Consider the following 115,343-nt stretch of genomic DNA (forward strand, 5'->3'; position numbering starts at 1 on the left):
GCTTGAGGGCGGGGCCGCGGATGGCGAGATCGATCCTGGCCTCCGCGTAGCGGCTGCCCGCATCGACCGCGACCTCGACGGCGCTCTGGCCCGCGCCGATCACCAGGATGCGCGGCGGCGCCGTCCGCGCCCGCGGGTCGCCCAGGGCCGCGGCGATGCCCGGCAGGTAGCCCGAGGAATGGATCACCCGGGGATCGGACAGGCCGGCGAAGGGCGCCGGGACCACCGGCTCGCCGCCGGCCGCCAGGACGAGGTGGCGGCAGCGGCGCTGGCGCAGTTCGCCCGCGGAATCGCGGGCCAGGACGCCGATCGCCACGAGGCGCCCGTCCCGGGTCTCGGGCTCCACCGCCTCGACCCGCTCGCCATAGGCGGCGTGCTCGGCGAAGTGGGCGGCGGCCCAGGCGAGGTAGTCGTTGTACTCGACCCGGGAGGGGTTGAAGGTCTTCAGGTTGAGGAAGGCATTCAGGCGGCCCTTCTCGTGCAGGTAGTTGATGAAGCTGAACGGGCTCGTCGGGTCGCGCAGGGTCACGAGGTCCTTGACGAAGCTGATCTGCATGTCGGCCCCGGGCAGCATCATGCCCCGGTGCCAGCCGAATGCGGCCTGGCGCTCCAGGAACAGCATGGAGGGGCGCTCGCCCCGGGCGCGGGCCGCGTCCGCGAGCGCGATCGCCAGGGAGAGATTGGCCGGGCCGAAGCCGATCCCGAGGATGTCGGTGGTCGAGGGAGGCGTCATGGGGGGGCTCTCTGAAGGCGTGAGGTCAGACGGCGGCGGGGCGCGGGGTCGCGTCGGCCGCGGCGGCGCCCGGCACCCAGAGCCGGTCGCGGAAGAAGTGGTCGCGGGTCAGCATCACCAGGGCGGCCCGCTTGTGCGGGAAGTCGACCGTGGCGACGGTGGAGAAGCCGGAGCCGTGCAGGTTGCGGATCTGCTGGGCGTGGTCGGCCCGGGGCTCGCCGACGATCCGCCGGGTGCGGGGATCGTCGAGGAAGAGGAAATGCATCAGCGAGGGCAGCCAGGCGGAGACGTAGCGCCGGCCGCGCACGCCCTCCTCCCCCACCGCGACATGCCAGCCGCGGTCGTAATCCTCCGCCGCGTAGAGCGGGCCGAGGCGGTTCTCCTTGGCCCAGTACAGCTCGAAATAGGCGAAGGGCTTGTCGTCGAGGCAGCCGAACAGGGGCAGCATGTGCGGATCAGCCTGCAGGCCCTTGAGATAGGCGCGGTGCCGGTCGAGATCGCCGCGCTCGTCCCAGATCGCGGCCACGCGGTCGTCGTTCATCCAGCGGGAGAACAGGGCGACGTCGCCGGGCTCGGTCAGGGTGCGGAAGCTGAGCGACTGCCCGAGCCAGGGGATCTCCCGGCGGTAGAGGAGGCCCTCCGGCGCCTCGGGCCGCAGGGGATGGCGCCGGCCGTGGCTGATCGTGGGAAGCTCGGGGAAGGGCGGGCGCGCCTGCGGCAGCCAGCCCTGCGCCACCTGCCAGAGCAGGCCCGGCAGGATCTCGACGCGCCCGCCCGCCCGCCGGGCGGCGCCCTCGGCGACGAGCCGCGCCGCCGCCTCCGGGCAAGGGCCGGGCTCGACCAGGATGCGCGTGACCCCCGCATCCTCCGCCGTCAGCGCCTCCGCCCTGCGCAGCAGCGCCTCGGCCGCCGCGCCCGCATGCGAGGCGGCCTCGAGGCGCAGGACGGGCTCCTTCGCCTCGCCCGTCACGCTCAGGCGCACCGTGTTCTCCTCCCGCACGTCGAACGCTCCCGTCTCATCCCGTGAAGTCCCGGGCTTTCCGCGCCCCGGTCCTTCCATGACGGATGAGCCGCGGGCCGGTTCACGGGCCGCGGCGAAATCGAGCGGAGGCGTTGGGCGGGCGCGGATCGTGAACCGGCCCCGCCCTCATCCGTCTTGTCAGGGATGACCCAGCCCGCGATCCCCGACCCCGTTTCCGAATCCGCCGACTGGAGCGCCGGCCCGCTGATCGTGGCGCAGGACGCACGGGGCCACCGGGCGCTGTGGCCGGCGGAGCGGGCCCTGCCGAAGGGCTGGGACTTCCTGCACGGCCCCCTCCCCCTGGCCGAGGCCAGGGCCTGGCTCGACGCCCCGGAGAAGGCCGGCCCGGCCCCCTCCCCGCCCCGTCCCGCGGCCTGGCCCGCGGGCGTGGACGAGAGCATCCCCGCCAGGCTGGCCCGCCTCGCCCGCGCGGCGCCGGAGCATCCGGCGATCCTGTTCGGCGGGGAGACCCTCACCCGCGGCGGCCTCGACGCACGGGCCGGCCGCCTCGCCGCCGGTCTCATGGCCCGCGGCATCGGCCGCGGCCACATCGTCGCCGTCGCCCTGGAGCGGGGGCCGGAGGCGGTCGCCGCCTTCCTCGGGGTGCTGCGCGCGGGCGCCGCCTTCCTGCCCCTCGACCCGGCCGCGCCCCCGGAGCGGATCCGGCTGATGCTGGAGGATGCGGGCGTGCGCCACGTCCTCGCCCCGGCCGCGCTCGCCGCGCGTCTGGACCTGCCGGCAGGCGCCGCGACGCTCGACCCGGCCGCCTGCGACGCGCCGCCGGGCCCCGAGCCGGCCATCGGTCCGGAGGACCCGGCCTATGTCATCTTCACCTCGGGCTCGACCGGGCGGCCCAAGGGCGTGCTCGTCGAGCACGGGCCGCTCGCCATGCACTGCTTCACCACCGGCGCGGCCTACGAGATGGGCGAGGCCTCGCGGGAACTGCACTTCCTCTCCTTCGCCTTCGACGGGGCGCATGAGCGCTGGATGACGCCCCTGGCCCTGGGCGGGGCGATCGTCCTGCGCGGTCCCGAGCTCTGGACGGCGGCCGAGACGCTCGCCGTGATCCGCCGCCACCGGGTCACCCATGCGGGCTTCCCGACGAGCTATGTCGGCCAGCTCGCCGAATGGGCCGACACCCTCGGCGAGGCGCCCCCGGTCGAGGTCTATTCCTTCGGCGGCGAGGCGATGTCCCAGGCGGTCTTCGCCAAGGTCGGCCGCGCCCTGAAGCCGCGCCTGCTGATCAACGGCTACGGGCCGACCGAATGCGTGATCTCGCCCCTGATCTGGAAGGTGGCGCCGGGCACCGCCTTCCCCGAGCCCTACGCCCCGATCGGCTCCGCGGTCGGCGCGCGGCGGACCTACGTGCTCGGGCCGGACCTAGCGCCGGTGCCCGCGGGCGAGACCGGCGAGCTCTACATCGCCGGCGGCCTGGCGCGGGGCTATCTCGGCCGGCCGGGCCAGACCGCCGAGCGCTTCCTGCCCGATCCCTTCGACCCGGCGGGGGGCCGCATGTACCGCACCGGCGACCGGGTGCGGCTGCGCCCGGACGGGGCGCTCGCCTATGCCGGTCGGGCCGACGACCAGGTGAAGATCCGCGGCCACCGGATCGAGCTCGGCGAGGTCGAGGCGGCCCTGCGCGCCCTCGACACCGTGGCCGAGGCGGTGGTGGTGAAGCGGGAGGGGCCGGCGGGCCCCTATCTCGCGGGCTACGTCACCCCCGCCCGGGGCCGGCGGCCGGAGGCGGGCCGGCTGCGGGCGGCCCTCGGCCGGGCGCTGCCGGATGTCATGGTGCCGGCGCGGCTCGTGGTGCTCGACCGCCTGCCCGTGACCACCAACGGCAAGGTCGACCGCCGGGCCCTGCCCGATCCGGCCGCGGACGAGGCCCCGGCCCGGGCGCCGGAGGGTCCGACCGAGACCCGGCTCGCCCGGATCTGGTCGGAGATCCTCGGCTATCCGGTGAAGGCGGCCGACCGGCCCTTCTTCGAATGCGGCGGCGATTCCCTCTCCGCCCTGCGGCTGGTGGCACGGCTGCGCCTGATCGCGCCCCAGGGCGGCATCGGCGTCGCCGACCTCCTGCGCAACCCGACCATCGCCGCGCTCGCCGAACGGATCGAGGCGGGACGCGGCGAGACCGGGGGCGATGCCCTCGCGCCGGTGGTGGAGCTGAGCCGCGGCGGCGACGGCGCGGCGCCGCTCCTCGTCCTGTTCCCGGGCCTGCTGGTGAGCACCCGGGAATACGAGCCGCTGGTGGCCCATCTCGGCGCCGAGCAGCCGGCCCTCGGCTTCCTCTGCGCCTCGCTGACGGAGGCGGTGCGCCCCCTGCCGGCGGTGGCCGATCTCGCCCGCGCCTATGCGGCGGCGGTGCGCCGGCGGGCCGAGGGGCGGCCTTGCATCTTCCTCGGCTGGTCCTGGGGTGGGGTGCTCGCCTACGAGACCGCCCGGGCGCTCGGCGAGGGCTTCCCCCTCCCCTTCGTCGGCATGCTCGATGCCTGCGGGCTGGAGGCGAATTTCGCGGTTGGCGCCGGCCGGCCCCTCGGGGAGGAGGAGCGGGCGGCGCACGAGGCGATGCTGGCGGAATGGCTGTCCCGCTCCGCGATGCGGGCCGACTGGGAGGCCCTGTTCCCGCGCATGGATGCGGAGGCACGGGGGCAGTTCCTGCGCTTCCTGGCGGCCGAGCCGCAGCCCCTGGCCGCGGACGGCCCGGAGGTCGGCAGCCGCGAGCGCATCCTCTGGACGCTCGTCGACCACGCCCTGCAGTTCCGGGCCCTGCGGCTCGGCCCGAGCCGGGTGCCGGTGCGGGTGTTCCGGGCGAGCCGCTCGGTGGCGGAGGGCCTGCCGATCCTCGACTGGTCGTGCCTCACCCCGAACCTGCTCTCCGACGAGACCATCCCCGAGACCGACCATCTCGACATCGTCCTGTCGCCGGCCTTCCATGCCCGCTTCGGGCATTGGCTGGCGGCGGCGCGGGAGACCCGGCGGCCGGCGGCCTGAGCGCCCGGCCGTCCCGAACCTGGATCGAAAGGAGCCCGATGACCGCCTTCGAGACCCTGCGCGACGCGCATGTCGCGATGCTCACCGGCACCTATCTCGACGGCTGCGCGGAGGGGCCGGACGGGGCGGGCTACGTCTTCTCCCGGGCGATCCCCGACCCGACCCTGAACTTCGCCTACGGCATTCGCAGCCCCGCCCAGCTCGACTGGGCGCGGGCCCAGGCCCAGGCTCTGGGCCGCGCCCCGGCGGTGCTGGCGCGGGAGGAGGAGCAGGCGAGGCTGCTCGCTCTGTGCAGGCCGGAGGCGACCTATCCCGCCCGCTGGATGCTGCGCCCGGCCGCCGAGCCGCCCGCCTGCGCGACCCTGGAGGCGGTGGTCGTGGAGCCGCATGCCGATCCGGTGCCGCCGGAGGATTTCGTCGCGGTGTTCGGCGCCCTCTCGGACGAGCCCTTCGTGCGCGAGCACCTCGCCCGCTACTACCTCCCCTCCCTCGCCGAGGCCGCTTCACCCGAGGCCATCGCCGCCCACCACATCGTGGTGCATCACGAGGGGGCGCCCGCGGCCTGCGCCAGCCTCTACCTGCAGGAGGATCTCGCCGGCCTCTACAACGTCTCCTGCCGGGCCGATCTCCAGGGCCGGGGCCTCGGCAGCGCGGTCACCGCCGCCGCGATCGGCCATGCCGCGGCGGAGGGCGCCCGCGCGGTCTTCCTGCAATGCCCGGCCGACGGCCCGGTCGAGCGCCTCTATGCCAGGGCCGGGTTCGAACCCGCCTACGCGCCGGTGCTGGTCTGCCTGCCGGAGGAATGAACGGTCCCGGCGGGCGCGGCCGGAGGCGCCTGCGGGCAGCTCCCTCCCCCGCGGAGCGTGAAGAACAGATGTCGCGGAGCCCGCAGCGACGCGGTGGCGCCGCGTCGTTCCACGCAGGCGCGCAGCCTTGAAGAATCTGCTACCGCGTTGCGTCACGGCAGCGCGGCGGCCCCGGGACTGTTTCCGGACACAGGGCAGAAACATGGGCCGCCTTTTGTTGCCGGATCGTCACCGGTGAGGGATCGGCGCCGTCGCGCCCGGGTCCCCTCCCCCGGCACAGTCAATCCCGTCGCGCGCTGGACCGGCCCCGCAGGGCAGCGCCTCGGATCGGAGACGGCAACGGGAAGGGCATGGGCCTCGTCCAGTACGCGCTGAAGTTCCGCATCACGACCTACGTCCTCGCCGTGCTGATGATGCTCGGCGGCCTGGGCGCCATCGTCGTCACGCCCAAGGACGTGCTGCCCACCGTCGACATCCCGGTCGTCGTGGTGGTCTGGACCTATACGGGCCTGTCCGCGCCGGAGGTCGAGAAACGGATCACGACCTATTCGGAATTCGGAATCTCCAACAACGTCAACAACATCGCTCGGATGGAATCGACCACCCTCCAGGGCACGGCGGTGATGAAGATCTATTTCGACCCGAGCGTCAGCATCGATCTCGCCATCGCCCAGATCGTCTCCTCCACCAACTCGATCCGCGCCCTGATGCCCCCCGGCGTGCAGCCGCCGGTGATCGTGCGCTTCTCGGCCTCCTCGGTGCCGGTGATCCAGCTGGCGCTGACCTCGGCCAAGGACAGCCTCAACAAGGTCTACGACTACGCCCAGTACCGGATCCGCCAGCGCCTCACCCAGGTGCCGGGCTCGACCCTGCCCTCCCCCTTCGGGGGCGCCCCGCGGCAGGTGATGGTCGATCTCGACCTGCAGGCCCTGCAGGCGCTGGGGCTGACCCCGCTCGAGGTTACCAACGCGATGACCTCGCAGAACCTGACGATCCCCTCGGGGCTCGCCAAGATCGGCGAGCAGCAATACCCGGTGCAGCTCAACGCCACCCCGGACGCCATCGCCCAGCTCAACGAGATCCCGATCAAGGTGGTGGCCGGCCAGCCGGTGCTGGTGCGCGACGTGGCCCATGTCCGCGACGGCGGGCCGCCCCAGGTCAACATCGTGCGCGCCGACGGCCAGGCCTCGGTGCTGATGCGGGTGCTCAAGAACGGCAACGCCTCGACGCTCGACGTGGTCAACAACGTCAAGAAGGCCCTGCCCGACATCCGCGCCGCTGCCCCCGAGGGCATGGAGATCAAGCCCCTCTTCGACCAGTCGGTCTTCGTCTCGGCGGCGATCGAGGGGGTGCTGCACGAGGCGGCCATCGCCGCCGGCCTCACCGGCCTGACCATCCTGCTCTTCCTGGGCTCCTGGCGCTCGACGCTGATCGTGCTGGTCTCGATCCCCCTCTGCATCATGACCTCGCTGGCGATCCTCGCCGCCCTCGGCCAGACCATCAACGTGATGACGCTCGGCGGCCTGGCGCTCGCCGTCGGCATCCTCGTCGACGACGCGACGGTGGCCATCGAGAACACCTACCGCCTGTTCGAGGAGGGCCGGCCCTTCCGCAACGCGGTGGTCGAGGGCGCGGCGGGCATCGCCAAGCCGGCCCTGATCTCGACGCTCTCGATCTGCGCCGCCTTCGTCTCGGTCTTCGCGCTCACCGACACCCCGAAATACCTGTTCACCCCACAGGCGCTCGCGGTGGTGTTCGCGATGCTGACCTCCTACCTGCTCTCGCGCACCCTGGTGCCGGTGCTGATCGACGTGCTGGTCGCCCGGGAATACGCGCAGCATCATGGGCAGGACGAGGGGCTGCACCGGGGCCGGATCGAGCGGGCGCTCGGCGTCCTGCTGCGACCCCTGTTCCGCCTGGCCGGCGCCTTCCGGCACGGCTTCGAGGCGCGCTTCGCCCGCTTCCACCGCCGCTATCTCGGCCTGCTCCACGCGGTGCTGACCCACTGGCTCGCCACGCTGGCCACCGTCATCGCGATCCTCGGCGGCAGCGGCGTCCTGCTCGGTTTCACCGGGCAGGACTACTTCCCGCAGGTCGAATCGAGCCAGATGACCCTGCACCTGCGCACCCGGCCGGGCATGCGCATCGAGACCGCCGAGCAGGTCTTCGCCGGCGTCGAGGGCGTGGTGCGCGAGGTGATCCCCGAAGGCGAGATCGCGCAGATCCTCGACAACATCGGCATTCCGTCCAACAACTACAACTTCGCCTTCTCGGACGGCTCCTTCGTGTCCTACAACGACGGGCAGATGCTGATCGACCTGAAGGAGGGCCACGGCTCGGTGGCGCTCTACCAGAAGCGCCTGCGCCGGGTGCTGCGCGAGCGCTTCCCCGACCTGACGGTCTATTTCCAGCCCTCCGACATCATCACCCAGATCCTGAATTTCGGCGTGATCGCACAGATCGACGTGCAGGTCTCCGGGCGCAACACCGACCAGGATCTCGAGGTCGCCCGGCGCATCGAGGCGCGGCTGAAGCGGACCAAGGGCCTCGTCGACGTGCATCTCCACCAGATCGTCGACGTGCCGCAATTCTTCGTGGACGTGGACCGGCGCCTCGCCTCCGAGCTCGGCCTGACCCAGCAGCAGATCGCCCAGAGCCTCAACGTCTCGCTCTCGGGCTCCTTCCAGGTCACCCCGAACTTCTGGACCGACCCGAAGACCGGCATCCCCTACCAGCTCTGGGTGCAGACGCCGGAATACCGCAACGACTCGCTGACCGCCCTGCAGAACACGCCGCTGCTGGCCCGGGCGGATGCGGCGGCGGCGACCTCGGGCAATGGCGGCCCCGGCGTGCTGACGCTGCTCTCGAGCGTGAGCCGCTTCACCCGGCAGCCGACCCAGACGGTGATCAACCACGTCAACACGCAGCCGACCTTCAACGTCTACGCCGCGGTGCAGGACCGCGACCTCGGCGCGGTGGCCCGCGACATCGACCGCATCGTCGAGGAGGAGCAGACGGCCCTGCCCGCCCCCGACAAGATCGCCGTGCGCGGCCAGATCGAGAACATGCGCGCCGCCTTCTTCCGGCTGGAGGTGGGCCTCGGCATCGCGCTGATCGCGGTCTACCTGCTCATGGCGGTGAACTACCAGAGCTGGGGCGACCCCTTCGTGGTGCTCGCCGCCCTGCCGCTGGCCTTCTGCGGCATCGTCGCCAGCCTGTTCGTGACCGGCACGACCTTCTCGATCCCCTCCTTGTTCGGGGCGATCATGTCGGTGGGCATCGCGAGCGCGAACTCGATCCTGCTCGTCACCTTCGCCAAGGAGCACCGGGAGGCGACCGGCTGTTCGGCCTACGAGGCGGCGATCGCGGCCGGCGAGACCCGGCTGCGGCCGGTGCTGATGACTGCGGGCGCCATGTTCCTCGGCCTGATCCCGATGGCGCTCGGCACCGGCGAGGGCGGCGAGCAGAACGCGGCGCTCGCCCGGGCCGTGATGGGCGGCATCGCGCTCGGCACGCCGTCGACCCTGCTGTTCGTGCCCTTCCTCTACACCCTGCTGCGCCGCGGCCCGGTGAGGCCCATCGAGGATTACGTATGAGTGCGCGCGTCGCGACCGGGACGGAGGACGGGGAGCGGCCGCGCCCGCCGGGCAAGGGCCTGTTCTTCCTCGTGGTGCTCGTGGCCGGCAGCCTGATCGGCTACGGCGCCTACGGGCATTGGCAGCGCAGCGCCGAGGCCGACGCGACCCGGCGCCGGCAGATCGAGTTCGTGCCCAAGCTGCGCACGGCCGAGGTGCAGCGCCTCGACGCGCCGATCGCCCTCACTCTGCCCGGCCAGACCGAGCCCTTCGCCACGGCCCGCATCTTCGCCCGCGCCACCGGCTACGTCGCCGAGCGCCGGGTCGATATCGGCTCCCGGGTGAAGAAGGGCGACACGCTCCTGCGCATCGCCGCCCCCGACCTCGACCAGCAGCTCGCCCAGGCCCAGGCCCAGCTCGGGCAGCTCGAGGCGCAGCGCCTGAAGGCCAAGGCCCTGGTCGACCAGGCCAAGGCCAACCTGACGCTCGCCGAGGTCACCAACAGCCGCACCGCGACCCTGGCCGGCCAGGGCTGGGCCTCGAAGCAGAACGCCGACAATTCCCAGGCGAGCCTGCTCAGCCAGAACGCCAACCTCGCTTCGGCGGAGGCCGACGTGAAGGTGGCCGAGGCCAACATCAAGGCGCAGCAGGCCACCGTCGACCGGCTGAAGGCGCTGACCGGCTTCGAGACCGTCACCGCCCCCTTCGACGGGGTGGTGACCACCCGCACTGTCGATGTCGGCGACCTCGTCCAGGCCGATGCCGGCGGGGGCACGGCGCTCCTCGCCATGGACCGGGACGACGTGCTGCGCATCTCGGTGAACGTGCCCCAGAACGCCGCGGTGGGGGTGGAGCCCGGCATCGCCGCCGAGATCAAAGTGCCGCAGATCCCCGGCCGCAGCTTCAAGGGCGAGGTCGAGCGCAGTTCGGTGGCGCTGCTCTCCGCCTCGCGCACCCTCACCACCCAGGTCGACGTGCCCAATCCCGACCGCGCGTTGCGCGCTGGGCTCTACGTGTACGTGACCCTGCAGATCCCCCGCACGCGCCCGAGCGTGGCGATCCCCGCCGAGGCCCTGGTGTTCAACCAGAAGGGCACGCGGGTGGCGGTGGCCCGCGACGACGGCACCGTCGCCTGGACGCCCGTGCGGATCGAGCGCGACCGGGGCGCCACCATCGAGATCGACCAGGGACTCTCGGGCCAGGAGCGCATCGTGCTGAGCCCCCCCGCCGACCTCTCCGACGGCGCCCGCATCACCCCCCAGGCCCCCGCGGGCAAGCCGATGCAGGCGGCCGAACGCTGACGGGCCGTGGCCCCGGAAGGCCCTGCCCCGCCGTGGCAAGGCAGACACGGCGCGCCGGTCGCAGACAGGCCGTCGCGGCGACGCCGCCGGCCAACCCGGCCCGAAGGGGCGGCCGAACCCGCTTGTGAGCGTGAAACGCGCGTGCTAGTCACCCGCCACCGCTGACGGATCCACGGAGAGGTGGCAGAGCGGTTGAATGCACCGCACTCGAAATGCGGCATGCCTGCAAGGGCATCGGGGGTTCGAATCCCCCCCTCTCCGCCAATCGACCTGAAAAGCCTGATTTTTCAGAGAGAACCAAGGGAAACAGCGACTTCGCGGCCGCCCGGTGGTACACACGGGTGGTACACACGTGGTTCTGGCGATGTCGCGTCCCTGGCCCCATCCGAAGACCGGCGTCTTCTGGTTCCGCAGGCGGGTCCCGAAGGACCTCCTGGCCCTCGTCGGCCGGCGCGAGGAGAAGGCCAGCCTCGGGACGAAGGACGTCGGCGAGGCCAAGCGCCGCTTCGCGGTCCACGCCGCGAAGGTCGAGGCCCGCTGGGCCAACCTGCGGGCCGGCGTGCGGCGGCTCAACCTGCTTGAGGTCAACGCCATCGCGGGCGAGGTCTACGACGACCTGATCGCCCGGTACCAGGCGGGCGGGTTCTCGCCGTTCCAAAGCCTCACGACGGCCGGCATCATCGAGCGGTTCATCGCGGATCGCACCCCGGAGAGCCGCGACGCGTTCCTGCGCTTCTACGGTCCGGAAATCGACGCCCACCTTGCGCACCGCGGCTTGCGCGTCGATCCGGACACGCGGGGCGCGCTCGATTACGCGATCGCCAAGGCGATCCTCCAAGCCGTCGAGCAGAGCCTGAAGTATCTCGACGGCGATTTCAGCCCCGACCCGATGGCCGGGCGCTTCCCCAAGGCGCCCGCCGAGAAGCCGGCGGCGGTCGTCCTGCCCCTGGACGAGTGGTTCGCGAAGTACGCCGACGAGTCGAAGCTCGCCGCCTCCACGCGGAAGCGATGGCGTCCGGCCCTGGAGACGCTGGCGGCGTCCGTCGGCCATGACGACCTCGCGCGCGTCACGCCGGACGACATCTCGGATTGGGTCGACGCGCTGAGGTCGGAGGGGCGCGGCAACAAGACCATCCGCGACGTCTACGTGGCCTCGGCGAAGGCACTGTTCGGCTGGCTCAAGGGCAAGCGCAAGGTCGCGAGCAATCCCTGCGCGGACGTCCGGGTGAAGGTGGTGGAGGGGGCCGTCTTACGGGACCGCGACTTCACCGAGGCCGAGGCCACCACGATCCTCGCGGCGGCACTCGGTCCGCACGGTGGGCGTCTCAGCCGGGAGCACGCGGCGGCGCGGCGCTGGGTCCCCTGGCTGTGCGCCTATTCCGGGGCGCGGGTCGGCGAGATCACCCAGCTGCGTCGCGAGGACATCCGCCACGAGAAAGGCGTCCTCGTCTTCCGCATCACCCCCGAGGCGGGGACGGTCAAGACGAAGCGATTTCGCAACGTGCCGATCCACCCGCACCTCGTCGAGATGGGTTTCCTCGACTACGTCGGCACGCGGACGGGCGCCCTGTTCTACGACCCCGCGCGCGGCCGCGGCGGCTCGGTCGCCAACCCGCCGTCGAAGAAGGTCGGGGAACGGCTGGCGGCATGGGTCCGCAAGCTCGGCATCGACGACGTTGGTGTCGACCCGAACCATGGCTGGCGCCACAGCTTCAAGACGCGCGGCCGTACGGGCGGGATGCGGGATTCGGTCCTCGACGCCATCCAGGGGCATGCGCCGCAGACCGAGGGCCGCAAGTATGGTGGCTTCACGGTCGAGGCGATGGCGCGCGAGATGGAGCTATTCCCTCGCTATGATCTTCGTCCGCTCGCCTACGAGGCCGCCGCCTAGGGTCAAAACCCAATCAGCTTGACCATGTGAGGGGCTGCTTCCGACCCGTTGCGGACCCTGGAAAGGTCCGCTTCGAGGCTGTTGATGAGATAGGGTCTTACGTCTGGGTGGGGTGGATTGCCGCCCGTCCGGTTTCGGACGGCAGAGCATGGAAGCGGACATCGTCCGGCCGACGCTGCTACAATGCCGGGATGCCCTGTCCTGTCAGGCCCCAGGGAACGAGACATTCGGCGATGGTGGTCGCGAGCACCGAGTAGGTCTCGTGTTTGGGAGAGGTGCTGCGCCAGGACATCGTCAGGTTCCTGACCGGTGCCCCGGACGACAGCGGCCGGGCGACGATCAGTGTCTCCCGCAATACGTCCGAGCGGACGTAGAGCGCCGGCAACAGGGTAAGGCCCTGGCCGGTCGTCACCATCAGACGCAGCGTGTCCAGGGTCGTGCCCGCATAATCGCGGGCGTGGATCGCCCCGACCTGCTCGCAGAACGCGGCGATGGGGTCGTGGATGCGATGGCCTCGCTCCATCGTCAGGATGGTTTCCCCGGCGAGATCTTCGGGGTCGATGCGTTCACGCGCTGCGAGGCGGTGGTCGGACGGCAGCACGACGTGCAGCGGCTCCTGGAGGAGCGTGACCGACGTGAAGTCGTGATGACGGGGCCGATCCGGCAGAAGCAGGACCTCGTAGGTGCCGTCAGCGAGCTTGGCGGGAAGGTTCTCCGCCCTGTCCTCGCGGATGACGACACGGAGGTGCGGGAAGGCCGTCTTGAGGGTGGGCATCGCGACCGACAGGACGTAGGCGCCGACCGTCTGGACCACCCCGAACAGGAGCTTGCCCTGAAGCGCCTTGGGGTCGTCCTGCCGTGCGATCGTCCGGATGTCCTCGACCTCCGCGAGCACCGTTCTGGCTCGGCGGACGATCTCGGTGCCGACCGGCGTGAGGATGACGCGCGCCCGTGTCCGTTCGATCAGCCGGATGCCCAGCCGATCCTCCATTTCCTTGATCTGCATGCTCAGCGTCGGCTGCGTGACGTGGCAGGCCTCGGCCGCCCGGCTGAAGTTCAGGGTGTCTGCGACGGCGATGAGGTACCGAAGTTGCTGGATGCTGGGCATCAGCCGCTTATAGATGTTGTCTATAAGGAAGGGCAGAATTTTCGATTTCCCCTTGGTGCAAAGGGCATCTAGGGGAGCCTCATGTCAGACGTCGGAGCCATCTTAACGGCCGCGCGCAGGCCCTCGCTGCTCCGCTCCATCCTCGATCACAGCGCGTCGGGTGGTGTCGTGCTGATGCTCAGCGCCGCGCTGGCGCTGACCGTGGCCAACTCGCCGGCCGCCCCCACCTACTTTGCGGCCTTGCAGGCTGACATCGGCCCGTTGAGCGTCCTCCACTGGATCAACGACGCCCTCATGGCGCTGTTCTTCCTGCTGGTCGGCTTGGACATCAAACGGGAAGTCCTGGACGGTCGCCTGCGCACGTGGCCGGACCGCATTTTGCCGGGCCTCGCCGCCCTCGGTGGCATGGCCGCTCCGGCCCTGGTTTATCTCGCGGTCAATCGGCATTCGCCGGACACCCTGCGCGGCTGGGCGATCCCGGCCGCCACCGACATCGCCTTCGCCCTCGGTGTGCTGGCACTGCTCGGCTCCCGCGTACCGGTGGCGCTCAAGGTGTTCCTGACCGCCCTGGCGATCATCGACGACCTGGGCGCGGTGCTGATCATCGCCCTGTTCTACACGGCCGACCTGTCGCTCGCGGCACTGGGCGGGGCAGCCGTCGTGCTAGGGGCGTTGGTCGGACTCAACCGGTTCGGCATAACCCGGCTGTTGCCGTACCTGCTACTGGGCGGAGTGCTTTGGGTGCTCGTGCTGAACTCGGGCATCCACGCCACGCTGGCGGGGGTGTTGCTCGCGATGACGATCCCTCTCAAGGCAAGCCCCGGCCGCCCGGAGGACGTGACCTCGCCGCTGCACCGGCTGGAACACGGCCTTGCCCCGTGGTCGTCGTTCGTCGTGCTGCCGCTGTTCGGGTTCGCCAACGCTGGCGTATCGTTGTCTGGGTTCAAGGCGGAGATGCTGTTCGCGCCGGTCACGCTCAGCGTGGCACTCGGCCTGTTCGTCGGCAAGCAGGTCGGGGTGTTCGGGCTCACCTCTGCGGCAATCAAGCTCGGTCTGGCCCAGCGCCCTGCCCATACGAGTTGGTGGCAGCTCTACGGGCTGTCGCTGCTCTGCGGCGTGGGGTTCACCATGAGCCTGTTCATCGGCCTACTGGCGTTTGCCGAGCGCCCGGAGCTGGAGGCTGAGACCAAGATCGGGGTGCTGGTGGGGTCGCTGACCTGCATGGCACTCGGGGCGCTGGTGCTCTGGTTCAGCGGCGCACCGCGGAAGGCTTCGACGGGCCGGTCGGTGGCTCGGTAAGCTTCCGCCCGTGGGATGGGAGTGGAGCTTCCCGACAACCGCCCGTGAGGGCTGACAGCTCCCGCTGTGAGGGCCCACGGCGTCCGCTCGCGACAGGAGGCTACCCAGTGCGAGCCCGCCGCCCGGCGGGCTTTTTGCTGCCCTGACGTAGGATAGAGGAAAGGGCAGGCCGTGGGCTTCGTGATCGTATTTCTAGGGGGCGGGCTGGGATCGGCTGCCCGCTACGGGGTTGGGGTGCTGGCGTTACGGTTGGTCGGCAGCGAGTACCCATGGGGGACGTTGACCATCAACGTCGTCGGTTCCTTCGCGATGGGCGTCGTCGCGGAATACTTCGCCCTGAGGAGTGGCCTTTCGCAGCCGATGCGGCTGTTCCTGACCACCGGCATCATCGGGGGCTTCACCACCTTTTCGACCTACGCGCTGGAAACCGCCCTATTGCAGGAACGCGGCGAGATGGGTGCAGCACTGACCTACGCGCTCGGCTCCGTCGTGGTCGGCGTCGCGGCCCTGTTCGCCGGACTTGCTCTGGTTCGCGTCCTCGTCGTTGGAGGCGCTCCATGAGCATCCGCTTCCGAGCTGGGCCTCAATACATGGCGGCCCTGGCGCCCGATGCGTAGGACCCGGCGCAGCATGGTCCGCGATGCGCCGGGGGCGACTTGGATTGCGCGAGGCGCGCTTTGTTGAGGTCAGGACGGCCTACCGCTCCACGTGACGCACCTGGATCTTCCGCCCGTCCGCGGTGCGCGCCGACACCACGACCTTGTCGCCCGAGGCGAGCGGCTTCATCAGCGCGCCGGCGAGCTTGGCCCCGCCGGCCGGGGCGAGGTCGACCGTCTCGGTCTTGCCGCCGGACAGGATGGTGGCCTTGCCGGTCGCGCCCTTCGCTGGGACCGGCTTGCCGTCCTCGTCGCTGAGGTGGAGCGCGATCTCGGTCGGGGTGTCGACGAACTCGGCGTGGCCGCCCGCGACGTCGATGAGTTCGCCGCCGTTCGGGCCCTTGTGCGAGTGCCCCTGGGCATGGCCGGCGGCCGGTAGCGCCAGGACGAGGGCGAGGGCGATGATGCTAGGCTTCATGGTGTCTCCTTCGAGGGTCAGTAGAGCTCGGCGGGCTTGAGCCCGCCCACCTGTCCCGCCCGGAGCCGCTCAAGCGCGCGCCGACCGAAGGCGAGGAACAGGATCGGGGTCAGGACGGCGTCGAGCAGCGTGGCGCTGACGAGGCCGCCCAGGATGGTCACCGCGACGGGGTGCAGGATCTCGCGGCCCGGTTCGCCGGCGCCGAGCACCAGCGGCAGCAGGGCGAGCCCGGCCGAGAGCGCGGTCATCAGCACCGGCGTCAGCCGTTCCAGCGACCCGCGCACGACGAGCGCCGGCCCGAACGCCCCGCCCTCGTGGATGGCGAGGTTGAGGTAGTGGCTGATCTTGAGGATGCCGTTGCGGGCGGTGATGCCTGCGAGGGTCACGAAGCCGACCATCGAGGCGACCGAGAGCGGCTGCCCAGCGAGCCACAGGGCGGCGACCGAACCGACCAGCGCCAGCGGGATGCTGGCCATGATGATGCCGGCGAGCGCGAGCGAGCGGTAGCGCCCGTAGAGGACGGTGAGGATCAACGCGAGCGCCACCAGCGAGAGCAGGCCGATGCGGGTCGAGGCCTCCTCCTGGGCCTGGAATGAGCCCTCCAGCCCGGCCCGGTAGCCCGGCGGCCAGCGGGTCTCGTCGATGGCTCGCCGCACGTCGGCGACCACGGCGGCGAGGTCGCGCCGCTTGTCCGTGTTGCCGAATACCGCGATCCGCCGCTGGGCGTTCTCGCGCATGACTTGGTTCGGGCCGTCGGTCTCGGTCACTTCGGCGACCCGGCGTAGCGGGATGCGCCCGGCCGGCGAGGCGATGAGCAGGTCGCCCAGCCCCGTGGTCGAGCGGTCCTCGTCCCCGAGGCGGATGACCACGTCGAAGCGGCGGTTGCCCTCGACGATCTGCGAGACCGTGCGCCCGTTGCTCAGCGTCGCCAGCGCGTCCGTCACCGCCGCCGGCGTCAGGCCGTACAGGGCGGCCCGCTCGTGGTCGACGTCCACCCGGAGCTGCGGGATGCGTACCTGCTTCTCGACCTGGAGGTCGGCCATGCCCGGGATCTTCGCCAGCCGGTCGCGCAGGCCCTCGGCGAGGCTTCGCAGGGTATCGAGGTCGTCGCCGTAGATCTTCACCGCGACCTCGGCCCGGATGCCCGAGAGCATGTGGTCTAGCCGGTGCGAGATCGGCTGCCCGACGTTGAGCACCGCTGGCAACACGCCGAGCCGCTCACGGAGGTCGGCGAGGATGGCCTCCTTCGGCCGGCCGGGCTTCAGGTCGACGTCGATCTCGGAGGAGTGGACACCCTCGGCGTGCTCGTCCATCTCGGCACGGCCGGTGCGGCGCCCAACCGAGGTCACCTCGGGCACCTCGCGGATGAGGCGCTCGGCCACCAGCCCAAGGCGGTGGCTCTCGGCGAGCGAGATGCCGGGGTTGTAGGCCAGACCAAGGGCGAGGCTGCCCTCGTTGAAGGGCGGCAGGAACGCCCGCGGCAGGTTCGCCGCGGCGAAGCCGGCCACGACCACGGCGGCGCCGGCCGAGCCCACGACGAGCCAGCGGTGCCCGAAGGCCCATTTCAGGAGGGCGGCGTTCCCGCGCTTCAGGAAGCGGACGAGCCGGGTGTCGCCGCGGTGCTGGTTTCCGTCGCGGGCGAGCAGGTAGGAGGCCAGGACCGGCGTCAGGGTGACCGACACCACGAGGCTCGCCAGGATGGAAACGATGTAGGCGACGCCCAGCGGGGCGAAGAGGCGGCCCTCGATGCCCGACAGCGCGAACAGCGGCACGAAGACGAGGCAGACGATCAGGGTCGCGTAGACGATGCCCGAGCGCACCTCCTGGCTCGCCGCCGCGACCACCTCCAGCACCGGTCGCGGCTCGGGCCTCTCCCGGTTCTCATGCAGGCGCCGGATAATGTTCTCGACGTCCACCACAGCGTCGTCGACGAGCTCGCCGATAGCGATGGCGAGCCCGCCGAGCGTCATGGTGTTCACGGTCAGGCCGAGGGCCTGGAAGACCACGACGGTTACGAGCACCGAGACCGGAATCGCGGTGAGCGAGATCAGGGTCGCCCGGACGTTCACTAGGAATAGGACCAGCACCACCGCGACGACGGCGGCGGCCTCTAGGAGCACCCGCTTCACGTTGCCGATGGAGGTCTCGATGAAAGTCGCCTGACGGAACTGGATGTTGTCGGCCCTCACGCCGGCCGGCAGCGTCCTCTGGATGGAGGCGAGCGTCGCCTCGATGCGCCGCGTCAACTGGACCGTGTCGGCGCCGGGTTGCTTCTGGATCGAGACGATGACGGCCGAGCGCCCGTTGTAGCCTGCGTCGCCTCGCTTGTGCGCCGGGGCGAAGGCGACGTCGGCGACCTGCCGCAGCAGGACAGGCTGCCCCTGCCGGTAGGTCACGACCGTGCCGCGCAGGTCGTCGAGGCGCTTGGTCAGGCCGACGTTGCGGATGAGGTACTCGCGCCCGTGCTGGTCGACGAAGCCGCCGCCGGTGTTGGTGCCGAAGCGCGAGACGGCGGCCTCGACCTGCTCGGGGGTGACGTCGAGGGCCTGCATCGCGGCCGGGTTCGGGCTGACCCGGTACTGCCGGACCTCGCCGCCGATGGGGATGACCTGGGCGACGCCGGATAGGCTGAGGAGCTGCGGCCGGATGACGAAGTCGGCGAGCTCGCGCACCTCCATGGGCGGCAGCGCTTCCGAGGTGACGGCGACCAGCAGGATCTCGCCCATGATCGAGGTGACCGGCCCCATGTGCGGGACCACACCGCGTGGCAGGGTCTCGCGCACGATGGCGAGCTTCTCCGCCACCAACTGGCGGCTGCGGTAGACGTCGGTCGACCAGTCGAACTCGACGTAGACGATTGACAGGCCGACGCCGGAGACGGAGCGGACGCGGGTCACCCCCGGCATGCCGTTCATCGCGGCCTCGATGGGATAGGTGACGGTCTGCTCGACCTCCTGGGGCGCGAGCCCCTCGGCCTCGGTCATCAGCGTGACCATGGGCCGATTGAGGTCGGGCAGCACGTCGACCGGCAGCCGCGGCAGCACGAAGCTGCCGTAGGCGACGAGGAGCACGGCCGCGGCGAGGACGAAGAGCCGGTTGCGCAGGCTGGCGCGGACGAGGGTGCCGAACATGGTTGCCCTCACCGGATCTGGTTGATGAGGTCGGCGCCGCGTACGACGACGCGCTCGCCCTCCTTCACGCCGGCGCGAACCACCACCCGCGTGGCATCGACGGGCTCGACCCGGACCTGGCGCGGCTCGAACCGCTCGGGCGCGGCGTGGCGCCAGACCATGGCCTCCCCGCCGGTCCCGCGCACGACGGCGTTCCGGGGGAGCACGATGCCGGTCGCGCTGATCCCGGTCGCGGCGAGCACCGTTACCGGCTGTCCCACCCGGAGGTTGTGCGGCGGGTCGACGACCGCGAACTGGAGGACGGTCGCCTGCTGCTGCAGGGCACGGCTGACGCCCTTGGGCTCCAGCTTCAGGGTCGCGCCGTCGACGGTTAGCGCCGTCGTCCCCGTGCCGGTCGGTGCGTCCTCGAAGGAGAGAGCCTCGACCCAAAGGCTGCCTGGATGGACGACCTGGAACAACACGTCCTGCGGCTGCACGACCTGGCCGGCGACGACGCGGGTCGAGGCGATGACGCCGTCGGCCGGAGCCGTCAGGGTCTCAGGCGTGGTCCGGATGTCGCTCACGGCGGCCCGGCGCCGGCGCATGCCCTCTAGTTCGATCTCCAGGTCAGAGACGGAGATCGCGGTGCCGGCGCCGGAGGCGACGAGCTTCCGGGCGCGGGCGAGCTTCGCCTCGGCGAGGCCGATCTGCTGCTCGATCTCGCCGACCTTCTCGACCACGATGGCTTGGTCGGCCTGGATGATGGGCCGCTCGACCCGGGCGAGAACCTCTCCCTTGCGTACGGCCTGCCCGAGGCGGGGCATGCCGGCCTCGGGCGCGATGACGCGGCCACCGCCGATGCTCTGCACCAGACCGCCACGGTTCGGGTCCGGGATGACCTTGCCGATGAGGCGGGTCGCGCCTTCGACCTCGGTCGGCGTGGCGGTCGTGGTGCGCACCTCCAGGATGCGTTGCGAGGGTTTGGGGACGAAGACCGAGCCGTCGGGCAGGCGCTGCGGCGTGTTCGAGCCGGGCACCACGGTGGGCGCGTCGTGGTCGTGGTCCTCGCCGCCGTGGGCGAAGGCCGTGCCCGTCAGGGCAACGACGAGGACCGCGCCGGCCACGAAGGCGGCCGGCCGCATGCGGCGGCTGCGCAGTGCGAGCCCGAGGGCTAGCCCGACCGCGAAGACGGCGAGCGCCCAGGCCCGACCCGGCTCGGGCTGGCCAAGCCGTTCCTTCAGATGGGCGAGGAACGGAATGTCGGTGTGCGCATGGGCTCCGCCGGGACGGGCGGCCGCGCTGACCGCCTCGGCCACCACCAGGGCCCCGATCAGCAGGTCCTCGCCGTCGGGGCCGGCGACCTGGATGACGAGGTCGTTCGAGCCGAGATCCGCCAGGTGCGGCGAGGAGACGGCGTAGGTCCCGTCGGCGTTCGCCGTGGCCGGCACGGCCTCGCCCTCGACGGTCACGGACACGGTCGCGCCGGTCACCGGCTCGTTGTCCTCGGACCGGTCGACGTAGAGCGTCAGGCGGTCGCCCTTGAGTGTGGCGACCACTTGGTAGAGGTCGGACTGCATGGCGACGCGGGGCGTGCCTTGCGCCGCCACGGCGGCCGGTGCCGGCCCGTGGCTGTGGTCGTCGCCCCCGCCGGCGATTGCGGGCGTGGCGAGGCAGATGGCCAGGATCATCATGGCCAGGCCGGCGGCACGGCCTCGCGGCCGCCCGGGGGCGTCGGTCTTGGGAAGGGTCACGGTTCGGGGTCCTGTCGAACGGGCACGGCCTTGCGGCGCCCGTCAGGACGCCGCGCTCACGCGTTCGGAAGGGACCTTGGAGGTCGTCTCGGGCCGTTAGGGTCGACCCCGTGCGGATGCGTCGATTCCCGAGTGACGAGGATCGCGCCCGGCGACCCGTGCACGGGCGCCGTGGCATCGGCGGAGAGAAGCGCGACCGGATGGGCCAGGCCGCAGCAATCCGCCTTCTCGTGCTCGTGGTCCTGCGGGTCGTCGAGCGGCGGGAAATCCGGCCAGCCGCCGGCCTCGTCCGGGGTGACCTTGGAGACGGCATGCGAGTGCACGGTGCCGTCGCCGTGCACGTGGCTGTGCTCGGGCCCGGCGTATTCCAGTTGCTCGACGGGAGCGAAGGCGCTCGCCGGCACCGCCGCGACGTTGACCGCGAGCGCCGCCATCGCCAGCAGCATCAGGCTGGTCGCGATCCGGCGCAAGATGGTCAGCGGCAGTCTCAAAAACGGGTCTCCCTGAGCGACACCTAGCATCGATGCGTCGCCACGACCAAGGTCCGACGTTTGGCATCGTCCGCATGACCGGCCGATGAACCTATCGCACCACCATCGGGAATCGTTGCTGGATCAGGTTGCAGGTGGTGTCTTCTCCGCGAAGCGAAGCCATCCGGTCGAACTCGGCTGCGCCGGTGTGCATCGCAGGCGCCCCGGCTTGCGCGCCCAGGCGGTCGTAGCACTGCCGCGCCATGTCCACGATCTCGGGATTGAACCGCTCGAACGCGCACCGTGCCTGCGCGCGCCGAAGCATGCCATGCATCCTCAGGAAGTCGGGGCACTCGAACGCCGGGGCCGGGCCGCAGGCGAAGGTCAGCGCGATCACGAACAGGCGTCGCGCCGGCTTCATCCGGGCCAGGCCGCAGGCCAGCGGTGGTGCAGGTCGTCGATGACGAAGGCATGCGCATGTCGGCGCGAACCGGTGCCTTCGAGATGGGGATGGTCCGCTCCCAGGTCGGGGTGCAGGTGCTCGACGACGTCCGGGTCCGAGGCCGGCCAGAGTATCGCCGCGGCGGCGATGGCAAACAGGTTGATCGCCCCCAGCACCGTCAGGGTGACCGGCATGCCCGCCTTGGCTCCGAGCCAGCCGGCCAGCGGGTAGGTCAGGAGCCAGGCCACGTGCGAGAGCGCGAACTGGGCGGCGAAGACGGCCGGGCGGTCCCCGGGCGTCGCCGAGCGCCGGAGCAGCCGCCCGGTGGGGGTCTGCGCGGCGGAGTAGCCGATCCCGAGCGCCAGCCAGGCGGCCAGCAGCATCGGCCAACCGATGACGCCGCCCCAGGTCGTGGCGGCGAAGCCGAGCAGCACGACGCCGAGGAAGGCCGCGGCGGGGAGCATGACCGTGCGGTCGGGCAGCCGGTCGAGCACGCGCGGCAACAGAAGCGCCGCCAGCATCGAGCCGCCGCCGAACAGCCCGAGGGCCACCGCGACGTCGTTCTGGGGCCGCTGCAGGATGGCCTGCACGATCACCACCGTGTTGACGATGACCATCGAGCCGGCCGCCGACACCGCGAGGTTCAGAGCGAGGAGCCCGCGCAGCCTCGGCGTGGCAAGGTAGATGCGCAAGCCCCGCGTCGTGCGCTCGTAGATCCCGGCGCGGCGCTCGGGCGGCGTCGGGGACGGCAGCACCACCGAGACGACCAGGGCGGCCGAGCACAGGAACCCGACGACCGTGCCCCCGAACAGCCAGTGGAAGTCGATGGCCGTCAGCAGGAGCGCCGCCAGCGTCGGGCTGAGCAGGTTCTCCAGGTCGTAGGCGAGGCGGGAGAGCGACAGGGCGCGGGTGTAGTCCTGTTCCTTCGGCAGGATGTCGGGGATGGTCGCCTGGAAGGTCGGGGTGAACGCCGCCGAGCAGGACTGGAGCACGAAGACCAGCAGGTAGATCTGCCAGACCTGATCGACGAAGGGCAGGACCAGCGCGATGCCGGCCCTGACGAGGTCGGTGGCCACGAGGAAGGCTCGGCGCGGCAACTGCCCCGTGAAGGCATTCGCGACCGGCGCAACCAGCACGTAGGCGACCATTTTGATCGCGAGTGCCGTGCCCAGCACCGCCCCCGCCGCGTCCCCGGCCAGCCGGTAGGCGAGCAGGCCGAGGGCCACGGTGAGCAGACCGGTGCCGATGAGCGCGATGACCTGCGCGGCGAACAGGTGCCGGTAGGTCCGGTTCGCGAGAACGCTCAGCATCGTGACCTCACAGGTACTTCGCGAGCGCCTTGAATTCGGCCAGCGCCGCCTTGGCGGACTTGCCGCCTTCCCCGACCCCGTCGCCGATGCAGTGCTCCATGTGGTCCTCGATAAGGACCCGCTTGGCGTTGGCGATGGCGCTTTCCACGGCGTGGAGCTGCTGGGCGAGGTCCACGCAGGCGCGGCCCTCCTCGATCATTGCGATGACGCCGGCGAGATGGCCGTGGGCGCGCTTGAGCCGCTTGACGATGTCGGGGTGGGAGGCGTGCGTGTGTTCCATGTTGACATGCTATCCCCCAGGAGGGGATAAGGGAAGGGTGTTCGACGCGCCGAAGTGGCGGGCGCATATCGGGGGTGGGTGTCGGGTGTCGTTCGGGCGGCGTCTCATGACGGTGGCTATCGCGCTGCTACTGGCGGCGGTCACCGTGCTGCCGTTGCTCGCCGAAGTCCGGCACGAGGCGTCCGGTCCCGTCGCGAACGCCGTGTTGTCGGTGGCGGAACCGGGTCAGGGTGCAACCCATCAAGATGCCGACGACCTGATCCACCACGCGCAATCGCATGCGCAGGGCGTAATGCCAGTCGCCGCCAAGGCCCCCGCGACCGTGGCTCCGTCCGCGGGGCAGTCGTTCGCTCGTGCGGACGAGGCCTTCCGGGCCGGCGGTGGGCTGCAAGGACCGTTCGAGCCTCCAAGGGCCTGAGGCTTTCCGCCTCGTCCCTTCCTCGAACGACGGCACCCGCGCAGGCGCGCGGCCGGCCGTCCATGGCACCGACATGTTCAGACGCCTCGTTCCCGTGCTGCTGGCCGTCGCCGGCGGCTTCCTGATTGCGACCTGGTGGCCCGGCGCGCCCGATACGGTCCGCACCCTTCTGGCGGGCGCCAGGGGTGGCGCCGCGCCCGCCAAGACCGAACCGCAGCCGGCGGCAGGTCCGGAGCCGGAGAAACCCAGCCTCGTCAGGCTGACGGACGACCAGGTCGCCAAGGCCGGCATCCGCACGGACAAGGTCGGTGGCGGGAGCCTCTCGCGCCACCTGCACGTGCCGGGCACCGTCGTCCCGAGCGCCAACCTGACCGCGCGGATCGCGGTGAAGACCACCGGCACCGTCGTCGAGCTGCGCAAGGGGCTCGGCGACGCGGTCGCCAAGGGCGAGGTCGTGGCGCTCCTCGACAGCCGCGAGATCGCCGAGACCAAGGGCGAGTACCTGGCAGCGCGGGTCTCGGCCGCCCTGCAGAAGACGCTCTACGAGCGCGACAAAGAGCTCTGGGACAAGCGCATCTCGTCGGAGCAGCAGTACCTGCGCTCGCAGGCGAGCTACCAGGACCTCAAGGTCAAGGAAGATGCGGCCCGACGCAAACTGACGTTCCTCGGCCTGAGCCAGGCCGAGATCGAGGCCCTTCCGAAGCAGCCTGAGGCGCAGTTCGAGCGCCAGGAGATCCGCTCCCCGATTGCGGGCAAGGTCGTGGAGCGGCGCGTCGACCAGGGAGCCGCGGTCGGCCGGGACAACCTGGAGACCGAACTCTACAGCGTCGTCGACCTGTCGAAGGTGTGGGTCGACCTCGCGGTCAGCCCCGGCGACATGCCGCTGGTCCGCGAGGGCCAGGCCGTGACCGTTCGGGCCGAGGCGACCGGTGAGGCCGCGCGCGGCCGCATCGTCTTCATCGTGCCCGTTCTCGACCAGACCACCCGCGCGGCCCGCGTCGTCGCCGAACTCGCCAACCCGGACGAGGCTTGGCGGCCCGGGTCGTTCGTGACCGCCGAGATCGTGATTTCCGACAAGCCGGTGCGGGTCCTTGTCCCGGCCTCGGCCATCCAGACCCTGGAGGGTCAGCCGAACGCCTTCGTGCGGGTCGCGGAGGGATTCGAGGCGCGGCCGGTCAAGCTCGGACGGTCGGACGACGACGACGTGGAGGTCACGGAGGGGCTGGAGCCCGGGGAGGTCGTGGTGACGACCAATTCCTTCACGCTCAAGTCCGAGCTCGGCAAGGCCGCGGCGGAGGACTGAGCCATGATCCGCCCGATCCTCGCCTTCTCCGTCGCCAACCGCTACGCGGTCATCCTGGCGACCCTGATCGCCGCCGCCTTCGGGGCTTGGTCGCTCGCGCGGCTGCCCATCGACGCGGTGCCCGACGTCACCAACAACCAGGTCCAGGTCAACGCCGTCGCCCCGGCGCTGACGCCGGTCGAGATCGAGAAGCAGGTCACGGTGCTGGTCGAGCGGGCGCTCGCCGGCACGCCGGGCCTTGAGAGCCTGCGCTCCTTCTCGCGCAACGGCTTCGCCCAGCTCACCGCCGTGTTCAGCGACAAGGTCGACGTCTACTTCGCCAGGCAACAGGTGAACGAACGCCTGACCGAGGTGCGCAGCACCCTGCCGCCCGGGGTCGAGGTCAAGCTCGGGCCGATCTCGACTGGGCTCGGTGAGATCTACTGGTGGGCGGTCGAGTACCGGGCCCCCGGCGAGGGTGCGCCCGTCCGGGATGGCTTGCCGGGCTGGCAGACCGACGGCAGCTACCTGACACCCGAGGGCGAGCGGCTGAAGTCCGACTTCGAGCGCACGGTCTACCTGCGGACCGTACAGGACTGGATCATCCGGCCGCAGATGAAGAGCGTGCCGGGGGTGGCCGGGGCCGACGCCATCGGCGGCTTCGTCAAGGAGTACCAGGTCAAGCCCGACCCGATGAAGCTGGTCGGCTACGGCCTGGGCTTCGCCGACCTGACGCGGGCCATCGAGGCCAACAACGTGACCCGGGGCGCCAACTACGTCGAGCGCAACGGCGAGGGCTACGTCGTCCGAGCGGGCGGCCTCATCGAGAACGTGGACCAGATCCGCGACATCGTCGTGGCGACCCGGGCCGGGGTTCCGATCTTGGTGAGGGACGTCGCCGAGGTCGGCGTCGGCCGCGAGCTCCGGACCGGCTCGGCCAGCGAGAACGGGCACGAGGTCGTGCTAGGCACCGCCCTCATGCTCATCGGCGAGAACAGCCGGACCGTCTCGGCGGCCGCGGACGCCAAGATCAAGGAGATCAACAAGCTCCTCCCGCCGGGCATCCAGGCCCGAACGCTGCTCAGCCGGACCGACCTCGTCGACGCCACCGTCAAGACGGTCTCCAAGAACCTCGCCGAGGGCGCGCTCCTGGTCATCGCGGTCCTGTTCCTGGCGCTCGGCAACATCCGGGCGGCCATCATCACGGCGCTGGTCATCCCGGTCGCCATGATGATGACCGCCACCGGAATGCTGGCCGGCCGCATCAGCGCGAACCTGATGAGCCTCGGCGCCCTCGACTTCGGGCTCATCGTCGACGGCGCGGTCATCATCGCCGAGAACAGCCTGCGGCACCTGGCCGAGCGGCAGCACGCGCTCGGGCGAAAGCTTGGTTTAGACGAGCGCCTGGAAACCGTGCGCGTCTCGGCCGAGGAGATGATCAAGCCCAGCGTCTACGGGCAGGCCATCATCATTCTGGTCTACGTGCCGCTGCTCACCTTCACGGGCGTCGAGGGTAAGACCTTCGCACCGATGGCCCTGACGGTGCTGATCGCGCTGGTGGCAGCCTTCGTGCTGTCGCTGACCTTCGTGCCGGCGATGGTCGCGACCTTCATCACCGGGCGGGTCAGCGAGGGCGACAACCTGCTGCTCCGGGCGCTCAAGGGAGCCTATCGACCGGTGCTGGGCGGGGCGGTCCGGACGCCGCTGGCCTTCATCGCCGGAGCGGTTGTCGTCCTCGGGCTTGCCGGGGCTTTGGCAACGCGGCTCGGCCAGGAGTTCACGCCGACGCTCGACGAGAAGAACATCGTGATGGAGGCCCGGCGCATCCCGTCGACCTCGATCACGCAGTCGCAGGCGATGCAGCTCGGCGTCGAGGACGCCATGAGCAAGTTCCCGGAGGTGGCGTTCGTCTACTCGCGCTGCGGCACCCCCGACATCGCTGCTGACCCGATGCCGCCGAACGCCTGCGACGCCTATCTCATCCTGAAGCCGCAGGACGCCTGGCCGGACCCGTCGGAAACGAAGGAATCTTTGATCGGGCGCATGGAGGCCGAGGCGAAGCTGATCCCCGGCACGCTGCTCGGGTTCTCCCAGCCGATCCAAATGCGCTTCAACGAGCTCATCGCGGGCGTGCGCGACGACTTGGCGGTGAAGGTGTTCGGCGAGGAGTTCGGGCCGATGGTCGAGGGTGCCCGCAAGATCGCGGGCATCCTGCGCGGCCTGGAGGGAGCTGCCGATGTGAAGGTCGAGGAGGCAGTCGGGCTGCCGTTCCTAGAGATCAAGGTCGACCGGCGCGAGATCGCCCGGCGCGGCCTGAGCATGGCGGAGGTGCAGGACGTCATCGGCACGGCGGTCGGCGGCAAGGACGCCGGCCTCGTCTTCGAGGGTGACCGACGCTTCGCCATCGTCGTCAGGTTGGCCGACAACATCCGTGGCGACGTCGAAGCACTGAAGAACCTCCCCGTCCCGCTGCCGCCCGTGCAGGCGGCTCCGGCCCGGACGAGCACCGGCGTGCCGGCCGCGCCGGGAGCGACGGGCATGAGCGTGCCGCTCCGCCAACTGGCGAGTTTCACTTTCACGGAGGGACCGAACCAGGTCAGCCGTGAGAATGGTCGCCGCCGCGTGGTGGTGACGGCGAACGTGCGTGGCCGGGACATCGGCTCGTTGGTGACCGAGGCGCAGGCACGCATCGCCGCCGAGATCCGGCTGCCGCCCGGCTACGAGGTGCGCTGGGGCGGCCAGTTCGAGAACCTGACGGCGGCCCGCCAGCGCCTGATGGTGGTAGTGCCGGCCTGCTTCGTGCTGATCTTCATCCTGTTGCTCGGGGCGCTCGGCTCACCGCGGGACACGCTCATCGTGTTCAGTGCGGTGCCGATGGCACTGACCGGGGGCGTGGCGGCGCTGTGGCTGCGGGACATGCCGTTCTCGGTCTCGGCGGCGGTTGGGTTCATTGCGCTGTCGGGCGTAGCGGTTCTGAACGGACTGGTCCTGCTCAACCACATCCGGACGTTGGTGGCGGAGGGGATGTCAGTCCCCCAGGCGGTGCGGGAGGGGGCCGTCACGCGCCTGCGGCCGGTCGTGATGACGGCGCTTGTGGCGGCCCTTGGCTTCGTGCCGATGGCGTTGGCGACCGGAACGGGTGCAGAGGTGCAGCGGCCGTTGGCGACGGTGGTCATCGGCGGCTTGGTGAGCGCGACGCTGCTCACCCTGCTCGTGTTACCTGCGCTCTACGCGCAATTCGGGAGGGCGAAGGTGTCGGCGCGGCAGGCGTCGGGTGAGGAGCGTACACGGTTGCAACCAGCGGAGTAGCTGGCGCCGCCTTTTGGTGGCTTATTGCTCACATCCGCTTTCGGGTGTTCGTCCGGTCCTCGTGAACGACTGGGTTGGGTCGGAGTCGGAACGTCCGCTTCAGGGTGACGGGCGAGGGTCGGCTCCCCACCCTCAGCAGCCCTTCATGCGGTCAAGCTGATTGGGTTTTGACCCTAGCCTGGACGATCCTCCATCGAACGACCGGCGCCTCCGGAGCGTCGCAGGAGGCGCAGGCATCAGCTGCGATCGGCGAGACTCAAGCTTGGACACCGCCTCTGGTGGCCGTACCCGGCGGCGGGCCGGACGGCGCGTGGGGCGGGGGCGATGCCGAAGCCTGATCGGCCAGGACTCCGCTGTCGCGAGGACCGCCCTCCTTGCCTTCCGCGGATGCTTCCACAAGCCTCCAGTCCCACTTCCACCGCCTCAGGATCCCCTGCTTGTGGAGGTTGGAGAGTGCCGCTCGACGGGGCCCATACGCGATGCCCTTCGCATCCAGACGACGTTTGATGTCGGCGGCGGACGCTCCTTTGAGCCCACCCGCGCAAATCATGTCGAGAATGATACTCTCGACCTTGGTGAACTCGCCTTCCGGCATTGCGAGGGGTGCCGGTGCTCGGGCCGCCTTGAGCGAGGCCAGTTGTTCCTGGATTGCTTGAAGGGCAGCCGCGTGATCGGCCAAGGTCTTCTCGATCGTGGCCAGCGCGGGCGGTGCGACGGTGTCTTCCGCGGCTGTCGCATCGGCCGTCGGCCCTCGCGACGTGATCTGGAACCCCAGCTTCCGAAGGTACGCCCGCAAGGCGGCCTCGACCAGGCTGCTCGCTGACGAGCCCTTCTCGGCGGCCGCAACCTTCAGGACGGCCCGCAACCCCGGTTCGAGGTAGACGGTGACTTGCTCGCCCTTCGGGCTCTTCTCTTTCTTCATACGCGGGTTGCCCACGACGTCCCGCCTGCAGTCATGACGTCATGACGTTAACAAACCAACGCGGTTCCGGATGAGGTTTTGACGTCATGACGTCTCGGAAGCCATCAGCCGACGGTGCAGTCTTGACTGCTTGACGTCAGAGGGCGGGGATTGGCAGGAGCAGTGGTCCGTGACTGCAAGACGTCATGACTGCCTGTTTACAGGCACAGAACACGTGCTCACCTCGTCCCGAATGAGATCGAGCGTGGCTTGGGGCCGTCCCGGCGCGGCCTTGCGAGAATTTTGAGATTTTGGGTTCCGAAACCCGCATTTCGGCGCTGTTTCAGCGCCGGTGGAGATTCGGCGGCAGACCAACGATCAGCGATCGGACATCCGATTTAAGCGAAGCAGATCAGTAACTTATCTGCCATCCGAAACTGCCTTCCGTGGGCATCGAAATAGTGCCCAGATGGCAATCAATGTTCCATCCCTAAACAATGGGCTCTAATGGCTTCAGTGCCTTAGCCGGATTTTTGAGGGAAACCTTGCGAGACGGTCCCTCGCATGCCTGGCCCTCGGGCCGGCGAACGGGAAACGACTACCGTCAACGTCCTTTATAGGCGATCCGAAGCCTGTTGTCATTCTTGCCGGAGGCAATCGGTTCGAGCAACGACCCAACCGCCGGGAGATCGCGGCCGGCATTCCCACCCGGCGTGTTGCCGGCCGGGTACGCGGCCACGCCGACCGCGGTGATACCCCTTCGCCAAGTCGAGCAGCCCGCGACGGTTCAAACACGTCCCACGCCTTGCCGAGGGCATGGCGGGGCTCGGGCGCCAGGGTCGGGAAGGGTTCTCAGGTGCTAATCTCGAAAATCAGAATCCGGAATTTCGCGAACTTCGCCGACTTCGAGATCGAGACCGGCCAGAACGTCGTGGTGGTCGGGGAGAACAAGGTCGGGAAGAGCAACCTGCTCTTCGCGCTGCAGCTGATCCTGGATCCGGGCCTGTCAGAGCGCGACCGCCGGCTCGGCCTAGAGCACTTCTGGGACGGGCTCGGGGACCACAAACTCGGCGCGACCATCGAGATCTCCGTCGAGTTCACCGACTTCGATGCCGACACGCGCCTCATGGCGCACCTCGCCGATTGCCTGGTCGATCCCGGGCCGCCCATGGTCGCGCGTCTCACCTACCTCTTCCAGCCGAAGGCCTCGGTGGGAGGAACGCCGGCGAGCCTCGCCGACTACGAGTACGTCGTGTTCGGGGGAGACGATCCGGATAACGCCGTCGGACCCGGCCTGCGCCGCATGTTGCCGCTGGACCTACTTCCGGCCTTGCGGGATGCCGAGAAGGATCTCGCCAACTGGCGCAGGTCGCCGTTGAGACCCCTAATCGAGAACCTCGCCGGCACGCTGGCCGAGGCCGACCGCGAGGCGATCCAGGCCGCGGTCGACGATGCCCAGCGGGCGCTGTCGGGACGTCCTGAGGTCGGCGGCGTGGCCCAAACCATCAGCGACCGCCTGGCAGGCATGGTGGGGCCCGCGCACGCCACGTCGGTCGCCCTTGGGCTGGCGCCGACGCGACTGGACGCGCTGCTGCGCGCCCTGCGCCTGCTCATCGACCAGGGCGCGCGCGGCGTCGCGGACGCGAGCCTGGGAACCGCCAACCTCGTCTTCCTCGCCCTCAAGAGCCTGGAGCTCGACCGGCTGATCGAGGAGGACGAGCGCGACTTCACCTTCCTGGCGGTCGAGGAGCCCGAGGCGCACCTGCACCCGCATGTGCAGCGGCTGGTCTACCGGCACTTCCTCGATGCCGCCGAGACCGCCGCCAAGGCCGGTGGCGGCGAGCCGGGCCCCAAGGATGTCCCTTCGACCGGTCGTCTTGTCACGATCCTGACGACCCACTCACCGCATATCGCGAGCATCGCCCCCCTGAGGTCGATCGTGCTGCTGCGCCGGCAGGCGGACGGCGGGACGCGCGGCGTGTCGACGGCCAAGATCGCGCTGGCCCCCGAGGAGGTGGACGATCTCCAGCGCTACATCGACGTCACGCGCGGCGAGCTGTTCTTTGCCCGCGGCGTGATCCTCGTCGAGGGCGACGCCGAACGGTTCCTGATCCCGGCCTTCGCCGAGGCGCTCGGCATCCGTCTCGACGAACTCGGGATCTCGGTCTGCTCGGTCAGCGGCACCAACTTCGCACCATACGTGAAGCTGCTGGGACAGGCCGGATTGAAGATCCCGTACGTCGTGCTGACCGACCGCGACGTGCTCAGCGACGGACGGGTGCTGGGGCAGGGTCGCGTGATCAGGCTTCTCAAGATCCTGCGACCGGGCTTCGATCCCGCCGGCATGGGCGACGCCGACCTGTTCCTGGAGGGGGAGCGGGAAGGCATCTACGTCAACGCCAACACCCTGGAACCAGAGCTGTTCGCAACGCCGATGCGCCACGAGATGGTCAGCGTGATCAAGGCGGAGCTGCCCGTCATCCCGGCCACGCTGGCGAAGCTCGACGCCTGGGAGGCCGATCCGTCAAAGCTGGAGGTCGGACCGCTCATCGCGTTAATCGAGCGCGTCGGCAAAGGACGCTTCGCGCAGCGGATCGCCCCCGCCGTCGACGCCGACCGGTGCCCCGCCTACATTCGCGCCGCCCTGGAGCGTATCCGCGATGCGATCGCGTAGCACGAGCGCGGCCTACCTCCGGCACGTGGGGGACCTCGCCGGAAACCCGGGACAGCAGGCGGCCTACGATTCCGAAGGCCACTGCGTGGTCCTCGCCGGACCGGGCTCCGGCAAGACGAAGACGCTCGTCCTGAAGCTGGCGCGCATGCTCGCCGAGGACGTGCGCGCGCCGCAGGGCGTCGCCTGCATCACCTACAGCACGGAATGCGCCCGCGAGCTCAAGCGCCGCCTTGAGCGGCTCGGTCTCAGGGAAGCGCCGAACCTCTTTGTCGGGACGGTGCACGGGTTCTGCCTGCGCCACGTCCTGATGCCCTACGGCCGCCTCGCCGGCCTCGACCTTCCGCATCCCCTGGTCCTCGCCACGACGGGTCAGGTCAAGGACACCTTCAGGCGCGTGGCCGAGGCGCTCTTCGGCATCGGCCAGCCCTACAAGCTGGATGAGATGGGCAAGTACCGTCGTGTTCACCTTGACCGGGACGCCCCGGGGTGGAGCGCCGATCCCGACCTCGCCCGTCTATGCGAAGGGTACGAGGCCGCGCTGCGCCGGCAGGGCCTGATCGACTACGACGACATGGTCGTTTGCGCTAACCGCCTGATCGGCGCGCATGATTGGGTCCTGCCGGCGATCGCCGCCCGATGGCCGATCCTCGCCGTCGACGAGTACCAGGATCTCGGACTAGCCTTGCATCGCATCGTGATGCGGCTCGCCTTCGAGGGAGGGGTCCGGCTGTTCGCCGTGGGCGACGCGGACCAGGCGGTCTACGGCTTCACCGGGACGGACGGCGGCCTGTTCCATCACTTGGCGGAGCGCCACGATGTCGAGACGGTTCGCCTGGAACTCAACTACCGGTCCGGCGGCCGCATCATCGAGGCCTCGGAATATGCGCTCGGCGAGGTGCGTGGCTACCGACCGCATGACACGGAGCGGCTCGCGACGGTGCGGTTCGTCGAGCGCCCTGGCGGCCTTGAGGATCAGGCCGCCCACATCGTCGAGACGCTGATCCCGGAGGCGCTGGCGGCGAAGCCGGGCCGCGTTCCCGGCGACATCGCGATCCTGTATCGCGCGGCCACGGTCGGAGACGTGTTCGCGGACGCGCTCGCGGCGGCCGGCATGGACTTCGTCCGGATCGACACCGCGGCTCCCTACAAGAAGGTCGAGCTGACGAGCTGGGTCGAGGATTGCGCGGCCTGGTGCTCGGGCGGTTGGCGGAAAGCCCGGCCTCAACTGGGCGGCCTGCTGTCCCGCTGGATCGGCTTTCGCGCCGGACGCGCGAGCGAGCAGGAAGCGAACCGGACCAGGCGCGCGGTCACGGCCTTCCTGATGGCGCATCGCCGGGATGACGGTCCCGCCGCCCCGTTCATCGCGGCGATCCGTCAATCCCTGCTGGACCCGCTGGGACTGGCGGAGCCGAGCCTGGCGGACCAGATCGAGCAGGTCCAGCGGATGAGCGTGGCCGTCGCGCCCGGCGGCAAGCTCGAAGGACTGGATCTCGTCAGCCTCGGCGGACGGGACGGTTCGCCCTCGCACGTGAACTTGCTGACGCTGCACTCCTCGAAAGGCTGCGAGTACGACGTGGTCATCATGGTCGGGATGGATCAGGGCATGATGCCCTGGGCGAAGGAGAAGGAGGCCGAACTCAAGGAAAGCCGCCGTCTCTTCTACGTCGGGCTCACGAGGGCTCGCGATGCCGTCCATCTCCTTTATTCCGGATGGTTTCGAGACCGTTATGGTCCGAGGTCGCTCGGCCGATCCACTTTCGTCAAGGAGTTGGAGGACCGTCTCGTGGCAGCCGAACAGGCTCGATAGAGGCAGGCCTACGGGCCTGGCGGCAAAAGGGCCGCCCCATAGGACGGCCCTTCTCGCAGGCATCAGAAGCAAGCCCTAGGCGGCCAGCTTTTCATCGACCTCCTCGACCCCCGGGGCCATGCTGGCCTGGGCCTTGGCGACCAGGTCCCCGTGTGCCGCCTCCGCCGCCTTCATGGCGATCGAGACGTCATCGGGCAGGATGTGGACGTAGTGCTTCATGGTGATCACCACGGTGGCGTGGCCGAGGAACTTGGACACGGCCGCGATATTCCCGGTGGCCCGGTACATCCGCGCCCCGGCCGACCGCCGCAGATCGTGGATCACGAGGTCCGCGATCCCGGCCCGCTCGGCCGCCGTCTTGAACGCCCCGTAGAAGCCGCTCGACGTGATCGGCTTCACCACGACCCCCTTCTTCGTCCTCTGCCGATAGGTGAAGACGAAGTCGGTCGGATTGTCGATGTTGGCCCGGATGATCCTGTCGATCGCCGGGGTGATCGGGAGCTCCAGAAGCTTCTTTTCCCCCTTGGCCTTCACCCACACCCTGATGCGTCCCTCCTCCAGAAACACCTCGCTCTTCCTGAGCAGCGCGCTCTCGCGCCGGAGGCCGGACCGGAGGATGAACTCCACCAGGCCCCGGTAGTCCCCGCACTCCGGCAGGAGCATGAGTTCCTCCCGGATCGACAGCTCCCGGGTCCGGGCGTAGGGCTCCCCAAAATACATCGAGATCTTCGGCATGTCCGGAAGCGGGATCTTCCAGACGTCGATGGCCCAGTTCCGGAGCGCGGAGAGGGGGCGGAGCACGCTCTGGGTAATCGTGCCCGCCCTGACCGGCCCGTACTTGGGATCGTCCCACCGGCACATCCGCCTCCGCTTCTCGACGACGGCGGCGATGGTGCCGGCATTGATCTCGCTCAGCTTGGTGTCGGGCCCGATCTGCTCGACGAGCCAGTCCAGGTCCCGGTCGCGATACGGGACGCGACCGTTCTGCTGGGCCTTCTCCTTCGTGAGGCGGTCGACCGCATCCAGCATGGTCATGTCGCGACCGCGCAGGGCGCCGTGCATGTCGACCTTTCTCTTCTCGGCGGCCTTCCAGCGCCTCTCGAAGGCGAGCGCGTCCCGCTCGTTCGTCAGCTTGGTCGGCCCGCTGAACCGCTGCCCCTTCACCACGAAGGAGCAGTAGTAGAAGGAGGAGTCCTTCGGCTTCCAGACGGTCATGTCAGCAGCCCCCCTTGCGCGCGAGGCGGGCGGCGCGGCGCTCCGCGTAGCCCGGGTTCGGCCCCGTGGTCGGCACCGCCCGCGTGACCGTCTTCAGCCGGGCGAACGCCGCGGCCGTGACCGCCGCCGTCTTCCGGCGGCGCACGAACCCTTCGAGGTCCCCCTCCAGGACGCGGAGGTCCCGGCGCTCGTCGCCCCGGCCGACGTTGACGGCCACGAGGCTGCCGTCGTCGACATGGGCCTGCACCTGGCGCAGGGAGATGCCGAACATCTCGGCGACCTCCTTCAGGTCGTAGACCTTGCCGAACCTCAGCTCGATCTCGGCCTCGTAGCCCAGGGCCTTCCGGCCGCCTTCGGCCATGACGTCTTGCTCGCGCGCCGTCTCCGGCGCGTCGTCCATGATTTCGTACATCGTGATGTCCTTGCCTGAACCCCGTCACGGGGCTTGTTTCGCCTCGGCCTCGGACGGGATGCCCGATCGCCGCTTGGCCGCCCCGCACGCGTCGCTTCGCCGTGGCGCGCGGGGTGGCCTTGTCGTAGGGGTTGTCCCCAGGGCGACGGCCGTCACGTGGAAACCCGGATTGACCCGGATTCCGCGTTGGCCTAGCCTGTGCACGTCCTTCGATTGTTTCGCTGGATCATCCGGGTCGGCGGTCGCTTCGCAACCGTGCGCCTGCCCGTCAGCCGCTCGCGGCCGAAAGACCCTGTCGGGTGATGACCGACGGGGTTTTTTCTTGCGCGCCTGCCGGCCGCGTCCTGGTTCGATCACTTCCTCATCGCGCCTCCTTTTGACCTGGCCGCGTCCCCGATGTCTCGGTGCGGCCCACCCTTGCTAGCTGACACGGCTTGCCACGTGGAGTTATTTTCATCCCCGAGGTCTCGGGTTCTATTTGAGTAGATTCAGATTTTAGTTCAGCGTGTTGGGTAATAGGGGTTCTTCCTGGGGCGATCCATGCCCTGCTGTTCTCGAAAATATCCACATCTTCGAACCCTCGTGATCGCCAGGATCGCTCAGGCATCGCGGTCCTCCGGCCAGGGTTCGGGATCCCGTCGATCCGCGTAGGACGTGACGCGAATGGACGACCGAGGCAGCGCCTGCCGATCCGCGAGGATCCGGGCCCGGTGCTCGGCCTCGCGGTGGGCCGCGACGCCGAGCGTCTGGAGGACGTCGCGCAGCGTCCGGTCGAGCGCCGTCTCGCCCAGCTCCAGCCGCATGATCGACAGACGGCGAAAGACCTCGCCGACGCGGGCATCGGTGTCATCGCGCATCATGGCCTCCCCGGATGGCGGGCAGGCCCCGCCGCTGATGGATCTGGATGAGCCGGGAGACCTCCTCCCCCGACAGGACACGCTGCTCCACGAGCCGGTCGGCGACGGCCTCGATGAGGGTCCGGTGTTCCCGCACGAAGGCCTGCGCCTTCGCGTAGAGCCGCTGCAGGTCCTGCTCCACGGTGCGGCGGAATGCCGCATCTTCCCGCAGGGCGCGGGCGATCTCCTCGGTGCTGCCGCCGCGATGGATCAGGGTTTCGCCCAGTCCTTGGGCGCCGTGCAGCACCGCCACCTGCGCGGTTGCGCGTGAGAGGTCGGACCCGTGCGGGCCGCCCGCCCCCGAGTTCGGTACGCCGCCGAGGGCATCCATCGCCCGGCCCGCGAGCGCCACGATCGTGAGCGCCTCCGATTGCGCCCGCGTCAGGATCGTCCGAGGGTGGAGGGCCGCCCGGGTCCTGCCGGCGCTGTCCCGCCCCATGGCGATCGTCACCGAGCGGACCTCACCGGCACCGAGGACCTGAACGGCGACCGCGTGCGCCGCCTCATGGCATGCGCAGACGCGGACCTCCTCCGGCGTTCGGTCGTCCGGCGGAGCGATCTCAAGGACGAGGTCCGGCAGGATCATCCGCCGCCCCTCCGCCCTGGCCCGGGAGCGCGCTCCCTTCACCCAGGCCGCCACGTCCGCGCCGGTCGCACCGGCCGCGAGATGCGCGACCCCGGTGAGGTCATGCTCCGCGAGGTCCGGCCCGAGCTTCTCGCGGAAGATGCCGACGAGCTCCGCGGCGGTGGGCCGCTCGATCCGGACGACGGGATGCAGTCGGCCTGGCCGGATCAGGGCCGGGTCGAGGGCACCGAGGTGGTTCGTCGCGCCGATGACGATGAGCTTGGACGCGTACGGAGAGGAATTCGTCTCAAGTGCGGTTAGCATATATTCGATGATGGGGGGCCAAAAATCTCTAGCTCTATTGTCCAGAGTGACTCTACTTGGGATGGACTCGGTCTCGTCGATGAACAGGATGGCCGGTCCCTTCGCGAATGCGCGCTGGAAACTTTGCTCGGCTGCGCGAAGGGCCCCGCCGAGATACCCGTCGCTGCCCTGGAACCAGCCGGCGACAGAGGTCGTGACCAGGGGCAGGCGCGCCGCCTTGGCGATCGCCCGCACGAGCGTGGTCTTGCCCAGGCCGGGTTCCGAATGGAGCATCAGCGCCCTGGGCACGTCCTCCCACTTGAGGGTATTCTGCCTCCATGCGTCGACGGCCCGGACGAGGGCCTGGGCGTGGGCCATCGCCTCTCCGAAGCCGTGAAGCTGCTCCAGGGCCGGGACGTCGGTGCCGAGCGCGTCCGTGCGGTCGAGCGCCGCTTCGGCGGCCCGGATTCGGGCGACGACGGCGCGCGGGGTGCTGCCGACCCTGATGCAGCTCGCCAGCGTGTCGAAATCGAGCGCGCCGGCGAGGCCCGGAGGCAGGCGCCGGGGCCGCTTGCCCGTGGCCTCCCGGATGGCTGCGGCCAGGACCCGGTTCGAGGGCGGTCCCAGCCTCACGTAGAGATCGGCCGCGGCGACGAGCGTCGCCGGAAGGTAACGCGTCGGCGCCTGGCTTACCCCTGCGACGCGCGCGCCCTCGCTCAGGAGCCTTCCGACCCGGTCGTTACCCTCTGTCGTCTTGTCTTGGCTCTTCGAAGCGCCGGTTCTGGTCCAGATAAAGGCCCATTCGGATAGCTCGCGAAGTGCCGCCTCAATGTGCGTAGCCCAATCTGGGCTGGGCACCTCGACGACGAGCGCGAAGCCGCCGCCCTCGCGCAGGCGGCGGAGGCCGGCCGCGCCGAGCGCCTCGGCGAGCGCCGCCCGCGGGAGCGTATGGCGGGCGGGGCGCAGGCCGCCGATGCATGCCGCCAGGAGGCTGTCGTCCGTCGCGGCGTAGGTCTGCCCGTCGAGGGGATCCAGGGGATCGAGGGGATCGATGTCGGGTGGCGGCCGGCGTCGGCCGACGAGGCGCTGCTTGGGGGTGTCCGTGGTCATGGCTGCCTCCATGCGCGAGGCAGCCGGCCGCAAGCGCGGGCGGTCAGGCCTCGGAGGGGATCGGGTCGATGCGATGAGAGCGGCGCCGGACGGCTATGCCGACGGGGGCCGGGGGCGGGCAGGAACGCCGGCGTATCGCCCGTTTAGGGGTGCGCTGGTGCATCGGGAGGCCTCTGGGGCTGGGGACCGCCCGAGCGTCAGCTACGAGGGCGGTGTAGGAACTCCGGCAGGTGGCGGGAGCGCTGAGAGCGCCGTCGAGGCGCAGGGAAACGGATACAGAACCCGTGGAATTCCCGTCAACCGCCGCGCAACACCGGGCCGCGGAAATTTCCCTGGGCGGTGGAAAGCGGGGACCACGGCGATACGGTTAATCGGGAGGTAACCATTGGCGTGGCGCGCCCTCCGGCTTTCCGGAAAGCACGTATCGCCGCCCGTCACCCGCCCCCGCCTCCTGTCCGGAACCTGCGCCGAATTCGCATACGACCGATTCGGCGCCAGCCTGCCCCGCGACCTGCATCCTCGCCTTCCTGAGGCTGCCTCGCTCGGTGCCTGGCTTGGCCGATGGAGGAAGCCGCCACATTTCGCGGCAAACGCGGACTGCGTCCGGTCGCCCCGGTGGCGCGTACTGCAGGCGCAATCTAAGCTTTAGAAAAGGCGAAGGGCGGGCCAGCAGCGGATCCATGGCGAAGGCGGATTACCATCGGAACGCGCTGCGCATCCTGTTCATCCTGACACGAGGCAGCCGGCCGGTCCCCGATGCCGGGGTGGAGGGGTTCGACCGCGTGTTCACCGGCGAGAGCCGGGTCCATGCCCTCGACTTCTGGATGCGCTACCCGGACTACCTCGCCGACGAGCTCCTGACCCTGTTCGAGGCGACGGGCGATCCGTCCTACCTCGACGAGGCACGTCGGATCTTCGACCAGGAAGAGCCGGACCTGCGCCGGGTGCCGATGCTGCGGTTCTACTTCGGCGCCTACGAGCCCCTGGACACGGTGCTGGGTATCCTCAAGTCGCGGGGTCTGGTCCTGCCGCGCTCGCGCGTCACCGCCATGGGCCGCAAGGGCCACGAGTTTCTCGTCTCGCCGAGAGCGGTGGAGTTGCTGGACCGCATGGTTGCCGAGTTGCCTCCTCTCGGCTGGTACGAGGACCGCGTCGCGCTGGTCCTGAAGGTCGCGGGAAGCCGGGGCGGCTTCACGCTCAAGACCCGCCAGCATGAGCGGCGGGAGTACCATGACACGAAGGTCGACGATCTCATCCCGACCACCGCCGGACGGGTCCGCCGTCGTCTCGAAACGATCCTGGAGAAGGCATGATGTCGGGTGACGGCGCGCAGGACGGCCCGGACGCCTTGCTGGCCGCCATCGCGGGGAAATGCGGCCGCTCCGTCGAGGACACGCGCTCGGTGCTGACGCGCCACGGGGTGGGCATCACGCGAAGCCTCGCCGTTCCCAAGCGTCTTTGCCTGCGCTCGCTTCGGTTCTCCGGGGAGAAGAAGGGAGGGAAGGCCGCGGGCACGATCGCGTTCAACTGGCCCGAGATCGGCCCCGGGATCTGGGGCATCACCAGCGGACGCAACCTTCGCGGCAAGTCCACGGTGCTCGGGATCATCCGCTGGTGCCTGACCGGCAAGCGGAGCGGGATCCCGGCCGAGATGGCCGAGTGGTTCGCGGCGGTGCGCCTGACCTTCACGCTCGACAACGAACTGTACGAGGTCGAGATCGCGGACGCCGTCGCGGTGAGGGGCACCCTGTGGCGAGGCGTCGACGATGCCCGCCGGGCCCAGGCGACCTTCGGTTCCGAGGACGGCTTCAAGGCCGCGATGTCGGACCTGTTCATGATGCAGCTGGGGCTCTCGCCGCTCGTCACGCACACGGTCCGGCCGACCGGCGAGAGCCTGGACCAGCCCCACGACTGGGCGTTCTTCGCCGGGGCGATGTCGATCGATCCCAATCCGGAATATCTCTTCGGCACCGTCGCGATGTCGGCCCTGCCGACGCGGATGATGCAGATGTTCCTGGGTATCCCCTGGACGAGCACGAATGCCGACCTCGTCGCCGCCAAGGGGCGGCTCCGGAACCAGGCGACGCAGAACCGCGCCTTCGCCAAGGGCGTCGCGGAGCGACGCAAGGACCGGATCGAGGCCTTGGGGAAAGCCGTTGCGGCTGCCGAGGCGGAGCTTCGTACGCTTCACACGCCGGCCGCGGACAGGGCGGCGCTTGCCGTCGCCAACCAGGCGTATGCCGAGCTTGAGGCGCGCCGTCGGGCGGCGGAGGCGAAGCTCGCCGCGGTTGAGGCCGATGTCGCAGCGGCCTCCGAGGCGGCGGCGCACGCGGGGCGGCTCCTGCAAGACTTCACCGACGACCGCGCCGCCGGCATGGTGTTCCGTGCCCTCGAACCGGTGTGCTGCCCGCGCTGCGACGAGGTGTTCGCCGAGGATCGGCGCGCGGCCACGCGGGACGAGCAAACCTGCGTGGTGTGCCGCACCGTGGAGGCGCCGGAGCAGGATCCGTCCGAGGCCGAGGAGAGGTTGCGGGCCGCTGCCGATCTTGCCGCGGGCGAACTGTCCTACCAGCGTACGCTGCTGCGGTTGGCGAGGGAGGCGTTGGGGAGCGCCGAGACGGCGAGCAAGGACGCCGAGAAGGTTTGCGCCGGGATCGAGGCTCGGCTTGCCGCGCCCTCGCGGCGAACCGAGCTGGAAGCGGAGCTCATCGGGAACAAGGCGCGCTTGGAGGAGCTGGACGCGGAGGGCGAGGTCTCGTCCGGGCAGGACGACGACGGCTCGGTCATCGAGGCCGCGCTGGCCGTCGTCGAGGACGCCTTCAAGCCTCTTCAGGAGAGCGTGCTGAAGGAGGTCTCCGGCCTGATCCTCGAATACGCCGTGCTGTTCGGCGTCGAGAACCTGGAGGAGACGAAGCTGTCCGGGAACACCACCCTTCGGCTCGTCAAGGCCGGGGTGCGTACGTCCTTCGGGAGCCAGACGGCCGGCGAGAGGGCGCGATTGAAGATTGCGGCCACGCTTGCGATCATCACCGTGGCGGAGCGTCGTGGGGTCGGGCGCCATCCCGGCCTCCTGCTGATCGACTCCCCCGGGGCGAACGAGATGGTGGCTCAGGACTACGACAAGCTGGTCGCCGGCCTCGCTGGCCTCCCGGCGGAGTTCCGGCACCTCCAGGTGTTCGTCGCCGCGGTCGAGAGCCCGACCATCCGGGAGCACATCCCGGAGAGGCATCGGAAGCGCGCGGTCGGCGACGATTATCTCTGGTAGCGGCCATGCATGCCCTGGAACGAGGCATGGCCGACCTCCTCTCGGCCGGCCGTCGACCGCGGCTCGCCGATTTCGGGGGCCTGGACGGGGTCGTCGCCGAGGCCGCGACGCTGTCCGGGTCGCCCTTCGCTCCCGACTTCCTTGCCGTCGTGCTCGATGGCGCCGACCGCGAGGATGCCGCGGCCTGGACGTTCGTGTCCGCCCTGGCGGCCCGCCCGCGCGACGACCTGGCCCTGAACGGCATGGTCGACGCGATCGCGGAGCGTGCCCCGCTAGCGGACGACGCGGAGCGCACCTGCTTCGCGTCGTGGCTCGACATCGCCCGCGACCGCGAGCGCCCGGCGAGCCTTCGGACGGCCGCCCTGCGCGGCGCGCTCCTGATGAAGGGGACGGATCCCCGCAGGGGGGCGAGGCTGGCCGGCGAGATCGCGGCGATCGAGCCGGATGACGAGGCCTCGTACATCGCCCACGCGGCGCGGATCGGCGGCCTGTTGCATGCCGAGGCCCCCAGTCCCGGCGTGACCGCCTTCCTCGAAGACGCGGCGAGGGTGGACGGCGCCGCGGACGAGGCCTCGTTCGAGCTCGGCATGATCGAGGTGCGGGAGATCTTCGCGGCCGCCGACCCGGGATCGGCGAGGGAGCGGATCCGGGCCGCCCGCGTCCGGTTCGAGCGTGCGATCTCCGAGAGGGGAGCCCGATCCGACGCCCACGTGCTCTCGCTGTCGCTCGGCCTCCTCGCCGACTTCGAGGAAGGGCATCCCGCCGGCCTGAGGGAGCGCCTGCGCGAGGTCGAGCGGGAGGCGTTCGCCCATGCGGAGTACGCAGCCTACGAAGACGGCTTCCTGTCGGGAGCCCGGAAGACGGCGGTCGCAGCCTGGGCCTCCCTGGCGCTTCGTCTCGGGGCACTCACGGAGAGCCTGGAGGAGCCCTCCTGGAACGAGGCTCGTAGGGTCATCGAAGAGGAGCTTCTGGCGGTCTACTCGGCGAGCCGCTCCATCTTCAGGATGGGCGCGGACGGAGGCCTCGAATGGCTGGTCAGGCCCCGGATCGAACGCTTCGTCCGCACCACGGCAGGGCAACTCCACCATCTCCGGCGATGGCTTGCCGTTGCCGGCGAAGCCCGGCTCGGCGACGAGGCACGGAGGTTGATCGCACGGATCGACGAGGCCCTGACGGGGGTCCCGGCGCCGGACCCTCATGACGCGGCAGCCGCGAGCCCCTCGGTTGCCGCTTTCCTGGAGGGCGCGCGGATACCGCACGAGGTCAGCAGGCGCATCGCCGCGCAGTTCGTGAGCGACACGAACAGCGTCGAGCTGAACGAGATGTCCCCGAAGATCGAGGAGGCCCTCGCCCGGACGGAGTTCACCTTCGCGCAGATACCGGATTACGCGGAAGACCGACGGGTCCAGTGCATCCTGAGGGCAGTCATCTGGCAGACCTTCCTGTTCCTGGAGAGCCGGCTCGATGCCACCGTCGGGCAGGATCCGACGGTGGAGTACCTGTTCGCCATTCCGGGGCGGGACGATCCGGCCGAGAAGGACCTGCAACAGGATTACCTGCGACACCTGCAGACGAGGAAGCTGGGGTCGCTCGACGAGGTCAGGGGCGTGGGCGGCGGCCGATCCGACGTCTGGCACAGCCTGCAGGGCGTCCGCTTCATCACGGAGGTCAAGAAGGAGACCGAGGACGCGTCGTTCGAGGCCCTGCAAGCGGCTTACGGCGACCAGGCGAGCATGTACGGGACGACGAACGTTCCGATCGCCATCCTCCTGGTCCTGGACCTAACGACGCGGGAGGGACGCGCGGATCACCTGTCAAAGCTCTACCGACCGGTCACGGGCGATTTCTTTGGCGACGACACGCAACGGGGCTTGTTGATCATCCGTGTCCCGGCCCGTCGTATCGCCCCGAGCGCCCGAACCGTTGCGGCCAAGCGAGCGAACCCCGTGCGGCGAACGGCGTCGAAGAAGAGGGGCCTCCGTCCCCGTCGTCCAAGGAAGGCCGGCTCGCCGTCAAGAGCGATGCAGCGGCAAGGGGAGGCAACCGGGGATCCGAAGCCGTCAGGGAGCCGGCGCAACCCCTCTCGGCCGGATGGTCCTGGCCTTGGGCCCGTGTCCCACCCCTTAGGCGGAGAGGCGCGGCCCCCGACGCTGACCGCTGGCCCACGTGCCGTCTTGTCGACGCTCGATGAGCGCAAAATACGGACAGCGCGTCTCTGCCTCAGGTAGCTTGACGTTCAAACGGTCGAGGTACTTCGCCTGAAAAGAGGCCATGGAGCGCGCCCGGAAGCTCATGTTTTCAAGGGACGGCCCCGTAACGAGGTTCGCCGACCCCGAGAACACCTCGCATCCCGCCTCCGAGAGCCCGGCATAGACCTTAGCGTGGAAGCCCTGCTTGCGGATGTTGGCGCCGATGAGCTGGTTCCCGAGGCCGTATCTTGAGAGCTCGGCCTGATCGAGGCCTTCCACCTCCGCCAGCACCTTCCTGTAGTCGTTGAACGAGGCCCCTCGCGTCACGAACACCGATTTCCCCGGATCCAGGATCGAGAGGATCGCCTCCCAGGCATCCAGTTTCTGGGCCGGTTTGAGGTGCTGGTGCCCGACGAAAGGGACGGTCACGAGGATGCGGTCCATGGTGAGGTGCCACCGGATCGCGAGCTTGTGCAGGATGTCCAGCGCCTCCTTCTTCGTGAACAGCCCGTCGACGGTCTCGGGCAGGTCGGAGCCCGTGACGTCGGCGAGGAGGAACTCCTCGACGGGCTGGGGTTGTCCGTTCCAGGCGAACTTTGCGTAGAAGGTCGCTCGATGACCGTTGCCGCAGGAGCATGGGACGCCGACGTGGGCGACGACATGCTCGTACGGCGGCACCCGACCGGCTAGGCCATAGTTGATCGCGGCGCCGTAGGCGGACTGGATGCCGCCAGCTTCCGCTAACAGGGCCGCCTTGGCGGGTTGTTCAAGGTTCTGACCAGTGGCCGCGCAGACGTAGACCGGCACGGCATCGTAATCGAAGCAGTGACGGATTTCGTTCAACTTCAGATTATGCTGAATGATATCGGTGGCTAGGGCTGCCCTGTCACCCTCGTATCGACCGTCATGCCGCCCCGCGATGAAGTACCCTGCTCCTGATTCTCTCGGGTTGATCACCGGTATCACGAAGCGCTTCGAGCATGAGTGGCAGTCGAGTTCCCACCAACCCTCGTCATTCTCCGCGGTGAACCTCACCTCCGTGTAAGGGTGCGGGTGCCCGCAGTGCCGACACCTCGCGACCTTTTCGCGGCTGCTGTGGATCATGTCGCGATCTTCGTCCGATGCCGAGAATCTGAAACATTCCAAACCTCACGGTGTCGGCGGGTTCGGGCGTTCGAAACGAGGTGGCCGTCGAAGCGGGCGATTCAAGGGGTGAGCACCTTGGCAGGATCGAAGCCGGTGGCCTCGTCGGCGTGGCCGCGCGGGTTGCAGACGATGCGGGTTCGGCCGGCGCGGTAGTCGGCGGCCGTGTGGACGTGGCCGTGGACCCAGAGGTCGGGGCAGCGGGCGTGGATGAGGTCGCGCAGGTCGGAGGCGTCGCACCAGCGCAGGTGGCCGTGCGGGTCGGGAAGACTACCGGGGTGCGGCGCGTGATGGGTGACGACCACGGTCGGGCCGTCGTGCGGGGTGGCCAGGGTGGCGTCGAGGAAGGCGCGGGTGCGTCGGTGCAGCGCGAGGATGTCCTCCGGCTCGATGCGGTCGCGCGAGCGCGCCCCCGTGCGGATGCGGCGGTAGTCGATCATGCCCTCGCGTCCTTGTGCGGAGCGCATGCCTTGCGTCAGGCTGGTCGAGCCGAGGCGAAAATCGGTCCAGAGTGTGCCGCCGGCGAAGCGGGTGCCGCCGATCGTGACCGCGTCGTCCGTCAGGAGGTGGATGCCGTGGCGGGCGGCGAGCTCGCGGCCGCGGGCCGTCTGATCGGCGAGGGTGTAGCGCTCCTCGCCCCGGTCCCACCAGAAGTCGTGGTTGCCCGGCACATAGACGACGGGCACGCCCGGCAGGCGCTCGCCCAGCCAGCCGAGGGCCTCGGTGAGCGGCATGTGCACGTCGCCCGCGACGACCGCCACGTCGAAGCCGCCCGGCGGCGCGTGCGCGGCCGGGTCCCAGGCGTTCTCGGGCCAGTCCTGGTGCAGGTCGCTGAAGACCCAGAGCCGGCGGGCGGGCGATGCGGTCATCACGCGCCTCCTTCGCGGGCGGCGTTCTTGGCGAGGCGGACGCGGATCTCGGCGAGGGTGACCGGTCGGAAATCGAAGCAGTCCACCCCGACGTCCGTGCTCGTCGCGGTGCCCGGCAGGCTGCCGTGCGAGTGGCCGTAGAGGTGCAGGTCGCCGCGGTGCTGGCCGGGCCAGACGCGGTGGGCGTAGTGGCTGCACCAGATGCCCTGCACGGTGCCGTCGGGTAGCGGGACGAGCACGCGGGCGACGTCGACGACCCCGTCCCAGGGCAGGCGCGACCCGATCTTGTCGTGGTTGCCTCGGACGAGGAACCGCCGGCGGCCGTTGAGGCGGGCGAAGATCTCCCGGGCCCTGGGCTCGGGGCAGCGGTAGCAGAAGTCGCCGAGATGCCAGACCGTGTCCTCGCGGCCGACGGCGGCGTTCCAGTTCGCGATGAGGGCCTCGTCGTGCTCCTCGATCGTGGCGAAGGGGCGGTTCAGGCCGAGGCGCAGGCCCAGCACGGCCTGGTGGGCCCAGTGCGTGTCGGCGACGAAGTGGGTCTTGGGCATGGGAGCCTCCGGGTTGGGAGGCTCGCGGTCTCGCGGTCGAGCGCTCCGGGTATCAGCGGGGTCGGGGCGGACACGCGCGTTTCATCGGAGGACCTTCTCGAAGGGGTGGGCTCGCGTCGGGAGCGGTCGCACGGGGATCCGCGCGCGACTCGGACGGGAGCAGGTAGCGGTAGCGCTACCGTCTGACCGCTACCGTGAAAGATGGGTTTCCTTAACCGTGCCCGGGCGAGGGTGTCGGCCTTATCCCCAGGAAGTGCCGGATGCCGACGCGGGAGCAGGTCGATTGGGCGGCCAGGAAGGTGCTGGCGGCAGGCGGACGGGTGTCGCTGCGGACGGTGATCGCCGCGCTGAAGGCGGGTCCGGCGCGCGGGGGCTCGTTCCGTGACGTGGGGCCGCTTCTCAGGGACTGGAAGGCGGAGCAGGCCTATAGGCCACGCCTGGTGCCGGCGGGGCTGCCGGAGCGCCTGCAGGGGGTCCTGGGCAAAGCGGCGGCCGAGATGTGGGCGGCCGCGCAGGCGGAGGCGGCCGAGGCCTTGCTGGTCGAGCGAGGGAACCTGGAGGCGCGGGCCCGGGCCGGCGACGATCTCCTGGAGGAAGCCCTGGGGCGGCTCGACATGGCGGACGCGGAGGCGGCCCGCTTGCGCGAGCGCGTCCAGCGGCTGGAGAACCGGCTGGAGCGGGTTCGCTCCGAGGAATTCTGGGACAGGGTGATGCAGGAGGTCTGGGAAATCCTGCCGGCCCAGGGGGCGATGACGCCGGAGGAGATCCTGCCGCGGATCAAGCGGCGGACGCTGCGGGGGGCCGCCCTGAACCAGGAGCCCCTGACGCCGGCGACGCTGCGCAAGAAGATGGAGGTGCGGGTGAACTTCGGCCACTACTTCGAGCCGGGGGAAAGGGACGGTTACACCCGCAAGGCCGGCTGAGCGCGCAGCCACGACGCAAGGCGTTCACGAGAGGGGCGAATGCCGGAATGGGATTGCACCGGCTCGGATGTCGGAGGTGGGCTGCTCGATCGCATGACCCCGGATGCAGAAAGGGGAGGCCGAAGCCTCCCCCTCGCGTCACCCGCTTCGTGACTTCCCAATACTCTCCCCTTAAGGGATCGACCTCGGGACACGGTACTTGCACGGACCTGTAGGGTTTTTACTGCTGGTCTGCACGCCCTGCGCGGCCAGCCTGTCGCGCAACTCGCGCAGGAAGAGTTCGGGCTGCGCCTCATCGAGGGAGAGGATCAGATCCGCATGCGCCTCGATCGCCGGCAGGCTGTCGCCGCCGTGGGTCGGTTTGGGGACGAACTGACACTGCTGCGCAAAACGATGAGACCAGCGGCTGGCGCTCGACACGCTCACCCCGAACCGCGCCGCCGCCCGATGGAAGGAAGCGCCCCCGGCCACGGCCCCTACGACGCGTTCGCGCAGATCGACAGACAACGGTGAAGGCATCGCTGGCTCCTTCACCAGTCAACGCCCCAGCCGCCGTCCCGTCGCAACACCGCCGGGAACAGCTCTAGCGAGCGACAAACGCATCAAAGCCGACGTCGCCGCGACAACCGCTTTCGACCCAATCTGGGCCGACGGAACGCCCGCAGATGTTCTGAGCAGCCTTCGATGGTCTCAAGGTAGATGTCTGCTTTCAAAATCGCCACAATGGATGCAGAGTTATCGTCGCTGGTCGTGAGCGGCCGTCTGTGGTAAAGCCTCGCGTGCTTAGCGAAAATGCTTGATTGGAATATCGCAGTGAGAAAGAGCCAGCATCTCTATTTTTATCTAAGTATGCTTTCGCTGTGGGCTTTTCACTCTTCAGCATCCGCTCAAACTGAAGAAAATTTCCGGGACAAATTGGCTCTCTGCGCCGCTGGTGCGAAAATGAATGTGGCGCCGGAGATTATCGATAGCTTTTCCACTTTATATAAAGAGCGGTCAGCAAATGGCCCGTCCGTTATAACGCTCGGGGATTTCCTGTCAGTTATTCCTCCAAAACAGCAGATCCAGGCTCTTGATTTATATAACCAATGTGCAACAGGCCAAGGAGGCATCAAGAGACAAATTGTAGAATTACCCGCGAACCTCGTCACTGATGGTGCATCCTTTAAGGCCACAGCAAGCGATATTGTAGCTAATTCTTCAACAATTAGATCATTTTCGCGAGTATTCAGAGCCGAAGATGGCGCCAAAGGCCAGGATGGCAGCAACGGTCGCAACGGCGATAATGGTGCTGGCGGTCGCGGCGCAGACGGGAGTGCTGGACAACAAGGGGGGGAAGGGAGGTCAGGAGACTCTGCAAACTCAATCCAAATTGAGGGCGACAGTTTCGTTGGGCACCTTGTGATCGATAACTCCGGAGCAAATGGAGGCAATGGAGGCTCTGGTGGTCGCGGAGGCATTGGCGGCGCAGGTGGCCGCGGGAGCTCGGCTATAACTGGTGTCTTCGACTGTAGAAGCGGGCCGGGCAATGGAGGCGGCGGCGGCAACGGAGGTAACGGAGGAGATGCCGGGCGGGGAGGCAACGGCGGAGATGGAGGCCCCGTTATTGTGAGGCTTAAATCGGTTGCCCCGGGCTCGACGATTTCGATCGTTTCGAAAGGTGGAGTAGGTGGCGGCGCTGGTTCGCCGGGGCTGCCTGGAACTCCGGGTATAGGCGGCCCACCCGGCGAGACTAGAGGCCTTTGCAGCGGAGGAGGCAGAGGCGCAGGAGCAATAGGTGCTTCTGGGACGCAAGGACGGACTGCTGAAGCCGGGAAAGAAGGACGCGCAGGACAGATTGAAGTAACAATCGACGGCAAGACAGTCTTAGCCACCGGGGAATACAGGCATGCTCCATAGATCTCAAAAGCTGTTCAGGAGCGCATATACGCCCCGCATTTTTTTTGCCAATATTTGCATAAGGTGCGCGGCCCAGCCATCGAAAATTTTGCTATTGTACTTATGTGCCGCTGTGCCAGCGTTCGCGGTAGATAAAATGGAAAATTTCCAATATAACGGCGAGAGATACAGCGTCGATAATCAGGCATTGATCGGTTGGGTAGAAAAATGCATCCGGAGGGATGCAAATGCAAGAAAGCCCACTCTATCTGAAGAAAGTTTTTTGGAACTTAGCGCGAGCATTGACATCGCTAGGAGCAAGTCACGCATCGAGCGCTCTGATGCCAGGAAAAATTTGACGCTCGCCACTATGATTTCAATTATGCTTGGTCTTATTTCTACGGTCTTGATTGGTATCAGTACTGCAGATATCTTCCAGGGTTCTAAGTCCAAAAATACACTCAAGGTTCTGGCAATTTTAGCTCCCGCGGTTGGAACTGCGACGGCTGCTGGAATTGCTTACTTTAAACCTCAGGATGTTTGGAGTCAGGCAAATTTTACATTGATTGCGCTCGATGGGCTATACAGAGACATGAGTATCGCCATCATCCGAATGCCATGCGTAACGGTGAAGGACGATCAGCCGAGTAGCGCTGAAATCGATTTGGCGCAAAAGGTCGAGATCTGGATTAGAAATTATAACGCCGCCTATACAAATAGTTCAAATTCTTCGGCGCAGCCCGGCGCTACTACAGCTGCTCCGGTTCAGCAAAAACAGTAGCCTGATAATAAAAAGACGGACGTAAAACGCAATATCGGCTTTTGTGCAGCCCCTCATTTGGATCGTGCCGGTCCCTGGCACGACGCGGCTCGACCACCAAAAAGAGAACCTGGGGGCGGCGACCCTGCGCCTGACCGACGCCGAGATGGCCGAGATCCAGGCCGGGTTCGCTCGCATCGGGGTGCAGGGCGAGCGGTTCCCACCTGAGGTGCTGGGCCTGAGCGACACGGGAGCCGTGCTTGGAACGAGTTCGCTCGGCGGGCATGGCAAGTCACCGCTCCCGCCTGCGTCAGGTCGATGACGCATCGGAGAGGGGCGCGGCCTTGACGCGCGACGCCTAGCTACCGGAGCAGCCGATCGTCTGGAGGGTGGGCAGGAGGTCGCCATATCCCCAGACGGCCGTTCCCAGGGCGGCGAGGACGGGTAGGACGAAGGCCGGTTTGAAGAAGGACCAGACCGGCGCGCGCGCCCCGCTGAGATGGGCGGTACCGGGATCGTGCCATTCGAGCGTTGCGTATGCCAGCGCTGCGGCTACCGTGATCACTGCCCCGCCGCGCTGGAAGTTGACCCCGCAGCGGGATGCCTCCGCCCAGTACCAGTGCGATCCGAGGACGGCGATCGAGACCCAGAACGCAGCCCGAGGCAGTAGATATTCGAGCGCCTTCAGCTTCATCCACGGGTAGGTGTCGTCGCGCGACCATTCTCGTATGACCTGCCAGGATTGCGCGAAGCCATACTCGCCCTCGTAGGACAGTTTCGGACGTCCACCCGGTTTCGTCATCTTCCTCCCCCGGCGCCTCCTGCCCTGGATAAGCCATACCGATCCCGTACGCACGCCACCGCCCCGACGGTATGGACCCGGCAACGGGTACGGCCAAGGTAGCGGCCCACCGCGACATCGGGGAAAGCCCGACGCGGTCGCGGCCTGCCGGCAAGGACGTGGCGGGTGTTCCGGAGTTGCCGGCGTGTGTCCGGCGTCGGAACGGACGAAGTGGACCCTGCGCCGCGATCCGACCGCGTCGGGACGACAAGTCCCGGCCCCCCCTGTATCCATGGTGTCGAACGCCGCGGACGCCGGCTGGCCTAGCCAGCGGCGAGCCCCCCATCGGCCTCTCGAACGAGGATCTCCTCTTCCTCGCGATTCCTCTCAAGGTTTGCGTCATCGTACTCCCAGCGCAGGGCATGCCAGGCGTCCCGGAAAGATGCGATCAGCCCCTCCCCGAGTTCGACCGACCATTCCGCGAGCTCCGGGGTCAGGACCCGGTCGGGCCAGGGCCCTGGCCCGGCGCGTGGCTTCGCGACGTCTTCGAACTCGGCCAGGATCCGGGACGGCGACGACGGGACGGGGAAGATCTGCTCCTCGTCGCCCCTGACGTGGACGAGGGCGTGGCGGAGGCCGACGAGCCTGTTCAAGTCGTGCAGGCGCCGCCCCTCCCATTTCGGGCCGAACATGCCCCGTCCGACGACCCTCCAACGTTCATGGAGGGACTTGTAGTGAAACTTGCGGCGGTCGGGCTTGTAGACGTAGGATGGGAACCGATCCTGCCAGCGCAACCGGCCGGATTGAGCCAGGAAGTAGCCGACCGCGTTGATGAACGCCTCCAAGCCGCAGGTGACCTGCAGCACGGCGGCGGAGGGACCTTCGGTCCCGGCCCGGTCGGCACGGGATACCGCCGACATCGCCCGCGCGGCCCGCATGGCCCTGCCACCCCAGTTGGGCAGCGTGACGATGCTGTGGCGACCGCCCTCGACCCTGAAACCGACCCAGCTCAGGCATTCGCCCTCCGGACCAGGCCGCTCCATCATCATCTCGATGCCCGAAAGCTCGGCGCGCTGCCACGAGTTCCTGGGCGATCCGTTCCGATCGAGGGGCGTGAGAGGGATCCGGACCTGAAACTCGGCCGGTTTCGCGTCGCCGCCGTCCTGGCAAGCGATGCAGCGCCCGGTTCCGCGGCACCGGCACGCCGCGGTCCGGCCCGTGGGCGGAGCCGCAGCGGCGACTTCGCCGATCCGCCCGAACAGGGTCGACAAGCGCTCCTGACCATGCGCGACCCGGGACGTCGCCATGACCGCGGCGGCCTTCGCCGCGACGCCCGCGGCCCGGGCGACGAGGCCGGCCTCGGCATAAGCCGTTCCGGCGAGGAGAAGGACGTCCATGCGATAGGCGGGGTCGGACGACCGCTCGGTGACGAACACCAGCTTTTCCGCGTAGGCGGCCGCGCGCGCGGTATCGCGACACCCGAGATGATGCTCGACCAGCGCTCGATAGTTCTCGGCACAAGCCGCCCAGTCGCCCGCCTCGCGCCGCAGCCTCGCCGCCTTCAGGTGGAGGCTCATCGCGCGTTCCGCTGCGCCCTCGTCCGTTTGCGCGATCAGCGTCTTCGCTCTTGCGCTCAGACTTGTCGCGCGCCCCAGCCATTCCGCGGCTACCGGCGACGGTGGACCGGACGGAGGCGTGACGAGGTCGAGCTCCGTGACCGCAAACCAACGGTCCGCGGCCGTGTCCTCGGGGTCGACCCAGGAACGAGGGAGGGCCGGCCGGGGGAGATGCCGCGGGAGGGTCATGGCGTGCTCGTGGCGTTTGCTGCCCGAACCATTTCCCGCCCTCCTCGACCGCGACGTCTCTCGCGATCAAGGAAGGCACCTCCTGTTACGAAACCTTGACGGCGGGCGATCCTGGGCCGCCCCGGATCCCTCGGGGTGCGACAACGGTTAAGCTTTCGTCTAGCCCTATGATCGGCGCTCTTTGCGGGCTCGACCCGAGCACGGCGTATGTCGTCGCCGGGCTTCTTGCCGGTTCACGACCCCGCGCCTGGCTTGGCCGCCTTCAGAAGCCGTGGGACGGACCGTCCACGTCGTCGGGCTCTTCCGCCTTCCCACCCCGATCGTCGAAGGCGGGATGGACGGGAGCCCCCATCACCACACGCCCCCGGCCCTCAATCTCGATCTCCCCCGTGTCGAAGTCGTAGGACTTGAAGCCTGGGATCAGGCTCAGCAAAGGGTGATCGGCGATCTCGTCATGATCCGGTTTCGGTTCGATCCCCTCGGCGGCGGGGTTGAAAAGGGTGACGGGGCCGCCCTCCGGATCGACCGAGACGATCCGACGACCGAGCTTCTTCGCTAGCGCGAGCAGGTGGTCCTTGATCGGCGAGGCGTGATCGTCCGGGCCGACGATGATCTCTTTCGCGCCCCGATCCCTCCTCATCGTGAGCCTGACCCAACCGGCCTCTCGGATCGCCCTCCCGGCTTCCCGGTTCGGACGTCCCCAGGAAGGGTCGTCGGGATCGCTCCAGCGGTCGTGCGGCTTGCTGTCCTCGTCCATGCGCCCGCCGGCGGGGGCCCTGCCAAGCTTCTCCGCCTCGGTCGTGATCGCCGCGACAGCCTGGACCTGGGCCACCACGACGTGAGTCATCCCGGGCACGATGAGGAAGGCGTGGAAGCCCGTGCAGGGCCCGTTCGCGACCAAGCGTCCGTCCTGATGCAGCCATCCGCCGTTCTCGGAGAGGTTGCGCAGGACGTCGGCGTCCGTGATGCGACCGGCCATGGGAACCGCCCATCCGCGTCGCCGCGGGGCGTACAGGCTCAGACGCGTCGCAGATACCGCGGCCGCCGGGACGGGAGCGCCGTCGTCCCCTGCCGAACCGGCGGGCGGCGCGAGTTGTCCGAGATCTGAAAGGTCGGCCATGGAGCGAATCCTCGCCGTGCGATGTACCGGCGGAGGGTGCGCTGCGCCCAGGCGTACCACCAGCGCCGCCCGTGGATCGGAGGGTGCGTGCCGCACGTCCGCCTACGAACGCTGACCAGCCGCGGTTTCGGGCAAACCGCCTCGACCGCTGCCGCGGGCATGACGCTGGCCGGGTCGATCAGCGGGGATCCGCGATCACGGTGGTCTCGGCTGCCCCGGTGTCGCCGGCAGCACGCGGGCGTTCGAGTCGATCACGCCCGATGATGATTCGGGGGAAAAGGCCGGGGCCTGGCGTCATTCCCCCGGCGGCGGGCTATCCCACCCCGGGCACGCCCGGAACCCGGCGAAGGCAGCTCGCCGCCCGCCTGCGTCGCCGCCACCCTCCCGCACCGTTGAACCTCACGGAAACGAGCGATCGCTAGCATGGGTCGGCCGGTCGCCGTCGGGAGCGACCGGGTCAGCGAGCGCCGGCCGTGTCTGTCAGAAACTTCCGCCATCGTTACACCCCCGCCGGACAAGGGACCGCCGGCCAGGATCCGCTCCAGCTGACGACGACCGAGATCGCGGACGCCGCAATCCGCGAGATCGTGCAGATCTCGCTCGGCAGCGCTCCGTTCGACCTCTTCCTCGACCAGCTCCTCGTCCCGAACGTTCGCCCGTTCCGCTGGGTCGCCCAGCTCGGGCAGATCCGGGAGACGCGGACGGCTCTCTCGGGCCTGTTCGGTCGGTTCGTCGCCCGAGCCTACCTAACGCGGTACTGCGGTCATCGCTACTTCGAACCCATCCGAGCCGATCTCCAGGCCCTGGGCGGATGGCCCCACTTCACGGTCCGGAAGAACCTGCCCGGCGACCTGCCCGACTGGATCGTGGCGACGGCGGCGGGAGCGAATGCATTCGCCGTCGCCGAGGCAAAGGGTTCCCATAACGGGTCGGGGCCCATGCCGTCGTTGTCGGCCGCGATGGCGCAGGCCCGCCGCATCGACATCATGGCGAACGGCAGCAAGCTCAAGGTGAAGCGCTACGCCATCGCCACCCGCTGGGCCGTGCAGGGCCACGCCCGGCTTCAGGACCCTTACCTCTGGGTGGACGACCCCGACGAGGGCGAGGTCGATCCGACCCCGAAGGACCTCCGGTACATCAGACGGAGCATCGCGCTCGGCCACTACGCCGCCTTCGCGGAAGGCTTCGGACTTCCCAAAACGGCGCAGGCCCTGCTGAGGGCGAAGCTGGAGCGGCCCGGTCGCCTAGACCTTCCTCGCCGGGACCAAACGTTCCTGTCCGTCGCTGGGGGCGAACCCTATCCGGCCATCGCGGCTGCCGTCGTGCCGAACGGCGTGATCCCGTTGCCTCGCGACGGCGACCTCGACACGTTCGGGCGCGCGCTGTCGACGCTGTTCGGCGAGCGGGTCGCGATCCTTGCCGTCCGCATCGACGCGATCCTCGCCGCCGATCGTCTCGAAGAGAGGGAAGGCGATGCTCTGCCGACGCCACCCGACCCATCCTTCTGGCGGCTTCGCCGCGAGCAGGGCGACGGCTCCGAGCAGGTCCCGCTCACCGAAGTCACGCTCCGGCCCCTACCGGTCGGCTGATATCACTCCGGCTCGCACCAGTGGTGGATCGACGGACGTCGTGCTGGCGAGGGATACACGGCGGTGGTACACACGGATCACGAAAACGGGCGCCGCGAGCCCCGTTTCCCTAGGGAAAGTCCGAGCTGGGGTACAGTCCCCCCCTCTCCGCCACATTATTTCCTAGAGCGTCGATCCGGCCGGTGAGCCGCCTCGCACCCGCGATGTACACGGGATTGTACACGCGTGCGAAGCCGCCACCTGACCCGTAACGGGCGAACTTCCGTCTTTCAGATCCGGGTGCCCAAGGCGCTCGATCCCGCTTTGACCCTGGCGCCGATTCGGATCACCCTCGGGTGCGTGCCGAATTCGCGAGCCCGTCGCATGGCCGACGTGCTCGGCGGCTTGGCGCGCATCGAGTTCGCACGGATCGAGAACACGCCCATGAACGATGCGACGCCTGCCGATGCAAGGCGGCAGGTCGAGGACCGGCTGACCCTCGCCCTGCCGACCCTCCTCGGGCTCGGCGTCCTCGGACAGAGCAGGCTCTCGCACGAAATTGCGCCGGCCGCGATCGACGGCGTCTTCGACCTCCTGGCGGAGGTCGGGGTGAAGCGTCTCGCAGGCGACGACAACGCAAGACGTCTGAGACCGGAAGTGCCGATCGTCGCGGCGCTGGCGGACGAGAATACGGCGCGCGGGATGCTGGGGCTTGCACCGATCACGCTTCCCCCGAAGCCCGATCCGATCATGGTCGAACTGGCCGCGATCCGGGAGATGATCGGCGGCCAGAAAGGGCCACAAGGTCCCTTGTTCAGTGTGGCTGCCGAGCGCTTCATCGCCGGCCGGATCGAGACCTACGGTGATCCCCGCCATCCGGAAATCGGCTACCTGCGTCACCGGTCTTCGGTGTTCCTTGCGCTCGTTGGCGACAAGCCCGTCGACGCCTATGACCGCACGGACCTGCAGCACTTCGCCAACGAGCTGTCGTGGCTGCCACCCAACATCTCGAAGCAGGAAGGCTACGATCTCGCCAGGGTCGCCGAGTACGTTGCGGCCAACAAGGAGGCCGAGGGACCTGGGTTAGCGGAAAAATCGATCCGCGAGACGTATCTGAGCCGGATCAAGACGATCCTGCGCGAGGCCTGCGCCGACGCCAAGGTGCCCGTCGCCTTCGAGGGCCGGATCGTGATCCCGAAGCGCGCCGCGCCTTCGAAGGCACGCATCGCACCCGACCAAGACGAGTTCGGCAAGGTCGTCGCCGCGGGAGTCGCTTCCGGCATCCTCTCCGATGCCCTGCTGCCGGCCCTCGGCCAACTTACTGGACGGCGGCTGGGTCTGCTCGCCTTCATGCGACGCGAGAACATTCTGCGCTACAATGGGGTCTGGGTGTACCGCCCGCAATCGCACCAGATGCGGGACGGGCGCTGGGAGCCGGTGCCGTTCAAGACCGGCGAGTCGCTCGGCTTGTTCGTCCTGCACGACTTGTTTGCAGAGTGCGGCTTCATCGAATGGGCGCTTCGAGATGCGGGGCCAGTGTTCCCAATGCTGATGCGAACGGAAGATCCCGCCGACGCGGCACAGAAGCGCATGAAGCGCCTGTATGTGCGGTCGGGCGCTGATCCGCAGCGCTCCAGTACTTTCCATGGCTTGCGCGTCGGCAAGATCCGCAATGACCGTGATCTTGCGTTGCCCGCGCGGGCTGTGCGCCTGCAGGTTGGCCACGAGCTCACCGACGTGCATGAGCGCTACGATGGGCAGATGACCGATGGAGAGCTCAAGGCGTTCGCGACCGCGCCTCTGCCGCCCGGCGTCAATTGGAGTCTGCTCAAGACGATCGACTTCGGAGCATTCGCTGTGCGACAGCCGAAGGGCGGACGACCGCGCCAGTCGTCATTACAATGACGACTGGCTGCCAGCCTGCCTCTGCGCAGGGCGGCCGGCGAGCTAATTTGGCTGGGGCGCCAGGATTCTCACCTAAGCGGCAGCCCGCGTAAGTCGTTGACTCAGCAGCACTAAACGGCGTTACAGCTGCGTTGTCATACATTGATGTGCGACAACGTGCAACTCGTCGTTGGCTCAATATTGCGGACGTCAGTTCGGCTTGGTCAGCATGTAATGAATGGCCGAATGTGGCCGGCTGAGGTTTGCCCTTCAAAGTCGAATTGGAGCTAACTATGAGGTGTAGTCAGAATTCTAGAGGGTGTTACGGACCTACGAGGGCACCAAATTGGCGGCGATGCAGTCCCGCCGTGCCTACCCCTCCGATGTCAGCGATGAAGAATGGGCGCTGGTCGCCCCCTACCTGACCTTGCTTCCCGAAACGGCCGCTCAGCGCGAGCACAGTCTGCGGGAGGTGTTCAACGGGCTGCGCTACGTCGTGCGCTACGGCGTGGCTTGGCGCGCGATGCCCCACGATCTGCCGCCCTGGCACGCCGTGTATGACCAGGCGCAACGCTGGCTGAAAGCGGGCTGCTTCGAGAGTTTGGTCCACGACCTGCGCGCCGTGCTGCGCTTGGCTTCGGACCGGACCGAGGAACCTTCGGCCGTGGTGCTCGACAGCCGGACGCTCCGCTCGACGCCCGAGAGTGGCGCTCGCGCCGCCTGGGACGGACACAAGCGCACCCGCGGTTCGAAGCTGCACGCGGCGGTCGATACGCTCGGCCAAGTGCTGGCGCTGCATGTCACACCCGCCGATGCCGATGACCGCGCCGCCGTGGCCGCGCTGGCTGATGCCGTGCAGGAGGCCACCGGCGACAGCGTGGATCTCGCCTATGTCGATCAGGGCTACACCGGCGAGCGCGCGGCGAAGGCGGCGGCTGATCACGGCATCGCCCTGGAAGTGGTGAAGCTGCCCGAAGCCAAGCGCGGCTTCGTCCTGTTGCCACGCCGGTGGGTGGTCGAGCGCGCCTTCGCCTGGATGGCCCGCTTCCGCCGCTTGGCCCGCGACTACGAACGCCTGCCGGCTACCCTGGCCGGGCTGCACCTCGTCGCCTTCAGCGTCCTACTGCTCCGCAGGGCTGCCGATTTCGCAGCAGTCCGTAACAGCCTCTAGGGCCCGAAGCGAAGTCTACTCAGGATCTCCTGTTCAGCATAACTACTGTTTTCCTCTAACGATGTTGTGAGTTCATCTAAACGATCCCACCTTTTGGTTTGTTCTCTGAGGGCAGAAGACTGAGAGTGATGCGTGATTCTGTATAGCATCGGCATATCGCAGAACCGAATTACTCTATGTCCTTCTATAAGATTACCACTGCCCAATTTCTTGAGGATTGCGTGGTGTAGGGCGTATGCAAAATACCTTTCCGACCTAGTCGGAAATTTGGTTCCGTAATCCGCAAATAATCTCTCCGCAAACGGAACGCCGGAATCGATTCTGTTTGTGAGGGCTGGGTATATTTTTCCTGATGCTCTAACCATATCGGCAATCTTCATGAAATCGCCGTATGCGGTGTCGACATTAAAATCGCCAAAAATTGCCTTCTCCATGAATACTCCCGAAGCATGGATTAGGATTTGATTTTCAATTGAAATTTCTGAAGTATCAGAAGGAGAAGGGGCAAATATAGATCCTATGTTATAATCTTCATGTATCGCTATATAAGCTGTGCTTATACCTATGCGGCGGTATGCAATCACATGCCCAATTTCATGCATGATTACACCCGATTTAGTCTGATGTTTTGCACTGAGTTCTTCGCGGCTCAACATCAGGAGATTTTTCTTGAAGATTTTCATGGCTCAGACCTTCATTTTACTGTAGTTGACGACACTGCTAATAATTGTGCCATTATAATTCTAATGACAAACGTAGCATTTATCGCGAATTTGCAATTTTATAATAATATATTTATTGTGAATCGATATAATTCAGTTCAATAAGTTTTGCACGTCGTTCAATGTAAGTGCATCATCAGCTTTGTCCGACCGGGGCTACAGAGTTGATCAGACTTAAGAAGCGTGGGTCGGAATGAGCCACGGTTTTGTGCAAGCGGATCGGATGGCGCGGATAAGCGGCACTGTTGGCGAACACCAGAAGCTCTCGGCTCGGCATGCTGGTCAGGGCCTGAGCCGGGACCAACCGCGCGGCCTGCGGTGTCAGGGCAATGCTGCGCTGACCCTGCCCCTCGGCGGGCCGGGTCAGCGTCTCGACCCGGGCGGTGTAGTCGCCGAGCGCCCGCGACCAGCGCTCGCTCGCGTCGGGATCGACCGCCGGCACGTCGAACACAGTCACGATCTCGGCGGTGTTGAGGATGGTGTCGGCCCCCGCCTGCCCGTAGAGGCCGACAATCTGCGAACGGTCCTGCCACAGAGTCCAGAGCGAGGCGCCGTAGCCCGGAAGCTCGGCAGATGCAGTCAGGATCTCGGAGAACCGCCCGAGGGCTGCGGCCTCGTCGATCATCACCAAGATGCGTTCGGCCGGCCGGTTGCGGCGCACGCTCGTGAACAGATCGCTGAGGAACCAGCGCAGCAGCGGCGCCAGCAGATCTTTGTACTCGGGCGGCACCGCCACGAACAGATCGACCCGGCCGGTGGCGAGGTCGGCGAAGTCGAAGCTGGTGGCGCCGACGAGATGGCGTAGGCGCGCGTCGGCGAGCCATTGGAAGGCCTGGGCGCAGGTGGCGACGAGCGGGTCGCGGGTCTTCGGATCGGCCTTGAGGATCTCCAGGGCGCTCAGCGCGGCGGGGGCCGGTCGCAAATGTTCGAGTTGCGCGATCAAAGTATCAGGGTCGGCGATCAGCGCCTGGACCTGTGCGACGCTGCGGGTGCCGCGCTTCAGGGTGACTAGGAGTGCACCGGTGATGAGATCGATCGCCCGGTTGCGGAAGTAGGCGGCAGCCTCGCCGTCGCCGCCCGGTTCGGGAAGGAGGGCGGCAGCGGTATGCTGAAGATAGAGCACATCCTCCGGATCGCGGTCAGCAAGGGGATTCCATCGGTCCGTGCCTCCCACGAGGTTCAGCGGATCGAGACAAATGACACGCCTGCCGATGGCGCGGCGCCGCTCGGCCGTAGCCCTGTAAAGTTCGCCCTTCGGATCGAAGACGACCGCGGGCCCGGACCAGGCGTTCGGCTCGGGATAGGCCAGGTTCGGGATCAACGCGCCGGAGGTCTTGCCCTTGCGCGGTGGCGCGATGGTCGCGAGCGTGCCCTGGACGGCGACGCGCACCGCGCGCCCGGTCTCCGGGTCGAGGCCGAGTTCGAGGCCTCGACCCATCGCGGCGCGCTCGGCGGCGGTCGCGAAGCGCGCCCCCCCGAACAGGTCGGAGGCGTCGCGCCGGGGCGCGGCCTTCGATCCGGCGAAGCGCCAGCCGATCATCAAGGCAATCGGTGCGAGCACCGCCATCAGCGTCCAGAAGCCGCTCGCGAACGCCGGCGCGCGGCCGATGAGCATCGCCCAGTACAGTTCCACGATCGCATCGAGCTGCCCGGTGCGCCAGAGCGCGAACCACATGCCCGGGCGCATGGCCTCACTCGGCCAGAGGGTTGGATCGAGCCCGTGCACGACGAGCGCCGCAGTGGGGTAGCCAAGAAGCAGGATCGCGATCGTCAGGACGACGATCTTCAATGCGAAGGACATCGATGGTGGATTCCGTCGATCAGCGGTTTGAGCGCAGGCGAGAGGTCATTCAGCTCAGGGGGCTGTGGCGAGGAGGCTCAAGGGCACGCGCGCCTCCGCGTAGCCGGACTGCGCCACCCAGCTTCGCAGCACACCGTCCGCGCCATCACGGCGCCAAAGCAGTGCGCGGGAACCAGGATCGAGCCGGCCCGCGACGCGCATGCCGTCCGGCATACGCCAGCCGATCGGCTGCGGCTCCGCACCCCGCAGGGTGACCCATCGCTCTGGCGTGCGGTACCAAGCGACTAGTGCCAAGCCGAAAAGCAGTAAGGCACTGCCCAGGCCGAGACCGATTGGCACGAGGCGGTAGGGCAGCCGAGAGCGCCAGATCGCGAGCCGGCTCGCCGTCCCGGCTCGGATCGGCCGATGCGAGGCCTCCGCATTCCGCAGCGAGTCCAACAGCGCCAGGCGGTCTTCCGGCGTGAGTACGGATTCCGCCTCGGCGAGGGCGGCAAAGCGCGCATCGGGTCGCGCCTTTAAAAGCCCGTCAAGCCGACGCTTGCTTACCCGCGCCACCTCCGTCGCCTCGGCCTCGGCCGCCTTAGTGGCGGCAGCGAGGTTGTCCCGCACCGTCTTCGCCGTCGGTGATCCCGAGGCAGATGGAGCCGAGGCGGGCGGGCCCGCGGGGCGCTTCGGTGGAATGGCCACGAGGCTCAGCCCTCGACTAGCCAGAGAGCCGCGGGCTTGACCGCTTCCATCACCGCGAGGCGGAAGGCGGTCAGGTCGCGCAGCATCCGCCCGGCCTGGGCCGGCGAGGTCTCCTTAGCGAGCCTGGCGCGGTCGAGCTTCGGGATGCCGCGGAGCTGCCCCGCCGTGAGCACCTCGCGGGTGGCGTCCTCTAGCTCGAACGCGCGCAAATGGCTCAGCGTCGCCGCACCTGCGACCCGCTTCAGAATGACGGGATCGATCGCGCCGCGCAGCGCGTTCGCCACCACGAAGCTTGCCGCCGCCCAGTCCTTGGCCGCCTGAAGCAGCTTGCCCGCATCCGCCAGCGACCCTGCCTCGGCCGCGACCACCACGACGAGGCCGAGCTCGATCCCGGCCTCACGCAGCGACGCCGCCTCGTCCTTGAGCACGCCGAGCAGGCTCGCCGAGGAATTGGCCCCGAGATCGACCAGCGTCGGACCGGTCACGCTGTAGAGCGCGTTGACGACCGGGTCGAACTCGGCGCGCGCTGCCTTGCCGCCCGAGGCCTCGATCGCCTCGCGGCTGGCGCGCACCGAGAAGTGGCGCACGCTTCCCGGCTCGTTGTCGGCCTTCGCGGTCTTGAACTCCGTAAGGCGCGGGGTCGATTCGACTTCGAGTATCGGCACGTCGGTGACCGCCTCGGCCAGCCCGCGGGTGATCGTGCTCTTGCCGATGCCGCCGGTTTCCTGAGCGACGATAAGAACGCGGGCCATCACTCGGGGTCCTTCCTGAACAGGTGCTTGTGCTTGGTGACGTGATGATCGCGGATTTCGGCCTCGCTCATGGGCGGCTCGCCGGATTCCGGAGGCGAACCGGCCGTGAGCTCGGGGGCGAGCCGGGCTCGCCGTGCGCCGGCATCGGAGGGCGAAGCCGGCGCGGGCCGGCGCGGTGGCAGTGGAGCCGCGGCGAGATCGGGCCGCATGTCGCGCAGAGCCGCCCGCGCGGCCCGGCGGCGGGCCTGCCGGCGCACGCTAGAAATCACGCCGGTCAGCTGCGTGTCGGTGAGCGGGCGCCCGTCGGCGGTGGCGTAACCCTGTGCGGTCAGGCCGGCGGCAATCTCCTTCCAGGTGCTGCCGGAGGCCTTCAGGGCGAGCAGCGCGTCGAGGTTGTCGCGCACCATCGCCATCAGCCCTGTGGCCGCCCGCCCGCCCGGGGCGAGCGTCATGCCGTCGCGCGCCTTGGCGGAGGCGGCGAGGTCGCGCTTGAGGCGGCTGAGGTCGAGGCGGGACTGCATCGGCATGTACGCCGACCTATCAGGCGGTCCCTTGTCGGCCGGTGTGGTGGGGCCGGCAAATGCCAGGGATCACGGCAAGGAATCGTTAGCGCGCGGCTGCATACGGCAGGTAACGGTTGCATCGCGGCTGGACGCGGCAGCAATACGGCAACCCACGGCCAAGTACGGCAGCGATTACGGCTGGGCCACGGTAGCAGAAGGGATATCACACCACACGCACTGAAGTGGCCCGGCGTTAACCGCGCGGCCGTGTCGGCCTCGCCCAACCGCCTCGTCCGTGCCAAGCCTGCCGTCTCGATCCGCGCGCAGCAGGTACGCCGATGGCCCAGGAGGTCAAGCTCACCGTGACCCTGGAAGCGGCGCTCGCCGCCCGGTTGCGAGCCGCCGCGGCCGAGCGCGGCTGGTCCGCCGAGAGCTTGGCCGTCGAGTGCATCGTCCAGCACCTGGAAGTGGCGATCCGTCACCGCGTCCTAGTCGAGCGGATGGAGCAGATCGACGGCGCCATCCTCGAGATGGCCCAGGCGGTCGGCGAACTCGGTGCGCCGTCGGCCGGCATCGACCTGTCCAAGGTCTGCCGCCTGCACAAGGGCGACGGCGTCGCCGATCCGGCGCCGTGACCGCCTCGCTGCACCGGCTCGGTGCCGGTTCGCCGGCAGCGTCGTACTACACCCACGACAGCCAGCGCGAAGCCAAACCCGACAAGCGGGACGAGTACTACCTCTCGGACGGCGGCGGGGTCTGGTGGAGCAGCGGCGAGACGATCGTGCGCCACGGCGCGGCGATCGATGCAGCCTCGTTTCGCGACCTGTGTGCGGGGATCCACCCAGGCACGGGCAAGCCGCTGGTGCGCGGTGCCGGCCCGGGTCACTGGGCGGGCGTCGACTGCACTATGACCCCCGGGAAGAGTGTGTCCGTGCTTTGGATGGCCGGCACGCCCGAGCAACGCGCTGCGATCGAGGCCGCCCATCGCGCCGCCGTCGAGCGGGCGCTGAGTTTTGTCACCGCGGAGGGCCTCGTCACTGTCCGGACCGGCGCCGGCGGTACCGACCAGCATCGCCCGCGCGACCTGATCGTCGGCCGGTTCGATCACTATACAACTCGTGAGGGTGACCCGAATATTCACACGCACTGCGTGTTCATCAATGTCGCTGGTACGCCTGCAAATGCCGGTGCTGGTCGATACAAGTCCCGGACGCATCTAACCATTGAGCCTGAGCGATTATATGCCGCCCAGCTCGGAGTGGGAGCGGCGTACAGGGCGGCCCTCGCCGAAGGGCTGCGCGAGCGGTTCGGCCTGCAGTATCGCGAGGCCGGACGCGGGCAGTGGGAGGTCGCCGGCCTGCCGGAGACGTTACTCGCGGCCTTTTCCAAGCGCTCGCAGCAGATCCTAGCCTATGCGGGCACGGGCGCCAGCAGCGCCCAGCGCGAGATCGCCGCCTTGGCGACCCGCCGGGGCAAGGAGGAGTTGCCGACCGGGCCGGAGCTGGAGGCACGCTGGCGCGCGGAACTCGCCGCCTGCGTGATCGATCCGTGGCTGGCCGCGCGTCACCTTGAGCGCGACTCCGCCCTCGTGCTGACCGCCGAGCGCGATCGGGAGCGGGAGACCCCGTTCGAGCCGCCCGAGATCCCCGGCGACGGTGCGGTGGCACGCGCCGCCTCGGCCTTGTTCCGGCACGAGAGCGTCGTGGCGCGCAAGGATCTGCTCCAGCGCGCCCTGGAGGTCGCGGGCCTCGCCGGCGTCGGGGTCGACGCCGTGGAGGCGGAGCTCGCCCAGCTCGAACGGGATGGCGCGCTGCTGCCGCTGGCCGACGCCGCGATGGTCCCGGGTGCCAGCGCGTGCTGGACCAGCCCGGGCATCGCCGCTTGCGAGGCGGCGATGCTGCGCGCGGCCGATCGTCCCCTGGAGCGGACCTGGATTACGCCCGAGGCGGTCGAGGATGCGCTGGAGCATGCGCCTCACCTCAGCGCCGAGCAGGGCGAAGCCGTGCGCCACGCCGCCGGTCGGGACGGGGTGTCGCTGCTGCAGGCCGGTGCGGGGACCGGCAAGACCACGACGGCGGCCGCCCTGGTGGCCGCCGCCCGCGGCTCCGGTCTCCGGGTGATCGGCCTCGCCCCGTCGTGGGTGGCCGCCGACGAGCTCGGGCGCTCGACCGGGATCCCGGCGCAGGCGATCGCGCGCTGGCGCCAGGACCGGACGCTGACAGCAGGTCCGGATACCGCCAACCGCCCCGACCGGCCGGCGCTGCTCGACGCCGGTACCCTGGTGCTGGTCGATGAGGCGGGGATGGTCGCGACCCGCGACATGGAGGCCGTGCTGAGCGCGGCCCGGTCGGCCGGGGCGAAGGTGGTTCTGATCGGCGATCGGCGCCAGCTCGCCTCGGTCGGGGGCGCGAGCGCTCTGCGGGCGGTCGCCGATGTGGTCGGGCGCTCTGTGGTGCTCGAACAGGTCCGCCGGCAGACGGTGGAGTGGCAGCGCGCGGCCTCGGTGCTGATGGCGCGCGGCGAGGTCGAGGCGGGCTTGCGCGCCTACTCGGCCCGGGACCAGATCGAGCTGGTCGCCGGCGCCGAGGCTGCGCAGGCGCGCGTGCTCGCGATCTGGACCGAACAGCGCGCGGCGCAGGGCGAGGACGTGCTGATCGTGACCCGGCGCAACGCCGACGCTGCAGCGCTGAATATCCGGGCGCGGGCCGTGCTGCGGACAGAGGGACACCTCGGTCCCGATGTGGTCACCCTGCCGGCGCGCGACCGTGACGACAGGCCAGTGCCGCTCGCTCTCGCTGTCGGCGATAGCCTTCGCATCGGCGAGAGCCTGCCGCATCTCGGGTTGCGCAACGGCAATCGCGCCCGGGTCGAGGGGATCACAGTCGAGCCGGAGGGAGGAGCACGCCTGCGCCTGGCGCTGGAGGATGGTCGCGCGCTGGAGGTGGCGTGGTCGGATCTGGCGCAACAGCCGCGGTTCGGCCGGAAGCGGCCGCAGCCCAGGATCGTGCATGCCTATGCGGGCACGGCCTACGCGGCGCAAGGCCGGACCTCGTCCGCGGCGGTGATGTATGTCGGGGCGGCGACCGACGCGCGCGAGCTCTATGTCGGCCTGACCCGGCACCGGCACGAGGCCAGGGTGGTGGTCGAGCGCGACCGGCTCGACGCCCTGTGCCGGCAACGTCAGGCGGATGCGTGGATGCCGGCCACCGACGCGATGGTGCTGGAGCGCCTGTTCCGTGAGGCGCGGAACTACAGCGAGAAGGCCAACGTAGTCGATCACGCCGCCGACCGGGTGGCTTTCGTGCGGGATGGATCGCTGGAAACGCGCGAGCCCATCGGCCAAGGGGTCGACGTGCCGCGCGTGATGCGCGCGGCGCGGCTTTTACGTGAGGCGATGTCGTGGCTTGGCGTCGAGCCGCTCATCGTGCCGACGTGGCGGCTGGTGGATGCCTACGGGCGTCGTCTGACGCAGGCACCGGCCCGGGCGACGCGCGCTTTGGTCGACGAGCTCGCCCGCCGCCTCGATCGCCCCGATCCGCTACTCGACCGTGAGCGGGGTCGCCACATCGAGCGATGATAAGGCTGAATGCAGAGTGCAAAAAACGATTTCGTTGCCAGCAGTGCTAGCAACGCCTACGATCGGAGCATGGCCGTTTCCCACGCACCCAGCGCGACGATCACGATCGGTAATCTTGACGGGCGGGTGAAGAAGCGGCTTCGCGGGCGCGCTGCTATGAATGGCCGATCAATGGAAGCCGAGGTGCGTTCAATCTTCTCGGACACGCTCGGCACCGAGGCAGTCGAGTCGGTGAATTTGGCGGAAGCGATCCGCCGGCGGGTCGCGCCGCTTCGTGGCATTGAGCTTGAAGATCATCCAGCCATCTCGCTCGGTGAGCCGCTCGGATGGTGCTCTAAGATTACAGTTGCATCCTTCTTCTGAGATGCGCCTGTCGAGCGGCAGCTTGGTGGGCGCGCCGCCAGGCTGACCAGGCGAGCACGAGGGCGGGCTCAATGCGCCGCTGCGCCAGCCGCATCGCCACGCGCCGGATCTCTTGGATGGACCACGGCACCGGCGAGCTTGGCGATGAGCGTCGTTTTTGGGGGCGGACTGTTGGCCAAGTGGCGCACCCGCGCCAGCATCGCGAAGGCCAGCATCACCAAGCTGACGTGCCGGTGCCAGCCGTGCCACGAGCGGCTCTCGTTGTGGGCCAATCCGAGTTCCGTCTTGGCGGTCTGGAACGCGTCCTCGATCGCCCAGCGCCGGCCTTCCACCATCACCAGCTTCTCGACCGGCGTGCCGGCCGGGCACCAGGTGGTGAAGTACGCGAGCGCCCCGTCCGACAGGCTGCGCCGCACCAGCAGGCCGCGCGTCCACAAGCTCTGATCGAGCGCGGCGTCGAGCGCGTCGGCCCGGAGCGTGGCCAGCGGCAGATAGGCCCAGTCAAACAGGCGTGGTCCCTTGATTCCGGCTCCGGCCGAGAGGCGCAGCCAGTCCTGGTCGGGGATGCCCTTGGCGATCTCCGCGGCGGTGCCCGCGACGTCGAGGTGTGCGTTCCAGGACCAGAAGTGATGCTGACCGGTAACGCCCAGCACGTAGCCCTTGTAGGCGCGCCGCAGAGCCAGCTCGATCTCGCCCACGCCGTAGATGCTGTCGACCGCCATCCAGGCAAACGGCACCTCTGCCTGGATGGCCCGCTCGATCATGGTCTGCGCCAGCTGCGGCTTGGTGGCGAACGTGATCGCCTCGGGCACATGCGCTGCTTGCCTTCGGGCTGGATCGCCGGTCCAGGCTTTGGGCAGGTACAGGCGACGGTCGATGAAGGCATGGCCCTGATCCGAGACGTAAGCGGCAAACACCCCGGTCTGGCAGTTGGTGATCTTACCGGCCGAGCCTGTGTACTGCCGGCCCACACCGCATGAGGCTTTGCCCTGTTTGAGAAAACCGGTCTCGTCGATCACGAGAACCGCGTCGGGTGCGGCAAGCGTCTCGACGACGTAGTCACGCACGACATCGCGCAACGCCTCCGCATCCCAGTGCGTGCGACCGAGGATGGCCTGCTGGCGCCAGGGACCCGGGTCCCCGGCAGCCTCAGCCCGCATCCAGCCGGTTTTGCGCCGCTCACCCCCGAGCAGGCCGTCCAAGAAAGCGTTAACCGAGGCGGCGACACTCGGGGCGGCGAACAAGGGGCGGATGCGCTGTTTGGCCTGTCGTAGCGTCCTGGACCAGAGCTCCAGCGTGGATTGGAGCGAGGCTTAGGACATCGCGCTCTCCCATCCGAAACCTCTCAGATAGGAGCCTTTCCCTTCAACTGTAATGCTAAAAGCGTGGGACAAAACTGGTGTGAGTGGGTTGGGAGCGTATGGACGCTCTCGTTCCCGACGACCTGTGGGCAGTGATCGAGCCGCTTCTGCCGTTTGAGCCTGAGAAGCCGAAAGGCGGTCGACCGCGCACCTCGGATCGGGCGGCGCTGGCTGGCATCATCCTGGTTCTGCGCACGGGCATGCAGTGGAAGCTGTCAGCGGGCGTTGAATACTGGTTCTTCCGCACTTCGTGCGGCGCGGAACGACAGGTCAGATCGCTATGAGGGCGCGCTGGCGCAACAGCGCGAAGCCCGCGCGGCCGAACATCGTGCGCTTGAGCATCTTCTGCCTACCGATCTGCCCCTCCACCGGACTCGTCGACCAGGGCGTCGTGATCGTGCCGCGTAACGCGTCCCTGTCGCCCTCGAGGCCGACGGCGAACTTCGCCAGCGGCGTCGCAGCCGCCGCCGCGAACCAAGCCTCCAGGCTCTCGCCCGAGCGCCGTCGCACGAGGTCGGCAAAGCGCGTCGCGACGGCCACGCTCTTCGCCAGATCGGGTGCCTCTACCCGTAAGCGATCGAGGAAGCGGCGATCGTCCGCAACGAGCGTGCTCGGGTCCGCCTGCAGAAGCCACGCCGTCCGGTTGATCGACGGGGGCCGCCATGGCGGCGCGCTCGTCGAGCCGGGCGTGGCGTCCATCACGTCCGTGCTCGCGCGACGCCGCCGCATCGCCCAATCCCGCACCATACGCGGACGGATGTCGGCGCCCGCGTGGATCAGCCCGCGGGCGAGTTCGGCGGCGTTGCGGCAGCCGGCCTGCCAGCGCGCCTCGAGATGATCGCGGTAGGGGTCGAGGATCGTCGGCACGATGCGGCGTCGCTGCCAGGAGGGCGGTGCGTCCTGGCGCAGCCAGACCCGCACCGTCTTGCGATCGAGATCCAGAGCGCGAGCCATGCCGGCCACCGAGGCGCCGGCCTCGGACAGCCGCTTGAGCTCGGAGTGCCGAGCCCGACGCGGCGCGTGCGTCGCCTGCTTCCGAACCTCGATCGCCGTCGGCGGCCGCGCGGCTCCCGCCACAGCCCGCGCCGCCTCGACCTCGTAATCGACGCGCGCACGACCGACGGCGCGGATCACGCCATGATGATGGGCAACGATCGCATGCAGGGCGACGCTAAGGTTACGCAGCAGGTGAAAACGATCGAGCACGTGCTGGGCTTGCGGCGCGCCCGCGCGGGCGCCCTCGGCGAAGACGTCGGCGCGGTCGCGAGCGATGACCTCGATGCCCGGATGGGCGCGCAGCCACGCGGCGACGCTCCCGGCGTCCCGGTCGGGCAGGAGATCGAGGACGGTGTGACGTTCGAGGTCGACGACCATAGTGCCGTAGCTGCGCCCGCGCCGCCAAGCCCACTCGTCGATGCCGACGACGCGCGGCTCGGGTTGCGTCGGCAGTGGCGCCGCACGCACGAGGCGCACGAGGGTATCGCCACTCACCGGCATCGCGAGACGATGCGCCATACGGGCGGCGGGCGCACCACCGAGGGCGAGACCGAGATGGCGCTGGAGCACGCGCAGCCGCTCGGACCGGCGGGCGTGAGAGACGGCGACGTCACCAACGCTCTCGCTGAAGGTCCGCCGCGGACAGGCTGGGTTCGCACAGCGGAAGCGTTGCAGCCGGAGGCGCAGGCGGACGGACCGGCCCTGCTAGGGAAAATCGGCGAGGGTGCGCTCGCAATGACCGTGCTTGCGCCCTGCTGACGATCGACAGGTGGGACAGCGCGTCGGGCTCGGGCGGGGTACAACGCGCACGATGAGCGGGTCGGTCGCCGGCTCGATGCCGACGACGTTCAAGCCATCGGGCACGAGGGGCAGGATACGGCGGGGCATGGCGTCCTCCGGAAAGCCGATCTCCGGAGATGGGGCACGTCACGCCGGCCGGCACACTTCGCCACACGAAGTGCGGAAGAACCAGACTTCGGTGCCCGTTGATAGAAGCACCTGCCGCGTTTTGAGGTGGGCTGCAGCGGCAAAACGAGTTGGCGGCGGCTCGGCACGTGGCAGGCAGCCGGTGTTTGGGCCGCCCTGCACCGCGTGATGATGGAGCAGCTTCAGGACGCCGATGCGCTCAACTGGTCGCGCGCGGCCCTCGACAGTAGGAGCCTGCCGGCAAAACGTATGGCCCGCCCCGTCCGCAAGTGGCTCTGGATCCGCTGGTCTGAGCAGTCTGCATAAACGTATCCGGCCTTCGGGCGAGCCCTTGGCCAAGATGGAGATCCGCGCGTCCTGGGCCTCATAAAGGGGTCGGCGTCGAGCGCCATTTTTGCCGGGAGGCTTCCAGAACACCGATCTACTGTCAGGCCATCTTCCTCTCACCGCTCGCAGACATCGGAAGGCCGGCGCGCGCCGCGCCAGCCAAACTCGGATCAGGCGGCCACGGCCGTCGCCTCGTAGACGCGCCCGTGGCGCAGCAGCGCCCAGACGATGCGCGCCATCTTCGCCGCCAGCGCCACTACCGCCGTGTTGGCATGCGCCCGCGCCAGAAGCCCGCGCAGCCACTGCCCGAGCCGCGTATCACTTTGCCGGAGCGTCGGCATCGCCGCCCGGGCACCCTGGATGAGCGTTTTGCGCAGGTACTTGCTGCCGCGCTTGGTGATGCCGACCAGCCGGGGCTTCCCGCCGGTCGTCACCTGCCGCGGTACGAGGCCGAGCCAGGCGGCGAGGTCGCGTCCGCGGGCGAAGCTTGCCACGTCGCCGATGGCCGCAATCAGCGCGGTCGCATTGAGCGCGCCGATGCCTGGGATGGTGGTCAGCCGACGCGCGTTCTCGTCCGTGCGCGCCTGCTCGGCGAACTCAGCATCGAGCGCGGCGATACGCCGGTCGAGGCCCTGCCAACGCTCGCGCACCTCAGCCACGAGGGTGCGCATGCGCGGTGTGAGCGAGGAGCCCGCTCTTGTGTCGAGTAACGCAGCCAGACAGGCGGCCAGCTTGGCCCGCCCTTGCGCGACGACATGGCCGCGCTCCAGAAGGATGGCGCGGACTTGGTTCATCAGCGCCGTGCGCTCGCCCACGAGCTGGTCCCGGACCCGGTGCAGGGTTTGCACGTCGAGCTGCGCCTCGGACTTGAGCGCCACGAACCGCATCGTCGGGCGGGTGGCCGCCTCGGCGATGGCTTCGGCATCGCGGTCGTCGTTCTTCTGCGCCTTGACGTACGGGCGCACGTATTCCGGCGACATCAGCCGGACCGTGTGTCCCTGCTCTACGAGGGCGCGGCCCATGTGGTGCGCACCGCAGCACGCTTCCATGGCCACGACGCACCCCGGCAGCTTCGCGCCGAAGGCGATCACCGTCTCGCGCCGCATCTGGCGGCGCAGCACGACCCGCCCGCTCGCATCCAGCCCGACAAGGCTGCAGCTGTTCTTGCCCAGATCGATCCCCAGCACCGCGATCGTCATCGTTCCGCTCCATCCCTCATCTCGGCCGCGCTGCAAGCCTAGCAGTGCAGCCCGGTGAGGGGCGGGCCATCCATAAAGGGGGCTCCGCGACGGGCCCGAACCCGACGGACCGGGGCAAGCCGGGGACGAAGCGCCACCTCGTCGTGGACGCCAACGGCACGCCGCTCGGCCTGACGCTGACCGGGGCCAACTGCAACGACAGCCGTATGCTTGCGGCTACCCTCGACGCGGTGCCGGGCGTGCGCACGGGCCGCCGGGGCCGTCCGCGGCGCAGACCGGACAAGCTGCACGCCGACAAAGGCTACGATCATCGTCGCTGCCGGCACGAGTGCCGGGCACGCGGGATCGTGCCACGGATCGCTCGGCGTGGGGTGGAGAGCCGCGAGCGGCTCGGGCGCTATCGCTGGGTCGTTGTTTGATCGCGTTGCAGGCGTCAAGTTGGACGAGAGCGGTCGCCGCCGGATCGTGGTTGTTTCCGCGGTCGGCCCCTCTGACCGCCGCACCATGCGTCTCGAAGCGAGGCTCACCATGTCGAACGCGCGGTCCGGCTCGACACCGGCCGCAAGACCCGACCCCGGGATGGCCCTGCTCGCGTCCCGGCGGGGACGCCCTTGTCCGCCTCACGCTGGCGGAACTCGATGAACGGTACCCGTGCGTGCGTTCAGTACGTGCCTCACGCGGCAGCCGGCGGCCACGGCTGGAACGGTGTTCCCGCTCGCCACATCGCGTGCAACACGACCGCGAGTTTGCGCGCCACCGCGACGGCGGCGTGCTTGAAGCCCATGCGCTCGGCCAGTGCCCGTCCCCAAGTCTTCAGGGCCGAGTCCTGCCGCACGCGCACCAACAGGCTGGCCGCCGCCTCGAACAGGTAGCTTCGCATCAGCCGGTCGCCGCGACGCGAGATCCCGCCCGTCCGGTCGATCTCGCCGGACTGACGGCGGACCGGCGTCAGCCCGAGATAGGCCCCAACGGAGCGTGAGTGGCGGAAGTGCTCGGGCGCCTCGATGGCGGCCGCAAAGCTCGTGGCGACGATGACCCCAACGCCGGGGCAAGTCATCAGCAGGCGGCAGGTCGCATCGCCCCTGGCCAAGGTGATGAGCCGTCGATCCAGGACACCGATCTGGCCGCGCACGGCGCGCCATGCCGCCAAGAGCGGCTCGACGATGACGGCGACGGTCGGACGGGACGCGATGAGGTCTTGCACCCGGATCTCGAAGGCCCGCCCCGCTCCCTTGCCGGCCATCAAACCGAACGTCTTGAGCGTGCTGCGGATCTGATTGGACAGGTCAACCGCTACGCCCATGAGCTGGGCGCGGGCGCCGATGAGGTGGCGCACGGCATGGGCGGCGTAGCTTTTGACGCGGGCCTCGCGGTACCAACCCATGCGTACGAGTTGCGCCAGCGTCTCTGCATCGCGCGCGTCGGTCTTGTTCCGCTGCAGGGCCGTGGCGGCTCGCGCATGCCTCGCATCCAGGCAGACGATGGGCAGGCCGAGCGCCTTGCAGGTGTGGTAGATCCAAGGGGTCAGCGGCCCCGTCTCCAGGCCGACGCGCAGGAGATCGGGGGCGTGACTCCGCAAAGTCGTGGTGAGCACATCCGGATCGCTGGCGCGTTTGCCGCGCCAGACCGTGGCTCCGGTCTCGTCGATAACGTGGATGGCGGTCTCTTCGTTGGAGACATCGAGGGCGCCGTATTGGGGCATGGAGGCGCTCCGATGCAGGTAAGGACGCGGCCATCAGACCGCATCGCGTCACCCTCAGCAGCCTTCAATTCCGGCTCGGGTCGCGATCAGCGCATGTCGAGCGCGCCTTCGCCTGGATGGCCCGCTTCCGCCGGCGGGCCATCCGCTACGAACGGCGCGCCGACCTCCATCTCGCCTTTACCACCGTCACCTGCGCCCTCATCTGCCGCAAACAGGTCAAACGGTTTTGTCCCTGACTTTAATTGACCAAGAGCGCGAGACGGTTCAAACTATGAATTGCTAGGATTTTAGGCAGTGATCAGACATGTTGTGTCGATGGTTGCTGATTTTGTTGGCGTCGAGCGTCTCTGCCGAAGCGCACCCCAGCGCTTCGCAAGGTGACGTGGGCACACCGCAGACGCTCACCGAACCCGTGTACGTCAGGCCTATCTATGGCGCCTATCGCCGGTGCGGAGGCGCCTGCCTCAAGAGCGGGTTGCTGACGTGGTTCTGTGGGACAAAGACGATCTGCATTCTCAACTGCGCGACTGGCCCCCCCGCCAGGCGCTGCGCGTCACGTTGAGCCGCTTCGACGCTCTACTGAAAAGAAGTGCGTGACCCGCGGGAGCGAAATATCCTGAAATTAAAAAATGACAGCCTGGAGTAGCTTGCGCCACTAACCCCAACCAGAAAAGTCTCTTAAACTCCAAGGTCAACACGGCCATCCGGTCGGCTTCGATCCTGTTCGAAATCATGTCGGCTTCAGAACTGTGCACGCAGCCGTGTCCCGAAGATAAAGGCCGGCCCACGATCCCGATTGTATCCGGGGCTTACTACGATCTGACTGTCGAACGTCAGTCGTATAGAAGGCGCCAGCGGCAAGCTGTAGTAAGCTTCGACGATCCTCTCGGCCCCAGGGTGGGGCAATCGACCGTCCCCGACGAGGATGCCGAGTCCTCCGGCATCGAAGTAGGCTTGATGCGGGCGGGTGATACCGTTGATGACGCCGGCTAATCCCACGGTGTCCGATGGGCGTCCCCAACGCTCACCCGCGATCGACAATCCCGCTGCCAAGGTTCTATCGACGTCGGTGAACTCGTACGGCTCAACATTTCCGTCGGCCAAGCCGCATCGGACGAACATACCGACGTCGGGCAAGATCTGCTGTTCGAGGTTGAAGCTGAGCCCTGGGCGGCTGCGGTAGCGGCGGACGGTCGCCACATCCGCGGGCCCGCCCGTCACCATTGCCAGACGAACCGCGTCGTCGAAGCGACCCATGCGGCCGCGACTGAGAAAGCCGGTGACCTTGATCTTGCCGGGTCGTCCCCAAAGTTCATGCCTCCGTTCGATCTCGAGAACGGCTTGATTTTGATTGAAACCTGGGTCCAGATCCTTGCTGTTGGGGACAATAGAGAGGTCGAAAAAGCCCGCGCGGAACACCCAGGCGTCCTGGTACCACTCTGCTGCGGCGCCGACCGTATAGCCCCACGCATTCGCAGCGTAATCGAATGTGCCGGTGTCAATAAGGGCCCAGTTGAGGAAGTCGGTTCGTGGGTCGTGGGCGTACCTGTTGGTGTCGAAGACATCAGCGACGCTGAACTTCCCTAACGTCAGCACGATCCTGTCGGCCTGCCGCGACCCGCCGAGCTGGTTCAGATCTGGATCGACCCTCTCGGTTTCGCCTCCCAAGCCGATTATCTGGCGGATGAAAGCGCGGTGAAGCTTCACGTAGGGGGTGATGCTGCCGACCTTGTAAGCTTCCCCGTTTGGGAAACCAGCGACACCAAGCGTGGTACTGAGACCAAAACCCTGATCGACCTCCGGGTTTAACCAAATCTCTGCCCCGGGCCACAGCCGCATACCCGCGTAGAGCGTGAAATCGAAGGTCTCCTTAATCTGCCCTTTGGCGTTGAGGCTGTTCGGCCCACGGTAGGGCGAGCGAAACCGAGAATTGCCCTGTGTGACGAAGGTGGTCTGGGCGCGAATGGCCCAGTCTTCTTCGACGAAAGCATCTGACACCGGAGCGTCCGAAGAGGGCGAACGCGACGTATCCTTCATCTCCGATCCGGCAGAATTCCAAACCGCGTCGCCGGTCCGAAAGATCGGGATGCTGGGTCCGCTGCCCGTGGTCAGCTTGAAGTCGGAGCCGCTGTCGGAAGCGTCAGCGCCGCCCTTTGCGTTGAGATGGTCGCCGAACCAATCGACGAAGGTCGGCCTCGACGGCATCGAGCGACCGAGCGGGAGGTCAGCCGTTCGACCGAACTCAACCGACATCAGCAACAGGGTCAGCGCACCCATAGCGGCTGCAGGGAGGGCGCAACACCGGGTAGGCATCGTGAATGCGGGCCCGAATTGATTAGCTGTTGCTATACCGTAAGCGGTGTGCTCAGGCCACGAGGAATGCTCAATCCGCTGCAGCAACTGCAGTGTCCTGCTGGTGCCCGACCTCAAGCCGGATGCTCCGGCTTGCCATAAGGATTTCGCACAGGAAGCCTGCAATGGCGGCGATCGTGAAGGCCAGAGCCAGTCCAAAACAACCGTAGAGCACCGTCTCCGTTGTCGCGTTCCTCAACTCGCCGATGAAAAGCACCATGGCTGCGATGCCCGTCAGGAACCCCGCCAAAGCCACGAGGCACACAGCTCCGTCGAGCAGGAGGGATCTCCGCTGCAATTGCGACAGCTGACGCGCCAGCCTTTTGGTCTCGCGGGAAGGCCCCTTCTTAAGATCCTGGGAGAGGTCACGGACTTGGTCCCCGATCCGGCCGTGGCGCGTTGCGAAAACGTTGAGCAAGGTCGCCAGGGCCGAGAGTAGAAAGATCGGGGTCAAGGCGACTTGGATGATGTGAGACAGATTGTCGAGGGCAACAGCAGTCGGATTTGGCATGCCGAGGCTCATAGGCAAAGCAGGCCTTGGATACCAGGGCCGATCGCGGGCGGTTTGACGCTTCGCCACGTGCAGCCCTGCAGAGCGCGGTCGCGACGCCATCCACTGAACCAACGCGCCGTGATTAACCGGCCATTAACCGCAATCCCTAACCCTTCCTTCAGGATTTTGCGAGTCGCGCCGGCATCGATCGTCCGCTCGCCGGATCAGGGGAGAGAACAGATGGCCGGGAGCGAGGGCGTCTCTGGATCCGCCATTGCGGCGGCAGGCCTGCGGGTGCAGCAGGGCCGCCTGCGCGTCATGACCGAGAACCTCGCCAACGCAAACAGCACCGCGAGCACGCCCGGCGGCGACCCCTACCGGCGCAAGATCGCGGTGTTCGAGCCGGTCGGGGCCGATGCCGAGCCGACCGGTCGCGTCGTGCGCGACACCAGCCCGTTCCGCTCAATCTCCAGCCCCGGGCACCCCGCTGCCGACGCGCAGGGCATTCTGAAGCTGCCCAACGTCAATCCTGCCACCGAGATGGCCGGGTTGCGCGCGGCGATGGGCGCCTACGAATCCAATCTGAAGGTGATCGCGACGCTCGACGACCTCAACAGGCGCACCGTCGACCTGCTGAAGATCTGAGGAGCGTCATTCGCTTGAGACGCCCGTTCGTTCGGCTCCGCGGCGCAGCGGATGCGCGCGGCGCCGATCGGCGAGCGCGTGCAGCACGGCTCTCCAGACCGGCTCGGGCTGCTCGGGGTCCAGAAGCTCGCCCTCGCTCAACGGCTGCACGGCTCCTGCGGCTGATGCGTCCAGGGGAACCAGTGTACGCCCGGTGTCGCAGCGTAGCGCCTCGATCGCCGCAATCAGCGAACCCGAGCGCGCCAGGGTGCGGGCGATGTCGTCCGGTGGAACACCGAGGTGCTCGCCGAGAAGCGCATCGCGCAAGCCGAGGATCTCTGCCGCGACGGCTCGATCGGTCGCATGGCCAGGCACGGCTTCGACGGCCAGATCGCATTCCGTATCGAGGCCCATCGAGCGGTTGTTCAGGTTGGACGAGCCGATCTTCAGCAGGCAGTCGTCGACGATCAGCACCTTGGCATGCACGTAGATCGGCTGCCCGGCTGCGGTCACCGGACGATAGATGCGGAAGCGTCCGAAGCGGTCCGCGCCGCGGATACGCGCCAGAACACGGCCGCGTCCCCGTCCCATGGCCGCTTCCTCGAGCCAGCCCATGGCACGCTCGGGATTGATCACGACGATCTCGGGCCCGTCCGGCTCCCTCAGACGGGATGCCATGGCCTCGGCGATGCAGCGTGCGGCGAAGTACTGACTCTCAATATAGATCGTGTGTCGCGCGGCTGCGATGGCGGCGAGGTAGAGTTGCTCGATCTCGTGCACGTTGGGGCGGCCGTGAAAGGGCGGCGCGGTCCGGGCGATCCCCACCTGCACGTCGCGCAGAAGCGGCCTCAGCCCGTCGGGCCAGGGGTCTTGCGTAGATGGACCGGGCGGCGCGATCCGCTCGCCGGTAGCATAGTGCCAGCGCTCGCGCGCAAGGTCACCGAGGGCTGACGCGGCCGCGCCGTCGACCGCGACGGTGGCGTCGTGGAACGGCGCGTAGGCGCGTCCCGACGGGCGCACCCGGCGCGTGTCCTGGTCGGCATGGTCGCGGGTGTCCCAGCGGTCGTCCGTCATGTCGATGCCGCCGCAGAAAGCGAGCGCGTCGTCGATCACCACGATCTTCTGGTGATGCGAGGCTCCGGGCGGGTGGGCACTGTCGAGCCGGAACTGGAAGCCGCGGGCCCGCATCGAGTTCAGAAGGTAGAGCGGCGTCGTGCCGCGCGCCAGCGTGCCGAGGACCCCTAAATTCCACTGCAGCACGCGGATGCTCAGCTCCGGCCGGCGCCGGCCGAGTTCGGACAGGAACGGGCCGAGTTCCTCCGGCAGGCCCGGCAGCGGGTGGTCGGGGTCGAGCTTGATGCGGGTGTCGAACTCCCAGCCGATGAACAAAACCGCGTGGCGGGCGCGCAGGAGGGCGCTGCGCAGATGCGCGAAGTAGGCGGCGGCATCCACGATTGGGGCAAAGCGCGCCGCAGGCTCGACGCGCCAGCAGGTCAGGCCGGACTGCAGCAGCTTCGCCCCGCCCGTGAGCGGGACCGATGCCGTATGGGGCGGATGATGCATCGGCGCGTTTGGTCCCCGGGATGGCGGCCCGCTGCATCGTCGCGCTGCAACAGGGCGCGGGCAGCGCTTTGGTGTCTGCGTATGAACCCGCCCCCCACTTAGTGCGTTCCCGATCCGACCTGCGGCGGCAAGGCTTCTGCAGGTGCCGCTTGCGAGGAGGTTGCGCTGGTCGACTGGATCGTAGCCGCGATCGAGCGGACCGGCTATCTCGGCGTCTTCCTGCTGATGCTGATCGACAACATCTTCCCGCCGATCCCCTCTGAGGTGATCATGCCGCTGGCAGGCTTTGCCGCGGCGCGCGGCCAGCTCAGCCTCGTCGGCGTGTTCCTCGCCGGCACGGCCGGATCGCTCTCCGGCGCGCTGGTCTGGTACGGCGTGGGGCGCTGGCTCGGACGCGAGCGCTTGCGGCGCTTCGCGGCCCGGCACGGGCGCTGGCTCACCCTGAGCCCGGCGGAGGTCGATCGGGCCGGCGCCTGGTTCGCCCGGCGCGGCGGCGTCACCGTCCTAGTCGGTCGCGTCGTCCCGGGCGTGCGCAGCCTGATCTCGGTGCCGGCCGGGGTGGCCGGTATGCCGCTCACGCCCTTTCTGGCCTACTCGGCTCTCGGCACGATCGTCTGGACCGGGCTGCTGACGGCGGCCGGCTACGGGCTTGGCGAGAACTACCGCAGCGTGGGCCGCCTCATCGAGCCGATCGGCAACGGCGTGCTGGTCCTGGCGCTCGTGCTCTACCTCTATCGTGTCGCCACCTTCGGACGCCGGAGCGGCGTTCGGGGCTGAGGCGCGGCAGAAACAGTCCTTTGCCGGCGTGATCGCGCGACGCTCGCTTCAGCGGAACGCGAACAGGCAGGCCGTGACATGACGTAGAGGAGTTCGCGTGAAACGCTTTCTGATCCTGGTTGCCGTCGCGGTCATGGCCACCCTCCCGGCCCTCCTGCTGCGCGCGACGGGCTGGCGGCCCAGCCCGGTCCTCGATGCCGCCGCCTTCGGCAGCGCCATTCTGGCGGCGGGCTTCCTGCTGTCTTGGGGAGCGGAGACGGCCGAGCAGCATATCGCGCAAGGCCTGATCCTGGCCGTGGTCGCCCTGGTGACCGTGCTGCCGGAATACGCGGTCGATCTCTATTAAGCCTACAAGGCCGGGCTCGAGGGTCCGGGGTCGCAATACGTTCATTACGCCGCCGCCAACATGACCGGCGCCAACCGGTTGCTCGTCGGCTTGGCCTGGCCCCTGATGGTGTTCCTGCATTGGACGAAGGACCGGCACCGCGCGGTCGATCTTGCCCCTGTCAATGCCGTCGAGATGGGCTTCCTGCTGCTTGCCAGCCTCTACGCCTTCGTGATCCTGTTCAAGCGCAGCATTTCCGTCGTGGATTTCGCCGTGCTCGCGGCCATCTTTGCGGCCTACGTCTGGCGCGTGCGCAACCTTCAGAAGAGCGACAATCCGGACGAGGCGGAGGAGCCGGGGCCAGCTGCCGCTCTAAACGCCTTGTCTCCCGGCCAGCAATGGGCCGCGATCGGGGCTCTGGTGGCCGTGGCCTGCGGCGTCATCCTCGCCTCGGCCGAACCCTTCGCCGAGGCCATGGTGGGCACCGGCCGGGCGATCGGGCTCAACGAGTTTCTGCTGATCCAGTGGCTGGCGCCCCTGGCCAGCGAGGCGCCGGCCATCTCGGTGGCGGTGCTGTTCGTGCTGGCCAACCGCGCCGGCGACGGGCTGATCGCCATGATCAGCGACAAGATCAACCAGTGGACGCTGCTCGTCGGCATGCTGCCGCTCGCCCTGAGCGTCGGCGCGGGCGCGATGAGCCCCCTGCCGCTCGATGCGCGCCAGGGCGAGGAGTTCTTCCTGACAGCGGCCCAGTCGCTGCTCGGCATCGCGCTCCTGCTGCGCCTGCGCCTCGGCCTCTGGTCCGCGCTGGCTCTGGCCGGGCTGTTTGCCGTGCAGGTCGGGCTCGCCTTCGTCTACCGCAACGACGAGGCGCGCACGATCGCGACGCTGACCTGGCTCGCCTGGGTCTATCTCGGCCTAGCCGGCCTTCTGTTCCTGATCAACGGACGCCGCCTTGTGGCCTTGGTGCGCAGCGCTCTCACCGGTCAGCCGTCTGAGGATCTCTCGGATGGCACACGAACCGACCTGGAGCCATCGGCAGACGAGAGCCGCGTCCCGTCTACGGCCCGCTGATCGGAGCGGTCCGGGCGGAGCCGACAACTCCGCCCAGCCCTGCCGACCTACTTGCTCGGCATGATCTTTCCGTCCGCCCCGACCCTGATCTTCTGCGACTGGCTGCCGGTCATCACCGTGATCTTGTACTGCACGCTGCTGGCCTCACGCTCGACCTCGGCCTCGGCCGCCTTGCCGCCTGCCTTCTGCTCGGCGGTCGCGACCGCCTGCTTCAGGCTCGTGGGGGCGTTCTGCACGTCGGACGGCTTCAGGCGGATGAAGTAGCTCTCGATCGGGTGGTTGTCGCTCTTGGTCACCTGCCCCGTGGTCGCGTCGATGTGGTGGTCGGTGAGCTTACCATCGCTGCCGAGCACCTTGATTTCAAAGTACGGTTTGCCGTTCCCGCTCTCGAAGTCCGCCTCGATCGCGCGACCAGGTCCCTTGCTCTCGGCCGTGTCGAGCGCCTGGGCGAGCGAGACCTTGGCGGTCTGCAAACCTTCGTGCTCACGCTCCTTGTGACCGGTCGTGCCGTGGGCAGGTTGCGCAGCACCCGGAGGGGCAGCCGCAGGGGCCGGCGCCTGGGTAGGCGGGCTCGTCTGGGCCGCAGCAAATCCGGAAAGGAAGAGGAGCGGAGCGAGGGAAAGGGCGATCCGGGACATGGCGTCTCCTGTAGCTTGGTGGGCAGCCGCAAAGCTGTGCGGCCTTAACGCAGGAGTGATTGGACGGTTCGCGACGGCGGCTCTCCCGTGCAACGTTGGACGCAAATCCGGCTTGGCGGCACTCTACGCTCTGCTGTGCGTTCAGACTTGGATCCGGTGTCGGGGGCAGTTCCGAGCGCGAGCACGGCCGGCGACACTGCGACAAGCCGGGCTGGTGAGGAAGGCGGTTGCAGGCGTACCATGGCGTGGATCGCACCCGCCAACCCGAACGCTGCTGAGGAAGGTTCGTCCGTGAGATCGCAGATGCCGAATGCCTACCACCACGCCCCCGTTGCCGGCCTCCTCATGCTCGCTCTGGCCGCACCTGGAGCGCAGGCACAGGGCGCGCGGGCTCAACCGCTGGATGCCTACGAGGCTGCGCACGGCGTCAAGGGCTCGCAAGTCGCGTCATTGATCACGCGCATCGTCGAGCGCCAGTTGCTGGCGATCCCGGGCGTGCGCTCCGTCCACGACCTGCACGTGCGCTCGATCAGCTCTGGCATCGACGCCATGAGCGCGCATGTCGTCGTGACCGACATGGCCGAGGCCGCGCGCATCCTCAAGGCGGTGCAGCAGGTCATGGCGGCCGAGTTCGACACGCGCCACGTCACCGTGCAGGTCGAGAACGAGGTCCTGCAGGAAGAGGAAAAGGTCCGGAAGACCTGAGTGCCTATCGCAGGCCACGGCCATGCCTTCCCGGATCGAGGACTATGCCCTGATCGGCGGCTGCGAGGCGGCCGCGCTCGTGGCGCGCGACGGCTCGATCGACTGGCTGTGCTGGCCGCGGTTCGACGCGTCCGCGTGCTTTCCAGCATCATAATTTGATCAAGTTCGCTTGACCGTACGCTGAGGCTCTGCCGAGGTCTAGTCGCAGACGCGAACCCGGCGGATGTAGGTTCCGCCATAAGCTCCGATGAAGCGCCGCCGCACGAGGTGACAGTCACCGCCGTAATAGGCCGGATAACCATACCCGTAAGCCGCAGGGTAGCCGTATCCGTAGTAGGCCGGGCTCGCGGCCAAAGCTCCGAGCGCAAAACCACCGAGCAGACCCGCTGCACCGTAACCGAAGTGGCCGTGGCGACGGTAGCCATAATGGCCTCCATAGCCCCCGTGCCCACCGTAGTAGCCATGGCGCAGCCCATGACCACCGAACCCGCCGTGACCACCGAACCCGCCGTGACCACCGAACCCGCCGTGACCACCGAACCCGCCATGACCACCGAACCCGCCATGACCGCCATGGTGCTGCGCAGCTGCCGGGATAGATCCCACAAAGCTACCGGTCAGCAACGCAAGCGCGGCGTAACCGGTGATACGGGCCACTCTGAACCTGACGTGCATGGCACATTTTCCTCATTGAGCATCACCCAGGGACATAGGTCATCTGCCGGATGGTAGCTCGCCGCACCCCTCTTGAGCAGGCCTGGGCAGTCGTGAATTAACGGCGGTGGCGCAGCAAGGTTCCCAGGGGTAGGAGTGGGGCATTGTGCCGATGCTTGGCTTCTGATCGAGTATCGTTGAACTATCATCGGGCGCAAATGGTCGTGGCTTGAGCGACACTCAAACTTCAGCTCGGGCAAGTGCTGGCGGGAGAGTGAGTCGCAGCTTGGCGATTCGTGACGTACAACGATGTCGGACAAACTGACGGCATAGCGGTCGCGCATGTGGCGCTGAGCACAAGACCAATGGCGCAGAGTCGGTCTCACTGATTCCGGCTTTGGGTCTTGAGGCAAAAATGTTCAGGATAATGCTGATGCGCTGCAAGCTCTCAAAGCACATCGTTGCCGCCGTGGCTCTCGCTGGCCTGACCGCCGTGCCCACGAACAACCTGGCAGCATCTTTAGATCTCGGCATGCTGACGCGATTGCTCGCGCCGGCCGGTCTCATGCTGATGGTGGGAAATGTCTGCGCCGCGCGCGATCCCTCCTTCCTGGCCGAGACGGCCGGCAAGCGGGGAGACCTTCGCTTCTACGCGCAGGAGGTGAAGAACGAAGTGTCAGCCAAGGGATCCCCGAGGATGAGGTCCTGCTCGTCCTGAGACAAGCGGCCGATGTCGCCAAGGCAACCGCGCTGACGGCCATCGAAGACTTACACTCCGACAACCCGGACGCCGAGCTGTCCGCCACCAATGGCTGGTGCGACACGATCGTGAGATCCCTCGTGTTGACACCCTGGGCTGCCTGGACTCGCCGACGACATCATGCGCGCACGACGAATCGGCATCGCAAGTGCCGTTCAGTAGCGGATTGTCGCGCGCAGGCCAAACACGGCCGCATTCCGGATCCGCCGCCCGTACGGGTCGCGCGGATTAGCGATGCCGCCACTTGGCCGGAACACGTACTGGAAGTCCGGCTGCACGGTAACGCCGGGCCCGAGGATGGCTTGGTAGCTGACCTCCAGCAAGGCCTCGCTGCTGCGCCTCGGGCTAGGCGCGCCACCGAACAGAAGGGTGTCGCGATCAAATCCTCGAGCGCTCTTCGAGATGCGCTCGACAGCAAAAGCTATGCCGATCGTATCGTCCGAACGGCCGGGCAGCAGACCCTTATAGCCGATCCCGGCATCGAGGTAGAGGTCGAGCAGATTGCGACCCGAGGGCGAACCGGACAGGCGCACGAACACGCTGGCGCCATCGTTCGGGTCGTCGGGCTCCCGGTAGATGGTCTGATCGACGATGCCGTAGATGCCACTATTGCCCCGGAAGCGGCGCGCAAGGCCGCTGCTGGATGGGTTCGCAAGCGAGCCTCCGCTCCGATCGAAGCGTGGGCTGCCGAAGCGACCGAAATGATGCCAGCCGCCGAGCGTCACGGTGCCCGGCTCGACGTTGTCGTCGGCCTCGAGGCCGTAGGCATACGCGGCCTCCGCGATCACCAGGGCAGGGTCGTTCGTGCGGAAATTCGTGCCGGTGCGGTTGCGCCGCTGCGGATCGGGGCGGTTGTCGGGGCGCAGCGGTCCCGCCGGGTCACCATCGTAGATGCCGGCTTGCAGCGAGAAATTCCGGTTCGGCACGTACTTCGCCCGCACGGCCGGAACGGCAAGCGGATAGATCGGTCCGCCGCTCGGAATGACGGAGGCCATGATGTTGGGCCAGCCGAAGGTCGAATTGAGGAACAGGGTTCCGGTTTGGCTGACCGCGAACTCCGTGTCGGTCGCGAGTTGGCCGACCCTGATCCCGAGTTGGCCGTCGAAAAACCTCTGCTCGACCCAGAGTTCGTAGAGGCGCGAGGATGGTAGCGCCTCGATCGCGCTGACCGACATGAAGTTGTTGACGAAATAGCGTGACAGGCCGGTGCCGTGAATCTGGTAGAGGTTGGTGTGGAAAGCCGCGCCGTGCCAACCCATCAGGGTGTCCAGGTCGGCATCGAACTGGAAGTCGAGACGGCCCGCGGCGATGCCGCCGCGCCGTGCGCCGCCGGTGACGTTGCCGAAGCTCTCGCCGACATAGGTGAGGCTATACGCGATACCCCTCGTCCTCAGGAAGCTGCGGGCACCAAATGGATCGCCGTACGGCTCCAGCGGATCCTGGATCGAGGTGTTCAGGTTAGCGGAAGGCCTGGCCGAGAAGTCGGGCTGCGCCACCGAGGTCTGGGGATCGTTGCCGGCACCCCCGGGTCGGCCACGGAAGTTCGGTTCGAACGCGATCCGTGCCGCCTCCTCGGGAGGCGTTTGGGCCCATGCCGCCTGGGTAGCCATAGCCAGGGCCAGCCATAGGACGAGGGGACGCTGCAAGGGCTGCATGGGGACGATCATTCTTGGGACACACGCCGCCGGCGCAGGGCAGATCCTCATGCATAGCCCCACTTTGATGACGCTACGCCAGTCGCTGGTCTGCCGTCCCGCACCAGTATCTTGAAGCTCATCGCCTCGGGCGCACCACCTGATCTCCTGCCTTACGGTCAAGATTTGCCGCCCAAGAACGCGATGCACAAATGGCCGAGGGCTCACTCGTCTACGCGCAGGGGTTGCCCGCTGTCGACTGGCAGGCGAGCCGCGATGACCTCCTGCCGCGTCGGCAGACTGCGCGTGTCCCAGCCACCCCCTAAGGCCCGGATCAGCGCAATGGCCGTGGTGAAGCGGCTGGCCTGGACCTGCAGTGCTGCGACGCGGTTGCTCAACTCCAGCGCCTGCGCGGTCACCACCGTGGTGTAGTTTTGTGTGCCCGCCCGGTACTCGTTGAGCGCGATCTCCACGGCGCGGCTGGCGGACGCCACGGCAGCCTGCCGCACCACCTGCTGCCGTGCCAGAATGCGCACTCCTGCCAAGCCGTCCTCAACCTCACGGAACGCCGTCAGCACCGTCTGCCGGTACATCGCGACGGCCGCCTCATAGGCGGCCCGCGCCGCCTGCTGGGCGGCCGAGCGGGCGCCGCCGTCGAACAAGACCTCCGTTGCGGCCCCGGTCACCGACCAGAACTGGTTCTCGGCCGCAAACAGCGCAGCGGTCGGATCGCCGGAGAGGCCCCCTGAACCCGACAGGCTCACGCTCGGGTAGAAGGCCGCCACAGCGACGCCGATCTGCTCGCTCTGCGCCTGCACCAAGCGCTCGGCTTGGGCCACATCCGGGCGCCGCTCCAGCAGCGTCGAGGGCACGCTCACGGGTATGCTGGGCGGCCGTGCGGCGAGTTGCCCGCGTGGGATCGTGATCTCCGAGGGAGGCCGGCCGCTCAGGACCGCGATGGCATGCGCGAAGGTCGCCTGGTCCAGCTCAACCGCGATGCTCAAGGCCTCGGTTGTCTGGAGCTGGGTCTGCGCGGTGATCACGTCCGAGCGGGCGGCGACACCGGCCGCGTACTGGTTCTGGGTGATCGCTAGGCTGCGCTTGTAGCCCGCGACGGTGTCGTTCAGGAGCCGCCGGAGCGACTCCTGATAGCGCAGCTGGAAATAGTTCGTGGCGAGTTCCGCTTGGCTCGTGAGGCGCACGAGCGCGAGGCCGGCAGCGCTGGCCTGAGCGGAGGCCGTGCCGCTCTCGATCTGGCGGCGAATGCGGCCGAACAGGTCGAGCTCCCAACTGGCCGAGCCTTGCAGGGTCAGGGTGGTCTCTGCCTCGTTGCCACTCCCGGATTGCCGGATGCTGGGTGCACCGATCATGGTCGGGAAGAGCTGGGCGCGCGCCTGCCGGACCACGGCTCTGGCCTGCTCGTACCGAGAGATTGCTTGGCGCAGGGTCTGGTTGTCGACGTCGATGGCGCGGATCAGGCCGTCGAGGACCGGATCGCGGAAGACCGACCACCAGTCGCCGCGCGGGACCGCGTCGCTCGGCCTGGCCGCCCGCCAACCTGGCTCAGGGGAGCCGGAGGCTTCCTTGAAAGCCAGCGGGGTCTCGGCCGAGGGACGCGCATAGTCCGGTCCGACGAGGCAGGCCGAGGTCAGGCCGGCAAGCGTCATCGCACCGACGAGGCGCAAGCCCAGCGCACCCATCACCTGCGGGGCCGCCGGGTGGCGGCTGGCGGGTCCTGGAGGGCCCCGGTGTCGCGTGTGGACCGGCCGGGCAACCTGACAATCTCGGCCATGACGTCCAGCGTCCTCCCTTGCATCAGCGTTCCGACCGTTGAGCACGGTCCACGCGGTGTTCGCCTCAATGGCGGCGCGCCACATCGCGGTTCGCCCGGATCCAGTGGGGCGAGAGGATGTCGCCCTCTTCGGTCACGATCCAGGGCCTCGCCTCCGAGTCGTGCAGCGCGTCCACAGCCGCGGAGAGCGCCTCGCGCAAGGTTGCGAACGCCCGGCCCTGTCGGGTCTGTGCCGTCCCTGCTCCAAGCCAGATCGTCAGCTCAGCCCGTTTGTCGAGGTCGTCGGCCGTCATGCGTGGCTCCTGCCGTGTTGCGCGGAGCTAACGCCGGCAAGTGGCATCCGTTGGGCGGGCATGTTGCGGCTGTGCGTCCGGTGTGGCCGCAAGCGCGAGCTGTCCGGCGGTCGCACATTCCGTTCAGGTGCAGTTCAAAGGCGCACGCCTAGCCTGAGGACACGACGACACGATGCCCGTGCCGTTCATCAGGAGACAATGCACATGACAGATGCGCCTCGCTTCGGAGCGGCCCTGACCGCCGGTCTGTTCGCCTTGGCGGTCGGTATCGGCTTCGTGTCGCTGTCGGACCCGGCCGCCGCTCAGGGTCATGGCTATGGCCAATCCCGTGGGCACGGCGGATCCTACAGCCGCCACGGCGGCTTCGGTCGGCCCGGCTATTCCGGGGGCCATGGACGCTCTTACGGCCGCCATGGAGGTTCTGGTCGCGGCTTTGGGTATGGAGGAGGTCACAGACGCTCCTCCGGCGGCCATGGCGGTTACGGAGGACAGGGCCACTGACCCTGCTTCGCTCCCAAGCGGACCATGCGCGCCACGGTCGGCGCGACCGAGCCGGTGTTGATGAGAGCGCCCCGGAACAAGGCAGAGCGGGGAGCGTCCGGTGAAAACGTGGCACGGCCGCCCAGCATCGTCGCGACTGCCGACGTCACGGAGGCGCCTGCTAGGTCCTCGCCGTAATCCAGAGTGTATCGGGATATCCGCTCGGCGTCAGTGAGGATCGGGATCCCAATTCGAACTTGAGCGTTAGTGCTCGCGGCTAAGACTAAGGGAGGTCGTGATGACAATGAAAATGCCTACGGTTTTGCTGTTGACCGCAGCGCTTACGCTCGCACCGGCGGCAGCCATGGCTCAGCACATTGACGTCAATCCAGGCGGGGTGCAGGTGCCGGGAGGCTCACACGGGCCCCACGTCGTGGAGGAGCACCGCGATGGCGGCCACCAAGAGCGCCGGGAAGGGCGCCACGAGGAGCGTCGTGAAGGTCACGAACGTAGCACGCACCATGAAGAGCGTCACTGAGGACGGCTGATCGGGAAGTCGGCAGATATTGCCCGCGCCGCGTACGCGATGTAAAAACAAGCTTGGTACCGGTGCATCAAAATATCCAATACCTGCGAGCTGAAACTAAGTTTTTGGACCACGGAGGCGGCGATATAAAGCGCGCGCCGCGTCCATGTAGTCCTGGTCCTGATTTTTGGCGCAGAAGGCTCGCAGGAAATCTACTTGCTCCTGCAGCGGAAAGGATGGAGGCGTGAGATCAAGTCCCTCGTCCACGCCCTGAGGAGCCCGGATAAGCGCTCCGCTCATGAAGCCCTGTGCCCATGCGAAGTAATCACGCTGAAGCGCAGGATTTTCTCCTATCTCCTGATTGAAGTGGGCGCAGGTCGAGGCGCCAAGGCCAACGATCTTGACGGTATCGGCCGTAGCAGGACTTGATAACAGAATGCCAATCGCCGACGTGACGCTCAGGATCGGAATACTCGTTCGGTTCATCTCATGATCTTGAAGTGGCGTTCATCGAACGTCAACCGAAGCGCCCCGCCCCGGCCCAGGTTTTTGCCCAGCCCCGCTCGAGCGCCCCGGCATACCGTAGCGCCTCAACCGTAATATCTACGTCAAGACCTTCCCACGAACGATCGGCCGTCGAGGCGATGGCATCGCAACGGCTCACTAGAGATGTTTGGTCCCGCTGTGTGGTGATACAACTGATGCCGCATGGAGGGACGCGCTATGGGACAGGTTCTCCACGGCAGTAATTACTCACGCCCGTAGTGGCTGTGTTCAGGCGCCGACGGTCTTGAGGATGGTGCCGAAGGGGCTGGCGCCTGTGAGGCGTGCGGTATCGACGACGGTTCGGATATCGGCTTCGCCCTCGGCGGCCCACATGGCGCGGTAGCCGTTGGTCATCTTCCGCTGGACGACGGTCGGGCGCAGCAGCCGTTCCGAGCCGTTGTTGGTCGGCTCGACCTGGCCGGGATGGGCGAGGAAGACCAGAAGTTGGTCGCGGGCGCGGCCGATCTTGGCCTGCAGACCGCGCGTCAGGTCGCAGCGGCTTGGTTCGGCGAGGATGGCGCCGAGCTGCCGCTCCAAAGTTCGGCGCTTGGCGGCCCGCGTCGAAGTGGCCAAGTCGGTGACGCGCTCGGCCAGCGCGAACACGGATTGCAGCCAGAGTTGCAGGCGCCAGGGCACAGGGTCGTCGCTGGTCTCGACGACGTAGGCGACGTCGCGGGCGAGATGGGCGAGGCAGGTCTGGTGCTGGGCCGCATGGCCCTGCTGGGCGGTGTAGCGGTCCGAGATCCAGACCGAGGGCCGGTGCCCATCCATCATCGCCCGCACCACGACGGCGCCCCGCGTCGGGGAGGCCGTGTGCACCACCGCGTCAGTCGAGTGGAAGACCCAGTGGTAGGCGTTGCTGCCTTGGATGCCCACGCCGGTCTCGTCCGACGCAACGACGGCGGCACGGCGCAGCATCGCGACGGCGGCCTCGCGACCGGAATGGAAGCGGCCCTGCGCACGGCGGAGCAGGTTCATCAGGCCGCCCTGGCTGAGCCTCAGTCCGAACAGGTCGGACAGCGCCGCCTGCAGCCGCTCGTAGGAGAGCGCCTGGAAGGTCTTGAGATAGGTCGCCACCGCATGCAGCCGTGGCCCGAACGGGGTGTCGCGCGCCGCCTCCGGCACCGGCGCGACCATCCGTGCTCCGCAGGACGGACAGTGCACGGCAAGACGCCGATGCTGCGTCACCACCGGTGCGACCTCCGGCAGCTCGATCCGCTCAGACAGGCTGACGACCTCGGCCGACAGCTCCCTGTGAAGAGCGCCACCGCAGCACGAGCAGCGGTCGGGGCGATGATCGACCACCGCATCGGGATCGTCGGTCATGACGCGGCTGTGACCCTCGTGACCAGGCTTGGCGCCACCGGGCCTGGATTGCTCGCGCCGGTCCTTGTGATCGGTCGCCGGCGGCTTCGAGGAGGTGCGCGAGGTCTTCTCCGGTCGCTGCAGCCGCAGCACCAGCTCGATCAGTTCCTCGCGGCTCAACCGCTCAAGATCGCTGCGGCCCATCCCACGAAGGAATCAGCGAAATCCAACCTGCGCAAGAGGGTGAGGTCCACGCGATGCGAGGCGAAGCGGCACGCGCCAACTCGCGCCCGGACATACCCCGTGGGTAATTACCTTCAAGGCGCATCGGCAAACTCCACCAGGGCTGCCACTCGCACCAAGCTTCGCCAGCTTCGGACAAGGCTGCACTCATAGGCCTTGAAGTCCCGGAGATGCGGATTGGAGTTTGAAGTGACAGGCGTCTATCTCTTTGATCTTGTGTCGCAGCAGGCTCGCTACCTTGCGGTCCGTCAGTCCATGATTGCTGGCAATGTCGCCAACGCGAATACACCGGATTACAAAGCGCGTGACGTCCTGCCCTTCGCCGAAGTCATGGCCCGCACGGCTACGGCTAGCCTGTCGACGACAGCAAGCGGCCACCTGAACGCAGCAGACCCACCATTTAGCGCAACGAAGATCAAGGCTTCCGATGCCTGGGACGCGCTTTCGACCTCAAGCTCCGTCAGCCTCGAGCAGGAAATGCTCAAGGCCAGCGAGGTCAGCCGAGACCATTCCCTGAATATAGCGATCACGAAGGCATTCGACCGCATGTTGATGTTGAGTCTGAAGGGCTCCTGACGATCTTTTCTTATCTTTCCCACAAATCTGGACAAGCGCTTTCTGAATGACCAGCGGATAAACTTGCGCGACGAACGCAGCAGCCGAGTGCGTGATGCGAGTCAGGCTCATCGGCGAGAGGCAACCAGACGAAACCAGAGCCTACCTTCCAGCCATGATTGAACTCGCACGGTATCCTTTTGAAGCGTTCACCTGCTCGACTGCATGATCTCACTGCTTCCGGCTGCGGACCAGGGCCATTCGGCCGATCCAGATGGGATGCTCCGATACGCGGCGCACGCCCGTGAAGCCCGCCTCCGACAGGAACTTCGGCCATGTCCCCGACGTATGGGATCTGGTCGCCTCCGCACCATAGAGCAGCTGGGTGATTCGCAAGATCACATCTTCTCGCGAGGCCTTCGGCCGGTCGATGTCCGCCGCTAAGACGATGCCGCCCCTTCGAACGATCCGACGAAGCTCTCGCAAGTTATTGATTTTGTCCTCCGGTTCAAGACCATGTAAATTGAGAACCAACATGGCCTTGTCGAACTGACCTGCACTGAACGGCGTTCTTCTCGCATCCTCGAACGTCATAGCTTTGTAGTTGGGTAAGTTCATGCTAGATGCGCGCTTGAACGCTTTCGCGATCCGACGCCGATTGAACTCCACCGCAGTGAATTCGGTGTCTGGGAAGCGATCCGCATAATACAATGCGCGCAAGACGCTTCCAGGGCCACAGTCGAGAATGCATTCGCCGGGCCTTGGTACGAGTGCCTCCGAAAGTGGGACATACCATTTTGGGTCATCCAGAAGACAGGCATCGACCAGCATGCGGAAAGTCCCCGAGAGCCATTGGCCACGGACTTGCCGGCTGGCCGACACCTGAGTGTGTATGAGATCGGTTTGGCTCTTGGCATACAAGAAGCCTGTCGTGCTCTTGCCAGCCTGCACCTTCAGCATTCCCGTCGGGCAGAGAAGGGCGCTCTATCGGAGCAAATTTCAACGCCGGCGTCCGAGACCAGCCTCTCGACCTTGGCCTGCATTACCTTGCTCTGCTCCTCGGCAGCCATCCGTCGGTCGCACGCCGTCCAGAGATCCTTGACCTGATCGAATAAGCCTGTGCCCGTTGAACAGCGGGGTAACTCCGTGAAGCGCAGGGTCTCGCACTGGCTGAGCACGTTTGACTCCGCGCGCCGGCTGCTGTTGCCGATCTGAACATCGTTGAACAGGGTTTGGTTTACGGTGAGCGCCGCCCCACTCGGACGTGTGGTCTGCTTCAAGCCCCTGCCGGCCAGGTTCTTTCCGCCGACGAAACCCCTATGCCGGCCTGGACGGCCACGGTCGGGCGGTAGCCTGCCCGCACCCAGGCCATGGTCTCGTCGGTCGCCCGCACACCCGCGCAGCCCGTATTGGCCTGCGGATTGACACTGTAGACCCGCACGAGCGCTCTCCAGCGTCTCGGCCCGAACGCAGATGGCCGCTGCCCCGATCGCCGTCAGCGCGGCTAATCCCATGGCAACGGGCCGATGCCTCACCGGCAGCCCGTCTGGCACGAGCAATGCGCTCTGGAGGTGGCAATCGTCCTCCCTCTGCGAACTCGGGGCATGCGAACCGGTTCGGCGAGGCGGCATAGGCATCATGGGGTCGTCGCCTTGTGCAAGGCGGAGGTGTGAACGGTGGCAGGATGGCCCGCGCCGGCTTCGTGCGCCGCGGAGCATTTTTCGTACTGATCGCCGGTGGCGATCATGATCAGCCGCTTGCGGCCGCCATCGACGGAACGAACTGCCAGGAGCGTGTGTCCGCCGGACCAGACCACAGTCTCCGGTCTACCATCCTTGACGGGTTCGCCGTGGCGCCGGACCCCTTCCTGGTAGATGGGCTCGTAGCGTGCGGAGAGTTCGGCTTCCGGGAAGTCTCGGCTGACCCAGATGACCTGCTGCAGGCCTTCGTCCCGGCAGATCTCAAGGACGACCTGCTGCGTGTCCGGCCCGGAAGCCGGCGGCTGCCCATGAAAGTAGAACAGGGCCGTGATGTTGGCCTCCCGATCCGCCATAGACGGCTTCGGCACCGTCGTCACAGGCCCCCAGGACAACCCAAATGGAGCCTCCGCGGCCTGCGCCAAGGCCGTGCTGCCCAGCGAGAGCAGTGCCATCGCGAAGATGGGGCGGATCCCTCTCGAACCCGCCCGGCCTTCTGATGCGGCACGGTCCGGACCGGATCTGTGACTTCGCCCAAGACGTAGGGGCTTCTGAGGGGACATGATCGCCTCACTCCGCGGCCGGCCTGAGCGGCGGATAGGCGCGATCCCTGGTCGCGTCCTTCACGGAGGATTTCGGGGTCTCCTTGCCGCCGAAGCGCGCGTAGAGCGCCGGCAGCACGATAAGCGTCAGTAGGGTCGCGCTGATCAGGCCGCCGATGACCACGGTGGCGAGCGGCCGCTGCACCTCAGCCCCCGTCTCAGTAGCCAAGGCCATCGGCACGAACCCGAGCGAGGCGACCAGAGCGGTCATCGCCACGGGCCGCAATCGGGTCATGGCGCCCTCCAGGATCGCCTCGCGCTTCGGCCGCCCCTCGGCGATGAGCTGCTTGATGAAGGTCAGCATCACGAGGCCGTTGAGCACCGCCACGCCCGACAGGGCGATGAACCCCACCGCGGCCGGGACGGAGAACGGCATGCCGCGCAGCCACAAGGCCGCGATGCCGCCGGTCAGCGCCAGGGGCACCGCGCTGAACACCAGGAGCGCGTCCCGCGGTGAGCCAAGCGCCGAATAGAGCAACAGGAAGATCAGGAAGAAGCAGACCGGAACCACGATCATCAAGCGCTGCCGGGCCGAGGCGAGGTTCTCGAACTGCCCGCCCCAAGCAACATAGTAGCCGGCCGGCAGCTGCACCTGTTGCGCAACCTTGGCCTGCGCCTCGGCCACGAGCGAGCCGATATCGCGCCCGCGCACGTTGGCGGTCACGACGACGCGGCGTTTGCCGTTCTCGCGGCTGATCTGGTTCGGCCCCTCCGTGACGGAAAAGCTCGCCACCTGCTTCAGCAGCACCGAGGCGGCCCGCCCGTTCGGGCCGGGCGGGAGCGCGACGGGCAGGTTCTCCAGCGCCTCGCGATCCTCGCGGACCTTGTCGGTCAGGCGCACCACGATGGGAAAGCGCCGGTCGCCCTCGAACACCACGCCGGCTTCCCGCCCGCCAATCGCCGCGCCGATCACCTCCTGGATCGCCCCCGTGCTGAGGCCTAAGCGCGCGGCCTCAGCCTTGTTGATCCTGATCTCCAGGAAGGGCAGGCCCTGCGTCTGCTCGACCTTGACGTCCTCGGCGCCCGCCGTCCCCTTCAGGATGGCCGCGATCTGGTTGGCCACCTTGAGCATCGGCTCGAACTCCTCGCCGAACACCTTCACGGCGAGGTCGCCACGGGTACCGGCCAGGAGCTCGTTGAAGCGCAGCTGGATCGGTTGCGAGAACTCGAACACGTTGCCGGCCAAGGCGCCGGCGGCTTTCTCAATCTGCTCCTGCAGCTCGGCCTTGGACAACTCTGGGTCCGGCCACTCCTCCTGGGGTTTGAGGATCACGAAGGTGTCCGAGGAGTTCTGCGGCATCGGGTCGGAGGCGACCTCGGCCGTACCCGTCTTCGAGAAGACGTAGGCCACCTGCGGGAACTTCGAGACCGCCTGCTCGATCTTGAGCTGCATGGCCTGGGACTGGGACAGCGAGGTCGAGGGGATGCGCAGCGCGTTCATGGCGATGCTCTTCTCGTCGAGCGTCGGGATGAACTCCGCGCCGAGCCGGGTGAACAACACGCCGGCCCCGGCGAGCAGCAGGAGCGAGCCTAGGATGAACGCCATCGGGGCCCGCACAGCCCCGGCCAGGGCCGGGCGATACGCCGCCTTGAACCCCCGGATGATGAGGTTGTCCGTCTCGGTGACCTTGCCGGTGATCACGATGGCGATCATGGCCGGCACGAAGGTGAGCGAGAGAACGAAGGCCGCGACCAACGCGATGATGACGGTCAGCGCCATCGGCTCGAACATCTTGCCCTCGACGCCCGTGAAGGTGAGGAGCGGCACGTAGACGAGGATGATGATGGCCTGCCCGAACAGCGACGGCTTGATCATCTCCTCGGCCGAGGCCCGCACCGTGGCGAGCCGCTCCTCGAGCTCCAGCTTGCGCCCAAGTTCGTGCTGCTTCTCCGCCAAGTGCCGGAGCGAGTTCTCGGCGATGATCACGGCGCCGTCGACGATGAGGCCGAAGTCGAGGGCGCCCAGGCTCATCAGGTTGGCCGAGATCTTCGCCTCGACCATGCCGGTCATGGTCATCAGCATGGCGACCGGGATGACCAGCGCCGTGATGATGGCGGCTCGGATATTGCCGAGCAGCAGGAACAGGATGACGATGACGAGCGTCGCGCCCTCGGCGAGGTTCCGGGCCACCGTCTTGATGGTGGCCTCGACCAGCAGCGTCCGGTTGAGGACCGTCTGCACCTCGATCCCGGGCGGCAGCGACTTGCGGATCTCGTTCATCTTGGCGTCGACGGCCGCCGCCACCGTGCGGCTGTTCTCGCCGATCAGCATCAGGGCCGTGCCGACGACGACTTCCCGGCCGTTCTCGCTGCCCGAGCCGGTGCGCAGGTCACGTCCGATCCGCACCTCGGCGATGTCGCGGATGCGCACCGGAACGCCGCCGCGGGTGGTGACGACGACGTTGGCGATCTCGTCCATGCTCTCCAGGCGTCCGGCCGCGCGCACGACATAGCCCTCGCCGTTGTCCTCCAGGTAGCGCGCACCCTGGTTGGCGTTGTTGGCCTGGAGCGCCCGGGCGACGTCGCCGAACGAGAGGTCGAGGGCGGTCAGCTTCGCGGGATCGGGCTGGACGTGGTACTGCTTCTCGTAGCCGCCGATGCCGTCGACGCCGGCCACGCCCGGGACGGTCTTGATCTGAAGGCGGATGATCCAGTCCTGGATCGTGCGGAGATAAGCTGATCTCTCCAGCTCGGTCGTGAGGCGCTGCCCCTCCGGGGTCAGGTAGCTGCCGTCGGATTGCCAGCCCGGCTTACCGTCGAGGACGGGCGCTTTCTCGCCGGCTTTCTTGTAGTTCACTGTCCACATGTAGATCTCGCCCAGGCCAGTCGAGACCGGGCCCATCTGCGGCTCGGCCCCGGGCGGCAGGTCACTCTTGACCTGGTTGAGGCGCTCGGCGACCTGCTGCCGGGCGAAGTAGATGTCGAGCTTCTCGTTGAAGACGGCGGTGACCTGCGAGAAGCCGTTGCGCGACAGCGAGCGGGTGTATTCGAGCCCCTTGATGCCAGCGAGCGCGGTCTCGACCGGGTAGGTGACCTGCTTCTCGATGTCGACGGGTGAGTAGGAGGGCGCGACCGTGTTGATCTGCACCTGGTTGTTGGTGATGTCCGGCACCGCGTCGATGGGCAGCTTGGTCAGCGAGAACACACCGAAGCCGGCGGCGAGCAGCGACAGCAGCACCACGAGCCAGCGCTGGTGGACCGAGAAGTCGAGGATGCGACTGATCATGGCGAGCGTCCCGTCTCAGTCGTGGTGCTCGGCTTCGCCCTTGCCGAGCTCAGCCTTGAGGAGGAAGGTGTTCTTAACGGCGATCTCCTCACCCGGGGTCAAACCGGCAATAATCTCGACCGACTCATCGTCCGATTTGCCCGTTTTGACATCACGTCGCTCGAAGCCGTCCGCGGTGCGCACGAAGGCGACCTTCTCATTACCCATGCTCTGGAGTGCGTCGCGGGGCACCTTCACCTTGGCGCTGTCCTGGCCGACCTGGATTTCGGCCGAGACGAAGGTGCCCGGCCGCCAGCTGAAATCCTGGTTGGGCAGCGCCGCGATCACGCGGGCCGAGCGGGTCTCAGCGTTCAGGATCGGGCTGACGAAGATGATCTTGCCCTTTGCCCGCTGGCCCGCATCCTCGTCTCGGGGGGCGATCAGAACCTCCGCGCCTTCCCGAACCTTGGCGAGATCCGTGGTCGGCACCGCGAGCTCTACCCAGACTGTGGAGAGGTCGGCGACTGTGTAGAGGTCGGCCGGGTCACCCTGACCGCCCACCGTCGTCCCGACGTCGACCTTGCGCTCAACGACGCGTCCAGTCAGCGGCGAGCGCAACTCGTATCGACGCAGGCTCGACTGGTTCGGGGTAGCCTCATCCCGCTTCTGCGCCGCCGCAACCTCATCCGCGTTGAGCCCCAGAGCGGAGAGCTTCTGCCGGGCTAGGTTCAGGCGCAGCTGCGTTTCGGAATAGGTAGCTCGTGCTTGAAGGAACGTGGCCTCGGCTGAGATCCGCTTATCCCAGAGCGCCTGCTGCCGGTCGTAGTTGGTCTTCTCCAACTCGGCGCGCACCGATGCCGTCAGATACTCACTCTTGGCATCTGCCACCTCGCGGCTGTCGAGGACGGCGACGACTTCGCCCTTCTTCACGGGATCGCCCAGACGCTTGAGCATCTCCGCTACGGTGCCGACGACCCGGGCGGGGACCCGCGCGACCCGGTCGATGTCCGGCGTGATTGTGCCGGGCGCCATCAGGTGCCGTGAGAGCACACCGCCCTCGACCGATGCGACCGCGATCTCCTGGTTGGTGATCTGCTCGGGCGACATCTTGATCTGCCCCTCGGCGGCATGGTCCTCCGCCTTCTCGCCGGCCGGCTTCTCGGCTTCGGCCTTCGGAGCCGCTGGGTTTTCCGGAACGGGCTCCGTCTTCATCAGGCCCGTCGCCGCCAAGGCTCCCTGGATGACCTGAGACACGCGCGGGACGGCACCGCCGATCGCGACGCCCACCGCCAGAACTATCAAAATGAGAATGGCACGCATGACGCTGACCTCGACCGGGTCTTCGGGTGTCGACTGCGCGACGGCGCGCAGTCGATCGGTCCCAAACCCCACATGACCTCAACGCCCGGCACCTGGGTCAGGCTCGAGCGACGAACACCCACCGCAGCGGTGGGACGGGTCAGACTCGGGGCGGTCTGCGGAGCGGGGAGGCGGGACGGGAGGCGAGCGGCTCGGTCTGGACGCGATAGACGACTCTGTCAGCCGTCCGAACCGGCTCGAACGTGACCGGCTCGGCCCGCATCACTTGGTGACATCCGCAGTGAACGTGGAGCAGAATGCCCGCATCCGCTGGGTCGCTAGAGCTTGTGTGATCCGCAGCCGACTGCGACGACAGCGTCAGCAGACCATCGCTCTGGATGGGGCTCGGTGCCGCGGCAGTTTCAGAGGTGATGATGGAGAAAGCGAACACGAAGGCCACCAGGCACGCCACGGCAGCGCGCAGCAGGCGCGCCGAGTCGCTCATCCAAGGGTACCGCAGGCTCGTCATCGCAGCCCTGATCTACGATCGACCGCAAGCAAGCACAAGGTATGCACCCCTCTGGCCGGAATGAGACACTTCGTCGCCTGAGACTGCTTCAAGCGTCCCTGCCGGGAAATGACGGATTGGCTGCCCCTTTCCGGTCCGGCACGGCGCCCGACGAACGCGCGGCCGTATCGGTTTTCGGCTCCTCTGGATCGGTTTCGGATCCTCTACCGTTGGCATCGCCCCCACCGTGGTGGGCGGCCTGCTTCAGCGGCACGAGGTAGCGCAGCGTCAGATAGGTGACGAGGCTCAGGATGGCGGCGATGTCATAGAGGCCGTAGCCCACCGCCGCCCCGAGTGCGCCCGTGGCCCACAGGCTGGCGGCGGTCGCGGTGCCGGAGGCACGCCCGGCATGCTTCAGGATCGCACCGCCGCCGATGAAGCCAACGCCCGTGATCACGCCTTCCAGGATGCGGGCCTGTCCCGTCGAGTCCGCCCCGAGCACGCGGATCGCGACCAGCACGAAGCCGCAGGCGGCAACCGCGACGAGGGGAAAGGTGCGGATGCCGGCCGAGCGCTCCTCCTGCTCGCGGTCCCACCCGATCGGCGCCGCGAGCGCGTAGGCGATCGCGAGATCGACGAGATGGGATGCCACCTCCCAGAGGCTGAAGGCCGTGAACTTCATCGACGTGACGGTTCTTTCTCGATAGCGTTGCGCGGTGCGCCCCACGGGCAAAGGTAGCTTTCAGCATGATCGCCGATGCGCGAGCCGGCACGACTCAGGTGGCGATCTCCTCGATCACCAGCATGCCGAGGAAGCCTATGAAGAACATCGCGGTAGTCCAGGGTTGCTCGGGTACGGCATGCGCCTCCACGAGCAGCTCTTCGGTGACGAGATAGAGCAGCGCGACGAGCGCGAAGGCGAAGAAGCCGGCGAGATAGGGTCCGGGCAGCGCACCGATCGGCGTGCCCAGAAGTGCGCCCATCGGCAGCAGGAGCGCGAGACCGGCCACGGTACCGACCACACGTCCCGCGGATCCGCTCGTTTGTTTCAGCTTGGAGGCGACCGCGATCCCGAGAAACAGCACCTCGAGCGTGAGTGCGCCCGTCAGCAACAGGCCCTGCTTCGCCCCGGCCGCGAAGCCGATGCCGAGGACCAGGCCGTCGATCAGGATGTCGATCCCGACCGTCGCGATGAGCCCGGTCGACCCCTTCGCCTTCTCTCCCAGGCGCTTGACCAGGAGCATCAGGGCGACACCGAGGGCTCCGCCGACGATCACCGCGATCGGGGATTGCTGATGCTTGAGGTCGGGCAGGATCTCGCCCGCGACCGCGGCGAACAGGACGCCCGCGGCGAGATGCTGGACGGCGCTGGTGACCGCCGGGCCAGGCTGACGCACGGCGGCGACGGCGGCCCCTAGTACCGTCGCGAGGGCTGGGATGAGCGTGTAGGCCCAAGCTGACATCGAAGTTCCGTATTCCTGGATTGCGACGGGGACACACCATCGGCGGCGGAGGCCGAGCGGCTCAGGTCCCTCAGATGCGCAGAGCCTTTTCCTCGGTTCGAAGCGCCGCATCCTCAATCTGGATCGTGACGTGATCGACCTTGAACTCGTCCGCCAGGATCTGCCGTGCGTGGCGCAGCACGCGGGCGGCGTCACCCGCCCCAGGCACCACCAAGTGCCCGCTCATCGCGTCGAGACCCGAGGTGATGGTCCAGACGTGCAGGTCGTGCACGCCGGCCACGCCTGGGATCTCGGCCAAGCGGCGCTCCAGCAGCACGACGTCAACCTGGGGCGGGGTGCCCTCCAGCAGGATATGGGTGACCTGGCTGAGCAGACTCCAGGTGCGCGGCACGATAAACAGGCCGATGCCGGCTCCCACGATCGGGTCGGCCAGCCGCCAGCCCGTGACCATCACGATCACCGCCGCCACGATCACCCCGAGCGAGCCGAGCATGTCGGAGAGCACCTCGAAGTAGGCGCCCTTGACGTTCAGGCTCTCCGACGAGCCGCCGGACAGGAGGCGCATGCTGATCAGGTTGACCACCAGGCCGACGGTCGCCACCGCCAGCATCGGGCCGCCGATGACCTCGGGCGGGTCGACGAAGCGGCGGTAGGCCTCGTAGAGGATGTAGATTGTGAGGACGAGGAGCACGACGGCGTTGGCCAGCGCCGAGAGCACCTCCGCGCGCAGGTAGCCGTAGGTCCGCTGCGGCGTCGCGGGCCGCTCGCCGAAGCGGATCGCCAGGAGTGCCAGCGCAAGACCTCCTGCGTCGGTGAGCATGTGGGCGGCATCGGCCAGGAGCGCGAGGCTGCCGGTCAGCAAGCCGCCGACCACCTCGGCGGCCATGTAGGTCAGGGTCAGCCCGAGCGCCCAGACCAAGCGCCCGCGGTGCCGCCCCGCGGCCGAGCCGCCGAGGGTTGCTCCATGATCATGCCCTGCACCCATTCCGGTTCCTCTTTCCTGAGCGGACGATCACAGCGTCCCGGTGACGCGGGCGGCGGAGCAAAAAGATGCGTCGACACCCTGACGATCACGGCCTGATGGCTCGCCGCGGCGCCGGCATTCCTCGGGGCAGCGAACCGGCCCAACCGCCGCTCCTCCAGCGATGAGCCCGGACTGCGGGGCAGGGACGCACGCGCTCACGCCGCGGGCTCGAGAGCCTCGCTCGGCTGCGCCGTGTCGCCCCCGCCCTGCGTGCCGCCGGAACCGAAGAACCCGAGCAGGCGCAGCGCGTTCGCGGTGACGATCACGGTGGCCCCCGTATCGGCCAGGATGGCGATCCACAAGCCCGTCAGCCCGAGCACGCTCGTGACCAGGAACACCGCCTTGAGCCCCAGCGCGACGGCGATGTTCTGGCGGATGTTGGCCATGGCGGCCCGCGCCAAGCGGATCATCTCCACGACGTCGTAGGTGTGGCTCCTCAGGAGCGCGCCGTCGGCGGTCTCCAGGGCCACGTCGGTGCCCGAACCCATGGCGATACCCACGCTCGCCGCCGCCAGTGCAGGTGCATCGTTGATACCGTCGCCCACCATCATGACCCGGCCCCCCACCCCGAGCGCCCGGATCACCGCGACCTTGTCATCGGGCATCTGCTCGGCGCGGAACTCCAGACCGAGCGCGCTCGCGATCGCCGCACCGGTGCGCGCGTTGTCGCCTGTGAGCATGATCGGACGGATGCCGAGATCCTGTAGGGCTGCAAGAGCCGACTTCGCGTCGAGACGCGGCTCGTCGCGCAGGGCGATCAGCCCCACCAAACGGCCGCCCACCACGAGCGCCGTGACGGTTTTGCCCTCCGCTTCAAGCGCGGCGCTCCGCTCGCTCGCCCCGGCCGGCCAGGTCGTACCGCCTTCGGCAAAGCGCGGAGCACCGAGAAAGATCTCCTGCCCGCCGAGCGAGCCGGTCACGCCCTGACCCGGAACGGCCCTGACCCCGTCGGCGGGCTGGATCCGGCAGCCCGTCGTCCTGGCCCACTCCACGATCGCGACGGCGAGCGGATGGTTCGATCCGGTCTCGACGGCCGCAGCCAGCCGCAGCACCTCAGCCTCGCTACCGGAATAGACCGCGACGTCCGTCACCCGCGGCGCTCCTTCGGTCAGCGTGCCTGTCTTGTCGAAGGCGATGACCTGCGTATTCGCCGCCGCCTCGATCACGGCGCCCCCCTTCATCAGCAAGCCGCGGCGCGCGCCGGCCGACAGGGCCGATGCGATCGAGGCCGGCACCGAGATCACGAGCGCGCACGGGCAGCCGATCAGCAGGAGCGCGAGCCCGCGATAGACCCAGGTCGACCAAGCCCCCCCGAACAGGAGCGGCGGCACCAGAACGACGAGGAGGGCGAGGCCGACGATGAGCGGCATGTACCAGCGCGAGAAGCGGTCGATGAAGCGCTCCGTCGGCGCGCGCGCCTCCTGCGCCTCCTCGACGAGGCGGATGATGCGCGCGATCGTGTTATCCTCGGCGGCCTTGGCGACGCGCACCCGGAGTGCCGCCTCGCGGTTGATCGAGCCCGCGAAGACGCCGTCCCCCGCCCCTTTGGTGCTCGGGAAGGATTCCCCCGTCACAGGAGACTCATCGATGCCGGACGTGCCGGAGAGGATGACGCCGTCGGCCGGGATGCGATCGCCCGGTCGCACCAGCACTGTCTGGCCGATCGTGAGCGAGGCGGCCGGCACGTCTCGGGCGATGCCGTTCTCCTCGACCAACGCTGTTTTCGGGACGAGTTCGCCGAGCGCCCGGATGCCGGCGCGGGCTCGGTCGGCCGCCACGCCCTCCAGCACCTCGCCGACCGCGAACAGGAACACGACGAGGGCGCCTTCCTCCGCGGCGCCGATGAACAGGGCGCCGGCAGCGGCGATCGACATCAGCATCTCGATCGTGAACGGCATGCCGGCGCGCGCGGCCGCGATGGCGCGCTGGGCGACCGGCGTGACCCCGACCAGCGTCGCGCCCACGAATGCCCAGAAGGCCAGCGCGGGAACGCTGAGCTTGATCGTCCAAGCCAGGGCGAGCATGGCGCCGGTGAACAGGACCAGACGGCCCTTGCTGGCCTGCCACCAAGGCCTGTCAGCGCTCTCGCCATGTGCGTGCCCTTGCTTTGCGAGAACGCCGTCATGCTGGTCTGCCGCCGTCAGGGGTGCCTGCTCGTCCTGGTCACAGCCCGGCTCACCACAGCCGTGTGCTGCGTTCGCATCGCGGCGGCCGAGCAGCTCGTGCTCGGGACCGGAAGTGAGGGATGGCGGCAATTTGCGCGTGAGCGTGTAGCCGAGGCCGGCCACGCGTTTCTCGACGGTCCTTGAGGAGATCTGGGTCTGATCGATCGTGGCGGTCAGGGTCTCGGTGATCGTCGAAGCCCTGACGTCGCTGACGCCCGGCAACTTGGCCAACGCCGTTTGGATCTTGCCGACGCAGCTGGCGCAATCCATCCCCTCGACCTTCCAGGTGAAGGTCGAACCGTTCTCGCGCGCGGCGTCCGCACTGTGTCCCGTCATGAGATCCTCCTGCTCCCCGGCAGCCTAGAACCTTTAGCCGCTAGAGGAGCAAGGAGCGGTCGGTCTCAGCCTTGGCTCTGCCACTGCGTCATGACCTCTTGGCTCGACCTGCTGAGGTGCACATGCGCGTCGACGCGCTCGACCCAGGCGAGCGGGATGAGGTGATGCGCGCCGTGCGCGGCCGGATCGTTCCGGGTCAGCTTGATCTGATCGGATCCCTGCATGTGGTCGACGGTGCCGACATGGTGCCCATCGGACGCCTTGACCTCCATGTGCTCTTTGATCTGGCTTGCATCGATCATGACGTATCTCCTCGACCTGAGACGGCTGACACATGGTATGAGGGGAGACGCTCGACGAGCGCCTCGCGCGCTAGGCGGCCATCTTCCGGCAGCTCTCGGCGCAAGTCCGATACCGTTCGAGGCCGATGAGAACACCGTCTCGCCCTGGAACCGGGGATAGCGACGAGAGAACCAGCGCTGCAAGGAATGGTTGCGCACAGTCGTGCTCGAGCCCAACATCGATGATCTCGGAGTATTCCCGCGGGGGGTCTCGTGCTCGGTCCGGAAGAGCCGCTCGAGATCGCAATCCATGATTCAGTCGCGCGCCAGCGACGACGTGCGGGGACGTCGCGGATCAACGGAGGGAGAGACGACGATGAGACGCAGCGCCCTGTCGACCCTGCTTTGGCTCGGCTGCCTGCACGGAGCCCATGCTCAGGAAGCCCCATTTGGCCTGTCCTGGGGACCCGTCGACACGGTGCCGAAGCCCTCGATGGTCGACCGCGAAGCGAACATCACGGCGCTGACCTACTTCCACGACCGTCCGCTGGCCGCGGGCATCGATACGGACGAGGTCATCCTGGAAGTCTGCCGGGACGAGGGCCTGCAGCAGGTCATCTGGCTCAGCCGTCCGCTCTCGGAGGCCGAACTGCCGTCGCGCTACGAGGCCATCTACCGGGAGGGCGTGCGGCGGTACGGTCAGCCGCAAACCGAGCCGGGTGCCGAGACTGTGTCGTGGCCGTCTGGACGCGCGCTCCTGGCCGTCAGGAAGGCTGTTCCCGGCGAGCGGCGCTTGACCATGCTGGCCAGGGGCGACCACTACGAGGCGTGCTCGGTCGCCCACCAGGCGGCCACAGGCCACCCGGCCTCCCGGCACGCGTCGGACCTAATCCTCGGGCAGACCCCGTGAAGCAGGTCGCGATCATCCGCACCGGGCCTACGATGGCGGCCGATCCACAAACCGCCGAGATAATCGGGCTCGGTGCGACGCCATATGCGGCCTTGATCGGACAATCGCCGCCTTGGTGCCCGGACATGACGATGCGGCCTGAGCCCGGGGCTTCATGAGCGGTGCGCCGCAGTGGGCTTCGTCAGCGGACGACGATCGGCCGACCTGCGGGCCCCGTCCTCCTTTCGAGAGCAAGCCGGTTCCCGCAAACCTGTCCCGCCGGGATCATCCCGGACGGGACGACATGGACGCCACGCACGCCCTCCAGCGCAGGCTTCGAGGCCGGGGGGTGGCGCCCGTACCGGTCGCCCCGCGCCAGCTGTGCTGCGCAGCCGAGAAGCTCACAAGTGGCATCGAACCGTCATCGGCCGTCGATAAAACAGGCGCACCCGGAGATTGCCGCCTGTTTCGGCGGTGACGCGCCCCTGACCGAACCCGCGGCATTCGGGGAACGATCGATCGCGCGCACGACCACGATGCGTTTCGAATGTCGCCCCATTCGCCCGCACGCGGGTTCGCAGTCGTGATTACGGCCGATGGGAAGAGCGGCATGGCTGCCGTCGCTGCGAGCAACCCACACGCTATGCCGCTTGAATTCTGGAAGTTCGGCCTCTCCCCGTCCCGCTCCATAGGCGTGGCGAGGGGCGTGAGGGCGGTGTCTACCTCGGTGGTACGCGTGGCTATCTCATCGGCCGGGGTCGTCAGCTCAACCCGAACCCGGCGGCGGGCTTGCACGAAGCCGCTCGTCCATGGTTAGCAGCGCGGCCAAGTTTGGGCGGATGCCGCATCGTGTCCTGGTCACCGCATCGCTAGTCCGGGTTCGGTTCACGCATGTGGAGGCGGCACGATGAGCCGGTGGAGACAGGCCGCAGGACGCCTCCGCGCAGGTGCAGGGGTTGCGACGTTGCTCGCTGGCGTGTCCACCGGCGCCCACGGGGCCAATCTCGCCACGCCGACGCCACACGACGCGACGCACCTGCCCTCCTTCGGTGCCTGGGCGGGCGGCTATATCGGATGGCAGGGCAGCGCCGGTGACGCCTTCGGCAGCTTCGGCTTCGGTTCCGGCATGATCGGCCGCCGTTCGGTGCCGGAATTCCGCACCGGGGATGCCACGGGCCGCAACGATGCCGGGCGCGATGCGACCACCGCGCTCGGCGGCCTGTTCGGCGGGTATGCTTGGCAGAGCGGCCCGTTCGTGTATGGCCTTGAAGCCGACGTTGACGCCTCGAACCTGGAGCGGCCCGTGTCCAGGTGCTGATCGCCCAGCAGGGCTACCTCTCGGCCCTGGTCACTTCGGCGGGCGCGCGCGCCACCCAGTACGCCGACACCGCCGCCCTGTTCGTGGCGCTCGGCGGCGGCTGGTGGAACCGGGCCGACGTGGCCCCGCCCCCGCCCGAGAAGGACCCGCTCAAGTTCCTGTGAAGGGGCTCTCCCGCGGGACCGGCCAGCCGTCCGCCTCGGGGTCCGCCCGAGCCCAAATCGCACGCCGACGGTCGGGCAGGGCATCCACGCGACTGAGCCGACGCGGCTCAGATCCCCTCGCCAGCTCATGCTGGGCGGTTCTGTCCATGAACGCCGGGCCCGGTGTCGGCCTCGGGAGGTCGGTCATGTGATGGCTCACGAACGGTCGCGGGCGTGGCGCGTCGGTGCCGAGCCCAAGGTCCGGCCCATGGGATTCCGTCAGGGGCATGGATTGGATCCCCGGCCCCGGACGTTTCCTTCCGATCCAGGAGGGTAACGATGGTAAGCGTCAGGCTTTCACACGTTTGCTGCCGGTTTGACGGCGGTCGACCAGTTCCAAGGCAGGAGTACGTCGAGATCTCGGGCCGGATGACCGCTGCTCATCCGGGTCAACACGTCGGTGAGGTAGGCATAGAGCTCGACGCCGTTGAGCTTGGCCGTCTCGATCAAAGAAGCGATGACGGCCCACCGCGCTCCGCCGCCATCTGAACCGGCGAACAGGTAGTTCTTGCGCCCGACCGCCATCACCCGTTCATTCTGCCCATGTCGGGCAGGAAGCGGAGGTTCGTTATCGCGGGCACCCCCATTCCGGCCGGAAGGTGCTGGTGCGCCGGGTCGAGCAGCGGACGTACGGCCCGATTCTCCTGGTGCAAGCGCCTTCCGGCGTTGTGATCGTCATGGCCGGATGGATGTTCGACCCGGTTCACTGCGCCGGCATGACGTCCGGGTCTCCGCGCGTCGATGTCACGGCGCTGATCGAGCTGGCGCGGCTGTTGAGTGGGGCAGACAGCCCCGCAAAGTTCCGGAGCGATGTCGGCATCGTTCCGGAGGCACAGGATGGAACCTTTCAAGCGGCCGGCCGCGGTGCCGGATCGGCAGATCAGCTTCCTCTTCGAACAGGACGGGCTGGAGGGCCTGAGCGCTCAGGAACGCGACACGGTCGTCGCAATGCTGGCGCAGATCCTCATGCAGGCCGGCGGCCTCGGCGTCGAGGAGCTTGACGATGACGAGCGCTGAGCTGCTCCCGCCAGCCATCCTGAAGCGAACGGCGGTCGTCTATGTGCGGCAGTCGACGCAATCCCAGGTCATGACCAATCTCGAGAGCAAACGGCGCCAGTACAATCTGGTCGATGTCGCCCGCCAGCGCGGCTTTGTCGACGTCGAGGTCATCGACGATGATCTCGGCCGGTCGGCGAGCGGACTTTAGCAACATCACCGCGCCGACGCGCCCGAACAAAGCCCCGCTTCCGTTTGCCAGCGCCCTGGGCCTACGCGCTCTGCCACGCCGCATGAATGGCCAAAGATACCATGCAGGGAGCTGGAGATTGGATCACTCTCCGGTTCTCTGACCTTGGACCGGAGTTGGCCATGCTTGATCGTGAACAGATCCAGACAAACCTGCCTGAGGTTGCTGTGTTCGTCACGCTGGAACTCAGCAAGTCGGCATGGCTCCTGGCCGCCCAGGCCGTCCCGAGCGGGAAGACCTCTGCACACCGGGTGAGCGGCGGCGACGTGGAGGGCCTGCTCGCCTTGCTGCGCCGCCTGCAGGCTCGCGAACAGCGCAGCTCCGGCCGAGAGGTCGCGATCATCCTCGGCTACGAGGCCGGATACGACGGCTTCTGGCTGCAGCGCCGCCTCGCGGCCGAGGCAATCACCTGCTTCGTCATGGATCCCGGCAGCCTCCAGGTCGACCGCCGCGCGCGACGGGCCAAGACCGACCGGCTCGACGCGGCCATGCTGCTCCGGGCCCTGATGGCGTGGTGCCGCGGCGATCACGCCGCCTGCCGCATGGTGCAGGTGCCCTCGGTCGAGCGCGAGGATGCGCGGCGCACTCATCGCGAGCGCCAGCGCCTGATCGCGGAGCGGGTGCAGCACGTCAACCGGATCAAGGGCCTGCTCGCCACCCAGGGCGTCTACACGTTCCAGCCGCTGCGACGCGACCGTTGGGAGCGGTTGAAGGAGGTGCGCACCGGCGACGGGCGCGACCTGCCTCAGCGCCTGCGCGGCGAGATCGAGCGCGAGTTCCGGCGGCTGGAACTCGTGCTCGAACAGGTTGCGGCCGCCGAGGCCGAGCGCGATGCCGCCGTGGCGGATCCGGCCGTCACGGACGCCGACGCCGAGAAGGTGGCGCGTCTGGCCCGGCTCGGTGGCATCGGCACCGAGCTGGCCACGGTGCTGGTGCGCGAGGCGCTGTACCAGCCGTTCGCCAACCGCAAGCAAATGACCGCCTATTCCGGGCTCACGCCGAACCCGTACGCCAGCGGCGACCGACAGCGCGACCAGGGCATCTCAAAGGCCGGGAACCCACTCCTGCGGAAGTCGATGGTCGAGCTGGCGTGGCTGTGGCTGCGCTATCAGCCGGGCAGCGGGCTCGCCCGCTGGTTCGTCGAGCGGTTCGGCACCGGACGCGGGCGCATCCGCAAGATCACCGCGGTGGCGCTGGCGCGCAAGCTGCTGGTCGCCCTGTGGCGCTATCTCGCCACCGGGCTGGTTCCAGAGGGCGCGCGCCTGAAAGCGGCCTGAGGATCAAGGTTCGTCCGCCGGGCCGGTCCACGGCATGTCGGACGAGTGGGGGCAGGCGTGTGACCGGAGCTCGACGGGGTTTGCTGCCGTCGCCAAAGATGGGTCCCGCCGCCTTCAGCCGGTTCGCCTCGCATGAGGCATCTTGGTCAGGAACGTTCTGTTCCGCCGGACACGAGTGGATCCGCGAGCCCGGCGCTCGCACGACATCCCGGCTCCCCCGCCCGTCCGAAACGTCGATCACCGACCCCCTTGCGGAAATGCCTCATACGAGAGTTTGGATGAAGGACCGGCCGCGCTGCGGGCACCTTCAAACGTAAGTGCCGGCGCTCCGTCTTGCAGCTCCCGCACAAACTGCATAACCTGTACGCGTGGACGCTCGTTAGAGCGCTGGCAGCAATAGCTTTTTTGGTTGCAGGTTCGAGTCCTGCCGGGCCCACTTATCCCCGAGAGATGGAGCGTCTGCGGGCTCTTGCGAATGGCGGCCGCTCTTTTGCGGAGACCCACGGGAGCAGCTGTATTGGCTTCTGCGCTAGATGGTTGGTGACCGCTGGAACCTTTTTCAGCTCCTCCAGCATCAATGCCAGAGCTGTCGGATCGCAATAACGCTCGTCTGTTTCACCGGACCCGGCGTGTCCAAGGATGTCGGCTCTGATTTCCGTGTGAACGCGGGCTTGCTTAAGATTGTTGCCGAGCGAATGTCTGAAGGAGTGGATGACCTTTTTACGTTCTGCTTCGTTTGAGATCGCTTTTCGAAGTCCGCTGCTAAATTCATCGTAGAGGCGATCGCCGAGCGGCGAGCTTGAGTTTGGCGATTTTAGATCCGGAAACACGAGTCCGTATCCGAGTGCGCGAACAGCTTTGACGTAGTCCAAAAACCCGAGGCGGAGCACCTCTGGGTGCAAAGCGACAAACCGAATAGATTGAACGTTCTTAAGACGACGCGTTTCGTTGAATCGAAAAGCAAGGTATGCAATCCCGCTTGCCTCCTCCACGTCGTCGACATGAAGTCCTGCAATTTCCTCTCGTCTCGCGCCTGTATAATAGAGTAAAATAATTGCGAAGTACAAAGCGCGATGGAATACCTGATCGCCGGTGGTAAACGGATCGCGCCACGAACGACAGCCTGTGAAGCAGGGCAGTCGGAAGATCGCCGCAACATCGTCGTTGCTAAGAGATGGTCGCCGGTTACGTGCCCTGTCCCGCTTGCGGGCGCGAAGGAGCGCGAGATCGATGCTCGCATCAATCGCGAGGCCCTGCGCTTTGAGAAATGTTACAAGCTGTCCGAGGAAAGTCAGGTGACGGTTGATGGTATCCCCGACGATGCCTCGTTTGTTGGTTGGAAGCTTGGCGCCAATCTCACGCAGTTCGGCAGTGCTGCGTTCGGCATCACGAGGGCTCTTACCATACGACGGCGAGACGGACCGCAAAAGATCAACTAATTCGGCAAAATGGCTCTGCCGAAGATCAGTCACACGGATGAGGCCGTTCTCGACGAGTAGCTTGGCGAACAGGGCAAAAATCTGACGCGCCTGGTGCTGTGTTTTTGCATCCCAGGTTTCGTCACGAGCGCGCCCGGCGATCATCGCCTCCCCGAACGCTATGATTGGATGCATCCCCTTCTGATGAGGCTCTTGGTCCGTCGTATCCAGCGCGAGGTCCGGGCTTGCTGACACGATTGCAACGCCTGTCGGCATTTGAGGGACGGCATCAGCGTTTGATTGCGAACGAGCTGTACTCACGGTTGCCGTCGAGCCTGTGGCCTCCGGCGGCACCTGCGCTTCCCTCAGCAGGATCGCGTCGCGCAGTGTGACCTCTTCGATCCGAAGACCATCGTAGCGGCGCTCAGTTGCAAAGGCCGCCGCGGACATACCGCGGAAGGCAATCTCCTGAGCTAGAGACAAGTTAGTCATGGTCGGTGCGACCGCTTGGTTTGCGAGCAGCCCTTCCAGCCGAGCGCGAGGCATCAGGTGGCCGTTCTGGCGCACCATCGCGGCCAGCGTCGCCCGTGCTTCCTCAATGTCGAGGTCATTCAGCCCGTCGCGACGCATCTCATCAGCCAACGGAGTATCAATGGTCGCTGCCGCGCCGCGCGCTCCAAGGATACGCAGGATCCATCCCATACGCCGATCGGCACGCCGGCTCGCCTCAGGATCGAAGTCCGGTTCTGCACGTTCTGCCGCAGCGATCCGGTCGAGTTTTTCGAGGTGGGCCAATAGGCTTTCGCGAAAGATGCCGTCGAGCTGGCGGCGGCTCATGATGAGATCGGGTTCGGGCTCGCTCATGGCGCGATGAAAAAGCTGATCGGAATGAGCCGTGAGCTGGCTCGCGAGGAAGCGTGCCCTGGCTGGGTCGCGCGTGCCTAGGCTTACCACGAGCTGCCTGGAACGGCAGAATCGGATCAGCGGCAGCGGGATCCGGCGGCGCCAGGAATAGCTCCCACCGCGCCTGTAAGCATGAGCGATAGCCGGCACCGGACACCTCGTGTGAGACACGCATGTGCAACACCGATGTGTGCCGACGCCTCCCGCTTCAGCGGGAAATCGTTCGAATTCAGAGACTTACGGGGGAATTTGGCTGGGGCGCCAGGATTCTCAGCCAAAACCGGAGGGGTACGACATCAAGGGGTTAGGCCCTCGATCACCCGTCTCGCGCGGCATCGGACCTAGGGAATGGACCATCGGATTGGACCCTGGTCAACGCTCGGTTTTGAGCGCTCCAAAGCCTCTGAAAATCGGCGCCAGATCCGCAAAGCGCCAGTAGCAGAACCGGGCTCAATGCCTGCAACCGGCCGTTTGGCCCAAAAGCTACTGTGTAGTACCTACGATTTTTCGGGACATGCGATACTGTCCGCGGCGCCTAATAACAAGTAATCGGCCAACTCTAAAAGTGCATCAGTTCGAGAAATGGATATTATCCCAGGTAGAATGGCCAAAACAGACGCGATACCAGGGATTTGATCGCGTCGCCATCCTCGTCGAACACGTAGAGTAGCTCGTCCTTAGATAGAGACATGCGCTCGACTAATCGATCGATATTCGCGCCATCGCGACGGGCATTGCGAACCAATTTAAGGAGACGCTTGTTGATATCCCAACTATCCGACACGTAGGGGAGATGGCGTTCGAGCAACGCCCGTCCTCGAGCTGAAAAACCATTGTCGAGCGCTACTTTACGCAGCCGCGGAAGAATGTCCGCGATAATCTTCATCGACTTGACGGGACTCCATCGACACAGGACCAGGAGATAGACGTCGAGATCGGCCCGTTCTGCCTCGGTTGCGCCCGGACCGGCTCGGCTGGCGGCTTCGACGAACGTCGACGGTTCAACCCCGTGTTCTGTCGAGAAGTCGATCAGCGCGACCGCGTGGCCGACCTGCTTGGATCCTTTCAGCTCGGCAAGCCCGCTTGCGATCACCTCCCGGGCCCGCGAAGAGAAGAACGGTCTCCATTTCTCGTGCAGGCCGCCCTTCGTCGAAAGCCCAATGGCTTCCACAAAAGCTTCGGAGGCGCGGCGTTCCAGGAAGGCGAAGGACTGCTTCGAAGGCGGACGGCTCATAAGACTTGCAATCAAGTGGCCTACGGCCGCCCTGCCTTTCGCAACGTCCAGGAGAGTTAAGATGCCGTCTTCATCCAGACGTGCCGCATCGAAATTCTCGATGAGCTGGGGTCGCATGGTTAGCACGCCCATGACAAAGGGTATCGGGACCGCTTCATCCAAGAGAGCGCACGGCTCTATTACGCGTGAGACCGCTTCCGCGACAGCCACGGCGTCCTCGACATTCAGATCTGGGACCGATCCTAGAGCGATCGCGGCCTGCTTCAGATCGCGCTGGTTGAGCATCCCAACCGTCGTTTCGAGCTCCTCGCGCTTGACCAGTCCGCTTGAGAGTGCCTGTCCACGCACTGCGAGCGTCACGAAGTCCCTGCCGCTTAGAGCGCCTAACAGAACCGTTTGATTTGGTTGAGTGTGATGAGGCTCGCTGCGAGGCTGGTGAAGGCCTCGTAGATGTCGCTGCGCCGCTCGTAACGGATGGGTAGGCGGCGGAAGCGGTTGAACCAAGCGTGAGTGCGCTCCACCACCCAGCGGCGGCGGCCGAGCCGCTCGCTGCTCTCGATGCCTTTGCGGGCGATACGCGGCACGATCCCGCGCGCCCGGCATTCCTGGCGTCGAGCCTTGGCATCGTAGGCCTTGTCGGCGTGCACCTTGCCAGGTCGTCGACGCGGGCGGCCGCGCCGACCATTGCGCAGGGGCGGGATGGCGTCGAGCGTCGAGGCCATCATCACGCTGTCGTGCCGGTTGGCCCCGCTCAGGCAGAAGCCGAGCGGCGTGCCGCGCGCATCGGTGACGAGGTGGCGCTTCGTGCCTGGCTTGCCCCGGTCCGTCGGGTTCGGGCCGGTGGTAGAGCCCCCTTTTTGGCCGGAACAGACGCACTGTCCAGGCTGGCCCGGCTCCAGTCGATCTGCCCGGCCGCGTGCAGCCGCTCCAGCAGCACCTGATGCAACTGCGCCCAGACACCTGCCTCCTGCCAGTCGCGCAAGCGGCGCCAGCAACTCATCCCGCAGCCGCAGCCCATCTCGGCAGGCAGCATCTCCCAGGGCAAGCCTGAGCGCAGCACAAACAGGATGCCGGTGAGCGCCGCCCGGTTCTCGATCGGACGGCGCCCACCCTTCGGACGCGGCCGGGGCGGCGGCAGAACCGGCGCAATCGCAAGCCAGAGATCATCGGGTAGAAGCGGACGAGCCATACCCATCAACGCCCCCGCACGCGATCCGTGCCCGTTCTGTTAGGCGCTCTTAAGGTTTGGGTCTACCGGATTGGTCTGAGTTCTGATTCAAGGCTGCTTTTTGGGAGAGCCGCCTTGCCGTGCCCCCCTGACCCGGATGCCCTGACGGACGAGCAGTGGGCTCGGCTTGCACCGCTGATGCCGGGCGGCCGCAAAGGCAAGCGCGGACCCCGCACCAACAACCGCCTGTTTCTCGATGCCCTGATCTAGATGGCACTGTCGGGTGGACGGTGGAAGGATCTGCCTGAGCGCTTCGGCAAGGCCGGGACGGTCAAGCGGCGCTATTACGATTGGATGGCCCGGGGTGTTCTCACCGACATCCTGGCGGCCCTGGCCGAGGAGGCGGACTTGGAATGGGTCTGCCTCGATGCCACCATCGTGCGCGCCCATGCCCAGGCCGCCGGGGCGCGCCGGGAAAAGGGGGCTCTGATGCCCAGGGCCTGGGTCGCTCCCGCGGCGGCCTGAGCACCAAGATCCATCTGGTCCGTGATGCGCTCGGCAATCCGGTGCGCCTGCTGGCCGGTCCGGGTCAGCAGGGCGAGGTGCTGCGCGCGGCCGAGTTGATCGAGGGCCTGGCCTGTGGCCATGTCATCGCCGACCGCGCCTACGATGCCGAGCACTTCCACGACACCGTGCTGGACGCCGCGGCGATCCCCGTGGTCCCGCCACGGCCCAACCGGCACCGGCCTCACGCGTACGATCGCATCCTCTACGAGGAGCGCAATCTGGTCGAGCGCTGCTTTGCCAAGCTCAAGCAGTTCCGCCGTGTCGCCACCCGCTACGACAAGCTGCTTTGCAACTTCACTGGCTTCGTCACCCTCGCTGCTATCTGTATCTGGATCAGATAGTTAAATCCTCACCACAGCCTAGTCGGTGATGCCTGCGACAACGCCATGGCCGAGAGCTTCTTCTCGACCCTGGAATGCAAACTGCTCGCCCGCCGGCGTTTCCACTCCCGGCCCGAGGCCCGCTCGGCCCTCTTCAGCTACCTCCAGGGCTTCTACAACGAGAGCCGTCCTCACACAGTCCTCGGGTGGCTGACACCCCAGGAATTCGCCTTGGCGGCGGCCCAGCAGGCTGCCGAATGAGACCCGGAAGCTCACCTTTCGGCTGGACCAAAGCGACGGGGGGACGTCAGTGCGCCGCACTGCACATCCCGAGCTGTGACGCAACCATTCGTGTCTATGTCCCCGACGGCGAGATCTTGGATCGCGGAGGCGCCGGTCATGTCGACATCCCAGGATTTGGCGGCGTTGGGTAGGTGGCGAGGCCGATCAGGCGTGGCAGCTGTCGCGTGCGGCGGTGATCACAGCAGCCGTCAGGCAACCGAGGCCCACGATGAGGACGATGTCGAGCCGCTCGCCGAGCAGTAGGGCGGAGGACAGAATCCCGATGGCCGGAACCGCCAGGGTCACGTTCGATAGGGTGACGCTGCTGATCCGCCGTCCGACCTCCGCGGAGATCACGAAGCAGAACGATGTCGCCACCGGCCCGATAAAGGCGAGCAGCCCCACGAGGCGCGGCGACCAGACCACGTTGAGGGGGCCCTCGATTGCGTAGGCGGCGGCGGCGAGGGGAATCGCGGCGAAGGCCATCTGCCAGGGCGCGAGATCGAGCGGATGCATGCTCCAGCGATGGTGGCGGACATGCAGGATCACGACGGCCCAGCACGCGGCGCAGACCAGCAGAAGGGCATTGCCGAGGAGAATGTCGGGATTGGTCCAGTCCATGCCGAACGGCGAGCACACGACGGCGACACCGGTGAGGCCACAGCCGATCGCGGCCGTCTGGGCCTGCGAGGGACGCTCGCGCAAGAATAGCCACGCCCCGAGCATGACCCAGACCGGGGTGGTATAGGCGAGCAGGGCTGCGCGGCCCGCATCGGTGTGCCGCATGGCGACCAATCCGAGGGCGGTGAAGGCCATCATCTGCAGGCCTCCGATGCTGGCGAGCACCGGCCAGTCGGCGCGCGCCGGCAGCCGCAGACGCCCGTTGAAGGCCAGCACCCCGAAGAGGGCCGCCCCTGCGGTCGAGAAGCGCAAGGTGGCGAGCCAGAGCGGCTTGATCTCGCCGAGGCAGAGCTTCATCGCCGGCCAGCTCAGGCCCCAGAGCACGACCATGAGCCCGAGCCAGACACCGTTCGGCACGGCCACGCGGGCTCGGATCGGTGCGACGGCGGGGGACATCGAATCAGCCATGGCAAGGGTCTCGCGGGCCGCAACGAAAGGAGCGGCGGCACGGGTTTTTTATCGCCACGCAGGCGGAATTTTCGTCTCGATGCTTCTCATTGGCGGCAATGATCGGTATAAATTGCCGGCACTCAACATCACATCGGAATAAAATGCCTCAGAAACCGGCGGACCTCGATGCGTCCAGCCTGCGTATCCTCGAACGCCTGCAGCAGGACAGCGAGGTCAGCGTCGCGGATCTGGCCGAGGAGATTGGGCTCTCCACCTCGCCGTGCTGGCGCCGCATCAACGACCTTAAGGCCAGCGGCATCATCCGCCGCTGCGTCGCGGTCGCGGATCCGATGGCGCTCGGCCTCGCGGTCAACGTCTTCGTGCACGTCTCTCTGGAGAAGCAGACCCAGGCCGCACTCAAAGCCTTCGACGATGCGGTCCGCAATCGTCCCGAAGTGATGGAATGCTACCTGATGAGCGGCGAAGCCGATTACATGCTGCGCGTCGTCGTCGAGGACCTCGCGCAGTATCAGCAACTCGTGCTCAATCACCTGACCCGGATTCCGGGCGTGGCGAATATTCGATCCAGCTTCGCGCTCGGGCAGGTGAAGTACACCACCGCCCTGCCATTGGGTCATCTGTATCGCTGA

At 67.7% G+C, this 115,343-nt stretch carries 88 protein-coding genes, 1 tRNA gene and 13 pseudogenes (1 of these 102 cut by a window edge); 45 read left to right on the forward strand and 57 right to left on the reverse strand.

Features of this window, described 5'->3' with window-relative positions; all coding sequences use genetic code 11:
* Both MFF21_RS11770 and MFF21_RS11775 read right to left on the reverse strand, forming a co-directional pair.
* Positions 1 to 733, reverse strand: the 5' portion of a protein-coding gene (locus tag MFF21_RS11770) for a lysine N(6)-hydroxylase/L-ornithine N(5)-oxygenase family protein (RefSeq protein ID WP_238311357.1). 593 nt of this gene lie to the left of the window's left edge; the window shows 733 of its 1,326 coding nt (coding positions 1-733); the start codon lies at positions 731 to 733; its stop codon lies beyond the left edge, outside the window.
* Positions 734 to 758: 25 nt separating this feature from the next.
* On the reverse strand, positions 759 to 1,733 hold the full coding sequence (locus MFF21_RS11775) for a GNAT family N-acetyltransferase (protein WP_238311358.1): 975 nt from the start codon (positions 1,731 to 1,733) through the stop codon (positions 759 to 761).
* Between the two features lie 165 nt (positions 1,734 to 1,898).
* Between MFF21_RS11775 and MFF21_RS11780 the strand changes: the two genes are divergently transcribed.
* From MFF21_RS11780 to MFF21_RS11805, 6 genes are all read left to right on the forward strand, one after another.
* On the forward strand, positions 1,899 to 4,748 hold the full coding sequence (locus MFF21_RS11780; RefSeq protein WP_238311359.1) for an amino acid adenylation domain-containing protein: 2,850 nt from the start codon (positions 1,899 to 1,901) through the stop codon (positions 4,746 to 4,748).
* Positions 4,749 to 4,786: 38 nt separating this feature from the next.
* Positions 4,787 to 5,554: a GNAT family N-acetyltransferase gene (locus MFF21_RS11785; protein WP_238311360.1), complete on the forward strand. Its 768-nt coding sequence runs from the start codon at positions 4,787 to 4,789 to the stop codon at positions 5,552 to 5,554.
* A gap of 350 nt (positions 5,555 to 5,904) precedes the next feature.
* Positions 5,905 to 9,150 (forward strand): efflux RND transporter permease subunit, encoded by a 3,246-nt coding sequence (locus MFF21_RS11790; protein ID WP_238311361.1) that lies wholly within the window; start codon positions 5,905 to 5,907, stop codon positions 9,148 to 9,150.
* Positions 9,147 to 10,430, forward strand: coding sequence for an efflux RND transporter periplasmic adaptor subunit (locus MFF21_RS11795; RefSeq protein WP_238311362.1), 1,284 nt, complete (start codon positions 9,147 to 9,149; stop codon positions 10,428 to 10,430). The genes MFF21_RS11790 and MFF21_RS11795 overlap by 4 nt, the downstream gene beginning before the upstream one ends.
* 174 nt (positions 10,431 to 10,604) lie before the next feature.
* Positions 10,605 to 10,694, forward strand: a tRNA-Ser gene (locus MFF21_RS11800).
* Positions 10,695 to 10,794: 100 nt separating this feature from the next.
* Positions 10,795 to 12,321, forward strand: coding sequence for a site-specific integrase (locus tag MFF21_RS11805; RefSeq protein ID WP_238311363.1), 1,527 nt, complete (start codon positions 10,795 to 10,797; stop codon positions 12,319 to 12,321).
* Positions 12,322 to 12,499: 178 nt separating this feature from the next.
* Here the strand turns inward: MFF21_RS11805 and MFF21_RS11810 are convergent, their stop codons facing one another.
* On the reverse strand, positions 12,500 to 13,429 hold the full coding sequence (locus MFF21_RS11810) for a LysR substrate-binding domain-containing protein (RefSeq protein WP_238311364.1): 930 nt from the start codon (positions 13,427 to 13,429) through the stop codon (positions 12,500 to 12,502).
* An 81-nt stretch (positions 13,430 to 13,510) separates the two neighbouring features.
* Here MFF21_RS11810 and nhaA point away from each other — a divergent pair, with 81 nt between their 5' ends.
* On the forward strand, positions 13,511 to 14,728 hold the full coding sequence (gene nhaA / locus MFF21_RS11815) for a Na+/H+ antiporter NhaA (protein WP_238311365.1): 1,218 nt from the start codon (positions 13,511 to 13,513) through the stop codon (positions 14,726 to 14,728).
* A 171-nt stretch (positions 14,729 to 14,899) separates the two neighbouring features.
* A complete protein-coding gene (gene crcB / locus MFF21_RS11820; protein ID WP_063987428.1) occupies positions 14,900 to 15,289 on the forward strand; it encodes a fluoride efflux transporter CrcB in 390 nt (129 codons plus the stop codon).
* Positions 15,290 to 15,424: 135 nt separating this feature from the next.
* Here the strand turns inward: crcB and MFF21_RS11825 are convergent, their stop codons facing one another.
* The 7 genes from MFF21_RS11825 to MFF21_RS11855 form a co-directional block, all read right to left on the reverse strand.
* Positions 15,425 to 15,802, reverse strand: coding sequence for a hypothetical protein (locus MFF21_RS11825; protein WP_238311366.1), 378 nt, complete (start codon positions 15,800 to 15,802; stop codon positions 15,425 to 15,427).
* Positions 15,803 to 15,819: 17 nt separating this feature from the next.
* Positions 15,820 to 18,933, reverse strand: a complete 3,114-nt coding sequence (locus MFF21_RS11830; protein ID WP_238311367.1) for an efflux RND transporter permease subunit — start codon at positions 18,931 to 18,933, stop codon at positions 15,820 to 15,822.
* Positions 18,934 to 18,941: 8 nt separating this feature from the next.
* Positions 18,942 to 20,663 (reverse strand): efflux RND transporter periplasmic adaptor subunit, encoded by a 1,722-nt coding sequence (locus tag MFF21_RS11835; RefSeq protein WP_238311368.1) that lies wholly within the window; start codon positions 20,661 to 20,663, stop codon positions 18,942 to 18,944.
* A gap of 56 nt (positions 20,664 to 20,719) precedes the next feature.
* Positions 20,720 to 21,154, reverse strand: coding sequence for a DNA polymerase III subunit gamma/tau (locus tag MFF21_RS11840; RefSeq protein WP_238311369.1), 435 nt, complete (start codon positions 21,152 to 21,154; stop codon positions 20,720 to 20,722).
* A 91-nt stretch (positions 21,155 to 21,245) separates the two neighbouring features.
* Entirely contained in the window at positions 21,246 to 21,530 is a 285-nt protein-coding gene (locus MFF21_RS11845; RefSeq protein ID WP_238311370.1) for a hypothetical protein, read from the reverse strand.
* 20 nt (positions 21,531 to 21,550) lie between these two features.
* Positions 21,551 to 22,885, reverse strand: coding sequence for an MFS transporter (locus MFF21_RS11850; RefSeq protein ID WP_238311371.1), 1,335 nt, complete (start codon positions 22,883 to 22,885; stop codon positions 21,551 to 21,553).
* 7 nt (positions 22,886 to 22,892) lie between these two features.
* A complete protein-coding gene (locus MFF21_RS11855) occupies positions 22,893 to 23,165 on the reverse strand; it encodes a metal-sensing transcriptional repressor (RefSeq protein WP_053608653.1) in 273 nt (90 codons plus the stop codon).
* 37 nt (positions 23,166 to 23,202) lie between these two features.
* Between MFF21_RS11855 and MFF21_RS11860 the strand changes: the two genes are divergently transcribed.
* The 3 genes from MFF21_RS11860 to MFF21_RS11870 all read left to right on the forward strand — a co-directional run bounded on the left by MFF21_RS11860 (position 23,203) and on the right by MFF21_RS11870 (position 28,174).
* On the forward strand, positions 23,203 to 23,583 hold the full coding sequence (locus tag MFF21_RS11860; protein ID WP_238311372.1) for a hypothetical protein: 381 nt from the start codon (positions 23,203 to 23,205) through the stop codon (positions 23,581 to 23,583).
* 73 nt (positions 23,584 to 23,656) lie between these two features.
* Complete coding sequence (locus MFF21_RS11865; RefSeq protein WP_238311373.1) at positions 23,657 to 24,886, forward strand: efflux RND transporter periplasmic adaptor subunit; 1,230 nt, start codon at positions 23,657 to 23,659, stop codon at positions 24,884 to 24,886.
* Between the two features lie 3 nt (positions 24,887 to 24,889).
* Positions 24,890 to 28,174 (forward strand): efflux RND transporter permease subunit, encoded by a 3,285-nt coding sequence (locus tag MFF21_RS11870; protein ID WP_238311374.1) that lies wholly within the window; start codon positions 24,890 to 24,892, stop codon positions 28,172 to 28,174.
* A 256-nt stretch (positions 28,175 to 28,430) separates the two neighbouring features.
* Here MFF21_RS11870 and MFF21_RS11875 read toward each other — a convergent pair whose 3' ends face one another.
* Positions 28,431 to 29,096 (reverse strand): hypothetical protein, encoded by a 666-nt coding sequence (locus MFF21_RS11875; protein ID WP_238311375.1) that lies wholly within the window; start codon positions 29,094 to 29,096, stop codon positions 28,431 to 28,433.
* A gap of 913 nt (positions 29,097 to 30,009) precedes the next feature.
* Between MFF21_RS11875 and MFF21_RS11880 the strand changes: the two genes are divergently transcribed.
* Together MFF21_RS11880 and MFF21_RS11885 are read left to right on the forward strand one after the other, a co-directional pair.
* Complete coding sequence (locus MFF21_RS11880) at positions 30,010 to 31,749, forward strand: ATP-dependent nuclease (RefSeq protein WP_505744243.1); 1,740 nt, start codon at positions 30,010 to 30,012, stop codon at positions 31,747 to 31,749.
* On the forward strand, positions 31,736 to 33,556 hold the full coding sequence (locus MFF21_RS11885) for an ATP-dependent helicase (RefSeq protein WP_238311377.1): 1,821 nt from the start codon (positions 31,736 to 31,738) through the stop codon (positions 33,554 to 33,556). Before MFF21_RS11880 ends, MFF21_RS11885 begins: the two co-directional genes overlap by 14 nt.
* Before the next feature lie 75 nt (positions 33,557 to 33,631).
* Here MFF21_RS11885 and MFF21_RS11890 read toward each other — a convergent pair whose 3' ends face one another.
* From MFF21_RS11890 to MFF21_RS11905, 4 genes are all read right to left on the reverse strand, one after another.
* Positions 33,632 to 34,771: a tyrosine-type recombinase/integrase gene (locus tag MFF21_RS11890; protein WP_238311378.1), complete on the reverse strand. Its 1,140-nt coding sequence runs from the start codon at positions 34,769 to 34,771 to the stop codon at positions 33,632 to 33,634.
* Position 34,772: 1 nt separating this feature from the next.
* Positions 34,773 to 35,183, reverse strand: coding sequence for a helix-turn-helix domain-containing protein (locus tag MFF21_RS11895; protein WP_238311379.1), 411 nt, complete (start codon positions 35,181 to 35,183; stop codon positions 34,773 to 34,775).
* Between the two features lie 599 nt (positions 35,184 to 35,782).
* Positions 35,783 to 36,043, reverse strand: a complete 261-nt coding sequence (locus MFF21_RS11900) for a hypothetical protein (protein ID WP_238311380.1) — start codon at positions 36,041 to 36,043, stop codon at positions 35,783 to 35,785.
* Positions 36,030 to 38,057, reverse strand: coding sequence for an AAA family ATPase (locus tag MFF21_RS11905; RefSeq protein ID WP_238311381.1), 2,028 nt, complete (start codon positions 38,055 to 38,057; stop codon positions 36,030 to 36,032). The genes MFF21_RS11900 and MFF21_RS11905 overlap by 14 nt, the downstream gene beginning before the upstream one ends.
* A gap of 680 nt (positions 38,058 to 38,737) precedes the next feature.
* Here MFF21_RS11905 and MFF21_RS11910 point away from each other — a divergent pair.
* From MFF21_RS11910 to MFF21_RS11920, 3 genes are read left to right on the forward strand one after another with little or no spacing between them, the layout of a single operon-like run.
* Positions 38,738 to 39,370 (forward strand): hypothetical protein, encoded by a 633-nt coding sequence (locus MFF21_RS11910; protein ID WP_238311382.1) that lies wholly within the window; start codon positions 38,738 to 38,740, stop codon positions 39,368 to 39,370.
* Positions 39,367 to 41,322 carry a hypothetical protein gene (locus MFF21_RS11915; RefSeq protein ID WP_238311383.1) on the forward strand — a complete coding sequence of 652 codons (1,956 nt, stop codon included), beginning with the start codon at positions 39,367 to 39,369 and terminating at the stop codon, positions 41,320 to 41,322. Before MFF21_RS11910 ends, MFF21_RS11915 begins: the two co-directional genes overlap by 4 nt.
* Positions 41,323 to 41,348: 26 nt before the next feature.
* Positions 41,349 to 43,550, forward strand: coding sequence for a hypothetical protein (locus MFF21_RS11920; protein WP_238311384.1), 2,202 nt, complete (start codon positions 41,349 to 41,351; stop codon positions 43,548 to 43,550).
* Here MFF21_RS11920 and MFF21_RS11925 read toward each other — a convergent pair.
* The 3 genes from MFF21_RS11925 to MFF21_RS11935 form a co-directional block, all read right to left on the reverse strand.
* On the reverse strand, positions 43,446 to 44,615 hold the full coding sequence (locus MFF21_RS11925; protein WP_238311385.1) for a phospholipase D-like domain-containing protein: 1,170 nt from the start codon (positions 44,613 to 44,615) through the stop codon (positions 43,446 to 43,448). The genes MFF21_RS11920 and MFF21_RS11925 overlap by 105 nt on opposite strands.
* A gap of 101 nt (positions 44,616 to 44,716) precedes the next feature.
* Positions 44,717 to 45,523 (reverse strand): metallophosphoesterase, encoded by an 807-nt coding sequence (locus MFF21_RS11930; RefSeq protein WP_238311386.1) that lies wholly within the window; start codon positions 45,521 to 45,523, stop codon positions 44,717 to 44,719.
* Positions 45,523 to 46,071, reverse strand: coding sequence for a metallophosphoesterase (locus tag MFF21_RS11935; RefSeq protein WP_238311387.1), 549 nt, complete (start codon positions 46,069 to 46,071; stop codon positions 45,523 to 45,525). The genes MFF21_RS11930 and MFF21_RS11935 overlap by 1 nt, the downstream gene beginning before the upstream one ends.
* A 260-nt stretch (positions 46,072 to 46,331) precedes the next feature.
* On the opposite strand from MFF21_RS11935, the gene MFF21_RS11940 reads away from it, so the two are divergent.
* On the forward strand, positions 46,332 to 46,994 hold the full coding sequence (locus MFF21_RS11940) for a DNA-binding protein (protein WP_238311388.1): 663 nt from the start codon (positions 46,332 to 46,334) through the stop codon (positions 46,992 to 46,994).
* A 222-nt stretch (positions 46,995 to 47,216) separates the two neighbouring features.
* Here MFF21_RS11940 and MFF21_RS11945 read toward each other — a convergent pair.
* Positions 47,217 to 47,513 (reverse strand): annotated as a pseudogene (locus MFF21_RS11945) (helix-turn-helix domain-containing protein); the annotation flags it as partial.
* 1,516 nt (positions 47,514 to 49,029) lie between these two features.
* Between MFF21_RS11945 and MFF21_RS11950 the strand changes: the two are divergent.
* Positions 49,030 to 49,653, forward strand: coding sequence for a hypothetical protein (locus MFF21_RS11950; RefSeq protein WP_238311389.1), 624 nt, complete (start codon positions 49,030 to 49,032; stop codon positions 49,651 to 49,653).
* A gap of 337 nt (positions 49,654 to 49,990) precedes the next feature.
* On the opposite strand, the gene MFF21_RS11955 is transcribed toward MFF21_RS11950, so the two are convergent.
* The 3 genes from MFF21_RS11955 to MFF21_RS11965 all read right to left on the reverse strand — a co-directional run bounded on the left by MFF21_RS11955 (position 49,991) and on the right by MFF21_RS11965 (position 53,398).
* Positions 49,991 to 50,434, reverse strand: a complete 444-nt coding sequence (locus MFF21_RS11955; RefSeq protein ID WP_238311390.1) for a hypothetical protein — start codon at positions 50,432 to 50,434, stop codon at positions 49,991 to 49,993.
* 302 nt (positions 50,435 to 50,736) lie between these two features.
* Complete coding sequence (locus MFF21_RS11960; RefSeq protein ID WP_238311391.1) at positions 50,737 to 51,990, reverse strand: hypothetical protein; 1,254 nt, start codon at positions 51,988 to 51,990, stop codon at positions 50,737 to 50,739.
* Positions 51,991 to 52,480: 490 nt separating this feature from the next.
* On the reverse strand, positions 52,481 to 53,398 hold the full coding sequence (locus tag MFF21_RS11965; protein WP_238311392.1) for a hypothetical protein: 918 nt from the start codon (positions 53,396 to 53,398) through the stop codon (positions 52,481 to 52,483).
* Between the two features lie 527 nt (positions 53,399 to 53,925).
* Between MFF21_RS11965 and MFF21_RS11970 the strand changes: the two genes are divergently transcribed.
* The 3 genes from MFF21_RS11970 to MFF21_RS11980 all read left to right on the forward strand — a co-directional run bounded on the left by MFF21_RS11970 (position 53,926) and on the right by MFF21_RS11980 (position 57,961).
* Positions 53,926 to 54,927 carry a hypothetical protein gene (locus MFF21_RS11970; RefSeq protein WP_238311393.1) on the forward strand — a complete coding sequence of 334 codons (1,002 nt, stop codon included), beginning with the start codon at positions 53,926 to 53,928 and terminating at the stop codon, positions 54,925 to 54,927.
* Between the two features lie 363 nt (positions 54,928 to 55,290).
* A complete protein-coding gene (locus MFF21_RS11975; RefSeq protein WP_238311394.1) occupies positions 55,291 to 56,811 on the forward strand; it encodes a site-specific integrase in 1,521 nt (506 codons plus the stop codon).
* Between the two features lie 334 nt (positions 56,812 to 57,145).
* Positions 57,146 to 57,961: an IS5 family transposase gene (locus MFF21_RS11980; protein ID WP_048444039.1), complete on the forward strand. Its 816-nt coding sequence runs from the start codon at positions 57,146 to 57,148 to the stop codon at positions 57,959 to 57,961.
* Here MFF21_RS11980 and MFF21_RS11985 read toward each other — a convergent pair.
* The 5 genes from MFF21_RS11985 to MFF21_RS12005 all read right to left on the reverse strand — a co-directional run bounded on the left by MFF21_RS11985 (position 57,958) and on the right by MFF21_RS12005 (position 62,450).
* On the reverse strand, positions 57,958 to 58,644 hold the full coding sequence (locus tag MFF21_RS11985; protein WP_135417729.1) for a hypothetical protein: 687 nt from the start codon (positions 58,642 to 58,644) through the stop codon (positions 57,958 to 57,960). The genes MFF21_RS11980 and MFF21_RS11985 overlap by 4 nt on opposite strands.
* A 175-nt stretch (positions 58,645 to 58,819) precedes the next feature.
* The gene (locus tag MFF21_RS11990) at positions 58,820 to 60,484 is read right to left on the reverse strand and encodes a type IV secretory system conjugative DNA transfer family protein (RefSeq protein ID WP_048444040.1); all 1,665 of its coding nucleotides are present in this window, start codon (positions 60,482 to 60,484) and stop codon (positions 58,820 to 58,822) included.
* A gap of 54 nt (positions 60,485 to 60,538) precedes the next feature.
* Positions 60,539 to 61,093, reverse strand: coding sequence for a hypothetical protein (locus MFF21_RS11995; protein ID WP_048444041.1), 555 nt, complete (start codon positions 61,091 to 61,093; stop codon positions 60,539 to 60,541).
* 83 nt (positions 61,094 to 61,176) lie between these two features.
* Positions 61,177 to 61,923: a P-loop NTPase family protein gene (locus MFF21_RS12000; protein WP_048444042.1), complete on the reverse strand. Its 747-nt coding sequence runs from the start codon at positions 61,921 to 61,923 to the stop codon at positions 61,177 to 61,179.
* A complete protein-coding gene (locus MFF21_RS12005) occupies positions 61,923 to 62,450 on the reverse strand; it encodes a hypothetical protein (RefSeq protein ID WP_048444043.1) in 528 nt (175 codons plus the stop codon). Before MFF21_RS12005 ends, MFF21_RS12000 begins: the two co-directional genes overlap by 1 nt.
* A gap of 314 nt (positions 62,451 to 62,764) precedes the next feature.
* On the opposite strand from MFF21_RS12005, the gene MFF21_RS12010 reads away from it, so the two are divergent.
* The 3 genes from MFF21_RS12010 to MFF21_RS12020 all read left to right on the forward strand — a co-directional run bounded on the left by MFF21_RS12010 (position 62,765) and on the right by MFF21_RS12020 (position 66,366).
* Positions 62,765 to 63,061, forward strand: coding sequence for a hypothetical protein (locus MFF21_RS12010; RefSeq protein ID WP_048444044.1), 297 nt, complete (start codon positions 62,765 to 62,767; stop codon positions 63,059 to 63,061).
* Positions 63,058 to 66,003, forward strand: coding sequence for a MobF family relaxase (mobF, locus tag MFF21_RS12015; protein ID WP_048444045.1), 2,946 nt, complete (start codon positions 63,058 to 63,060; stop codon positions 66,001 to 66,003). The genes MFF21_RS12010 and mobF overlap by 4 nt, the downstream gene beginning before the upstream one ends.
* A 69-nt stretch (positions 66,004 to 66,072) precedes the next feature.
* Positions 66,073 to 66,366 (forward strand): FitA-like ribbon-helix-helix domain-containing protein, encoded by a 294-nt coding sequence (locus MFF21_RS12020; protein ID WP_083469131.1) that lies wholly within the window; start codon positions 66,073 to 66,075, stop codon positions 66,364 to 66,366.
* Positions 66,367 to 66,434: 68 nt separating this feature from the next.
* Here MFF21_RS12020 and MFF21_RS12025 read toward each other — a convergent pair whose 3' ends face one another.
* The gene (locus MFF21_RS12025) at positions 66,435 to 67,661 is read right to left on the reverse strand and encodes an IS701 family transposase (RefSeq protein WP_238235811.1); all 1,227 of its coding nucleotides are present in this window, start codon (positions 67,659 to 67,661) and stop codon (positions 66,435 to 66,437) included.
* Between the two features lie 125 nt (positions 67,662 to 67,786).
* Between MFF21_RS12025 and MFF21_RS12030 the strand changes: the two are divergent.
* A pseudogene (locus MFF21_RS12030) lies at positions 67,787 to 67,939 on the forward strand (transposase); the annotation flags it as partial.
* 58 nt (positions 67,940 to 67,997) lie between these two features.
* Here the strand turns inward: MFF21_RS12030 and MFF21_RS12035 are convergent.
* Positions 67,998 to 69,410 carry an ISL3 family transposase gene (locus MFF21_RS12035; RefSeq protein ID WP_048444046.1) on the reverse strand — a complete coding sequence of 471 codons (1,413 nt, stop codon included), beginning with the start codon at positions 69,408 to 69,410 and terminating at the stop codon, positions 67,998 to 68,000.
* 306 nt (positions 69,411 to 69,716) lie between these two features.
* On the opposite strand from MFF21_RS12035, the pseudogene MFF21_RS12040 reads away from it, so the two are divergent.
* A pseudogene (locus MFF21_RS12040) lies at positions 69,717 to 69,899 on the forward strand (IS5/IS1182 family transposase); the annotation flags it as partial.
* A 248-nt stretch (positions 69,900 to 70,147) separates the two neighbouring features.
* Here the strand turns inward: MFF21_RS12040 and MFF21_RS12045 are convergent.
* Positions 70,148 to 71,176: an IS110 family RNA-guided transposase gene (locus tag MFF21_RS12045; protein ID WP_048444047.1), complete on the reverse strand. Its 1,029-nt coding sequence runs from the start codon at positions 71,174 to 71,176 to the stop codon at positions 70,148 to 70,150.
* Positions 71,177 to 71,250: 74 nt separating this feature from the next.
* On the opposite strand from MFF21_RS12045, the pseudogene MFF21_RS12050 reads away from it, so the two are divergent.
* A pseudogene (locus MFF21_RS12050) lies at positions 71,251 to 71,589 on the forward strand (transposase); the annotation flags it as partial.
* Between the two features lie 260 nt (positions 71,590 to 71,849).
* Here MFF21_RS12050 and MFF21_RS12055 read toward each other — a convergent pair.
* Positions 71,850 to 72,878: an IS110 family RNA-guided transposase gene (locus tag MFF21_RS12055; protein ID WP_048444048.1), complete on the reverse strand. Its 1,029-nt coding sequence runs from the start codon at positions 72,876 to 72,878 to the stop codon at positions 71,850 to 71,852.
* Positions 72,879 to 72,970: 92 nt separating this feature from the next.
* Here MFF21_RS12055 and MFF21_RS12060 point away from each other — a divergent pair.
* Positions 72,971 to 73,114 (forward strand): annotated as a pseudogene (locus MFF21_RS12060) (IS5/IS1182 family transposase); the annotation flags it as partial.
* 505 nt (positions 73,115 to 73,619) lie between these two features.
* Here the strand turns inward: MFF21_RS12060 and MFF21_RS12065 are convergent.
* Positions 73,620 to 75,155, reverse strand: coding sequence for a carbohydrate porin (locus tag MFF21_RS12065; protein ID WP_053080306.1), 1,536 nt, complete (start codon positions 75,153 to 75,155; stop codon positions 73,620 to 73,622).
* A gap of 106 nt (positions 75,156 to 75,261) precedes the next feature.
* Complete coding sequence (locus tag MFF21_RS12070; protein ID WP_238311395.1) at positions 75,262 to 75,753, reverse strand: DUF2721 domain-containing protein; 492 nt, start codon at positions 75,751 to 75,753, stop codon at positions 75,262 to 75,264.
* A gap of 210 nt (positions 75,754 to 75,963) precedes the next feature.
* Here MFF21_RS12070 and MFF21_RS12075 point away from each other — a divergent pair, with 210 nt between their 5' ends.
* On the forward strand, positions 75,964 to 76,368 hold the full coding sequence (locus MFF21_RS12075; protein ID WP_048444049.1) for a flagellar basal body rod C-terminal domain-containing protein: 405 nt from the start codon (positions 75,964 to 75,966) through the stop codon (positions 76,366 to 76,368).
* 6 nt (positions 76,369 to 76,374) lie between these two features.
* On the opposite strand, the gene MFF21_RS12080 is transcribed toward MFF21_RS12075, so the two are convergent.
* Positions 76,375 to 77,910, reverse strand: coding sequence for a phospholipase D-like domain-containing protein (locus MFF21_RS12080; RefSeq protein WP_048444050.1), 1,536 nt, complete (start codon positions 77,908 to 77,910; stop codon positions 76,375 to 76,377).
* A gap of 225 nt (positions 77,911 to 78,135) precedes the next feature.
* Between MFF21_RS12080 and MFF21_RS12085 the strand changes: the two genes are divergently transcribed.
* The 3 genes and pseudogenes from MFF21_RS12085 to MFF21_RS12095 all read left to right on the forward strand — a co-directional run.
* Positions 78,136 to 78,687, forward strand: a complete 552-nt coding sequence (locus MFF21_RS12085; protein WP_091891680.1) for a DedA family protein — start codon at positions 78,136 to 78,138, stop codon at positions 78,685 to 78,687.
* 97 nt (positions 78,688 to 78,784) lie between these two features.
* Entirely contained in the window at positions 78,785 to 79,033 is a 249-nt protein-coding gene (locus MFF21_RS12090; RefSeq protein ID WP_236012820.1) for a hypothetical protein, read from the forward strand.
* Positions 79,034 to 79,084: 51 nt separating this feature from the next.
* A pseudogene (locus tag MFF21_RS12095) lies at positions 79,085 to 80,086 on the forward strand (sodium:proton exchanger); the annotation flags it as partial.
* Between the two features lie 47 nt (positions 80,087 to 80,133).
* On the opposite strand, the gene MFF21_RS12100 reads toward MFF21_RS12095, so the two are convergent.
* Positions 80,134 to 80,724: a PepSY domain-containing protein gene (locus MFF21_RS12100; RefSeq protein ID WP_091891677.1), complete on the reverse strand. Its 591-nt coding sequence runs from the start codon at positions 80,722 to 80,724 to the stop codon at positions 80,134 to 80,136.
* A gap of 303 nt (positions 80,725 to 81,027) precedes the next feature.
* Here MFF21_RS12100 and MFF21_RS12105 point away from each other — a divergent pair, with 303 nt between their 5' ends.
* A complete protein-coding gene (locus MFF21_RS12105; RefSeq protein WP_048447844.1) occupies positions 81,028 to 81,429 on the forward strand; it encodes a cation transporter dimerization domain-containing protein in 402 nt (133 codons plus the stop codon).
* A 22-nt stretch (positions 81,430 to 81,451) separates the two neighbouring features.
* Positions 81,452 to 81,577 (forward strand): annotated as a pseudogene (locus tag MFF21_RS12110) (trehalase-like domain-containing protein); the annotation flags it as partial.
* A 50-nt stretch (positions 81,578 to 81,627) separates the two neighbouring features.
* Here the strand turns inward: MFF21_RS12110 and MFF21_RS12115 are convergent.
* The gene (locus tag MFF21_RS12115; protein WP_083469524.1) at positions 81,628 to 82,104 is read right to left on the reverse strand and encodes a hypothetical protein; all 477 of its coding nucleotides are present in this window, start codon (positions 82,102 to 82,104) and stop codon (positions 81,628 to 81,630) included.
* A gap of 412 nt (positions 82,105 to 82,516) precedes the next feature.
* Here MFF21_RS12115 and MFF21_RS12120 point away from each other — a divergent pair, with 412 nt between their 5' ends.
* Positions 82,517 to 82,801 (forward strand): hypothetical protein, encoded by a 285-nt coding sequence (locus MFF21_RS12120; RefSeq protein ID WP_157080868.1) that lies wholly within the window; start codon positions 82,517 to 82,519, stop codon positions 82,799 to 82,801.
* A gap of 197 nt (positions 82,802 to 82,998) precedes the next feature.
* Here the strand turns inward: MFF21_RS12120 and MFF21_RS12125 are convergent, their stop codons facing one another.
* The 5 genes from MFF21_RS12125 to tnpC form a co-directional block, all read right to left on the reverse strand.
* Positions 82,999 to 84,498 carry a carbohydrate porin gene (locus MFF21_RS12125; RefSeq protein ID WP_091891686.1) on the reverse strand — a complete coding sequence of 500 codons (1,500 nt, stop codon included), beginning with the start codon at positions 84,496 to 84,498 and terminating at the stop codon, positions 82,999 to 83,001.
* A gap of 203 nt (positions 84,499 to 84,701) precedes the next feature.
* The gene (locus MFF21_RS12130; protein ID WP_048447846.1) at positions 84,702 to 86,177 is read right to left on the reverse strand and encodes an efflux transporter outer membrane subunit; all 1,476 of its coding nucleotides are present in this window, start codon (positions 86,175 to 86,177) and stop codon (positions 84,702 to 84,704) included.
* A gap of 157 nt (positions 86,178 to 86,334) precedes the next feature.
* Positions 86,335 to 86,562, reverse strand: coding sequence for a hypothetical protein (locus MFF21_RS12135; RefSeq protein ID WP_048447847.1), 228 nt, complete (start codon positions 86,560 to 86,562; stop codon positions 86,335 to 86,337).
* A gap of 1,123 nt (positions 86,563 to 87,685) precedes the next feature.
* Positions 87,686 to 88,054, reverse strand: a complete 369-nt coding sequence (locus tag MFF21_RS12140; RefSeq protein ID WP_083469526.1) for a hypothetical protein — start codon at positions 88,052 to 88,054, stop codon at positions 87,686 to 87,688.
* A gap of 288 nt (positions 88,055 to 88,342) precedes the next feature.
* Positions 88,343 to 89,623: an IS66 family transposase gene (gene tnpC, locus MFF21_RS12145; protein WP_048447848.1), complete on the reverse strand. Its 1,281-nt coding sequence runs from the start codon at positions 89,621 to 89,623 to the stop codon at positions 88,343 to 88,345.
* A gap of 216 nt (positions 89,624 to 89,839) precedes the next feature.
* Here tnpC and flgB point away from each other — a divergent pair, with 216 nt between their 5' ends.
* Positions 89,840 to 90,238: a flagellar basal body rod protein FlgB gene (gene flgB, locus MFF21_RS12150; protein WP_210329328.1), complete on the forward strand. Its 399-nt coding sequence runs from the start codon at positions 89,840 to 89,842 to the stop codon at positions 90,236 to 90,238.
* Between the two features lie 210 nt (positions 90,239 to 90,448).
* On the opposite strand, the gene MFF21_RS12155 is transcribed toward flgB, so the two are convergent.
* The 10 genes from MFF21_RS12155 to MFF21_RS12200 form a co-directional block, all read right to left on the reverse strand.
* Positions 90,449 to 91,177 (reverse strand): class I SAM-dependent methyltransferase, encoded by a 729-nt coding sequence (locus MFF21_RS12155; protein WP_083469527.1) that lies wholly within the window; start codon positions 91,175 to 91,177, stop codon positions 90,449 to 90,451.
* Positions 91,171 to 91,497, reverse strand: coding sequence for a hypothetical protein (locus MFF21_RS12160; protein ID WP_135419748.1), 327 nt, complete (start codon positions 91,495 to 91,497; stop codon positions 91,171 to 91,173). The genes MFF21_RS12155 and MFF21_RS12160 overlap by 7 nt, the downstream gene beginning before the upstream one ends.
* A gap of 356 nt (positions 91,498 to 91,853) precedes the next feature.
* Positions 91,854 to 92,270 (reverse strand): threonyl-trna synthetase, encoded by a 417-nt coding sequence (locus MFF21_RS12165; protein WP_236012818.1) that lies wholly within the window; start codon positions 92,268 to 92,270, stop codon positions 91,854 to 91,856.
* 214 nt (positions 92,271 to 92,484) lie between these two features.
* On the reverse strand, positions 92,485 to 95,742 hold the full coding sequence (locus MFF21_RS12170; RefSeq protein ID WP_048447851.1) for an efflux RND transporter permease subunit: 3,258 nt from the start codon (positions 95,740 to 95,742) through the stop codon (positions 92,485 to 92,487).
* A 15-nt stretch (positions 95,743 to 95,757) separates the two neighbouring features.
* The gene (locus MFF21_RS12175; RefSeq protein WP_048447873.1) at positions 95,758 to 97,041 is read right to left on the reverse strand and encodes an efflux RND transporter periplasmic adaptor subunit; all 1,284 of its coding nucleotides are present in this window, start codon (positions 97,039 to 97,041) and stop codon (positions 95,758 to 95,760) included.
* 596 nt (positions 97,042 to 97,637) lie between these two features.
* Positions 97,638 to 98,255: an MgtC/SapB family protein gene (locus MFF21_RS12180; protein WP_425492767.1), complete on the reverse strand. Its 618-nt coding sequence runs from the start codon at positions 98,253 to 98,255 to the stop codon at positions 97,638 to 97,640.
* A 49-nt stretch (positions 98,256 to 98,304) separates the two neighbouring features.
* Positions 98,305 to 98,991, reverse strand: a complete 687-nt coding sequence (locus tag MFF21_RS12185; protein ID WP_048447853.1) for a ZIP family metal transporter — start codon at positions 98,989 to 98,991, stop codon at positions 98,305 to 98,307.
* Between the two features lie 70 nt (positions 98,992 to 99,061).
* Positions 99,062 to 99,976 (reverse strand): cation diffusion facilitator family transporter, encoded by a 915-nt coding sequence (locus MFF21_RS12190; RefSeq protein ID WP_048447854.1) that lies wholly within the window; start codon positions 99,974 to 99,976, stop codon positions 99,062 to 99,064.
* Positions 99,977 to 100,170: 194 nt separating this feature from the next.
* Complete coding sequence (locus MFF21_RS12195) at positions 100,171 to 102,516, reverse strand: heavy metal translocating P-type ATPase (protein ID WP_048447855.1); 2,346 nt, start codon at positions 102,514 to 102,516, stop codon at positions 100,171 to 100,173.
* Between the two features lie 65 nt (positions 102,517 to 102,581).
* Entirely contained in the window at positions 102,582 to 102,818 is a 237-nt protein-coding gene (locus tag MFF21_RS12200; protein WP_048447856.1) for a DUF2171 domain-containing protein, read from the reverse strand.
* 355 nt (positions 102,819 to 103,173) lie between these two features.
* Between MFF21_RS12200 and MFF21_RS12205 the strand changes: the two genes are divergently transcribed.
* From MFF21_RS12205 to MFF21_RS12215, 3 genes and pseudogenes are all read left to right on the forward strand, one after another.
* On the forward strand, positions 103,174 to 103,707 hold the full coding sequence (locus MFF21_RS12205) for a hypothetical protein (RefSeq protein WP_048447857.1): 534 nt from the start codon (positions 103,174 to 103,176) through the stop codon (positions 103,705 to 103,707).
* 955 nt (positions 103,708 to 104,662) lie between these two features.
* Entirely contained in the window at positions 104,663 to 105,004 is a 342-nt protein-coding gene (locus MFF21_RS12210; RefSeq protein ID WP_048447858.1) for a hypothetical protein, read from the forward strand.
* Positions 104,995 to 105,168, forward strand: a pseudogene (locus tag MFF21_RS12215) (histidine kinase); the annotation flags it as partial. The gene MFF21_RS12210 and the pseudogene MFF21_RS12215, both read left to right, overlap by 10 nt.
* Positions 105,169 to 105,504: 336 nt before the next feature.
* Here MFF21_RS12215 and MFF21_RS12220 read toward each other — a convergent pair.
* Positions 105,505 to 105,738 (reverse strand): annotated as a pseudogene (locus tag MFF21_RS12220) (transposase domain-containing protein); the annotation flags it as partial.
* A 306-nt stretch (positions 105,739 to 106,044) separates the two neighbouring features.
* Here MFF21_RS12220 and MFF21_RS12225 point away from each other — a divergent pair.
* From MFF21_RS12225 to MFF21_RS12235, 3 genes and pseudogenes are all read left to right on the forward strand, one after another.
* On the forward strand, positions 106,045 to 106,224 hold the full coding sequence (locus MFF21_RS12225) for a hypothetical protein (RefSeq protein WP_048447860.1): 180 nt from the start codon (positions 106,045 to 106,047) through the stop codon (positions 106,222 to 106,224).
* Positions 106,211 to 106,408: pseudogene (locus MFF21_RS12230) on the forward strand (recombinase family protein); the annotation flags it as partial. The gene MFF21_RS12225 and the pseudogene MFF21_RS12230, both read left to right, overlap by 14 nt.
* Before the next feature lie 167 nt (positions 106,409 to 106,575).
* Complete coding sequence (locus tag MFF21_RS12235; RefSeq protein WP_048447862.1) at positions 106,576 to 107,730, forward strand: IS110 family RNA-guided transposase; 1,155 nt, start codon at positions 106,576 to 106,578, stop codon at positions 107,728 to 107,730.
* A 437-nt stretch (positions 107,731 to 108,167) separates the two neighbouring features.
* Here MFF21_RS12235 and MFF21_RS12240 read toward each other — a convergent pair whose 3' ends face one another.
* From MFF21_RS12240 to MFF21_RS12250, 4 genes and pseudogenes are all read right to left on the reverse strand, one after another.
* On the reverse strand, positions 108,168 to 109,985 hold the full coding sequence (locus tag MFF21_RS12240; RefSeq protein ID WP_167350808.1) for a site-specific integrase: 1,818 nt from the start codon (positions 109,983 to 109,985) through the stop codon (positions 108,168 to 108,170).
* A 39-nt stretch (positions 109,986 to 110,024) separates the two neighbouring features.
* Positions 110,025 to 110,222 (reverse strand): annotated as a pseudogene (locus MFF21_RS24105) (DUF6538 domain-containing protein); the annotation flags it as partial.
* A 418-nt stretch (positions 110,223 to 110,640) separates the two neighbouring features.
* On the reverse strand, positions 110,641 to 111,645 hold the full coding sequence (locus MFF21_RS12245) for a hotdog family protein (protein WP_238311396.1): 1,005 nt from the start codon (positions 111,643 to 111,645) through the stop codon (positions 110,641 to 110,643).
* A 23-nt stretch (positions 111,646 to 111,668) separates the two neighbouring features.
* Positions 111,669 to 112,474, reverse strand: a protein-coding gene (locus tag MFF21_RS12250) for an IS5 family transposase (RefSeq protein ID WP_238311397.1) whose coding sequence is annotated in 2 segments (ribosomal slippage) — positions 111,669 to 112,138 and positions 112,138 to 112,474 — 807 coding nt in all. Because the reading frame shifts where the segments join, the coding sequence is not laid out codon by codon here.
* Positions 112,475 to 112,651: 177 nt separating this feature from the next.
* Between MFF21_RS12250 and MFF21_RS12255 the strand changes: the two are divergent.
* Positions 112,652 to 113,361, forward strand: a pseudogene (locus tag MFF21_RS12255) (IS5 family transposase).
* An 18-nt stretch (positions 113,362 to 113,379) separates the two neighbouring features.
* Positions 113,380 to 113,601: pseudogene (locus MFF21_RS12260) on the forward strand (integrase core domain-containing protein); the annotation flags it as partial.
* A 186-nt stretch (positions 113,602 to 113,787) separates the two neighbouring features.
* Here MFF21_RS12260 and MFF21_RS12265 read toward each other — a convergent pair.
* Complete coding sequence (locus MFF21_RS12265) at positions 113,788 to 114,711, reverse strand: DMT family transporter (RefSeq protein ID WP_238311398.1); 924 nt, start codon at positions 114,709 to 114,711, stop codon at positions 113,788 to 113,790.
* A gap of 143 nt (positions 114,712 to 114,854) precedes the next feature.
* On the opposite strand from MFF21_RS12265, the gene MFF21_RS12270 reads away from it, so the two are divergent.
* Positions 114,855 to 115,343, forward strand: coding sequence for an Lrp/AsnC family transcriptional regulator (locus MFF21_RS12270; RefSeq protein WP_238311399.1), 489 nt, complete (start codon positions 114,855 to 114,857; stop codon positions 115,341 to 115,343).

The organism is Methylobacterium organophilum, from assembly GCF_022179465.1.
GTDB classification, from domain to species: Bacteria; Pseudomonadota; Alphaproteobacteria; order Rhizobiales; family Beijerinckiaceae; genus Methylobacterium; species Methylobacterium organophilum.

Bases quoted from the DNA above. Each gene is read 5' to 3' on its own strand.
- MFF21_RS12080 (WP_048444050.1), bottom strand. From the start codon at position 77,910: ATGCATCATCCGCCCCATACGGCATCGGTCCCGCTCACGGGCGGGGCG.
- MFF21_RS12065 (WP_053080306.1), bottom strand. From the start codon at position 75,155: ATGGGTGCGCTGACCCTGTTGCTGATGTCGGTTGAGTTCGGTCGAACG.
- MFF21_RS12270 (WP_238311399.1), top strand. From the start codon at position 114,855: ATGCCTCAGAAACCGGCGGACCTCGATGCGTCCAGCCTGCGTATCCTC.
- MFF21_RS11900 (WP_238311380.1), bottom strand. From the start codon at position 36,043: ATGATGCGCGATGACACCGATGCCCGCGTCGGCGAGGTCTTTCGCCGT.
- MFF21_RS12085 (WP_091891680.1), top strand. From the start codon at position 78,136: ATGCTGATCGACAACATCTTCCCGCCGATCCCCTCTGAGGTGATCATG.
- MFF21_RS12120 (WP_157080868.1), top strand. From the start codon at position 82,517: ATGCGCTGCAAGCTCTCAAAGCACATCGTTGCCGCCGTGGCTCTCGCT.
- MFF21_RS11990 (WP_048444040.1), bottom strand. From the start codon at position 60,484: ATGTCCTTCGCATTGAAGATCGTCGTCCTGACGATCGCGATCCTGCTT.
- MFF21_RS12225 (WP_048447860.1), top strand. From the start codon at position 106,045: ATGGAACCTTTCAAGCGGCCGGCCGCGGTGCCGGATCGGCAGATCAGC.
- MFF21_RS12055 (WP_048444048.1), bottom strand. From the start codon at position 72,878: ATGCCCCAATACGGCGCCCTCGATGTCTCCAACGAAGAGACCGCCATC.
- MFF21_RS12140 (WP_083469526.1), bottom strand. From the start codon at position 88,054: ATGAACCGAACGAGTATTCCGATCCTGAGCGTCACGTCGGCGATTGGC.
- MFF21_RS11785 (WP_238311360.1), top strand. From the start codon at position 4,787: ATGACCGCCTTCGAGACCCTGCGCGACGCGCATGTCGCGATGCTCACC.
- MFF21_RS12205 (WP_048447857.1), top strand. From the start codon at position 103,174: ATGAGACGCAGCGCCCTGTCGACCCTGCTTTGGCTCGGCTGCCTGCAC.
- MFF21_RS11865 (WP_238311373.1), top strand. From the start codon at position 23,657: ATGTTCAGACGCCTCGTTCCCGTGCTGCTGGCCGTCGCCGGCGGCTTC.
- MFF21_RS12045 (WP_048444047.1), bottom strand. From the start codon at position 71,176: ATGACGATCGCGGTGCTGGGGATCGATCTGGGCAAGAACAGCTGCAGC.
- MFF21_RS11935 (WP_238311387.1), bottom strand. From the start codon at position 46,071: ATGCCCAAGACCCACTTCGTCGCCGACACGCACTGGGCCCACCAGGCC.
- MFF21_RS12265 (WP_238311398.1), bottom strand. From the start codon at position 114,711: ATGGCTGATTCGATGTCCCCCGCCGTCGCACCGATCCGAGCCCGCGTG.
- MFF21_RS12240 (WP_167350808.1), bottom strand. From the start codon at position 109,985: ATGAGCCGCCGCCAGCTCGACGGCATCTTTCGCGAAAGCCTATTGGCC.
- MFF21_RS12100 (WP_091891677.1), bottom strand. From the start codon at position 80,724: ATGTCCCGGATCGCCCTTTCCCTCGCTCCGCTCCTCTTCCTTTCCGGA.
- MFF21_RS12000 (WP_048444042.1), bottom strand. From the start codon at position 61,923: ATGGCCCGCGTTCTTATCGTCGCTCAGGAAACCGGCGGCATCGGCAAG.
- MFF21_RS11925 (WP_238311385.1), bottom strand. From the start codon at position 44,615: ATGATCCACAGCAGCCGCGAAAAGGTCGCGAGGTGTCGGCACTGCGGG.
- MFF21_RS11825 (WP_238311366.1), bottom strand. From the start codon at position 15,802: ATGAAGCCTAGCATCATCGCCCTCGCCCTCGTCCTGGCGCTACCGGCC.
- MFF21_RS12075 (WP_048444049.1), top strand. From the start codon at position 75,964: ATGGCCGGGAGCGAGGGCGTCTCTGGATCCGCCATTGCGGCGGCAGGC.
- MFF21_RS12175 (WP_048447873.1), bottom strand. From the start codon at position 97,041: ATGCGTGCCATTCTCATTTTGATAGTTCTGGCGGTGGGCGTCGCGATC.
- MFF21_RS11830 (WP_238311367.1), bottom strand. From the start codon at position 18,933: ATGTTCGGCACCCTCGTCCGCGCCAGCCTGCGCAACCGGCTCTTCGTC.
- MFF21_RS11905 (WP_238311381.1), bottom strand. From the start codon at position 38,057: ATGACCACGGACACCCCCAAGCAGCGCCTCGTCGGCCGACGCCGGCCG.
- MFF21_RS12130 (WP_048447846.1), bottom strand. From the start codon at position 86,177: ATGGGTGCGCTGGGCTTGCGCCTCGTCGGTGCGATGACGCTTGCCGGC.
- MFF21_RS12125 (WP_091891686.1), bottom strand. From the start codon at position 84,498: ATGCAGCCCTTGCAGCGTCCCCTCGTCCTATGGCTGGCCCTGGCTATG.
- MFF21_RS11975 (WP_238311394.1), top strand. From the start codon at position 55,291: ATGGCCGACGTGCTCGGCGGCTTGGCGCGCATCGAGTTCGCACGGATC.
- MFF21_RS11955 (WP_238311390.1), bottom strand. From the start codon at position 50,434: ATGACGAAACCGGGTGGACGTCCGAAACTGTCCTACGAGGGCGAGTAT.
- MFF21_RS11790 (WP_238311361.1), top strand. From the start codon at position 5,905: ATGGGCCTCGTCCAGTACGCGCTGAAGTTCCGCATCACGACCTACGTC.
- MFF21_RS11960 (WP_238311391.1), bottom strand. From the start codon at position 51,990: ATGAGCCTCCACCTGAAGGCGGCGAGGCTGCGGCGCGAGGCGGGCGAC.
- MFF21_RS11875 (WP_238311375.1), bottom strand. From the start codon at position 29,096: ATGAAGAAAGAGAAGAGCCCGAAGGGCGAGCAAGTCACCGTCTACCTC.
- MFF21_RS12115 (WP_083469524.1), bottom strand. From the start codon at position 82,104: ATGCACGTCAGGTTCAGAGTGGCCCGTATCACCGGTTACGCCGCGCTT.
- MFF21_RS11870 (WP_238311374.1), top strand. From the start codon at position 24,890: ATGATCCGCCCGATCCTCGCCTTCTCCGTCGCCAACCGCTACGCGGTC.
- MFF21_RS11950 (WP_238311389.1), top strand. From the start codon at position 49,030: ATGGAAAATTTCCAATATAACGGCGAGAGATACAGCGTCGATAATCAG.
- MFF21_RS12155 (WP_083469527.1), bottom strand. From the start codon at position 91,177: ATGCTGAAGGTGCAGGCTGGCAAGAGCACGACAGGCTTCTTGTATGCC.
- MFF21_RS12020 (WP_083469131.1), top strand. From the start codon at position 66,073: ATGGCCGTTTCCCACGCACCCAGCGCGACGATCACGATCGGTAATCTT.
- MFF21_RS11940 (WP_238311388.1), top strand. From the start codon at position 46,332: ATGCCGACGCGGGAGCAGGTCGATTGGGCGGCCAGGAAGGTGCTGGCG.
- MFF21_RS12165 (WP_236012818.1), bottom strand. From the start codon at position 92,270: ATGGCGGATCGGGAGGCCAACATCACGGCCCTGTTCTACTTTCATGGG.
- MFF21_RS11915 (WP_238311383.1), top strand. From the start codon at position 39,367: ATGATGTCGGGTGACGGCGCGCAGGACGGCCCGGACGCCTTGCTGGCC.
- MFF21_RS11855 (WP_053608653.1), bottom strand. From the start codon at position 23,165: ATGGAACACACGCACGCCTCCCACCCCGACATCGTCAAGCGGCTCAAG.
- MFF21_RS11910 (WP_238311382.1), top strand. From the start codon at position 38,738: ATGGCGAAGGCGGATTACCATCGGAACGCGCTGCGCATCCTGTTCATC.
- MFF21_RS12105 (WP_048447844.1), top strand. From the start codon at position 81,028: ATGCCGAATGCCTACCACCACGCCCCCGTTGCCGGCCTCCTCATGCTC.
- MFF21_RS11920 (WP_238311384.1), top strand. From the start codon at position 41,349: ATGGCCGACCTCCTCTCGGCCGGCCGTCGACCGCGGCTCGCCGATTTC.
- MFF21_RS12135 (WP_048447847.1), bottom strand. From the start codon at position 86,562: ATGACGGCCGACGACCTCGACAAACGGGCTGAGCTGACGATCTGGCTT.
- MFF21_RS11985 (WP_135417729.1), bottom strand. From the start codon at position 58,644: ATGAAAATCTTCAAGAAAAATCTCCTGATGTTGAGCCGCGAAGAACTC.
- MFF21_RS12235 (WP_048447862.1), top strand. From the start codon at position 106,576: ATGCTTGATCGTGAACAGATCCAGACAAACCTGCCTGAGGTTGCTGTG.
- MFF21_RS12005 (WP_048444043.1), bottom strand. From the start codon at position 62,450: ATGCCGATGCAGTCCCGCCTCGACCTCAGCCGCCTCAAGCGCGACCTC.
- MFF21_RS11885 (WP_238311377.1), top strand. From the start codon at position 31,736: ATGCGATCGCGTAGCACGAGCGCGGCCTACCTCCGGCACGTGGGGGAC.
- MFF21_RS12185 (WP_048447853.1), bottom strand. From the start codon at position 98,991: ATGTCAGCTTGGGCCTACACGCTCATCCCAGCCCTCGCGACGGTACTA.
- MFF21_RS11850 (WP_238311371.1), bottom strand. From the start codon at position 22,885: ATGCTGAGCGTTCTCGCGAACCGGACCTACCGGCACCTGTTCGCCGCG.
- MFF21_RS11805 (WP_238311363.1), top strand. From the start codon at position 10,795: ATGTCGCGTCCCTGGCCCCATCCGAAGACCGGCGTCTTCTGGTTCCGC.
- MFF21_RS11980 (WP_048444039.1), top strand. From the start codon at position 57,146: ATGCAGTCCCGCCGTGCCTACCCCTCCGATGTCAGCGATGAAGAATGG.
- tnpC (WP_048447848.1), bottom strand. From the start codon at position 89,623: ATGGGCCGCAGCGATCTTGAGCGGTTGAGCCGCGAGGAACTGATCGAG.
- MFF21_RS11795 (WP_238311362.1), top strand. From the start codon at position 9,147: ATGAGTGCGCGCGTCGCGACCGGGACGGAGGACGGGGAGCGGCCGCGC.
- MFF21_RS12195 (WP_048447855.1), bottom strand. From the start codon at position 102,516: ATGACGGGACACAGTGCGGACGCCGCGCGCGAGAACGGTTCGACCTTC.
- MFF21_RS12010 (WP_048444044.1), top strand. From the start codon at position 62,765: ATGGCCCAGGAGGTCAAGCTCACCGTGACCCTGGAAGCGGCGCTCGCC.
- MFF21_RS11890 (WP_238311378.1), bottom strand. From the start codon at position 34,771: ATGACCGTCTGGAAGCCGAAGGACTCCTCCTTCTACTACTGCTCCTTC.
- MFF21_RS11930 (WP_238311386.1), bottom strand. From the start codon at position 45,523: ATGACCGCATCGCCCGCCCGCCGGCTCTGGGTCTTCAGCGACCTGCAC.
- MFF21_RS11780 (WP_238311359.1), top strand. From the start codon at position 1,899: ATGACCCAGCCCGCGATCCCCGACCCCGTTTCCGAATCCGCCGACTGG.
- MFF21_RS12190 (WP_048447854.1), bottom strand. From the start codon at position 99,976: ATGGGTGCAGGGCATGATCATGGAGCAACCCTCGGCGGCTCGGCCGCG.
- MFF21_RS12170 (WP_048447851.1), bottom strand. From the start codon at position 95,742: ATGATCAGTCGCATCCTCGACTTCTCGGTCCACCAGCGCTGGCTCGTG.
- MFF21_RS11895 (WP_238311379.1), bottom strand. From the start codon at position 35,183: ATGTACGAAATCATGGACGACGCGCCGGAGACGGCGCGCGAGCAAGAC.
- nhaA (WP_238311365.1), top strand. From the start codon at position 13,511: ATGTCAGACGTCGGAGCCATCTTAACGGCCGCGCGCAGGCCCTCGCTG.
- MFF21_RS12200 (WP_048447856.1), bottom strand. From the start codon at position 102,818: ATGATCGATGCAAGCCAGATCAAAGAGCACATGGAGGTCAAGGCGTCC.
- MFF21_RS11810 (WP_238311364.1), bottom strand. From the start codon at position 13,429: ATGCCCAGCATCCAGCAACTTCGGTACCTCATCGCCGTCGCAGACACC.
- MFF21_RS12070 (WP_238311395.1), bottom strand. From the start codon at position 75,753: ATGAGCCTCGGCATGCCAAATCCGACTGCTGTTGCCCTCGACAATCTG.